Here is a 112354-nt window from a genome sequence, read left to right on the forward strand (position 1 = left end):
GCCCGCAATCTGGCCGCGATGGCCGCGGCCTCGGGCCCTTCGCCCAGTACCGCATGGGCGAGCATCAAAAAGACCAGCACGTGAGGAGAATCCGGTGTGCTTCGCCGCAGCGCCGCAATGGCTTCCCGGTGCCTGCCGGCCGCGAACAGGACGCGGCCCTGCATGCCGAAATACCAGGGCGGAGCAAGCGGATTGAGGCGCATGGCCCGCTCGATGAGCGGGATCGCCTCAGCCGGATCGCCGGCGACCAGTGCCTTGCTGCCGGCAAGCAGCGCCAGCGTGTCGGCATGGTTGGAGCCGCATTCGAAGGCTCGCCGGTGGGCGCTTTCGGCCGCTTCCAGATCGCCGAGGCAGCCCATGAGATCGCCGAAGCAGGAGTGCGCGCTGCTGTCGCTCGGGTCGAACCGCAGAGCGTTCTCGACCGCCCAACGCCATTTGGCGATCGAGGCGTTCAGATCGTCGCCGTAGCCGTTGCACGCTTCGATCGAATAGGCGTAGGCGAGTTCGGTCCAGGCCCTGACCAGGGTCGGGTCATGCTCGAGCGCGCGTGAAAACAGCTCGATGGCTTCCCTGTTGCCGCTGCGGCTGAAGGTGTTGTGCTGCTCGACGCCCAGCAAATAAAAGTCATAGGCGCGCAGACTGGCCGGCGGCTTGCGACGGATCGCATTGCGGCCGACCGTGGCGATCGCGCCGAAACAGCCCGCAAGCACATTGATGACGCTTTCGGTCAGGCTGTCCTGCAGAGCGAAGATGTCCTCCGCCGGACGGTCGAAGCGCTCGCTCCACAGGCTGACACCGGTCCCTGCATCTGCAAGTTCGATCGTCAACCGGATCCGGCGGTCGTCGGCCCGCAACTGACCCGAGACGATATAGGTGGCGCCCAATGCCTTGCCGTCCGCGGCGAAATCGGCGGGCCTGCTGCCCAGCGATTTCATGGTGTGGAAGGCGATCACCGGCATGTCGGCGTAGCGCGCAAGATCGACGGTGATATCCGACGACAGGCCGTCGGCAAAGCGGTGCCAGCGTTCGTCGGCGTTCAGGCACTCGATTGGAAATATCGCAAGCACCGGCGAAGCTTCGGGCGCAGACGGCGCGGCCGCGATGGCATTGATGTGCATGGCGAGTGCGATCTTGCTGCGCACGCCAAGCTTTTCGTAGATCGCGGCGAGATGCGTGCGCACGGTCGACGGGGCGATGAACAGCGCCTCGCCGATCTCGCGATAAGTCAGGCCCGCCGCGAACTTTTCCGCCACCGCGCGCTCGCGCTCGGACAAGGCCGGCAAAGACTGGCCAGGCGAAGGCATGGCCGGTGTGGACATGGCGTTGTGGTTCATCCCGATCCCCTGCCCGCGGACGGGAACATTACCAAACGCCCGCAGCAGCAAAAATACTACAAATGCAGGATCCAAGACACTGCATGCGGCCGATGGTGCGGCCGAGACCGGAGGTTCAGGCTCCCCGCATGCCCTCGATGAGGGCCATTCGTTCCCGAGGAGCCGATGATGAATCCGACGTTGAACACGATTTCCGATTTTTACAGCGCCGTGCGGCTCGATGTCCGCGAACCGCCGACCGGAGAAAGCCTCCTGCCACGCCGGCCCGGCCTGTTTGGTCTTTTCGCAGTGTGGCGCGAGCGCGCCTTTTTTCGCRGGGACCTTGCGCTCAAGGCACGCGACACGCCGTATCTGATCGGTGACATGGGCCTGACGATGGACGCCGCGCGTGAGGAACTCGCCAAGCCATTCTGGCGGCGGTAGCCGGAACAATTCAGCAAAAAATCAGCAGTCGTTCAGGACGGCAGGGACCTTTCGCAGCGATGCTTGCGGAATGGCGACGAGCAGGAGACACACCGCTGCCGCCGCCAAGCATGGAGGGCAATCATGCATCAGAGGATTGACGCACCGTTCCCGCCCGCCCAGTTGGCACGAGAGGAAATGCTTCGTTTCCTTTCGACCGGCTTTGCCGGCCCTTGTTGCGGCGAGAGCAACGAGATGCTGGCCTACCTCGAAGGGGTGGCGTCCAGCGAGAAAGCCGCCACCGAATCGCCCGGACCAAGGTTTCGCCTGCGCGGCCTCTTTTCAGGTTTGAACTTGTTTCCAGCTTGACCTTGCCGGCATTTGCCATTCCCATGGACGGTGCGCGATGAAGCGCGGTAATGGGGCAAGAGCTTGGCGCTACGGATCGGCGGCGCGGTGCTCGATCTCGACCGGGGTACGCTCCGGCGTGACGGCGAGATCGTGCCGGTCCGGCCGAAAACCCTGGAGCTGCTGGCCTACCTGGTGCGCAATCCCGGTCGGGTGCTGAGCAAGGATGAATTGCTGCAGGCGGTCTGGCCAGGAATCATCGTCACCGAGGATTCGCTCACCCAATCGATCCGCGACGCGCGCAAATCGATTGGCGACGAGGCGCAGGCGCTGATCCGCACGGTGCCGCGCCGGGGCTATCTCTTCCAGCTTCCCGAGGCCGAGGCAGCACAGCCACCGGCGGCGGCCGCGGCGCGGGCAGAGCCGACGGTGGCGGTGCTGCCGTTTGATGTGGACCCCGCCGATGCCGCCGCCAGGGCATTGTTCGACGGCGCCGTCGAGGAAATCACCAACGCGCTTTCATACTTCAAGACCGTCGCAGTGCTGGCGCGCCATTCGGCCTTCGCCCTGGCCGAGCATTCGCGCGAGGACATCCGGGCAACCGCGGAGCGGCTCGGCGCGGACTATATCGCCGAAGGCTGCGTCGAAACCGCCGGGACGGAATACGGCGCGCGCGTCGTTCTGACCGAGACGGCATCCGGCCGGCGCGTCTGGTCGCAGAGTTTCACTTTCGCCACGGGCGATATCTTCGCTTTCCAGACGATGGTGGCGCAGCGGATCGTGACGGCGCTGGTCGCCAACATCGAAAGCGCGGTGATGCGGCGCGGTGTGCCGGCGCCCGCCGCCAATGTCGAAGCCTATCTGCATTTCCTGCGCGGCAAGGAGCTGCTCCGCAGCTTTGGCGACGGCGTCAACCAGGAGGCCCGCGCGCATTTCCTCAAGGCCATCGAGCTCGATCCGCAATCAGGGCTGGCGCACGCTTACCTGGCGCTCGCCGAGGTGATTATCGGCGGCTACGCCGATGCTCCGCGCGCCGTGCTCGACCAGGCGCGCGATCGGGCGCTGCATGCGATCGCGCTCAGCCCGGACGAGGCGCGCTGCCACCGCATGCTGGCGCTGACGCTTCTCTATCGCGGCCGCGACGAATACGATGCCGCCGAGAAGCACTTCGCCCGCGCGCTGGATCTCAATCCCTACGACGCGGACACGCTCGCCCAAACCGGCTTCTTCCGGGCGCTGCGTGGCGACGGCGAGGCCGGGCTGGCCCTGCTCGACAAGGCCATCCAGCTCAATCCGATGCATCCGACCTGGTACTATCACGACCGGGGCGAAGCCCTGCTGATCCTCGGCCGCTACCGCGAGGCGGCCGCGTCCTTCTCATGCCTGCCCCGCAAGAGCGCGTGGCAATGGGCGAGACTGGCCACGTGCTACGCCCTGGCCGGCGACGCCGAGAAGGCGCTGGCGTGCGTGCGTGAAGGACGCGCCCTGGAGCCCGGCCTCACCATCGCGCAAATCATCGAGGAAACGCGCATGGAGCGATCCGAGGACCGCGAGAGAATACGCGAGGGCCTCGAGCTGGCGGGCTGGAACATCAACGGCCCGCCCGCTCGCTAGAAGCTGATCTCCACCGCCGCGGCACTTCGCTTGGCCTCGCCGTGGAACACCGCCTCGATGTTGTTGCCGTCGGGGTCGAGCAGGAAGCAGGCGTAGTAGCCGGGATGGTAGCGGCGCTCGCCCGGCGCGCCATTGTCCTTGCCGCCGGCGGCAAGCCCGGCCTTGTAGAAAGCATCGACCATGGCGCGGTCCTTCGCCTGGAAGGCGAGATGGTGGCGGCCGGTGAGCACGCCGAGCGCGGCGCGGCTGTCGACGCTGGAGACGAACAATTCGTCGGCCCAGAAATAATCCTGCGCCTCGCCGCCGATCGGGATGCCCAGCACCTCGAACAGCGCTCCGTAGAAACGCCGGCTGGCCTGAAGGTCGCGAACCACAAGCTGGATGTGGTCGATGAGCCGGCCGCGATAGAGTTCCATAAGAGCGTTCTCCTCGTTGCAGCGGTTCAATTTAGATGGGAGGGGATCAGCGTCAATGCGGGTGCTATAGGCTGCTGACACGCCGGCGGGATAGAGGGGGGCGCGAAGGAGCTCGGCCTTGCGGGCGATAGCGAACTATCCGCTCTTTCGAAAAACTAGATAAAAAATGCAACCGGATTTGTAGGATCGGCTTCCGCCCCGGCGTCCTTCGGACGCAAGCGGCCCGGTGGACTGGAAAAACCGTGCCGCATCAAACAGGATGCCTTACGGCATGGGAGCAGAACCATGAACCATTCTTATCGTTGGGTCATCGTCGCGGCCGGCGCGCTGATGACCTGCGTGGCGCTCGGCGCCATGTTTTCGCTGGCGATCTTCCTGGAGCCGATGTCGCTCGACACGAACTGGTCGCGCACCGGCATTTCCAGCGCCATGACCTTGAACTTCCTCGTCATGGGCCTCGGCGGCTTCGCCTGGGGCGCGATCTATGACCGGGTCGGCGCCCGGCCGGTCGTGCTTGCGGGCGCGGTGCTGCTCGGCCTGTCGCTGGTGGTGGCGAGCCGCGCAACCTCGCTTATCGTCTTCCAGCTCAGCTACGGCGTGATCGTAGGCCTTGCGGCCAGCGCCTTCTTCGCGCCGATGATCGCGCTCACCACCGCCTGGTTCGACACCAACCGAAGCCTTGCCGTCTCGCTGGTCTCGGCCGGCATGGGTGTGGCGCCGATGACCATCTCGCCCTTCGCCCGCTGGCTGATCACGGCCTATGACTGGCGCACCGCCATGTTCGACATCGGCGTCATGGCATGGGTGCTCTTGCTGCCCGCCGTGTTGCTGGTGCGCCAGCCTCCGGCGGCGGTCGCGGCAAGCGACGGCACGCCCTTGCCTGCCGCAAACGATCCCGGCATGAGCGTCGGCCAGGCGCTGCGCTCGCCGCAATTCATCGTGCTGGGCCTCACCTTCTTCGCCTGCTGCGCGGCGCATTCGGGCCCGATCTTCCACATGGTGAGCTATGCCATGTCCTGCGGCGTCGCGCCGATGGCGGCCGTGTCGATCTACAGCGTCGAGGGACTGGCCGGCCTCGGCGGTCGCGTGCTCTACGGCGTGCTCGGCGACCGGCTGGGCGTCAAGCCGGTGCTCGTCGCCGGGCTCGCCATCCAAGGGTTGGTGATCGCCGCTTACCTCACCGTCGGCCAGCTCGAGCAGTTCTATCTTCTGGCCGTCATCTTCGGCGCCACCTATGGCGGCGTGATGCCGCTCTATGCCGTGCTGGCGCGCGAATATTTTGGTTTGCGCATCATCGGCACGGTGCTTGGCGCGGCCACGATGCTTTCCAGCCTCGGCATGTCGCTCGGCCCGCTTGCCGGCGGCATGATCTACGACGCCACCGCCAGCTATCACTGGCTGTTCATCGGCTCGGCGCTGATCGGGCTGGGTGCTGCCGGCATCGCCATCGCCTTCCCGCCGCAGCCAAGCCGGCAGAAGCTGCAGATGGCGTGAGGTGAGATCGGTTCCTCGCCCTTATGAAGCGGGCGAGGGACCAAGGCTTGCGGGAGATTGAGCGACCGCCTCACCCAGTCCCTGCCCCCGTGCGCACGGCCTCACGGTCGCTCTCGTCGCGCTTCACTCGCTCGTCGGAAATCAGCACCACCGGGCATGGGCTGCGCCGCAGGACGCCCGTCGTCGTCTCGCCGAAGATCAGCTCCTCGCCCTGGCGCCGCGCCACGCCCATGACGATCAACGCCACGTTGCGGCCGGCCTGGCGGGCAATGGCATCGGCGGCGGCGGCCCTCGAGCGGATCGCCGTCTCGATCTCGACGCCATAGCGGTCGGCGAGTGCAACGATATCCTTCAGCACCGCTTCCCGGCGACGGTGCGAGACGGTGTCGCGCGGCTCCTCGCGGCCTGTGCGCGCGACATAGAGCATCTTGACCGGCGCGCCGGTGACGGCGGCTATTGCGAGCGCCAGCTCGGCGCCGCGGCGGGCAATCCCCGTGCCGTTGACCGGCACCAGTATCTTGCCTGAATCCGGGCCGAGCCGAGGAATCTGGCGGCCTGCCGTCGCCGGCTTCAGGACAAGACAAAGCGGACCGTCGAAGGAGCCCGTCACCTCGTTCAGCCGATGCGAGAAAGCGCCCTTGGAGGTGACCGCGCGGCCGAGGCCGACGAGCARCATGCCGTAGCCCTTGCGCGCCTCCTTGGCGACAGCCTCGGCCGAAAGCACTTCGTGCTGGCGGCGCGTGACCGGCGCTTCGCGCACCGGCGTTTCGTCGGATTTCTTGGCCGCCTCGCGACTGTCCTCCGCGCCTTTCTCCATTTCTTCCAGATGCAGGCCTTCCGTCGGCTCGGCATCGATCTCGCCACTGGAATGCAGCACCGTCGTCGGCTTGCCGGCGCCGATGACGCCGGCGAGATAGGCGGCGAAGCGGCCGACCACACCCTCGTCGACCACCACCAGCAGCCGCTCYAGATTGGCGACGAAGCCGCGCTGGTCGATCTCCTCACGCTCCAGCCGCTTCTTTTCCCGCTCGCCGATCGGCAGCCGCCGCAGCGCCCAGCGCAGTGTCGGCGGCATGGCCAAGGTGGTGATGACCGCCATGGTGACGATCATGGTGAAGAGGTTGTGCGACAGCACGCCCATCGACAGGCCGATCGAGGCGACGATCACCTCTGTCGAACCCCGCGCGTTCATGCCGCAGCCCACCGCAATGCCTTCGGCACGGCTCATGCCGGCGACCTCGGCGCCGATGAAGGCGCCGCCGAACTTGCCGATCGAGGCGATCACCACCAGCGCAACCGTAAGCAGTGCAAGCTGCGGGTCGGCCAGCACGGTGAGGTCGGCCGACAGGCCGGCGACGCCGAAGAACACCGGCATGAAAAGCGCGGTGATGATGCCGCGCAACTGCCCCTCGATGTGGCGCGACAGGATCGGCGATTCACCCACCAATATGCCGGCGACGAAGGCGCCGAGCACGGTGTGGACGCCGATCAGGTCGGTGATCAAGGCCATCACGCCCATGATGGCGAGGATGACGGTGACCACCGCATATTCGGAGCGGAAGGTGTCGTTGGTCCAGCGGATGGCGTCAAAGACGATGCGGCGTCCGAGCGTGAAGGAAAACGCCATGAAGAGGGCGACGCCGGCAATGGTGAAGGCCAGGCTGCCGAGCTCGATCTGCCCCCTGGTGGCGATGCCGATGGTGATGGYGATGATCACCCAGCCGATCGTGTCCTCGATGATGGCCGAGGAGACGATGACCTGACCGAGATCGCGACGCATGAAGTTCATGTCGCGCACCACCATGGCGACGATCTTGACCGAGGAGATGGAGAGCGCGGTGCCGAGGAACAGCCCGGCGACGATGYGCTCGCTGCCGGCGGCAAGCAGCGTGGCCGGCATGAACTGGGCGGCGACGAAGCCGAGCGCGAAGGGCACGGCCACGCCGGCGGCCGAGATGGAAAAGCAGGCGCGGCCGACGCGGCGCACGAGCCGCAGATCCGTCTCCATGCCGGTGAGCAACAGCAGCATCAAGACGCCGAGCTGGGCGATGGCGTTGATCATCGATTTCTGCGAAGGGTCGTCGGCAAAGATCAGCCGCTCGGCCGTCGGCCAGACCCAGCCGAGCAGCGAAGGTCCGAGCAGGATGCCGCCGATCAATTGCCCCATCACCGCCGGCTGGCCGAGCGTCTCCAGCACCTCGCCGATGCCGCGGCCGATGACCAGAAGCAGGACCAGCTCAGCGACGAAAATGCCCTCCGAAGACATGCCGGTCTTCTCGGCGGCGAAGGCGACGGCGGGCATCAAGGCAAGCGCCGCACCACCAAGCGCGACCCAGATCCACAGCGACCGCCGCCGATTGAGCATGTTCGACAAATTATGCACCCCTCATTCCTCGCATCGGCACAAACGGTTTGGCCAGAGGATCGGTTGCACGAGGGCCAATCTTCCCCCTTGAGGGGGAGATGGCCGCGAAACGGCCAGAGGGGGTCGTTGCGCGTGAAGCGCCGACATCTTACGCATTTCACCAACTCTGCAAAGAGAAGGCCGGTGCTCGACGTGAGACGGCCCCTCTGTCGCCTTCGGCGACATCTCCCATCGAGGGGGAAGATGCTCGCGCCCCTACAATTCTAATCAAATGCCACCGCCGATCTTTGCTTCCCGGTAAAGCGACTCGACGATGTTGGCCGCCAAGGCGGGGCAATAAGGAGAAGCTAATGAAAAGCGACTTTGCCGCCGCCCACCTCCACCTCGACCGGGCATGCCATTATCTGCGTGGCGACGACGAAACGAGCCGCGCGGCGCTTGCGGCGCTTGACCTTGTGATCGAGGCGGTGGCGGCGGCCCAGCACGCCAAGCCGATGGCCGACGTGCTGCCCTTTCCGCGACGCGCGAATGGCGGTCTTCCCCCGCTTGCATCCTGACCTATCCACCTGAAAAGGCGGGAACATTCTGGCCGGCCGCACGTTGAAGCAGCAGGGGTGTGGCCGGTCGATGTCACGGCGAGGACGGCCGGCCATGGCGGGCGGGAGGCGCATGGCAGAATGTCCCAGACGAAGGTCGCAAAATTCACTGGCTCGGCCGCGGCCCCGAAATCCACCGAGGCGGCTGCACCGGCAAAATCCACCGAGAAGGCCGCACCGCCAAGAGCGTCCGACACGCTGGCGCTGAAGCTTAGTTCCGCCGAATTCACCACGACGCTGTCGCATTTCCACCGCGCCGAGATCGCACGCATGGCTGGGTGGCGCGACCGGCTCGACCGCACCAGCAACTGGGCGATCACCGTGGTGGCAGCGATGCTGTCGGTATCGCTGTCGACGCCCAGCGCGCATCACGGCGTGCTTTTGTTCGCGATGCTGCTCATCACTTTGCTTTTGTGGATCGAGGCGCGGCGCTACCGCTTCTTCGATGTCTACCGCGCTCGCGTGCGGCAGTTCGAGCGCTACTATTTCGCGCAGATTTTTTCGCCGCAGCCGGATTACGCTTCCAACTGGCTCGCCATCCTCGGCGAAGGTCTGCGCTCGCCGCGCTTCCTGATCTCGCAACGCGCGGCGCTGATCCGCCGGCTGCGCCGCAACTATATTTTCATGTACACGATCCTGCTGCTTGCCTGGATCCTGAAGATCACCACGCCGAGCCTCTCGCGCGAAGGCTCGCCCATCGGCTTCGGGGCATCGCTCGTCGACACCTTCAGGGTGGCGACGCTCGGGCCTATCCCGGGCGTCGTCGTCGTGTGCGGTGTGGCCGCCTGCTATCTCGCGCTGCTTGCCGCCGCTTTCCTGATCCGCGCCGATGACGGCGAGCTGTCCTTCGGCGATGTGCATGTATGAACCAAAGCGTCCACGGCTGCGCGATCACAAACCCGGCGGCCTGACGAAACCCTCGGTGAGCCGCACCAGCGCCTTCGCGGTGGCGAGCAGCTTCATGTCCGAATGGCGGCGGCCGACGAATTGCGCGCCGATCGGCAAACCTTCGCGGTCGAACCCGATCGGAATGACAGCGGYCGGGTGACCTGTGAGATTGAAGCGGCAGGTGTGGCTGAGCGCGCTCCAGTAGGACGTCTCGACACCATCGACCGGAATCGGCATCCCCATTTCCTGGTGCTGGAAAGCGGTGCACATCATCGCCGGACAGACCAGCACGTCCCAGTCGTCAAAGAAGCGCTCCCACGCGTAGATGAATTCGTCGCGCTGATTGAGCGCCTCGAGAAAGGCCGATAGCGTAGGAGAATTTTCTTTTGGTGGCTGGAAGACCTGCGAATACCAGGTGATAAAATCCGAAAACAGCGCCCGCTCGGCGGCGAAGTCATGCGGCGGCAGAACCTGACCGACCCGCGCGCCACCGATCTCGATCGCGCCTGCAAAGCCGGCAATCGCCTCGGCAATATCGCGAGCGGTCGGTACGCCGGGGAATTCCGGCGCGAAGGCGACGCGCAGCTGGTCCAGCCGCGGCTCCGGCTCCTCGTCCGTCGCCACGGGCGGCACTTCGGTATCGAGACCGTCAGCGCCGGCGATGATGCGGTGGGCGAGGATGAGGTCGTCGACGCCGCGCGCCAATGGCCCGATGTCGAACAGCAATCGGAAGCTGCGCGGCATGTCGGGCGGATCGGCATAGCTGCCGGTGATCGGCACCGACGATTGCGTCGGCTTGAAACCGCAGATGCCGCATAGATGCGCCGGCACGCGGATCGAGCCACCGGCGTCACTGCCGATATCCAGCGGCGCGAGTCCAGCGGCAACCGCCGCGGCTGCGCCGCCACTGGAACCGCCCGGCGTGCGGGTGACGTCCCAGGGATTGCTGGTGCGGCCGAAGATCGGGTTGAAGGTCTGAAGATCGCGCAGCCGCGGCGGCACGTTGGTCTTGCCTATGATGATCGCGCCGGCCTTGCGCAGCCGAGCCGCGACGGTGCTGTCGGCGGTGGGAATGTAACCGGCCCAGGCCGCCAGCCCGACAGTGGTGCGCATGCCGGCCGTGGCGTGACCGTCCTTCAGTGTGACCGGCACGCCGTGCAGCGGTCCGACCGCTTCGCCGCGCGCAATGGCTTCATCGGCCGCCTTCGCGCCGTCGCGTGCCGCCCTTTCGTCGAGGGTGATGATGGCGTTGAGGAGCGGATTGACGGCGGCGATCCGCTCCAGTTGCGTCTCCATGGCCTCGGCCGCACTGACGCGCCGCTCACGGATCGCTGCCGCCAGCTGGCTAGCGGTGAAGAAGGTGGTGTCGGTGGCAAGGGTAGCGGTCATCTGCGGTTCCACCCTGGTGAGGTAAGACAATGGGGCAGTGAGGCCGCAGGGATCGGCCGTCCGCGGACTTTCCCTACTGCCCCGCTCCCGTCCTGCGCTACTGCCCGCCCATCTCCTTCTTGAACTGGTCGAAATCGACCTGCATGCCGTTGAAGATGGTGCTCCAGTGACGTGTCAGCGCCGCCATGGTTACGGCTTCCTGGATTTCCTCGTCTGTGGCGCCGGCGCGCTTGGCGTCCTGAGTGTCGGACCAGATGCAGTAGCTGCAGGGAATCTGCGCCGCGACCGCGAGCGAGATCAGCGACTTCACCTTCGGCGGCAGTGCCGTCTTGTCGCTGAGCTCGATGGCCTTGACCTCGGCCCAGGCGCCGGGCAGACCGGCTTTCGGGAACTGTTTCACGAAGCTCGGCACGCCGCCCATCGTCGACTGGATGTCCTTCAGCGTCGCATCAAAGTCATCGGCGTGAGCGAGCAATGGAGTAGCGAGCATGGCAAGCGAGCCGAGAACGACGGCGAGGCTCAATCTGAATGCGGAAAAAGCGAACATCGGAATTCCTCCTTGCTTTGGTTGACGCGCCGGTAACCGGCCGCGTGACCCAACAAGGATGATGTGGCGCATCGAAAAGTTCGCCGGGTGGGCGAACCTCACGAAAATGTCATTCCTCGATCCGTTGTGGCCGTTCGGAGGTGTGGATGCGCATCAGACGTACCTGGCGCTCGCCGTGGACCAGGACGACGGCGAAGCTCGGCGGGCAATGGAACGGATTCTCGGGCGGATTGACGAAGTCGCCCTCGAGTACGGTGACGTTGGCGCTGGCCAATGCCCGCACCGGCTCATGGCGAACACCGGCGCCGACATCCTCGTCGATGGCCTCGCCGAAGAGGTGACGCCCGATGCCACGCGGCCCGCCGGCAAAGGCAATGTCGAGGTCCTTGGCATAGTGCTCAAGCACACGCTCCTTGCCGCCATGCTGCAGCGAGCGGTATTCTTCGGTGTAGAAGGCCAGCCGCTCCGCCACGAGCTTCTGATGTGCTCTGTCGGGCAGACCGGCCGATGCCAGCAGCAGCTCCGAAAGCCTGATCTTGGCTTCGGACAGCCGGCTGCGCACGGTGCCAACCGGCACGCCCAGAATGGCGGCAATCTGCTCATAGCCTGGCGAGCTGCCGAAATAGCGCAGCATCACCGTGGCGCGCTGCATTTCCGGCAAATGCGCAAGCGCCGCCCATACCCAATCGCGCAGGTCGCGGCTTTCAATCCGGCTCTCGATGCGCTCCTCGTCGGCAAGTTCGCGAAAGGCACGCTCGGTTTCGGCCGGCCCGGCACGGGGACGGCGACGGCGCAGCGCCATCAGGCAGTGGTTCCTCAAGATCGAATGCAGCCAACCGCCGACGGCGGCGGGATCACGCAGGCTGTGCAAACGGGCAAGCGCGGTAAGAAACGTATCGTGGACGGCGTCCTCGGCATCGCCGGTGTAGCCTAGCATAGACAAGGCGATGGCATGGAGTTGCGGGCGATAGCGCTCGAACAAAAGGCCGAAACCATGTGCTTCGCCAAAGCGCGCCGCTGTCACCAGAGCCGCATCGAGTTGGCTCTCGGAGAGATTAAAACCAGCTTGTCCCATAAGTTGTCCCCTGCCCTGATCGCATCGCAAAGGACAGGATGCGGTGAAAGAGCGGAAAGTTCGGATGCCTCCGTTCATCGATTCGAGCTTGCCTCATTCAACGACAGCGCCGACCGGAACTCCTGCGTGGTGTTGCGGGCGGGATAGGGTTCGTCCGGCACGGGAACCCCGAGATGGGCGCAAAGCGGCGCCCAGCCGTCGCCGAGCTTGTGGACCAGAAGGCGCTCCGCCGGCACCGTATTCAGCACGGCCTCGACATTGGCCTCATAGACCGCGATCGCGCGCGTGCGATCCTGTGGGCATCCCCCGAAGACTTGGTTGGCGACGAGCGCGATGCCCAGCGACTCCTGGTCCGTGCTGCCGATGATCGCGGGCAGAATGGTCCTTTCGAAACTCTCCCACCAGCTTTCGGGCGAGCGCCAGGTGAGAATGACGCGCGCCTGCGGATAGACTTCGATCAGCTCACGCCAGTAGAACGCCGAGGGCCAGTCGACGCAGGATTTGTATCCGGCGAAGAGTTGGGCCCAGTCGGGCGCCCCGCCCCTGGCCAGCGCCCGCCAAAGCCGCTTCTGCTCCGCATGCGCCATCACCTCAGACATATGATGGCAAGGACCGAAGCCGAGCATGGTCAGTGCCTCGCGCATCGAATCCGTGCCCGTCCGGCCGAAGCCGGTTCCAATCACCATCAGCGACATTTCCCCCTCCTCTGCTTCTCCTCATCTTCAAACGCTGCGGTCAATCTCCGTGGACCACGAAACGCAAGCGGTTGCCTTCCGGATCGCCGCTCGAGATGACACGACCGTCCCTTTTCGCTGGTATGTCGGCCGCCTCGAGCCTCCGCTCGACGGCGGCGAGTTCCTGCGCCGAGCCAAGTTCGATGGTGAAATGGTCAAGACCGGCGGCATTCGGCGGCGGCTCGCGCAGCTCGTCGCGCGCCCAGATGTTGAAGGCCACCATATGGGCTCGGCGCTCGGTGCCGCAGTCGAACATGCCGAAGGTCCGGGACTGGATATGCGGCCGGAAGCCGAGCACGCCGAGATAGAATTTCATCAGCATCTCCGGCGCGCGGGCACGCAAATGGATATGGCCGATAAAGGCATCCCGCGCCATCTTCGGCTCGACATGGCCGGAATTGCCGAGGTCGCGCAACAGGCCCGACACGTCCAGCGGCTCGAGCCCCGAATGCGCGCCGCCGTCGGCGGCGATCAACGCCACGCGGCCGCTGGGCGATACTTCTTGGCGCAGCAAGYGTTCCGGCGTGTCGAAGCAGATCTCGATGCCGTTGCCGGATGGGTCGGAGACGTAGAGCGATTCCGAAACAAGGTGGTCCTGGGCGCTGTACCGCAAGCCAGATGCCTTGAGACGGGCGGCCGTATGCGCCAGATCGCGGCGGCTGGTGACGTGGATGGCGACATGAAAGAGACCGCGCGCCTTCTGCGGCAGCGGCGTCTCCGCGCCGGCATGGAGCACGATCAGCGTCCGTCCGCCGGCGCCAAGTCCCGCCATGACGGCGTCCTCGCCAAGCAGCGCCAACCCAAGGACGTCGCGCCAGACATTCAGGGCCGCCGGCACATCGGTCACCCTGAGATGGACCGGCCCGAGACGGGTCAATGGAGACAGCAATCCTTCATCCATCGTCGTCTGTCCGATTGYGGCCAAGGGCATATTAGCTGTTAATGAAACAACTGTCGCGCTCCAAGTTCGGGTTGACCCCTTCCCAGCGGGCGGCGACTATTGCGACGGCCGGTTTTTCTGGACTTGGTTCAGCAGGAGGAGATCGCATGGACGAAACCGAGCAGTGGCGCAACATGGCGAGCGCGCCGCGGGACGGCAGCCGCATCCTGGTGACGGTGCGCTCGTCCGAACAGGGACCGGCCGAGGTCGACATGGCCTATTGGTCGCGCGCCGACCAGTTCGGAGAGGAGGGCTGGCGGGCGTCGGACTCCTCGCCTGGCCGCATCGTCGAATATGCCGAGCCGGAGTTGCGATGCTGGATGCCGCTGCCCACCGCCGGACGCGGGTCAATGCCGACGCCGTGGGAAGGCGATGACGTGCCGCTGGTGGATGGCGAGGGGATTTAGGCGGCCTCCCGGCGGTTGGCGAAAGCCGACACGACGTCTAATCTCCCCCCAAGTGGGCCCAAGTGGGGAGATGTCCGGCAGGACAGAGGGGGGCGCCGTAGAGTAAAGACCTCGGCGAACACCGTCAGGTTCAAACGGCTCCAGCGATGACCCAGACGCCTCTGCCGCCACGACACCGGGCCAATGCAAAGTCGATGCGTCGTCATGACCGATGCCGAACTGAAGCTCCGGAACGAGCTTCGCGCACACCGATTGATGGGACTTTGTTTCCGTAGGCAGTATCCGATAGCGGGCTATATCGTCGACTTCGTTTGCCCGGAGAAAAGGCTTCTTATCGAGATCGACGGCTCGCAGCATGGCGATGGCCGTGTTGCCGAAGYTGATGCGCTGCGGACGAGACGTCTCGAAGAGGATGGCTGGGCCGTCTTGCGGTTCTGGAACGACGATGTGATCCGCGACATCGACAATGTCTGCCAGCACATTGTTATCGTCTCTGGAGTTGGCTGATCCGACCTGAGAGGCTGGCGGGACAGCGCCCCCCTCTGTCCTGCCGGACATCTCCCCCTAGGGGGAGATTGGCAGCTTCGATGCCGGCTCCCCCTATCAGAGCGCTAAAACAAAAACGCCGCCGTCGCCGGATCAGGTCCGGTGCGGCCGTCGGCGGAATCCAGGCCACGGATGGTCTGCATGTCGTTCGCGTCGAGCTCGAAGTCGAAGACATTGAAATTGCCGGCGATGCGCTCCTGGTGGATCGACTTCGGGATGACGATCAGCCCTTCCTGCAAATGCCAGCGGATGATCACCTGCGCCACCGACTTGCCGTGCTTCTTCGCCAGCGTCTCCAGCGTCGGGTCGGAAAGCAGCCGGCCGCTGCCCAGCGGGCTCCAGCTTTCGATGTGGATGTTGTGCTTCTTGTGGAAGTCGCGCTTGTCGCGCTGCTGGAAGCGCGGGTGCAGTTCGATCTGGTTGACGACGGGCGTCACGCCGGTCTCGCCGATGATGCGCTCCAGATGGTCCTGGTTGAAGTTCGAGACGCCGACCGACTTGATGCGCCCGGCCTTCTGCAGCTCGACCAGCGTCTTCCAGGCCTCGACATATTTATTCTGGCTGGGCACGGGCCAGTGGATGAGGAAGAGGTCGACCTGATCGATACCGAGCTTCCGCATCGTGTCGTCGAAGGCGCGCAGCGCTGCATCACGCTGGTGCGCGCCGTTGCGCAGCTTGGAGGTGATGAAGAGTTCGGATCGCGGCACGCCGGCGGCGCGGATCGCCTCGCCAACGCCTTCCTCGTTGCGATAACCCTCGGCGGTATCGATCAGGCGGTAGCCGGCCTCGATCCCCCAGCCCACGACTTCTAACGTGATATCCGGATCGACCTGCCACACGCCGAGCCCGATCTGCGGGACGGTCGAGCCGTCGTTGAGTTTGAGCTGTTCGGGCATGGAAGGTTCCTTTTGGGAGGGAGGTGGTGCCGACTATGTAGGCCGCAGGGCGAGGAATGCCAGTCGGGAGATGTTGGCGGAACAGCACCCCCTCTGGCCTGCCGGCCATCTCCCTGCAAGGCGGAGATCGGCAGCTTCGGCGCCTCAGCCTCTCGCCCCGAACCGCAGCCCGTCCATCAAGAGCTTCACCAGCCGTCCCGAACGCTCGCGCCAGTCGGGCGTGTTGGGCGCGGAGTAGATGCCGCCCAGCGCGTGCATCACATCGGAGGCATCGACATCGGCGCGGATCTTCCCTGAGGCGGCGGCCGCCTCGATAAGGCCGCGCATGGCGCCCGAGACGCGGCCGGAGGTGTCGGAGAACAGCGTCGAGTTGGTGGTGAGCAGGACCCGCAGGCTGGTGGCAAGGCCTCGCTTGGTGGCGATGTAGTCGACGAAGCGCTGCATCCAGAGTTCCAGCGCGACATCGGCCGGGTGCTCGTTGGCGAGCTCCTCGGCCGCATGGCAGAGCCCTTCCACCTCGCGACGGTAGACCACTTCGACCAGATGCTCGCGCGTCGGAAAATGGCGGTAGAGCGTGCCGATGCCGACCCCTGCCCGCCTGGCGATCTCCTCCAGGGAGGCATCGACGCCGTCGCTCGCAAACATTTGCGCCGCCACTTCGACCAGCCTGTCGCGGTTGCGCTGCGCGTCCGCGCGCAACGGCCTTTGGGCCGGCGCGTCACGCGTCGCTTCAGTGGTCATTTCGGGCTCGGGCACTTTTTTCTCCACCAACACGATATGGGGGGTTGAACCATGGCTGGCCAGACCCCAACTAAACAAACGGAGGCACCTCCGCTTTAGTGGAGTGCTTTATCATATAACCAAGGAAAGCGGTATGTCACGTGCTGATGAGAACGTGATCTCCCCCCAAGCGCGGGCGATTAGCTGTCCCCACGCCTTGCCCCTCTCCTCGCAAGTTCCATTTCCATCCTAGCGTCCAGCAATCGGAGCCCGACGCCCCATGACAAGTGAAATCCACACAGGCCAGACCATCATCGATCCTCCCGAAGACGGCCATTTCAGGAATGGCGTTGCCACCAACGGCTTAACCCCCAGCCCCACCACCCTTTCCCTCCATCTCACCATCAACGGCCGCGACCATGCGCTCGAGATCGAGCCGCGCGTGACTCTGCTCGACGCGCTGCGCGAGCGGCTTGCGCTGACCGGCACCAAGAAGGGCTGCGACCAGGGCCAGTGCGGCGCCTGCACCGTCCATGTCGACGGCGAGCGCGTRCTCGCCTGCCTGACGCTGGCCGCCCAGGTCGAGGGCCGCTCGATCACGACCATCGAGGGGCTCGCCGACGAGGACGGCACGCTGCACGCCGTGCAAGCCGCCTTCCTCGAGCAGGATGCCTTCCAGTGCGGCTACTGCACGCCGGGACAGATCATGTCGGCGGTGGCCTGCATCCGCGAAGGCCATGCCGGCTCCGACGAGGAAATCCGCGAATACATGGCCGGGAACCTGTGCCGCTGCGGCGCCTATCCGCACATCGTCGCCGCCGTCCGCCAGGCCGCCCAGGAGCTACGCCCATGAGAGATTTTTCCTACCTTCGCGCCGATAGCATCGAGGCCGCGCGCAACGCCGCCGCCCTTCCCGGCGCCATGCTTCTTGCCGGCGGCACGACGCTGATCGACCTCGCCAAATGCGGCGTCGCCGAACCCGCCACCGTCATCGACATCAGCCACATCGAAGGGCTGAACGCCGTCGATGTTACCGCCGACCGCGCCCTGATCGGCGCGCTCGCGAAGATGAGCCATGTCGCCGACCATGCCGAAGTGAAGAGCTTGTTTCCGGCGGTCTCGGAAGCGCTTTGGCAGGCTGCGTCGGCGCAATTGCGCAACATGGCGACCATCGGCGGCAACCTGATGCAGCGCACGCGCTGCCCCTATTTCCGCGATCCCACCAATTTCCCGGCCTGCAACAAGCGCTCGCCCGGCAGCGGCTGCTCGGCGATCGGCGGCGTGACGCGCGGCCATGCGGTGCTTGGCACCAGCGAGGCCTGCATCGCCACCTATCCGGGCGATCTCGCCGTCGCGCTCGTCGCCTTCGACGCCGAGGTCGATCTCGGCGAGCGCAAGCTCAAGGTCGAGGACTTCTTCCTCGCGCCCGGCGCGACGGCCGAACAGGAGCACGATATCCGCCCCGGCGAGGTGATCACGGCCATCGAAATCCCCGGCTCGGCCGCGGCCAGGCGCTCGACCTATCTGAAAGCCCGCGACCGTCAATCCTACGAATTCGCGGCGGCAAGCGCAGCGGTCGGGCTGGAGCTCGAAGGCGACGGCCGCACCGTCCGCGACATCCGCGTCGCGCTCGGCGGCGTCGCGACGAAGCCGTGGCGGGCGCGCGCCGTCGAGGACGCGCTGAAGGGTAAAGCGCTTGACGAAGCGACGATCCGCGAGGCGAGCGAGCTCGCCATGGAAGGCGCCGTCGACCATGGCGCCAACCACTACAAGATCGCATTGGCGCCGCGCGTGATCGCGCGCGCCATCCTCAAATTGGGAGAGACGGCATGACCGTTCATGACATGAAACACGCAGCGTCGGACAGCGCGCGCCTCGAAGCGGTCGGCGGACGCCTGTCGCGCGTCGACGGCCCCGCCAAGATCACCGGCGCGGCGCATTACGCCTTCGAGCAGCAGCTCGAAGGGTTGACGCATGCGGTGCTGGTCGGCGCAACCATCGCCGCAGGCAAGGTGACGGCGATCGACACGCGCGCGGCAGAGACCGCGCCGGGCGTGCTTGCCGTGCTGACGCCCGACACCATCATGGCGCTGAAGGGGGCGTCGGACTGGTTCGGCAACCCGCCGGCGCTGTCGACCTACTGCCCTCTCGCCCGCGAGGTCACTTTTTCCGGCCAGCATGTCGCGGCGGTGGTGGCCGAGACCTTCGAGCAGGCGGTGGCGGCTGCCGCACTCGTCAAGGTCTGGTACGACGAGACGCCTGCCATCGTCGACTTGAGCGACGGCAAGGCCGGCGACGGCATCCCGATAGACGCCATGACCAAGGAATGGGGCGACGCGCAAGCCGCCTTCGCCGCGGCACCCGTGCGCATCTGCGCGGCCTACAACACGCCGCGTGAGTTCCAGGCGGCGATGGAGCCGCATGGGCTGATCGCGCGCTGGGAAGGCGACGAACTGACCATCTGGGAGCCCAGCCAATGGCTCGATGGCATGGCGCGCACCTATGCCGAATGGTTCAGTGTGCCGTTCGAGAATGTGCGGCTGGTCTCGCCCTATATCGGCGGCGGTTTTGGCTCCAAGGCGCTCGCCCTCGCCCACAGCGCGGTGGCGGCGGCGGCAGCCAGGATGCTCGGACGGCCGGTGAAGCTGGTGCTCAACCGCCCGCAGAATTTCACGTCCTATGGCGGCCGCGCGGCGACGAGACAAACAGTGGCGATCGGTGCCGACAGGGACGGCAAGATCCAGTCGATCGTGCATCGCGGCGTCAATGAGACGGCCGTCGACGGCATGTGGGTCGAGCCGCTCGGCTCCGTCACCTCGATCATGTACGCCACGCCCAACTTCTCCTCGAAGCAGAATGTGGTGCGGGTCAACACGGTGGTGCCGGGCGCCAAGCGCGCGCCGGGCGAGAACCCGAGCGCCTTCGGTATCGAATGCGCCATCGACGAGCTCGCTTATGAGCTTGGGCTGGATCCGCTGGAGATGCGGCTGATCAACTATGCCGAACAGGACCCGCACGCGAAGAAGGCGTGGTCGACGCGCCAGTTGCGCGAGGCCTTTGCCGCCGGCGCAGAGGCCTTCGGCTGGGCGAAGCGCAGCAATGCGCCGCGTTCGATGCGCGAGGACCGCCAGCTCATCGGCTGGGGCGTCGCCGCAGGCACTTATCCGGTGCGGCGCGCGCATGGCGAGGCGGTGGTGAATATCCTCGCCGACGGTTCGGTCGAGGTCGAAAGCTCCTCCATCGACATGGGCCAGGGCACCTACACGATCCTGGCGCAGACCGCCGCCGAGACGCTCGGCGTGCCGGTTAGCCAAGTGTCGGTGAAGCTGGGGGATTCCCACTTCGCCCGTGCCGGCGTCACCGGCGGCTCGCGGCTGGCCGGCGTCATGACAGGCGCCGTCCACAAGGCGGCGGGCCAGGCGCTGGACGAGCTGATCGGGCTGGCGCTTTCCGACCCGCGCTCGCCGTTCCATCGGCTGCAGGCGAACACGCTTGTCGTGAAGGACGGCCGCATCGCATCGCCGCGCGGCGAAGGGCCAGAGCTGTCGATCGCCGAACTCATGAGCGTCGTCGGCCGCGAGCGGATCGAGGCCAAGGGCGACACGCTGCCGGCCAGCACGACCCCGGAGGAGCGCTACGCGAACTATACGACCATCGCCAAGTCGATCCCACACACCGAGGGCGACTATTCACGCCATTCCTGGTGCGCGCATTTCGTCGAGGTGCGCGTCGACGAGGACTTCGGCACGGTGCGCGTGTCGCGCGTCATCTCGRCGCTGGATTCGGGCCGGCTCTACAACCCCAAGCTGGCGGAGAGCCAGTGGAAGGGCGGCATCATCATGGRCATCGGCCAGGCGCTGCTCGAGGAAGGCATCGTCGACCGCCGCCATGGCCGCATCGTCAACGGCAATTTCGCCGATTATATGCTGCCGACCAATGCCGACATTCCCGACATCCAGACGATCTCGGTCGGCATCCCCGACCCGCACTCCTCCGCCCTCGGCGGCAAGGGCGTTGGCGAACTCGGCATCGTCGGGGTTGCGCCGGCGATCGCCAACGCGGTGTTCCACGCGACGGGGAAGCGGGTGCGGGATCTGCCGATTACCTTGGAGAAGCTGATTTAGGGAGCACTGTCGGCTGAGCGCGTAATCTCCCCCCTTGTGGGGGAGATGGCCGGCAGGCCAGAGGGGGGCGCTGTCCCGCCGGCGTCCTAAGGCTTGGGTTCCTCGCCTCCGCCGAAGGCGGGGAGAGATGTCAGCGAAGCGGCGGAGAGGGGGCCTTCGTAGGGCGCTCCCCCTCTCCGTCTCGGCTTCGCCGAGCCACCTCTCCCCCACTTCGTGGGGGCGAGGAAACTACGTCTTGCGACGTCTGCCCTTCCTACCAATCCAGCCCGAACACCAGCTTGCCGAAATGCAGGCCGCCGGCGGCCATGTGGGTATACGCTTCCGTCGCCTCTTCTTGCGAAAACACCTTGTCGACTACCGGCTCGATCTGGGCGGCGCCAATGGCGCGGGCGGCGTCGCGCAGGTCGGACACCGATCCGGTGTTGTTGCCCACCACCTTCAGCGCCTTGATGATAATCGGCAGCAGGTTGACCGTTGCCTCGGGGCCGGTGAYGAAGCCGATGGTGAACAGCGTGCCGCCGGGGGCGGTGGCGTTGACCGCTCGGGCAAAGGTGGCGGTGCCGCCGGTCTCGACGATAAGGTCGGCGCCGAGGCCATCGGTCAATTCCAGCACCTTGCCGTCCCAGTCCGGCGTCGAGCGGTAGTTGATCAGGTGATCGGCGCCGAGCGCCTTGGCCCGCTCCAGCTTCTCGTCCGAAGACGAGGTGATGATCACGGTGGCGCCGGCCGCCTTGGCGAGTTGCAGCGTGAAGATCGAAACCCCGCCGGTGCCGAGCAGCACGACGACCGATCCCGGCCCGACATCGGCGGCGCGGATCGCGTTCCAGGCGGTGGTGCCGGCGATGGGCAGCGTCGAGGCCGCCTCGAAGGAAAGATGGGCCGGCACCGGCACGACCGAATTGGCCGGCAGCGCGACATATTCGGCGAGCGATCCGGGCAGCGAGATGCCGCGCATCTGCGTCATCTCAAAGGGGCGCGGCCGCCCGCCGATCCAGCGCGGCTTGGCATGGGCGAGAACGCGGTCGCCGACAGCGAACCGAGTGACGCCCTCGCCGAGCGCGACGATCTCGCCGGCGCCGTCGGCCACGGGTATGAGCGGGAAAACCGGTCCGGGATAGTTGCCGCTCGCCACAGCGATATCGACGAAATTCAGGCTCGCTGCGCGTTGGCGGATCAGCACCTCGCCGCGCTGCGGTTCGGGGGTGGCGACACTTGCGGCGCGGAAGGCGTCGAGCCTGGGCTGGCTGAGTTCAATGGCTTTCATGGGGTTCACTCCGGATGTGGTCGATTGACGGTTGAGTGAATCTATCTGCTGCGCTACAGCTCGATAATTATCGGCTTTTGCATTTTAGTGTTGCAAATCATGCAGCAATCCCATGAACCCGCCGCCCTTGCCGAAATGGCCGCCTTCGCGGCCGTAGCCGAGGCGCGTTCCTTCACCCGGGCGGCGGCAAGAGTCGGGCGCGACGCGACCATCCTGTCGCGCCGCCTGCAATCGCTGGAGGAGCGGCTAGGGGTGCGGCTGTTGCACCGCACGACGCGCAGCGTGTCGCTGACCGAGGCGGGCGCGGAATTCCTGGTCCGCGTGCGCGCCATCCTGGCCTCCGTCAACGAGGCTGAAGCCGCCGCCTCCGCCCATGCCGGCGGCCGGCCGCGCGGGCTGCTCAGGCTGGCGCTGCCCGGCACGTTTGGGCGCATGTGGATAGCACCGTTCCTGCCGCAGTTCCTCGCCGAGTTCCCGGATCTGCGCATCGAAGCAGAGTTCTCCAACCGCTTCGCCGATCTTGTCGCGGAGAATTTCGACGTTGCCGTCCGGCTGGGCAGCCTGGAGGATTCACGCCTGGTGGCGCGCAAGGTAGCGACGCGGCGCCGGCTTCTCTGCGCCGCCCCGTCCTACCTCGCCCGAAGGGGCAGGCCGGAGACACCGCAGGCGCTGCTCGAGCATTCCTGCCTCGGCTTCACCGGCTTTCAGACCTTTCCTGCCTGGGAGATGACCGACCGCCAGGGCCGGCGCGTGCGCGTCGAGGTTTCGGGACCGCTGGTCAGCGACGACGCCGAGGTGCTGGTCGAGGCCGCCGTGCAGGGCGTCGGCCTAATGATGAGCACCGACTGGCTGGTCGGACGCGAGCTCGCCAGCGGCCGACTGGTGCCGATCCTGGAAGACTGGACGCTGGCCGACGAGGGCGCGGTCTATGTCGTCACGCCCTCGGCCAAGGGCCAGGCCGCCAAGACCCGCGCCTTCGCCGACTGGATCGGCAAGCGATTGTCGCCCGAGCCGCCCTGGCGGCGGTGAGGATCGCGGCAAACCCGCGCTACCCGGCCAGCAAGTTTGCATCCCGCGCCAGCCGCCAGCGCCCGTCCCGCTCCTTGCGCAGCAGCGTCAGCGTGTAGCCGGAGCGCTGCACCGGCTCACCGCCCGGCGGCGTCGCCGTCATGTCGATGCGGTTGCGGATATAGGCCCAGTCGCCGAGAAGCTTCAGCTCGACGATCTCGCTCACGCCGTCGACCTTTGTCTTGCCCATGCCTTCGAAGGCGGCGGCGAAGGCTTGCTTGCCGAACGGCTCCTTTCCGGGAACCATGAAGACGACGTCGTCCGTCATCAGCGCGAGCACGGTCTCCAGATCGCCCTTGCGGCTCGCAACCATCCATGTCTCGACCACCTGTCGGATCGCGGCCTCGTCGTCGGTCATTGCCTGGCTCCTTGCAGTTCTACGGCGGTTGGTTCGCTCAACAGGTGGCGCGGCTGCCGCCGCCGACAATGCCTGGGGACGGAACCCGCCGTCCCTCGCCCGCGTTTGCAACGGATCACTGCACGCATGGAGACGGACGATGGCAAGCGCAGCCGACCGCGATCCGCGGCACCACACGCAGAAAATGCAGAAAGCCTTCCAGGAGATTCAGGATCACCTGCGGGAAGACATCACGAAGGTCGATGAACCCCAGTTGAAGGCGATGTTCGAAACGTCGGCGGAGGTCCTGGGCGGCCTGATCAAGGCATTCAGGGACTATGAGCAAAAAAACGAGGCAGCCTGGCGGTAAGCCCACTAGACTGGCCCGTCCGTTCACGCAAAAGGCAAGCTATGTCCACGACTGTAAATGTCCGCTACATGGTCAACGATGTCGATGAAGCCTTAGCCTGGTACACGAAGCATCTGGGCTTCACGCAGCTTTCCAACCATGCGCCAGCATTCGCAGATGTCACGAGGGGAGCGCTTCGGCTACTCCTCAGCGGTCCGACCAGTTCGGCGGGCCGGCCGATGCCCGATGGCGAGCGGCCAAGCCCCGGCGGCTGGAACCGCATTCACCTGATCGTCGAGGATATTGCGGCGGAGGTTGCCCGGCTGCGGGCAGCGGGCCTCAGCTTCCGCAATGAAATCGTGACGGGACCGGGCGGCTCGCAGATCCTGCTTGTCGATCCTTCCGGCAATCTGGTGGAACTGTTCCAGCCGGCCAAGTGAGCGCAATTTGGCGTGGGGCGAGCGACAGATCACTCCGCCCGCACCAGATTCCGCTTTGATTGGCGAAACGAGCCTATAGGTGTCGCCGCCATAAAGGCTATCGCCAGGCTTTTTGTTTTGTATGATCCGGCAACACCACGCGGAGAAGGATCATGCGACGCATCCCGGCAGAACTCGTCCTTGCATTTTTCCTCCCCGCCGCATTGCCGGTCGCCTTCCCTGCTTATGCCGCGTCTTGCGCCTGGTCCGCCAAGATGGAGGAGGACGAAGGCGGCAGCGTGATGATGGCTTCGGTCTGCAGCGGACGGCAGGGCGACGCGCATCTGATGCTCGCCTGTTTCGGCAAGCCGGTGCTGAGCTACGATCCGGGCGCCGCCGGCGGGCAGCTCGAGCCCGGCATTAGCGCGGATTTCACCTTCAAGGCCGGCGGCAAGAGCCTGACCAAAAAACTCGAGCTCGAGGCGATGTATAACTACTTCACGACCGAGCTCTCCGGCCCCGCCGACCCGCTGCTGGCGCTCCTGCGCGGCAAGGGCGAGGTGATGGTCTCGGCCGATAAATACGGCGTGGCGAGCTTCCCCCTGAAAGGCTCAGGTGCTGCGATCGGCAAGGTGCTGGCCGAATGTGGCAAGGGTTCTGGGGGCGAAGCGGATTGAGGCGTGGCRCCGATCTCCCCTTGAGGGGGAGAAAACGATTTCAGCATCTTAGCGAAGCGACAAGCCCGCTCGCAAATGCAGGAAAATGGGGGAGATTGAGCCCATGGYGAACCTCTCGCTCCGCACCATATAACTCCGTGCCGGCGATGATTGTCCTCGCGACAAGCGTGATCGATCCCACAGATGCCGGCCAGGCAGTCCATCCCGGGCCGCCGACGCTCCTCGCGAGGCCCGTTGCGGCATCGCGCGACCTGCAACCGGCCGCGACAAGGAGCCATTTTGATGAATCCGATCACCCTTTTCCTCACCGCCGTCTTCGCGCTCGTCGGCGTCGGCATCGGCGCGCTGGCCGGGCCGTGGGCGGGCGCGCCTTTCTTCGTCATCGCGGTACTGATCGCCGCCTCGCTGAAGATGGCCAACACCTGGCAGAGATTCGTCGTGCTGCGCGCCGGCAACCTGCTCGGCGTGCGCGGCCCCGGCCTGTTCATGATCGTCCCCGTCCTCGATAACGTCGTGGCCGTCATCGACCAGCGCATCCAGACCACCGCCTTCAACGCAGAGGAGGCGTTGACCAAGGATACGGTGCCGGTCAATGTCGATGCGGTCATCTTCTGGCATGTGCATGATGCGCGCCAGGCGGCGCTTGAAATCACCAACTACCGCGAAGCGATCGACCGCGTGGCGCAGACCTCGCTGCGCGAGATGATCGGCTCCTCGATGCTGTCCTCGATGCTGTCTAACCGCAAGGCGGCGGATGAGCATCTGCGCGACGTCATCGGCGCCAAGACGGCACAATGGGGCATCACGGTGATGTCGGTCGAGATCCGTGACGTCGCGATTCCCGTCGCGCTGCAGGACGCCATGTCGCGCCAGGCGCAGGCCGAGCGCGAGAAGGAAGCTCGCGTCATCCTCGGTTCGGCGGAGGCGGAAGTCGCAGCCAAATTCGTCGAGGCCGCCACCACCTATGCCGACCATCCGGCCGCGCTTCAGCTGCGCGCCATGAACATCATCTATGAGACGACCAAGGAACGCGGCGCCACCATCCTGATTCCGACCGGCCTGGTGGACAGCCTCAACCCGGCGGCCGCCCTGGTTCAGACCGGCGTGCTCAAAAGCGCTGCGTAAAGAAACTACGGGACCTCCATTCGGCATGAAAAATCCGGTCCGGCTTGAGCATCATTGCCCACGTGCAGGACCGGATTTTTACGATACGCGGTATCTTAATAGTCGGAGCCGCTCTCGACGACTACCGGACGATGATGATGCCGGTGAATGGAACTTGTGACGACGACCGTATCGTCACGGCGGTGATGGCGGTGACGCCAGGCGCGCTCGCCATTGTCATAGAAGGCGACGGTGCCGTGACGGCGATGATGCAGGCGGTGGCCCTCGTCATTGATGACGACTGTCGGCCGGTGGTGATAGTAATGCCGGTGATGTGTCCTGATCACGACATCGGCCTCCGCCGCCGAGGCGACGGCGGGCGCGGCGACACAGAGTGCCAAAGCAGCAAGAAGCACTGTTTTCATTGCTCTATTCCTCAATCCTGAATTGTCCCTTCGCCGGATTAAACCGCTGTTCGCCGCTTTGGTTCCGGGCGGTTGTGCGCCCCGACCCCCGCTCTTATGCGAGCGAGCCGGTGCGGCCGGCAAGCGGGCTCAGCCGCCCCGCCGGCGCCGAAGGGCGACATATCTCAGATAGGTTGCGGCCGCGGCGTCGCAGGCGCGGCGCCCGCCGCCATTCGCCTCGATCATTGTCTTGGCCAGCTGTGGCGGCAGGCCGTATTTGCTGGCGAAGAAGGCCGGCTCGTATGGCTGGTCTTCGGCATCGTCCGTCGGTCTTTCGAGGTTCATGAGTGCTCCTTGTCGGCGGCGCGATAAAATTGGCGCGCTTGCCAATGCGGAGTCCTGGCTTTGGTTGCCGCGCTCGGGCCTCTTCGCAGAACGGTCCGACTTCAGTCGGATTGGGTTTTCAGACCGTCGCCCGATCGGCGGAACGAAGGGGGTTCGACGCTCGTTTGCCGGCATCGAATCCGCAGCTTCACGGCTGCCGACCGGAGCAACGGACATGAATGACGACCGCAACAGTGTTCTGGAGGCGCGCTGGCTTCTGGCCGTGCCGGCCTCGATGCTGCTCACCGTGCTGATTGCCGGGTTATTGCTTGGGTAGGCGGCGATTAACCGTCTTCTTTTTCGCGCCGCCGATTTCCTGTCACGCCCGCCCGGCTTCTACGCTATGGTCGTTGCCATGGTGGCCTGCACGCTCCTGGTGCCGTTCGGCCTGACCAATGTCGTGACTTATGCGTTATCGGTGGCGGCCATCATCATCACTGGCGTTGTCCTTATCCAGGGCTACCGCGACACGGCAGCCATCCATGCCAAGCTCGACGAGATCGTCATCGCACTTCGCCAGACGCGCAACGACGTGATCGGGCTCGAGCATGCGGAGCCGCATGAGATCAAATCCAAACTGACGGAGCTGGAAATGGAGGCCCATCGCCTTGCGGCACATGAAAGCCTGAGCGACGCGATGAGTGAAGCCGGAGCCGCGGTGGGTGGGGTTCGTTGGGGTAGCCGAGGCTCCGGCTGAAGGCGGAATGGGCACCGCCGCCAGGCAAAGATAGACCTCACCAGCGACGGCGAAATTACGCGATCACGGAAGCATTAAACTTCGAAAACCATCCCGACGCATTGCTACCACCCGGGTCGATTGGAACAAACGCTCGACGTCGCCGTTTGCGGGGATGGTTATGTTCGCACCCCTCGACATGCACGGCGAGAAGCGGGCCGATCTCCACCGGGCGGCAAGGCTGTCGATGCTTCATGACCGCGTGGTGAAACGCTTCGACAAGGTCGACCATTCCGCCGATGCCGTCGAGGTGGCCGCGGTCGCTTTCGTCGAAGCCACCCATCGACCGACCATCTTCATTGCGCCATTCCGGCCAGACGGGAAGCCGCAAACGGAGGCTGGCTGGACGCTCGGGCTGTGAGATAGCATGAATTGGTCAGTGGGGCCGCGCGTTGCGTTCCCTGGCCAGATCGCGGGTCCTCAACGCGGCGTAGACCGCCTCGCGGTCCCCACGATATCGCCCCAGCAATCTCATTGCCTCGTCCCGTTCCAGACGCCCGAGCTTCATCATGAAGCGAAGCTCACATTCCGGAATCGAAGGCTGAGCTTCCCGCCGCCGCCATGTTCCATACATCGCTTTGACCTTCCTGCCACGCCAACTCGACAGTCTGGCAGAACCCGCCAATCGTCCCGCCTGTCGAGACGTTGTATAGCCCCGCCATGCACTGACCTCAGTGACACTGCCCACACTTCCCGGTTCTGACACGTTAGCGATGTCCCCCACCCGCCCCAGTCCGCATCCTGTTCCAGAGTCGCAGGCGACCAGCGGAGATCAGGCGCGCCGGTGCTCTCTCCAACGGCCAGCAAATGCAATCGTCATCACCGCCGCCACCAACCCCGCTGCGACGGCAAAGGTCAGTCCCATCCCATGCGCGACAGCTTCTGGCGCCGCGCTTGTGACATCCTTYGTGCCGACGGCGAAGACGAATACCGCGCCCATCACCGCCGTGCCGGTGACGAGGCCGAGATTGCGCGAGAGGCTCAGCATGCCCGACACCACGCCGCGCTCGTTCTTGTCGACATCGGCCATGACGGCCGTGTTGTTGGCCGCCTGGAAGAGCTGGTAGCCGGGCGTGAGCAGGATGATCGCCGCCAAGTAGCCGGCGACGCCGAAGAGGCCTGGCAGCCAAGCCAACGCAACACAGCCAGCGGCCATCATCGCCAGGCCGGCGAGCACCATTGCCGCCGCGCCAAGACGGTCAACGACGCGCCCGGCAATAACGCCGCATAGCGCCGAGACGGCCGGGCCGATCGACAGGACAGCGCCCGCGGCCGCCTCGCCGAGGCCCAGCGCCCGCGACAGGAAGAACGGGCCGACGACCAGCGTCGCCATCATCACCGTCGAGACCAGCGCGTTCATGGCGAGGCTGGGCGCCAGCACCGGGTCGCGCAGCAGCGCGAGCTTGACCAGGGGCGACTCCACCTTGGCCTCGGCGACAACAAACAGCGCCGCGCCAGCAATTGCCCCGCCGAGCAGCGTCATGTTCAGGCCGCCGAAATGACCGCGCCCCACGGTCATGGACAACGCGTAAGACGCAAGCGTGGCGGCGAGCAACAGCGTGCCAAGCATATCGAAGCGTCCCCTCGCCTTGCCACGGACGGTGACCATGCCCGTGGCTTCGCCGGCTGGCAGAAAGCGCCAGGCGGCAAGCATCGCAAGGGTGCCGAGCGCGGCGTTGACGAGGAAGATCGAGCGCCAGCCGAAAGCGGCGATCAGCACGCCGCCGAGCGAAGGCCCGAGCGCCGTGCCGATCGCCGACATGGTGCCGAGCAGACCCATGGCGCTGCCGGTGCGTTCCTTCGGCACCGTCTCGCCGACGAAAGCGATCGTCAGCGCCATCATCACCGCCGCGCCCAACCCTTGCGCGGCGCGGGCGGCAATCAGCAGCGCCAGCGATGGCGCGAGCGCCGCGGCAAACGAGGCGACGCCGAACAGCGCCAAGCCTACAATCAGCAGCAACCGGCGGCCGACGAGGTCGCCGAGACGCCCAACGCTGACAATCAACGCGGTAATGGCGAGCAGATAGGCGAGCACCACCCATTGCACCGCCGCAAAGGAGGCGGCGAAGGCCACGCTCAGCGTCGGCAGCGCGACATTGGCGATGCTGGTGGCGAGCGAGGAGACGAGCATGGCAAGCGACAGGCTGGCCAGCGCGCCCGCCGTCGAATGGTGTGCGGGCGCGGCGCGGGTTTCGGCAATGTCGGCCATGATTCTTCTCCGTCGGTTGAGACTTGCCGGGGAAGATAAGCGCGCAGATATCATGGCGGAACGCGCAACATTTGCACTTGATCAGTGCACCAAACGCCATGCCTTCTTGACAGATCCGTGCTATGGTCGCGCCATGTTGCGACCCGATCTCAACCTGCTCGTCACGCTGGATGTGCTGCTTGCCGAAGGCAGCGTCGCCCAAGCCGCGCGGCGCCTGAAGCTCAGCCCTTCGGCGATGAGCCGTGCTCTGGCGAGGCTGCGCGCGGCGACCGGCGATCCGCTTCTGGTGCGCGCCGGGCGCGGCCTGGTGCCGACGCCGCGCGCCGTCGAACTCGGCGCTGAGGTCGGCCGGCTGGTGAAGGAGGCGGAAGCGGTGCTGCGGCCCGCCGAGCGGCTCGACCTCGCGAGGCTCGACCGCAGCTTCACGCTCCGCAACAGCGACGGTTTCGTCGAGAATTTCGGCCCGGCGCTGCTGGCCCGCGTGGCTGAGGAAGCGCCGGGCGTGCAATTGCGCTTCGTGCCCAAGCCCGACAAGGACAGCGGCCCGATGCGCGAAGGCGCGGTCGATCTGGAGACCGGCGTGGTCGGCCGTTCGACCGGTCCGGAAGTGCGCGCGCAGGCGCTGTTCCGCGACCGCTTCGTCGGCGTCGTGCGCGCCGGYCATCCGTTAAGCGAAGGCCGCATTACCGCCGCCCGCTTCGCCGCCGGCCGGCACGTATTGATCTCGCGTCGGGGCCTCGACCGCGGCCCGGTGGACGACGCCTTGGAACTCGTCGGGCTGACTCGGAAGGTCACCACCGTGGTCGGCGGCTTTGCAGAGGCGCTGGCATTGGCGCGCGGCTCCGACCTCATCGCCACCGTGCCGGAGCGCTATACCGGCACCCTGCGCGGCGGGCTGTTCACCTTCACGCTGCCGGTGAAGCTCGCCGCGCTGACGATCTCGCTCTTATGGCATCCGAGGCTCGAGGCCGACCCGGCTCATCGCTGGCTGCGCGGGCTGGTGAAGGAGGTGTGTCGCCATTCCTCTCCCCCATTCCACGGGGGCGAGAAGCCCATGCCCTGATACGCGCCGCAACACCACCGAACCAACCGCGCTTCAGCGCGATATCGGTATAATATTAGCAATCACCAATGTATATTGATGTACGCAGAAAAACCGTGTCTGTCGTGGAACCCGCGGCACGGTCAGCGCGTTGCCGGGCGCCTGTGAAACGGCCGGAGGCTCTCTTTGAGCGAATTCAGGAAGTTCGCCTGCCCCCGGTGCCTGGGCGCCGGCAAGGTGTTCGAGTGCGAGAAGCAGGTCGCGTCGAACGGCATGTGCTGTTCCTCTGGCGCATTGCGCGACAATTGCCCGGGTCAACGGGCTTCCTGTCAGGCCTGCAACGGAACCGGCCTGCGGGGCTACGGTGCACCCTCTGCCACGGCTGAACCCCAATTGGCTCGCCCGGCACGACGATCAGATCTTGCGCTGAGATAGACGGCGAAGCCGTCGTCGCGATCCATTCGGCCGAGGCCAAGACACCTTTCGAAGCGGCTGAGAAGGCGCTTGGCCAGAAAGTCACCTTGCGTGCCGGCACCGACAGGTGGGTCCGTGTCGTCGACCTCACCGAGCGGCCGCGGCCCGCGAGGCTCAGGCCCGCGATCTTCGAGTTCAGAGCAATTGGACAAAGGAAATAGGCCGGCCGCTTTTGCTCCCCGGCACTTTAGGCGCGTCGCGCTGAACGGATTCCGTCGACGCGCTTTAGCCTTTGTTTTGATGCATGTCGTTTCCCCCAAAAACCGCTGCGCACTTTTGGGCGACATGCCTTAGGCGCCGGCGCCGCCCATCAGCGCTGCGACCAAGGTTGCCAGGAAGACAAGCAGCCCCAATGCGACCCGATCCAGCCATGACCGCCGTCTGGCAAGAACCTCGAACAACCGATTGGTCATCGCAACTTCCCCCATTCGCTGGCGACATTCTATCACGTCTTTCATGAGCGGATCATGAAACGGCTCACAGATGCGCCGGATGTCGCTTTCGAGCGAAACCCGTCGTCGCCGGGCGCCGATGCTGCGCTGCCGAATTGCGCCCAAAAAAAGTCGGGGTCGAAGGAACAAGCCGGCCAGCGAAAAATCTGCTTATTCAAGCGGATAAGCATATATGTGCAGTGCGGCCCGCCGGCCGCTGGAAAAGCCCGGAATTCCGCCATTTCGCGGCCCTTGGGCGTCGCTCCGCCATGGCTTTAAACCGTGCTTCGGGCGCGAAAAGGCGGCTAAAAAAGTGCTTCCAGGCCACATGCCGGCAGCGTTGACAGGACACCGCCCCAATGGCACTGCGCAACCACTGGTCACGCCATGACCGTTGCTGTTGGGGACGGACGGGGTTTCAGCAGCTTGGCGGCGGCGCCGGACGGGCGGGCACCTGCGCAGTGTACCGCCCGCTCCTGGCCAGACTCAGTTTCCAGCGGTTAAGCCTGCTTGCCTGGGACCGCTTCGACCGGCGGCGCGTTCGTCGAATATCAGCTTAGGATCTCAGAACGAGAAGCCAGAGGATGGCGCCGCTGCGGTCACCGCAGAAAGCCTGTCGCGTCTGGCAAGTGTCGGTTTTCGATATGGCTTCTTCATCAGTTGTCTCGGCCCGTCTACGATGAGATCAGGACAGCAACTATGCCCCGCGCTCTCCGCGTCAAGCGATCAGAAATCAGGCAACGAGAAACGAGGCGAGAAGAAATTTGGCCGGCCAGCCGAACGGCGCGCCAGCCAATTGGGAGGCTAAAGCATGTCTCCCGAAAGTGGGAACCGGGATGAAGACATGCGTAAAATCAAAAACCTGAAGCGCATGAAGCGAATCTGAAAGATTGCGACGCGCTTAGAGCGTCAGACCGGGCCTGAGACCCGGATTGCCACGACGCCCGACAGCTTCTCGCGCTTCGACAGCACCGGCTTCCGGTAAGTCTTCCTCTGGATAACCCCTCTTGCCCCAGTTTCGCGCCCGCAACACGCAGCGCGAGCTCAATCCCGTCAAAGAATATTTGCGTTTGGCGTGCGATGAAGGCTGACTGCAACCCGAAAGCATTCGGATCGTAGCTGGCAAGCAACATCCGGCACGGCCCCGGTCAGTGCGGTGGTTAACCGGCGTGCTGCAGCCAGTGGCGGTCGAACAGCTCGAGGACGGCGCGGAATTCGGCCGGCGGGATCTGGATGGCGCCGTCGTCGCTGTAGGCGTCGAGGAATTTGTCAAGCTGGCGATCGACCGCTTCCGGATGTTCCAGGTCGATCCCGAGGCTCGCCAGGTCTGCAGCGATCGAACCGCCGGGCGGCAGGTACCCGCCCCATGTTCCGGCACCTGATGCCGCATCGCGCAGCCGCACCAGCAGGATCCGGGTCAGCGAGGGCTGCGCTTCGGGGCCGATGACGGCGGAGCCGCACATATAGCCGCCGAGCACACTGACCGGCTGTGTCTGCGGGAACAGGCATAGGAAGAACTGCGTGTCGCCGCCGACATCCTTGAGATGCAGATAGAGGCCGCGCTTCGCTGGCATCACCGGGCCGACGAGTTGCAAATGTCCGGTCGGCAAGGTCTCGCCATAGGTGGCCGTCAGCCCATGCGCGCCCGGCCCCGCTTCGATCGACAGGCGGCCCTTGATCATCCGGCCGCGGTAATAGGGCGACCAGGCGCGCGAATAACAGGCATAGGCCCCGGCAAGCCCGGAGCCGAGGCTACGCTCATCATGCCCGGATGCATCGAACTGCATGCCGGCGCGGCGCTCCAGTTCGGCACTGTCGATGCCGTGGCGGGCCACGATCGCGGCGATGAAGGCCGGCAGCTCGCTCTCGGCGATCCAGGCGCCGGGCTGTTCCAGCTCAAGCAACCTCGCCCAGTCGTCGTAGACGCTGATCTGGCGCGGGCGCGCCCGGCCCTGCAGCCATTTGTCGGCGCGGCCGAGATCGAACGCGGTGTTCGGATTGACGGCGCGGAACGCCGCCGCCAGATCCTTGCGGGTCACCGTTCCCAGCAAGGCCGACGTCAGCCTCAGTTTTTGCGCGATGTGCTGCGCCATGCACTTAGCCCCGATGTTTTCGCCGCCTAAGTCTTCGGCGTTCCGGCTGGAATCACCGAGCTTCTCCAATGATCCCGGTTAGCATGCCGGCAAATGGCCTCCATTCCATTTATCCTACTTCCATATGCTAATGTTCCTGGAATTCCAGAGAATTCCACGATGTTCCGCGCACGCGATCTTTGCGGGCGGACAGGCAGCGCTACGGTCGTTTCGGGATGAATACAGGGGAGCTGTCATGAAACTCATTTTATCMGCGCTTGTTATGGCGCTTGCGTTGTCGCAAACCGCCGAAGCCAAAACGAAAATTCCCCCGACCGAGGCAAAGACCGGCACTGAGAAGAGCCGGCCGCTGCTCGATCAGACGGCCACTGGCGGCATCGTGCCTTCGGCGGGCCTGCAGTCGAAGGACGCCGAACCAGGCCAAGCCTATCCGCAGCCGCTGGACCTTCATTTCTAAACCAATCCCGGAAGCCGTGCGCGGCGGTTTTGGTCCGGAGCCGCGTAAGACAAAAGGTAGCCATTCTGGGGGACCCATAGCCGGTTCACCATCCCGGATCGGCGAGGGAGAAGCAGCGGCCGGACGGCCGGACCAACAGCCGCCCCGGCCAGCCTGAGGGCTGGGGGTTGGCGCCGCCGGCGGGGCGGCGCCCGCCCGCGCGGATCGCAGGACCACGGTCCGCGCGGGCTAAAGCATGTCTCCCGAAAGCGGGCCCGGTTTCGGGACAGAGACATGCTTAAAATCAAAAACTTAAAGCAGGTCGCGTGATCCTTTTTCACGCGACCTGCTTTAGGCTTCCAGCCAACCACTCCCCCGATCATTCTTCTTCAGAGCAAAAGCCATTCTTGACGAACGCCCCGCGAACCGGAAAGCTCGGCCTCGGTGCCGCAATGGCGCTGTGCGAGAAGGACCATGCCATGCCGGGTGCCGACGAGAAGCTTGCCGCGCTCGGCATCGTGCTGCCGCCGCCGCTGAAACTGCCGCCGCGCATGGAGCTTCCCTTTCCCTGGGTGAACGTGCGCGGCGACCGCGCCTATATCTCCGGCCACGGACCGCAGGAACCGGATGGCTCGCTCGCCGGGCCGTTCGGCGCCGTCGGCGAGAGCGTGTCGCTGGAAGAAGCGCGGGCATCGGCCCGCAAGGTAGGACTGTCGATGCTCGGCAGCCTGAAACGCGAGCTCGGCAGCCTTGACCGGATCACCGGCTGGTGCCGCGTGCACGGCATGGTCAATTCGGCTTTGCGCTTCACCGAAACGCCGGCGGTGATGAACGGCTTTTCGGACCTCATCCTCGAAGTCTTCGGACCGGAAATCGGCCGCCATGCCCGCACGGCCATCGGCGTCGCCGCCCTCCCTTTGAATTTCCCGGTCGAGATCGAGGCCGAGGTGATGCTTGGGCAGTGAGCCTCCCCCAAGATTTCCAGCCCGCTTGACCAGGCCGTGGTCGGCGCGATACGCGGGCAGGCCATCCAACCAATAAAAGACCCGCCATGACCGACCCTATCGTAAAAGACAGCAACGGCACGCCGCTGAAGGATGGCGACTCCGTGACCCTCATCAAGGACCTCAAGGTCAAGGGCACATCGGAAACGATCAAGCGCGGCACGCTGGTGAAGAACATCCGGCTAAACGGCAATCCCGGCGAGATCGAATGCAACACCAAGCAGGTCAAGGGTCTGGTGCTGAAGACGGAGTTCCTGAAGAAGGCCTGATAGCGGGCCGAGGCTCTGCGATGGGCTATCTAGCATTGCATTTGCGAGCGGCTTGTCCCCGAGCAAGTGCTTGGAAAATGCAAGAGAGGGGATTTCGTAAGGCGCCGCCGCTGCTTTCTTGTAAAGCGCTAACTTTCCTCGTCGACGCTTTTCCCCTCTTTTGCATTTCTGACACTCAAGCTTCGCTAAGGTGTTGAAATCGCTTTCTCGCCCACAAAGGGGAGATATGGCGCTACCTCCCCTTATGTTGCACCGCGTTAGATTTGTTGCATTGCGATATCGTCCCAAAGGGCCGAGGCTTTACCGCAGGCGGGATACGAACGACTATTGCGAGGTTCGTATTCGTGTCAGCATCAGCGCAGGATTTCCGGCCCGATATCGAAGGGTTGCGGGCGCTGGCCGTGGCGGGCGTCATCGCTTTCCACTTCGGCCTGACCGCGCTGCCCGGCGGCTTTGCGGGGGTCGACATCTTCTTCGTCATCTCGGGTTATCTGATCACCCGCCATCTGGTCGCCGAGATCTCCGACACCGGCCGACTTGATCTGTTGCGTTTCTATGCCCGGCGCGCGCGGCGCCTGTTGCCGGCGGCACTTTTCGTCATCGCCGCAACGCTTGCCGCGGGCGCGATCATCCTGTCGCCGGAGGAGCAGGCGCTCTATTCCAAGGGCGCGATGTTCGCCTCGGCCTATATGATCAATCTGTGGCTGATCCGCTGGTCGTTCGACTATTTCGCCAATGACGCCACGAGCAACCCGTTCATCCACTACTGGTCGCTGTCGGTCGAGGAGCAATTCTATCTTGCCTGGCCGGCGCTGCTGATGCTGGCCGCGTGGATGAAACCAGGCAAGCGCGCCATCATTGTTGCCATCGGCATTGTTGGCCTCGTTTCCTTCATCCTCTGCGCCTGGCTGACGAGCGTCTCGCAGCCCTGGGCCTTCTACTTTTCGCCGCTGCGCGCATGGGAATTTGCCGCCGGCGGCCTCGCATCGATGGTGCCGGCGCGGCTATTGCAGGAGCGCCTGCTGCTGGGGCGGGCGTTAAGCCTGGCCGGCCTGACGATGATCGGGGTCGCTTATCTCACCTTCAGCGAGGACGCTCCCTTCCCCGGCTTTCTGGCGCTTCTGCCGGTGGCCGGCACAGTTCTTCTGCTCAAGGCGGGAGCGGCCGGCGCCAGGGACGGCACTCCTCATTCACACAATTCCGGACGGAATTGGGTGAAAGCCGCCCTGGCGCTGCCACCTTTGCAGTGGATCGGCAGGCTCTCCTATTCGCTCTATCTCTGGCATTGGCCGGTCATCGTCTATGCCGGCATGCTGGCGCCGGAACTGACGCCCGCCGAGCGGCTCTCCTGCCTTGCGCTGACGCTGGCGCTAGCTGCCATCAGCTACCACCTCATCGAGAATCCTATCCGTCGCAACGGCTGGCTGATGGCCAATGCGGCGCGGGCGCTGGTGCCGGCCCTCCTCCTGACCGGCACCGGCGTCGCAGCCGCCTATGGCAATGCGAGGCTCGCCGTGCACAACCTCGATGCGGAACAGCGCGTCATCGCCGCGAGCGCCGCCGAACCTTCCACGGCCCGCGCCAAAGCCGGCTGCGTGCAGGACTACGAGACGGTGACGCCGAGGCCTTGCGTATTCGGCGATGGCCATCGTGTCATCGCGCTCTTCGGCGACTCCCACGCAGACCATTGGTCGACGCCGCTAATCGAAGCGGGCCGCAAAAACGGCTACCGGGTGGTGACCTGGCTGAAGAATTCCTGCCGCGCCTCGCGCATCAGCGTCTGGTCGTCCGAGCTCAAGCGCCCCTATGCGGAATGCGACCGCTGGCGCGAACAGGCGATCGCCGGGATCATCCAGGCGAAACCTGCGCTGGTGGTCATCTCGGAGTTGGCGCTGACCAGCGGGCGCAAGATGGCGGGCCGCGCAGGCGACACGGACAGCCAGGACGCCGACTGGCGGGCCGGCCTGCGCTCGACGCTCACCAGCCTGAGCCAGGCCGGCCTCAAGGTCGCCTTCATCCGCGACGTGCCGTTCAACAACGCCAATGTCGACACCTGCGTGGCGCGGGCGCTTTGGCGGAATGAAACGCCCTCGCGCTGCGACCAGACGCGGGCCTATGCCGCCAACGATACCATGGCGGCGGCGGAGCGCGACATCGTCGACAGCATCCCCAACGCAGCTTACGTCGACCTCACCGACCGCTTCTGCAGCGCCACCATTTGCCACGTCTTCATCGACGGCAAGCTCGCCTTCCGCGACCAGCACCATATGGCGACGCCCTTCGCGGAATCGCTGGAGCCGGAGATGGAGGAGAGGGTGATTTCGAAGGTGGGACGGTAGGGTGCCTCCTGTCTCCTCCCTTGTGGGGGAGATAAGGGCGCCGCGCCCTCACCCCACCACAACGACGAAATGCTTGGTCACCGGCTCGAGGATTTTCCAGGTGCCCTTGAAGTCAGCCTCGACCACGAAAGCATCGCCGGGGCCGACCTCGACCGGCTCGCCGCCGTCGGGCGTGATGATGATGCGGCCGGCGATCATGTGGACGAATTCATAGTCGGTGTAGGTGGCGTGGTAGGTGCCGGGCGAGGCGCGCCAGGTGCCGGACATCACCTTGCCGTCCTCGGTGGTGTGCTGGACGGCAGTCTGCATGGTGGGGGACCCCTCGACCACGACCCAACCAGGCAGGTCGCCGGCATCGGCATGTTCGACGGGGCCGAATTTGAGAATGGTGGGWCTGGTCATCGCATGCTCCTGGGTTCGCTGGAATTGGCTGACGACGCATAGCCGATGACGGCAGCGGCTGCACGTGACGATGCGACAATGGCATGCAAAGCGGCGACGGGTTGCGATGACCGAGGCGTTCGCCGGGCAGTTGAATATCCGGTCCCGCTTCGGGACGGGCATCTGTCTTGCTCCGAACAGATTGTCGGTATCTTCCCGCTGGCCCCGGTCGGGGATCAGGTCTTAATCCCGCGGGCCTGTGGCTTTCGGGATCGGGGTAGGCCTGGCGAATTTTCTTCTGCACCGTCTGCCGACTGGCTGGCGCCCCCGCCTTCACTCCGCGGCTTGCAACTGCTTTCGGCGCGCCGGCTGACGGCGGCGGTGGGCTGGTTTCAGCGTGACGGCGGCCCTTTTGGACAGCGCCCCAGTCACCGCCTCGACCATGCCGAAGGCGGCGAAGTCCGCGTTCATGGTGGCGGCGAGCTCTGCCGCCCGCTCGGCGTCGTCATTGCCGACCTCCGACCAGAGCACGATGCCGACGCGCAGCTTCGGCTTGATGCGCTTCAACCTGCGCACCATGAAGCGGCCGTGCTTGGTGGACTGACGGTTGAGGAAGCCGATGACGACGCAGTCGACGGCCGCGAGATCAAGATGGCGGATCGCCGAGGCTTCGAGGTCGGCGAAGCTTGCGCGGCTCGCTTCAGCGCCCTGCACCTCGAGCACCTGCGCCAGCATGGCGGCGGCGGCATCGTCGAGCTCGCCGCGGCCGCCGGCGCAAAGCACGGCAATGCCTGAACCGTCCGGCAGATCGACTTCCTCCTCGTCGGCTTCGCCGGACTTGTCGTCCGGCGTCTTTTCGACAGCGGTCTTTTCGGAAGCTTTGCCTTCCTCCGCCTTGGCGGCCTCCTGATCCTCTTCCTCCTCGGCTTCCTGCTGGGCGCTATCGTCAAGGTTGGCGACGAGCGTCATAGCACTGTCGGCGACCTGCCTGCGCTGCTCCGCATCCATGACGCCGCGCTCGCGGTCCTGCTCGCCAAGCAGCAGAGCCGGGATCVCCACCTTGCTGTAGAATTCGAACAGATACTTGTCTTCCAGCATCTCCTCGGCGTGGTCGGTGGCCTCTTCCGGATCGCCGGCCAGCAGCCGCTGGTAGAGCCTTGCATGTGGCTCCAGCACAGGCTCATTGCCGAACAGCACATCGAGGAATTCGAATTGCGGCACGTGTCGACCGAGCACCACCAGGCAGACTGTGAGCGGCGTCGAAAGCACCAGGCCAATCGGCCCCCACAGCCAGGTCCAGAAGATCGCCGCCACGATGATGGCCAAAGGCGAGAGCCCGGTATGCGAGCCATAGAGCCAAGGTTCGATGACATTGCCGGTGATGAGCTCCACGACGACGAACAGTGCGACTGTCCACAAGAGCAGCGACCAGCCCGGCGCCACCGCCAAAGCGAGGAACAGCGGCAGCAGCGCGCCGACGATCGGCCCGATATAGGGAACAAAGCGCAGCGCCAGCGCCAGGAGGCCCCAGAGCAGCGCGTTGGGGATGCCCAGCACCCAGAGCCCTATGGTGATGGGCACGGCATAGATAGCGTTCACCACCAACTGCATCAGCAGATACTGGCCGACGCGTTTGCCGGCATCCTGGAGTGCCTGCGTGGTGCGGTGGAGATCGCCATAGCCGACCAGCCGGATGAAGCGGTCGCGCAGGTCCTCGCGCTCCATCAGCATGAAGATGACGACGATGACGACGAGGCCGGCGGAACTGAGCGGGCTGATCAGCGGGCCGACAAGGTTCTGCAGCACTTCGAGCGGCTTTTCATGCGAAACGACCTCGACCGGGATCGGATCGCGCTTCGGCGCCTCGGCGGCCGAAGGCAATTGCGGCTCCTGGCGATCGATCTCCTGGCCCACCCGCTCGATGACGCCACTCAGGCGCGAGATGATGCCGCCGCCGAGGCCGTTTTCCTTGAGCGCGCGAACCTTGGTCAGGATGTTTATCTGATAGACGGGGATGTTCTGCGCGAGATCACTGACCTGAGTGGCGATGACGAAGGAGAACAGCGACAGCGCGGCAAATGCGCCGGCGACGCTGGCGATGACCGCCGCGATGCGCGGGATGCCGAGGCGCTTCAGCCAGGACACGACAGGGGCGATGGCGAAGGTCAGGAGCAGCGCAACGGCGATCGGCAGGAACACCTCGCGCCCGAAATAGAGCGCGGCGACCGCGGTAACGACGCTCGCGACGGTCGGCAGCGCCGTGCGCGGATGCCCCCTGGAAGCGGCGAGCAAGCTCGCCAGCCGCGGCTCCGTTACCCCATTCCGATGACTGGCCGCCACCATCGAGCCTCCCTGCTGCCTGGCAATGATCAGAGATATTTCGCCGGCGTGCAACGCGCAGAGGGCTGGTCGGTTGCAGATGCACTAATAATATTCGGGGCCATCGCCTTACGGGGAACGAGCAGCGCCAGATCAGATGTCTGGCGCCCTGGCATGTGCCTTGTCCAAGGGTGGCAAGTTGACGGTTTTCGGAACACGAATTGCCCGAAACCGTTGTTTTGTCGAAGGGGCGTTCTTGAACCTCAAGGAGGCAGCGATGAAAAAGCTTCTGCTTGCTTCGATGATCGCCATCGCCTCGGCGTTCGCGATCGCGCCGGCCAGCGCGGCCAGCGTGCAACTCGGCATCGGCGTCGGTCCGGGCTATGATGACGGCTATTACAACGACTATGGCGGATACTATCGTCACCGCTATTATCGCCATGTCTACAATGACGACTACGACAATGGCGACTACGTGGTGCGCTATCATCACCGCCGCCATCATTGCCGCACCGAACTGGTGACCCACTGGCGCCACCACCACCGCGTGGTGGAAGAAGTGCGCGTGTGCGGTAACGGCTACGGCGGCTACTAAGTCGTCCAGGTTGAATAGCGCGGAACGGCTTTCGCTCGCTCCGCGCTATCGTGCGGCATGTGCGCGGACCGCTTCGAGCGCTCACGAAGCCTTCAAATGTTGCTGATTGTGCGTGGCGGCGCAATTTTTTCGGCGCGCCGCACGTTATCATGGATGAACCTTCAGGAGGTTACCATGAAAAAGTTGCTGTTTGCCTCGGTAATCGCCCTCGCCTCGGCAGTTGCCATTGCCGCGCCAGCGAATGCTGGCAACGTATTCCTTGGCGGCAGTTACTTCGACTACGGCCCCTTCGGCGATTTTTACGACAGCTACAACCAAGCCCCGGTCTACGGCTCCTATTGGGGCGGCTCATATCTTGATGAGGGGCCCGGTTACGGCCCGGCCTACGGCAACGATGGCAGCAGCTATGTCGCCCCGCCGAACGTCGTGCACGCCCGCCGCCATTGTCGGATCGAAGCGGTGAGAACCGGCAGCCATGACCGCAGGTTCACGCGCGAGGTGCGCGTCTGCAACTAGCGGCATCCGCCGGCGAGAGGCCGGCGCGACTTCACATCCCGGTAATTTTCGCGCGAGGCCAACAGCCACTTGGCAGCTTTTCGGCTTGTAAAGCGTTGTCAATGTGAACCTTCAGGAGGAGGTTGCCATGAAAAAGCTTCTGCTTGCATCTGCAATCGCCATCACGACGGCGGCGGCCACGGTCGCGCCGGCTGACGCGCATTCGCATGTGTTCTTCGGCTTCGGCTTCGCGCCCTTCGGCGGCTATTTGCCGTACTACGGCGGTCCATACTATGGYGGCGGCCCGTATTACGACGATTACTACGACGACTATTATCCCGGCTATGTCGTCGGCTACCCGCACCGGTACCACAGATATTATTACTATCACCACCGGTACCACCACAGGCATTACTACCACCACCGGCATCATCACCGGCTCTACGGGCGCAGGTAGCAGCAGGGGCGGCTGAGGCGCTGGCAGAACAGCGCCCCTCTGCCTGCCGGGCATCTTCCCCACGAGGGGGAGATCAGCGGTTCGTGTGCCTTGCAAATCCCACCCGAAATGCCATCTAAGTCGCCAATCCTGAGGAGAACAAAAAGGTGACGCAGCGAAGCGGCAGCGCCGACCTGCCGCTGCATGGCGGGCGGGTCCCGAAATGGCTGGGCGAGCGCATGACGAAGCTCGGCGCGGTGCTCTGCGAAGCCATCATCCACCATTACGGCCGCGACGAGCTTTTGCGGCGCCTTGCGCATCCCTTCTGGTTCCAGTCCTTCGGCGCCGTGATGGGCATGGACTGGCATTCGTCCGGCATCACCACCTCGGTCATCGGCGCGCTGAAGCGCGGGCTGAACCCGCTCAGCAACGAGCTCGGCATCCATGTCTGCGGCGGACGAGGCGCGCATTCGCGCAAGACGCCGGGCGAATTGCTGGCTATCGGCGACCGCGTCGGCCTCGACGGCGATGCTTTGGCCACCGCCAGCCGGCTCGTCGCCAAGGTCGACAGCGCAGCCCTGCAGGACGGCTACGATCTCTACCTGCACGGCTCCATCGTCGCCGATGACGGGCGCTGGGTGGTGGTGCAGCAAGGCATGAACGGCGACGCCCGCCAGGCGCGCCGCTACCATTGGCTGTCGGAGGGGCTGACGAGCTTCGTCGACCAGCCGCATGCGGCGATCGAGGGCGAGACGCAAGGCGAGATCGTCAACCTCACCGACCGGCGCGCCGAAAAGGCCCGCGGCGGCCAGGTCGAGCTTCTGAAGACGATGAGCCCGGAAAAGATCCTCACCGAGCTTGCCCTGCTGGAGCCGCAACCCGAACCCGAACCTGCCGCGCAGCCGCTGCTGCCCAACCTCGTCATGCCCGCACATCACGACGTGCGCGAGTCAGACATCGTCATGCGCCGACTGCACGGCAACATCGCCTCGGCCATCGAAAGCGGCCCGAAGGATTTTCCCGAGTTGCTGTTGGTCCCCGGCGTCGGCCCGCGCACGGTGCGGGCGCTGGCCATGCTCTCGGAAGTGGTGCACGGCGCGCCCTACCGCTTCTCCGACCCGGCTCGCTTCTCGCTAGCCCACGGCGGCAAGGACCGCCACCCCTTCCCCGTGCCGCTGAAGGTCTATGACGAGACGATCTCAGTGCTGAAATCGGCGGTGGGGAAGGCAAAGCTCGGGCGAGGTGAAGAGTTGGAGGCATTGAGGCGGCTGGACGGCGAGTCACGGCGCATGGAGCGCTATGTGACGGGGCCGAGCTTGAAGGAGATCGTGGCGGGCGAGATGGACCAGTCGCATCTGCTGGGCGGGCGGAGCGTGTTCGGGTGGGAGAACGCGCCTGACGGCGAACCGAAGCCGCTAAAGAAAGGCGCTTGAGGCCCCTGAAACGGTGTCACGCAAAGCACGCACGTCACTATACGGGGAGAAGGTGCCGGCAGGYGGATGAGGGGCGGCGCCGGACCTCTGCGATTTGATACTTTGCGCGGCTCAGCGATGCTCATGACTCTGCTGACGAACCCAACGCACGACAGCCGCGATCTCAACCACTGGTGCGATCAGCCCACCGAAAAGAACAGCCAAAAGCGGAATTGCGGCGATGCTAGTTCCGGCTGGCTCCGGGCGCTGAGACAGCCAAGCAAGCATGATCGCCTGTCCGAAGGCGAGCAGCACGATCACGAACGATACAAGGACAACCGTGAGATAGGCCAAGGACTGCCTGATCATGGCAACGCCTTCGACACCTTTCCGAGGAAATAATCATAGCGATCGAAGTCAAAGCTAGTTTTGATTTCAACGACGCCGATGAGTCTTTCCGAAAGGCCGGCGTTCAATTCAAACATTCCGTCCAGATCGTCCGAAGCCGGCCTGTCAAGAACGCGCCTGACATTCGCGTCAGCGAGGCCCTGAAGCTCCTCGTCGCCTGCAAGACGTTCGGTTTGGCGATCGTACCATTCCAGATGCCAAACGGCCTGATGTTCGCCGGCCCCTCTCTCCAACAACCGCATCTCCTCCTCAGGCTCCACATAATGGATCAGCCCCGCCTTTTCGGACGTGACCATAATCCCTGTTCCAGATAGCCAAGGACTTCCCTGGGGTACTCCTCGGAATATTCGTCGGTATCCATGGAGCAGACCACAACGCCTTCGTTCCCTTCCCAGACAAGGATTTTGTCGCCAAGTCGAGCAAGGGTTCCATCGGGGTATTTCATTGGATGCTCATTGCGTTTCGCTGAGAAATTCCAGACCACAGCCAAATACACATGCTGTGTCAATTCGCCCTCTACCGTCTCGGCTTACGGTTATCCTGCAATCAACGAGCAATCTAAATATTCACCCCGTCCGCCTCCCCATCATACCATAATGTACCGCCAGCAGATCCAGCCCGACCTTCAGCAGCTTAACCACCACATCCCTCCCCTCGCCGCTGCGCTCGGCGACCGCCTTCACCGACTGGCCTTCGAGGCAAATCTTGCGTACCATCTCCGCCACCTCCCAATGGGCGAGCGCGGCCACCGCGTGGGCATGCGCTCGGCCGGCTGAGAGCACGCGGTCGGGGACGCCGCCGCCCACCCGGCCACTGTCGACCCGCTCGCTCCAGGATTGCGGCTGCAGGCCTTCGCGCTGGCTGCGCTCGAAATCGTCGCGAAAGCGTCCTCCGGCCTCGCGCTGCTGGCGGCTGAGCGAGGTGATGCCGGTGAGCGGGTCGACATTGCGCAGGCGCACGATGCCGCCGGTGGAGGTGTAGCCGCCGTTCGACACCTCGTAGACGCGGCGCGCCTCGGCCGTACCAGTGGTGAGGCGCTGGCGGCCGAAGGCGTCCTGCTTCAGCGCAAAGTCATGGCCGACCTCGCGGCGGATGCGCACCTGCTCGGCCTCGCCCTTGGGAAGCTTTGGCGGCTGCGGTCTCTTGGCGGCTTTGCGGGGCATGGGTGATCCTTTGCGAGTGGGTAATTGGAGAGGTCGGCGGGACAGCGCCCTTCTGCCCTGCCGGGCATCTCCCCCGAGCGAGGGAGATTGGCGGTTTCGGCGCCGGCTCTCCCTTTCAACGTTGGCGGTTGGCAGGAGGCGAGGAAGAGAATGATCTCCCGGTTGGGGAGATTAGCGGTGTCGTTTGCCCCTATTCGCGATCACCCTCTACGATGGCCGTGGAATCTTGCATGGTGATGCGCGCAGTAGGAGCGCGTGGCCGATGTCGGCAGGCCGCAGCAGAGCATGTCCGGCCCCAGGTGCGCGCCGACGGGATCGTCTTCCACACCTTCGCGCAGCGCGAGATCGAGCGGCGCGCGACAGCGGCCGAACAGACAGTCGAGGAAGCGCATCGCCGCGACATGCGGCTGGCGGCCGGGGTTTTTCGCGGGCGGCGGCGCCGGGAGCTTGTAGAGATGCGCTTCGGATTTCTGACGCTCGCCTGGGGCGAGCCAGGCCGGAGGCAAGGTGCGCGCGGGTTTGCGGGCTTTGGGTTTCTTGGGCGTGGTGGTAGTGCGGGCTTTGGCGGTGTCCTTTTGCGTAAGGGTGTCATAAGCGGATAGGTCGGCGGGACAGCACCCCCCTCTGTCCTGCCGGACATCTCCCCCGCAAGGGGGGAAATTGGCAGCTTCTGCGCTGGCGCCTTCCACCAATTCGGCATATCTGGAGAGCGCCGCCGGCTCCGAAAGCGTCATCCCTCCAGCCGTCGCCCTACCCCGCCGACCTGGTCGGTTCGGCCGCGCGGCTTTCGTCGGCCTGCCGCCGGCGCGGCCGCCTTTGGGGTTGGCGAAGCCGATGGCGCTCAAGCCGGCGTTGCGGTGGACGATGCCGATGATGGCGTTGCGCGAGACCGGAGCGCCGCGCAGCGCGCTGAAGCGGCCGGCGATGCGCGAGGCCGACAGCCCCTCCTTCAGCAGGGCGGCGATCTCGTCGATTTCCTTCTCGGTGTAGGCGGCTGCCATCGTCTCATTCCAATGATTGCGAAGCGCTTGGGGCGAAGCGCCCGGCTTCAGGCCAAGCGCCAGGGTTCGGCCGCGAGGCCGTTTGGTGATCAGGCCGGCAAAAGTGTTGACGTCAGGCGGCGCCTGGAGCGTTCAAGCGAAGGAGCGCTGCCTCGGCGGCGGTGCGGGTGAGCCCGGACACCGCCCGGCCCGTCACCCTGTCGAACAGGATGACGGTGCCGTCCTCGGTGCGGATGCAGCTTATGCCCGAATTGGCGGCCGGAGCCGGGGGAGGAACGGCTCCGGCCGTTCCGGTGAACCGGGGTGCGGGCGGTTCGACCGGATCCGGGGCGAGCGCCCCGGAATGCGCCCGGACCGGGGAGGAGGACAGTCCGGACGATTGGAATTGATGCGTCGAGGGACGCGCGTTCATGCCGCCTGTCAGCTCTGGGAGGCTCGTGGGCGGCGCAGGAATCACGGGCAGTGCGGAAATGCTTGCGGGATGCTCATTCATGCGCTAAGCGTACGTTATGTACGAAAGGCGCGCAAGCGAAATCGTACACTTTGGACGATTATTTTCAGGCATTTTGTACGATGACGGATTCCCGGCACAGATTGCAGCAGGCGCGCGCCCAGGCCGGCTATGCCTCGCCCAGCGATGCGGCGCGGGCCTTGCGCGACATCAACAAGAATACGCTGATCAGCCACGAGAACGGCAACCGGCCGCTGTCGCGGAAAGCGGCCGAGAAATACGGCCGGCTGTTCGGCGTCGACCCCGGCTGGCTGCTGTTCAATGCCGACGGCGCGGAGGCGGCGCCGGTCAGCCTCACCTCAGCGCCCGTCACCGTCGACGTGCCGATCGTGTCGTGGATCAGCGCCGGCGAGCTCGGCAGCCAGGACAGCGTCGTCAACCTCTCCGACTATCCGACCATTCCCACCGCCGACCTCGAGGAAGGCGAATGGATCGCGCTGCGCGTCGACGGTCCGTCGATGAACAAGATCTCGCCGCCGGATTCGATCATCTTCGTCAATCTGCGCGACAAGCGGCTGGTGACCAATGGCTGCTACGTGATCGCCGACGAAACCGGCCGCGCCACCTACAAGCGCTACCGCCCCAATGACAATCCGCCCTTCCAGCCGGCGTCCTATCTCGACATCCCGCCGCCGGAGCTCGAAGGCGCGATCACCATCATCGGACGGGTGAGACGGTCGATCATCGATATGTGAGGGGACAGGTCCGGTGTCGTCCGGCAAAGGCTGCAATCCTCCGCCCTTTCTGTCCTTCCGTCCAACCAAGCCAAGCGCATAAATTCAGCCCTTGCAATTTTTGCTTGCATTAAGGAACAAAAAGAGAACTATATAAGCGACCGCGGCAGCAGCCGCGGTAACTCCGGGGGGAGGATCAACAATGTCATGCCGCATCGGCGCGTTTTTGCGCGCGCTTGCTGGTGAGGTTTCGCGTGGGCCGCTGATGGTCCTGGCGGGGATGCTGGTGCTTGTCGGGCTGAGCGAACCGGCGCTCGCTGCTGTCAAGGACCCTGCCCTCTGTTTCGGSGATGAAAAAAGCGCCGGTGATGCCAAAGCCGCAGCCGACCGCCGCATTGCAGCTTGCAGCGTGATTGCCGAGGACGTCACGGGGGCATCCTCTTTGCGCGCCAAGGCTTATTTCTTCAGGGCCATGGCCTTGGACGACAAGCAAGACTGGGATGGCGCGATCGCCGATTATGGCGAGGTGATCGCGCTCGATCCCAAGCAGACTTCGGCCTACTTCAATCGCGGCACCGACTGGTTCAACAAGGGCGACGACGACCGCGCGATCGCGGACTTCAACATCGTGATCAGCCTCGAGCCGTCCGCGAGCGACGCATATTCCAGCCGTGGCTCGGCCTTCCTGCGCAAGGGTAAGGTTGACGCGGCCATCCTCGACTTCCAGCAGGCGATCGAGGCTGATCCGGGAAACGGCAGGGCGCATGCCGAACTCGGCTCCGCCTTGGCCGTGACGGGCGAGCAGGAAAAGGCGATCGCCGCATATGACGAGGCGATCCGGATCGATCCGACGGACGTGACCGCCTTGGTCAACCGCGGCATCGCCCACGCCGCCAAGGGCGGATTCGACCGTGCTATTGCCGATTACGACACTGCGCTGGGCATCGACCCCAGGAGCGCCGACGCCTATGCCAAACGCGGCGCCGCCTGGGCCAACAAGAAGGAGTGGGTTCGCGCGATCGCCGACGCCAACAAGGCGATCGAGCTCGATGCTGGAAACGTCGACGGCTATTACTACCGAGCCGTCGCCTGGGCGGGCAAAGGCAACGACGAACGCGCCATTGCCGATTTCGGCCAGGTGATCGCACTTGATCCGAACGATGCCGGAGCCTGGTTCGCCCGTTCGCTGATACGAGCCCGGCGCGGCGACGCTGCCGGCGCGGCGGCCGACTGCCGCAAGGCCATCGCGCTCGATCCGAAGAAGACTGGCAGTTGCGACGCGGGGCTGGATGTCGGCGAAGCGGTGGCCGCGGAGACCGCGTCCAACACGGATCTTGCCTCGTTGGCCAAGCAGTTGGAGGCCACCGGCAGGCAGATCCGTTCCAAAGAAGCTGCCGCGCAAATCCGGGATGCATTGAAGCAGCAGGTCTCCGGCGACGTGCCCGGCGCGATCGCTTCCTTCGGCTATGCCATCTCACTCGATCCCGACAATGCCGAGGCCTATTACGACCGGGCGGTCGCCGCGGCCTCGCAAGGCGACAATGCCCTTGCCGCGAGCGACTGCCGGCGCGCCGTGGAACTCGACCCGAAACGCGCCGGCGCCTGCGCCGCGCTCATGGCCGGCCAGAAAGCCGTTCCGGCAACGGGAACTTCGGACCAGTCTGCCCAGGATCAGGCCGCCGCGAAGATACTGGTCGAACGCGCAGGCGCGCGTCTGGTGAAATACGGGGTCGACGGCGCGCTGCTCGATTTCGACAAGGCGATCAGCCTCGATCCCAAGAATGCCGACGCCTATCTGGGACGCAGCCGCGCCAGGACGCTCAAGGGTGACCAGGCCGGCGCGGCGGCGGACTGCCGGCGGGCCGTCGAACTGGATCGCGCACGGTCGGGAAGCTGTGAGGAGCAGCCTGCCGGCGATGAGGGCAAAGCTGCGCCGGCGCCAGACCTGGAGCAGTCGAAGCAGGCCGGCGCCGCTTCGCAAACCACACATCCGAATTTGTCGGCCACGGACGACACTCTGGCTGCAAAGTCGATGGAGACAAAAGACCAGCGCGCGCTGCAAGCGATCCTCGGCGGCGATGCCTGGCTGGACATGGGCAAATACGACAAGGCGGTCGGCTCCTATGACGTGGTGATCGCGCTCGAACCCGACAACCGCTTCGGCTATTTCGGCCGCGGCAGGGCCAGAGCAGCCACACGCGACTACGGCCAGGCGATCGCCGATTTCGACAGGGTCATTCAACTCGCCCCCAATTTCGCTCCTGCCTATTCTCGCCGCGGCCTCGCCAAGGTGACATCCGGCGATGTCGATGGCGCCCTCGCCGACTGCGACCGGGCCGCCACGCTCGACCCGAAGGCGCGCGACGCCCATTACTGCAAAGGCATGGCCTGGCACGCCAAGGGCGACGCGGGACGCGCGGTCGCCGCCTATACGGTGGCGATCGGCATCGATCCCAAGGCCGACGCCAGCTATTACGCGCGCGGTATGGCTCGCGCCGACCGCAAGGACTATTCCGGCGCGATCGCCGATTTCGACCAGGCGCTCAAGCTCGATCCAGGCAATGGGGACTACGCCGTCGCCCGCAAGGCGGCGGTGGCGGCGAAAGGCGAAAGCGGTGAGGCCGGCGCTGCGGAGGGCACGGACCTGCGGGCCGCTATGCCGCTGTTGAAGCGCGGCGACGCGTTCTACGCAAAGCGCAAATACGACCGCGCTGAAGCTGAGTACAGCCGCGCCCTGGCGCTCGCGCCAAACGAACCGTCGACCTATTCGGCGCGCGCCAGGGCGCGCATGCAACAGGGCGACTATGACGGGGCCTTGGCGGACGTCAACAGAGCGCTTGAGATCGATCCATCCTATATCACAGCCTATTATGCCCGCGCTCTTATACTGACAAAGAAGCGCGAGCCGGAAAAAGCCATCGCCGATTACACCCGTGCGATCGAAATGAAGCCGGACTTTGCCCCGCTTTATTTCGGGCGTGGCAGCACCTGGTACTCTATCGGGGACTTCGATCGCGCCGCCGCCGATCTCGACCGGGCTCTCAGGCTCGATCCTAAATCCGACATGGCCCGGCAAGGTCGTAAATTGGCGATGGCTGCCAAGAAAAAGGCTCTTGCCTCGAAGACGTCGGGCGGGATGGCGAGGCATAGCGACCRGCAGACGGCCGCCTCAGACGAGGCGCCGCAAACTCGCGGCTCAGAAAGCGCCCAGTCATTCTTCACGAGGGGCAACGCCCTATACGACAAAGGCAACTATGACGGTGCGATTGCGCAATTCGAACAGGCGATCGCGCTCGATCCGGGCTTTGCGCCGAGCTATTACGGCCGCGCTCAGAGCTTCACCCTGAAGGGGGACTACGACCGAGCTCTTGCTGATTACGACAAAGCGATCAGCCTGGCCCCCGCCGAAGCGAAGGTCTACGCCGATCGGGGTCTCGTACGGATGGGCCAGCACGACGGCGCCGGCGCGTATAGCGATTTCGAGAAGGCGTTAAGCCTCGATCCCAATAACGTCTATGGCTACTTTGGCAGAGGAGTGATTAGAACAACCACGGCGGATTATGACGGAGCCATTGCCGATCTTAGCAAGGCTATCAAGCTCGATCCCAAGTTTGCTGCCCTTTACAACGCGCGAAGCCGAGCCTGGGGGGCTAAGGGCAACCATCAGCGTGCGGAAGCCGACCGCAAGAAGGCGCTGAGCCTCGGGGCGGAGTGAGAAGGGTGTCGGAGCGCAGGCGGATGTCACCTTGGAAATGGCTGCAAGTGGTGGCGGTCGTCCCCGTGAGCATCATTGGGTCTAACGTGATGCCAACGATGTTCGGCGGCGGACATCGCCACCATCAGCCAATGGCGATGCCGCCCCGGACGCTGACCACCGCCGACATCGATGCCGAGATCCGGAAGCAGAATCTCGGAATCTTCGAGGCCATCGCCCGGGAATTTCCGGACGACTACGATGCGATGCTGCGCAAGATCACTGCCGCGGCCCAGGCTGGAAACCAAACAGAAGTGCGCAATATCAGCAGGCAGGCGGTCGCCGATCTCCGGCACAGATATGCACCGCTGCTGCCCACGGCCCCCGACAGCAATGCTTGGGAAGTGCTTTCGGCGCAACTCGACATGCTCAATCATGTCATGGCGCGCGAAACGCCGGCCACCTGCAACAATTACCTGCGCAACGGGCCGGACGCGATCAGCGCGCCCGGCCACGATTTCCTGGCCGACATGGACAGGATCGGCGCCGCGCTGTTCCGCGCCTACGGCGCCGCCAAAAGAAGCGGCCTGCCGACGGTCGCGCCCAGCGATCAGGATTGGTCGCTGGTCGCTGACATTTTCAAAAAGATCGGGGGCACGCCGGCCGAGATGGAGGCCGTCTCAAACGCCAACCCGGACTTTCCGGGCCTGTGTCCGGCCATGGCGAAATTCTATGAAGCCGCCCTGTCGCTGCAAGGCGAACCGGGGTGGCACATCAAAACCTCGCTGCTTCGCACCATCGTCAAGAATTAGGCTCCGCACCGGATTTCCCGGCAAGGTCCCGGCGCAAAGCCGCGTTCCTTCGGCGCTTGGCCGCTACCCCAGAAACTCGTTCGTGAAATACGCGCCCAAAGCCGGCTTGTCCTTCAACGCCTTGCCGTTGCCGTCAAGCAATATCCCCGAGGCAAACAAATACCCGCCCATCGCTTCCATCTTGGCCTTGTCCATCGTACCGATGGCGCCGTTTGCGCTCTTCAGGAAATGGCCGTCGTTCAGCGCCTTCAGCGATGCATCGATCAGCGCCGGGTTGGTGAGCGTGTCCTTGTTGGCGGCGATCAGCAGCTCGCCTGCCTCCTGGGCATGATCCACGGCGAATTCGTAGCCGCGCCGCGTCGCCTGGACGAAGGCCGCGGCGGCCTTCGGGTTGGCGACGAGGTAGGCGTTGCTGGAGACGATCAGCGTGGTGTGCTCGTCCGGCACGCCGTAATCGGCGTAGCGGAAGCTGCGCTGCTTGAGGCCCTTCAGCTCGGCCTCGACGCCTTCCCAGGTCGAGACTTCCAGCGTGAAATCTACCGCGCCGTTGGCCAGTGCGTCGTAGGCGGAGGTGCCCAGCGTCACGGTCGAAAAATCGCCCTTGCCGCCGTCATGGCGGATGATGGTCTGCAGCAGCGCATTCTCCCAGGCGCTGCCGAAGCCGCCATAGGTCAGGCCGTCGAGATTTTTCGGACTTTGAATAGCGGTGCGGTCGGCGTTGAAGACGACGCGGCCGGTCTCCGATTGGACGACGGCATAGACGGCCTTCAGGTCGGCTCCGGCGCTCTTTTGCGTGAACAGGCCGAGCGAGCCGGAAATGCCGAAATCGGCATTGCCACTGGCGACCAGCGTGCCCGAACCCGTGTCGCCATAGGGCAGGATCTCCACCTCCAAGCCTGCGTCGCGGTAAAAGCCTTTGTCGCGCGCCACGAACAGGCCAACGTGGTTGGTGTTGACCGTCCAGTCGAGCGCGACGGTGATCTTTTGCGATGCGGCCCGGGCACGCGTGGCGGCTCCGGCAAATGGCAGGCTGGCGGCCAGAAGCAGCGCCTGGCGGCGGGTAATATCAATCATTTCGGTTCTCCATCGGGTGTTCGTTGATTGGGACCGGCCGGCCAAGCAGCGTGTCGAGGATGTCGGCCTCGATCGCCGCCGCCTCGCGGGCGAGCTCGGCACTTTCGGTGCGCGGGCGCGGCAGCGGCACCGCCACTTCACGCACAATCCGTGCGGGGCGCTCGGACAGCACATAGATGCGGTCGGACAGAAGCACGGCCTCGCGCACGTCATGGGTGATAAGCAGCGCCGTCCAGCGGTGGCTCCGCCAGATCGTCTCCAGCCAGCGCTGCATAGCCGCGCGGGTCAGCGCGTCGAGCGCGCCGAAAGGCTCGTCGAGCAACAGCATGTCGCGCTGCTGCACCACGGTGCGCAAGAGCGCCGCGCGCTGGCGCATGCCGCCGGACAGCTCGGCCGGCCAGGCGCGCTCGAAGCCGGCAAGACCGAACTCGGCGAACAACGGCGCCACGCGCTCGCGCGCCGTGCTGCGCTTCATGCCCTGCACTTCCAGCCCCAGCGTCGCATTGTCGATGATGCGCCGCCACGGCATCAGCGCGTCGCGCTGCGGCATGAAGGCGAAGCGGGCGCCGTCGAGCGGCGCGCCGTCGAAGCGCATCTCGCCCTCGCCCCGGATCGCGCCGGTGAGCAGTTGGAACAATGTCGACTTGCCGGCACCGGAAGGGCCGAGGATCGAGACGAATTCACCCGCCGCGACATGAAGCGAAATGCCGGCCAGCACCTCGAGCGCGCCAAAGCTTTTGCGCAGGTCGCGGAGCTCGAGGCGCTTCATCGCCGGCCCTCCCCGGAAGGCCTGTTGCCGCCATGCCCCGCCCTTTCGCCCTTTGCATTTTCCCACGGCATGGCCAGGCGCTGCACCAGCACGGCAAGGCCGAACAACACCAGCGTCAGCGCCGAGCTGACGGCGACCGCCGCGAGCACAAGGTCGGGCCGGAAATTGTTCTTGGCGCTGAGCATGTAGATACCCAGCCCCTTCGCCGCGCCCGCATATTCGGCGAAGATCGCGCCCACCACCGCATAGGTGATGGAGATCCTCAGGCCCGCGAAGAAATAGGGCAGCGCCGACGGCAGCCGCGCGAGCCAAAAGATGCGCCAGCGCCCTGCCCCCATGGCGGCGAGCAGCTGGCTGATTTCGGTGCTCGTGGCGGCGTAGCCCTCGACCAGCGCCACCATCATCGGGAAGAAGGTGACCAAAGCCACGAGCAGTATCTTCGGCAACAGCCCGAAGCCGAACCACAACACCACCAGCGGCGCGATCGCCACCAGCGGCAAGGTCTGACTGGCGATCAGCAGCGGGAACAGCGCCCGGCGCAGGGGGGCCAAAAAATCGACCAGCGCCGAGAGGATGAAGGCTGCGACGAGAGAGAAGGCGAAGCCGGCCAGCGTGGCGCGGATGGTGGGCAGCGTGTTGTCGGCCAGTGCCGCGCGATTCTCCCAGGCTTGCGCCAGCACGCGGGACGGCGCGGGGAGCACAGTAGGGGCTATGCCGCCGAAGCGGGCGTAGAGCTCCCAGGCGGTGAGGAAAAGGGCGAAAGCCAGTGCGGCGGGGAAGAAATTAGCGAAGGTTCGCGTGAAGGTTAATCTCTCCCCTTGCGCGGGAGATTGGCCGTCGCGACCGCTTTCGCCAATCGTCGAAAGTTCTCTCGACGAAGCGCCCTCTCCCCCGCGCAAYGGATCGTACCAAACAGCCACGACATCTACCTCGACAGCTCGAGCTTGCGCGGGCTCAAACCGCGGTCGGGCTGTTCGCCGAAATCGTTATGTCGAGCGTCACATGCCCGGCGCCAGGGCCGAAGCGGCAGAACGCCTCGTTCAGCGTGGCGAACACCGCGCCGGCGTCGCCGCGCAGCTTGGTGCAGAAATGCTTCGAGCGCTCGAAGACGCCGGACTGTTTCAGGAAGTCGATGCAGCCATAGATCTCGTCCATGTGGTCACCGGTGCCCATCACATAGAGCGAGAACTGCGCCGCCACCGCCTGGCTGGTCGAGGGTGTCGCATGCACGGCACTGAGCGCGGCCGCCTTGCGTTCCTCGAGCGGGATCGCCGGGCCGCCGATCTCGTCGGAGCGGCAGATCGGGTCGTCCGGCTCGCCGGGGCAGCCGCGCGAGACCGCGGCCGACAGCACGCAATGATTACCGCTTTTGGCGGCCGCCACGAACAGGTCACGCATTGCGGGAAACAGCACTTCGGGCGGCCCGACCAGCAGCGTTGAAATGTCGTCGGTCTCGATCCRCAGCCTGTCGCGGTAAGGGTCGAGCGCACCGAGCGCGCCAAGGATGACGCCGACGAAATCGTCGGCCATGGGATAAAGGGAAATCTGTGCGCCGGAAAACATGGCCCGCCTCGCTCCGCTGGTATTATCCAGATCAGCTTTAGGGTCCGGAGGCTTGCCGCCACCATCTCAGCCCCGACCGTACGGAGCACCCCTGTGGATGGCCGGTTAAAGCACTGTTCGAGCGAAAGGGGAAGCGTTTTTTTGCAGAGCCAATTGGGCGGGGAGCCTCATCTCCCCCGAAGGGGAGATGGCCGGTTATGAGATTTTCGCGGATTCTTTATAGCCGCTTTATCGTTCAAATTGTACGAATCGCGCTTGCTTACTTTTCGTACATAAAGTACGATACTTCCCTTCTTTTGAGGGGACTTGCTTGGACACCGCGAACCATGCCGCTTTCGCCGACCTCTCCCGCCCCTTGCTGTCGCCACTGCCGCTCGCCGAGCGCGAACGTCTTGCCGGCGCATGGCGCATGGCCAGCCAGGACATCGCCGACGACATCCGCTTCATCCGGCAATATCTGAAAGTGATCGCCGAGAAGGACGAGCGGCTTTCGACCGGCACGCTGGTGCATGGCCGCGCCTATGTCGAGGCCTGCGCGGCCTGGCTGCCGGAGACTGTGGCGCGATATTCGCGCAATCTGAGGCTGATCAGCGAATGCGAAAGCGCGATGACGGCGGCGGGGATAAGGTTTGCCCGGTCGAGCGATGCGTGGTGAGTCCGGACAATCGCAGCGCTGCAACCCTTAGGCCACCCGTCGCAAAATGCATCGTTTCACACAATTGCCAATTGGTGGACGCGCACGAGCGGCCGGTGGTTAATTCCTCTCAGGCGAAGGAGGGTAAGCCGCATACCAGGGAGGAATTCGTTTTGATGGACCAGCGCATCGACATCGGCATACAGCCCGACGACCAACCCTACGAAGTCACCTCATTCGCCCGGAAGCACGGCCTGACTATCCCCGTCGCGGACGCGGTCCTTTTCGCCAAGGGTCCGTCGCCGTCGCGGGCCGCCTGCGACACGGCCGCGCTGGCTTTCCTGTGCGCGGTCGCGCGATACGCCGGAAAGCAAGGACGGCGGTAGCCCCGCCTACCAGCTGAACTGCAGCCCCGCGCTGCCGCCGACCTGACTGCCGGCGAAGGCAATGCCGAGCGTGCCGGTCAGCCGGCCGCCATGGGCAGTGAGGGGAAGGCTCGGTGCTGCCGATACAGGGCGCCACAAATCGACGTGCCGGGAATCGAAGCGCGAGACACGGCCGCGCCTTCACCTTCCGTGGATCGAATGAGGCTTGGCAGCGGCGGTCGCCGGAGATCAGGCCTTGGCTTTCGGTTTGACCGCCTTTGCCTTGGCGGGGGCCTTGGGTTTGGGCTTCTCGGCCTTGGCGGCGGCCTTCTTCGAACTCTTCGCCTTCGGCTTGCCTGCGGCATCGATCTCGGCGGTCGCCTGATCCCAATGCTCCATGTGGGCGCCCTCGGGCCGGCCGGCCTGCTCCCAGATCTCGTGTGCCCGCTGGCGAATGCGTTCGTGCCTGTCGTCCGTCACTGTCGCCTCCTGATGTTGGGACGGTCCCCGGCGCGAACATTAGCCGAATTTTCACGCGGCGTCTTCGCTATCGCATGCAAGCGATCGACTTTGACGGCAATTTCGCTCAGTGTCCGTCGATGACGACCGCGACGCCCAGATGCGCTGCCTTCTTTGTAATCAATCCGGCCAAATCCGCGTCAGAGCGGTCGGTTCCTGTACGCTGGCGCAGCAGGGAAATTGCCTCTTGCATCGACAGCAGGCCGGTTCTGTGCTCGGCCAGCAGCTTGTCGACCATGGCGGCGACACTCGGCGATTCGACGTGTGGATGATGCATGGCAACGACTCCTCCTCGTTGCCTCCCAAACCCGCTGTTGATCCTACGCCCTATGTCCACTTAGGAGAAGAGCCCGATCCTGCAGATGGACCGGGCTCCTCGGGGGATCACACGTTACTGGATCACCTGGACGACACGGCGCGTGCCGGGGTCGATCAGCACCGTGTGGTCATTGACGACGGCGTAACGGTACTTCACATCCGGAACCTCCTGCAGTTCGACCGTATCYGGCACGGTCGAACCGACGCCGAGCTCAAGGCCAAGCACGTTCACCGAGGCGATCGGGTGCTTGTGGACATACTCCTTGACCACGGTCTGCTGCTCGGGGGTGACGATCACCTCGTCCGCGGCCGCGATGCCGATACCGGCCATCAGTGCCAGGCCAGCTACAGCTGGAATGAGGGTGGTTTTCATCGTTTCTCTCCTGTTGCGTTGGCGAGCTCCGCCTTGCTTCCGCGGGCGGAAACATAGGCACGTCGAACATTTGAGCTCCGGGGGCAAACGCGGCGAGCGAAGTGTTGTTCCGTCAGCAGCGACTAATTGATTGGGCGGAACCTTCGCATCGGCCCAGCATTGGAAGGTACTGAAACTTCTCAAGACTTTGAAACCGTAGGCGGCGGCGTCATGCGAAAAGATTCCATCAGAAGCGACATCGAATTTCGGTCCCCGGTGGCGATCGCAGTCGGTGCCGGTTTCAAGCGCGAAATCGCCTCGCTGACCGCGATGCAGAACTTTCTCAAGGAGTGGCCGCCGGCTGCGCGGGACGAGAGCTACCTCACGGCGCTGCGCTCCTGCGAGGCGGCGCGTGCCGCAGAGATCGATCTGGACGAGGCGCGGCAGGCATTCCTGATCTTTGCGAAGAAGGCGGGGATCGAGTGGACCGGTGCCGATCCGGTCGTGGTGCTGCGCGAAGCAAAGATCAGGCGCAGCCGGGCGCGCGAAAGCCGAGCCCAGAACCGGCACGTGCCTGGATAGACCTTGGCTCAACCTGACAAAGGCCATTTTCCTTTGAGGCGATCGAACGCTCGCACTCCGTCATACGGCTTTGGATCTTCGGTCTGCGCATACAAAGCCGGCAGACATTGCAGCACCGCCCCGCACGCCTGCAGACCGCCGCCTCGCCGGCTGACGGTCGACTTCATTTCTCAAAGATTTTGGCTGACAGCGCTATCAGTTCGACGCCGATTCGCCGAGCGCCTCGGTGACAAAGGACGCGGCGATCAAGTCGTCCGCGTCGATGCGTAGGGAGCCTTCACCGCCCCCCATAATGGCGGCGACCTTCTGAAAGGTCTTCATTTCATGCTCCGTGATCCGGGCGTCCTGCATTCTGGCCTTAAGATCGGCCACCCGCATCCCGAGCGAACGGGATGTTCCGATTTCACGTTTCGACATGTCGGTTAGTCTCCTCCTCGCCCGCCCATACCTGTTCGCCGCCGCCCGAGTCCCCACGCTGCCATTGATTTGTGTTGTCTCTGAGACAGCGCGGACCCAGAGCCGCTAACTCAAGCGCAGGGGGAAGGTTCCGTTAGCACATGGTAACAAAATAATAACCGGTTAACGGCCCGCCGCCTGGACCGGCGGCGGGCCGTCCGATTTGACGCAGTATCAATCAGTCGAGGACCTTTACGATCTTGCGCGTGCCCGGGTCGACGATCACCGTCCGGTTGTCGACGACAACATAACGGTATTTGACGTTCGGCACCTCGTGCAATTCGACCGTATCGGGAAGCGTGCTGCCGATATTCAACTCGACGCCCGGCACCTTCACTGAGGCCAGCGGCTGCTTGTGCACATATTCCTTGATGACGGTTTCCTGCTCAGGCGCGATGACGACATCCTGCGCGGCAGCGGCGCCAATGCCTGCCAGAAGTAGGAAGCCAGCGGCGGCGGAGGTGAAGTGCATTTTCATTGGTTGTCTCTCCTATGTGGACTGTATCAAATCGCCTCGATGCTGCGCCTGCGATTTCCCACAGCGGGTCGGCATTGCCGTAACGCCATTCGCCTACCCTTGTTCCTGCAAAATTCAGACTCGGACTCGCAAAAATACCGCCGCCGTGTTCCGCGAAACCATCATCTGCGCCCCGGCGCAGCAATTTCGGAACAATGCTTTTCGGGCGGGGTTTTCTCAACGAAGGGACCGAACTTTCCGAGGAGAAATCCCATGAAACACCTGCTTATCACGAGCATGATTGCGCTCGGCGTCGGCTGCGGCGCCGCGATGGCCCAGACCGAGTCCGCACAGCCGAGCGGCGGCGATAATTGCGCGGCCGGCACGGCCGATTGTCAGAAGGGTGGCAAGGCTGGCGGGCAGGCTCAGGGCGAGATGAAATCGAAGACTGAAATGAACGCCCAGGGCAAGGCCGGCGCCAACACCGAAGAGCAGGCCCAGGGCAAGGCCAAGATGAAGACCGATGAACAGGCCCAGGGTCAGGCCGGCACCGGTACCGATCAGAACGCCCAGGACAACACACAGTTGAAGAAGAAGCAGGCGCAGGGCAAGGCCGGCACCACCGAGCAGAACGCTCAGGGCAACACTAAGATGCAGACTGAGCAGAATGCCCAGAGCAAGACCGGTACGACCACCGAACAGAATGCCCAGAACAAGACCAGGACCCAGACTGACCAGCAGGCTCAGGGTAAGACCGGCACGACCACCGAGCAGAACGCTCAGGGCAATACCAAGATGCAGACCGAGCAGAATGCCCAGGGTAAGACCGGGACCACCACCGAACAGAACGCTCAGGGCAATACCAAGATGCAGACCGAGCAGAATGCCCAGGGCAACACCAACGTCGAGACCGACCAGAACAAGACGGCCTCGATCAACAACGTGACGGTGGAGCAAAAGACGCAGATCACCCAGGTCATTCATGAGACCCATGTCGAGCCGGTTCGCGATGTCAGCTTCGACGTCTCGGTCGGCGTCGAGGTGCCGCGTCACAAGGTGCGTCTGCACCGTCTGCCGGCCCGCATCGTGAAGATCGTGCCTGCCTACGAGTCCTATGAGTATTTCGTGCTGGCCGACGGGCGGATCGTCATCGTTGACCCGGATACCTACAAGATCGTTGTGATCCTGAGCTGACCAGGTCAGCATAGCGGATAAAGGCCCGCCTAGGTGCGGGCCTTTTTTCGTCCATAGACATGCGAACACGCTCGGCATCCGACTGCACATGCGTTGCGGTCCATCAGAGGTGTGTTAATCCCACCGCCGAGGGAACGATCCGGCGCAATTCCCAGTTGTCACACGGAAGTCCTGCGTCCGTCGTCCCTATCGGGACCGGACGAAAGGGCGATGGACCAGCCGGCAGGTCGTTCAAGCTTGCGGTCCACCCGGAAAAGGTGCATGGGTCAAGATGGGTAGAGATATGGGCGAGATCGCCGATGGCCGAATGTGGTCGCGGCGCTCGGTTGGGCAAATGTATTTTCCGCAGTTTCTTGTGGGAATGGCGGCAACGCTTCTGGTCATCCTCGGCTGGACCTTCATGTCCACGGGATCCGGCTGGATGGCGATCGGCTGGACGTTCCTGGCGGCCGTGGTTCTGCAGGCCGGCTATTTCGTGGCCGTGCTCTGGCTCGTGCACGGCGAAACCCGCGTGACCGACGAAGGCAAGGCGGACGCAAGCTCGGCGCCCGCGAAGATACCCGGTCCGTTCGAGCGCGACGGCATCATCCACGCTCTCATCTTGCGGCTGTTCCCGACACTGCTTCCCTGATCGCTTTGCGTGGGATTTCGCGGTTGGCAGCGGCCTGGGAGGCGGCCGCGCTGCATAAGCCCGGCACGCTACATACTTTGCTCGAATGCAGGAGCCGGGCTACGTTCTCGGTATCAGGGCTCCGAAGCACCGTAAATTTGCATCGCCGTCGGCGACCGCCCTTAACGAATTGCCGCGCGGAGCAACGCAAACGGCAGGCTTGCAGCCGTCGGAACTATAGCCCGGGCTGGCTGCAATCCTGCCGAGTTTGCTGAGCTAGACTAGCGTGCGGTGGCCGGCGAGGCCGAGCGCACCGTCTCCGGCGACGAGAAGACGACGAAGCCAAAGACCAGCACCGCAGCAGCAACGATCAGCGAGCCTATCGCCACGACCGGCTCTATCTCCGGATGGCCTGCAGCCAGCATCCAGTAGAGCGCGGGCAACATGATGACGATGCCGACCGTGTAGAGGCCGTAATGGATCATGGCGACGCGGCGTTCGGCCTTGGCCGGGTTGAGCGCATAGTAGCCGCCGAAGATGGCGCTGGTGACCCAGCCAAGAAGGTTGATGTGGGCATGCGCCGGGAAGGCGCCGTGATCGCCCGAAATCGCCATCTGCAGCCCGGCGGCGATGCCCAGGATGAGAAAGACTATGGCTGTCTTGAAGAAAAGCTCCGAAACCCGTGGCATTTTGTTGTCCTCCCAATGCCTCTAAAGCCGACTCCACGAAGTCTACATCTTGCAAGCCATATTAGCCATGGCGCACTTAAGTCGGTGCCGCTTTCGGGCGAAAGCTGCGAGGCGGGCCGGCGGGTTCGCCAAAAAAATGGCTCGCCTCTTTCGAGGCGAGCCAAAAAGGGAGCCGGGCTTGAGGTCGGCTCCCATCCAGGTTGCCACCTGAATTTCAAACATAGCTAGCGTAGCAGAGTGCGGAATTTATTCCACCGCGGTCGCGGATCGGTCCGTAAGCTTCCATTCCGTACACCAGAGCAAGCCTTTTCGCCGATCAGGCGCCCGCGAACCAGCGCGCCTACCAAGACGTCCCTTCCCTGCTGGCAGGCGGGCGAAAGCGTGTGCTTCAACGTCCCAAATCCGGCTCGAAGTTCGTGCAAATTGCGGCGGGGCATTTGCGCCGGCCGCAGCGGTTCGGGACCGGCCCGGCTGCGCCTTGCAAGCGCGCGGCATTTGGGCGATGCTTGGATTTGGGGGTGGTTTCCGTAATTTCGGAAGCACGATTACATGTTCATCGACTATTACGAACTTCTGGAAATAAGCCCGAACGCCAATTCTGAGACCATCGAGCGGATCTTCCGCTACTTTGCCATGCGCTACCATCCCGACAATCGGGAAACCGGCAATGAATCGCGTTTCAGCGAGATCGTCGAAGCCCACAATACGCTTCGCGATCCGGTCAAACGGGCACAGTACGACATCCTTTATCGCGAGCATCTGGGCCTTCGTCACGAGCTCACGGAAGGCGCGCGCGACGGCGGCGGCATGGAGAGGGATAGCGTCATCCAGGCCAATCTGCTGTCGCTTCTCTATGTGAGGCGCCGGCGGGACGTCAACAATCCGGGCATCGGTGACGAAGAGCTCGAGCGTCTGTCGGGCTGCCCCCGCGAGCACCTGGAATTCCATCTGTGGTACCTCAAGGCGAAGGGCTTCATCGGCAGAACCGAGAACGGAACATTCGCCATCACCGTCGAAGGCATCGATCACGCCGGGGCCAAGCACAGCACGGGTCGAACCGATCCTACCCGCCTCCTCGATCACGCCGATTAGGGCGTTTCACCGTTTCACGGAAACGGAAGGCCTTATCTCGTTGTTTTAGGCAATTCCGGACGGAAAGCCGCTCACATACTGTTCCTGGAATTGCTCTAGGCCGATCATCAAAAGCCCGCCTACTGGTGCCTGAACCAGTGGCGGGCTCGATGAAGGGACAGCTACATCCCCGAGGAATCGACTGTCGTCTCCTTACTTCCCTGTAGCTGGGCTCGGTTCGCCGGGGGCGGCGGTGTCTAAGCCATGCACCGTGGCGGGCAAGAACAGGGAGTGCAGGATACATTGGCGTTGTGGCCCACCGAATACAAGGCGACTGAGGTCCGACGCGCCAATCGCATTAGGCCGGCGCTGACCCATTGACGGTCAGGAGGCTCCGCCAGGGGCTTCATGCAATCCCGCGTGGCCGGCGGCTCGAACGTTAAAAGTTGTTGCCCGCCTATGGGGCCAGCGATAAGTGTATCGCGGTACGATACTTTTGCGAAAAGAACGTCGGCAACGCCCGAACATTTCATCTCCAAGAAAGCGCCGGCCTTTCGTCAAAACAGGTGGCAACCTGTGGCGGGAACCGACACCCGACCATGCGGCTCCCGCTTTGGCTCGCCTCGATCGAGGCGAGCCATTTTCCTTTCTGAGACCCCAAATGTGCGGCCGCCGACACAGAAAAGCCGCCGGGCGAGGCCCGGCGGCGTCTTCGTTCGCCCTCTGGTCGGTTCGACCGGCCTTATGGGGTCGTTGTGGTCGATGTGGTCGTCGTCGCCGTGGCAGCGGCAACGGCGTCGATCTTGCCTGCCAGCGTATCCTTCGCCCAAGCGGTGACGTCGGCGTCGACCGGCTTGTTGGCCATGTCGGCGAGAGCCGTATCGAGGGACGCGTCGGTCGGAGGCGGCGTATTTGTCGCCGTGTCCTGTGCGGCAGTGAGCGCATCCTGCGCTTCGGTCAGCGCGGTTTGCGCATCGGCGAGTTGCTGAGCGGTCGGGACTTTGTCGGCCGGGGTCGTGGGATCGTTCGCAAGGGCGTTCAGCGCGTCGAGCTTGGCCTGGGCGGCATCCACAGCCGTCTGGGCAGCATCAACCGCGGCCTGCGCGTTCTGGGCCGCCGCGGCCTGCGCCACGTAAGCCTGGATGCCGGCGAACTTCTTGCTCTTGGAATTCATGTAGGCGTTGATGTTGCGCTGCAGCGAGTTCAGCCGGCCGAGCTTGGCGTGAAGGTTCTTCTCCTTCGGCGTGGCAGCCGTCGTCGTGTCGTCGGTCGAGCTGTCGTCGTCGGAAGCGCTGTCGGTGCCCTTGTTGTGGCCCGGGGCCGTGGCCGACTTGCCGTGCGAAGCACCGCTGTTGCCGTTGCCTTTACCGCCGGCGTTGCCGCCGCCGTTTCCGTTGCCGCCGTTGCCGTTGCCGCCACCATGGCTGCCGCCATTGCCATGGCCGCCACCATTACCGCCGGCGCCGGCAAGCGCCGGCGCGGCCGTGAGCGCAAGAATGGCAAGGGATGCCAGGAGTGTCTTTCGCAATGTCATTGTGCTTCTCCGCAGATGAATCGTCGCATGGCCCAACCGCTAGGCAGCCTCTTATGAGAATTTCCTAATGGCGTCGGATAAACTTTAAGCAATTGCGGTCGCGAAATGAGAGCATGGCGGCAGCCGCCCGGCAATTTTCGGGAAAATTACCCTTAACTTATTGAAACTTAAAGAAAATAAAAGGGCCGATCGTCCTTGGGCCGTTTGGAACAATGAGGGCCCTTGTCCCGCCGGACCATGGTCCGAAGAGGTATTTCCAACCGAGAAATCCCCGCGATCGGGAACAAATGCATCCGTCGGAACTCTGCCCGAAGGTCAGGGTTAAACAAGCGAAGGGACATTGCGTAAAAGGATAGTCATCATGAGCCGAATTCTTCTCACCGCCGCCTTTGTTGCTTTGTCCTGTGGCCTGGCCACGGCACAGTCGGGTACGTCATCGGGCACCTCGTCGTCATCGTCCACCACGACCACGATGCCGAACAGCCAGGGCACGGACCAGACCACGACGAATTCGACCAACCCGAATTCGGCCAAGGATTGCGCGCCTGGGCAGCAGACCGGCAGCGCGAAGCAGGCCGCGCCTGGCCAGCAGGACACAAGCGCCAAATCGAACGCTCCCGGCCAGATGAAGACGACCACGGAAGGCTGCTAGCCTAGGTTGGCATAGCTAAAGCAAGTGGGCAGCGTTGTTTGCGCCCGGAATTGCGCGAAAACAAAGTCTTGCGGTTCGGCGATCCTGCGGAATGCCGAGCCGCACCAGCTAGGTTGTTTCGCTCCGTTAAACCGAAGAGTTAAGCTTCGTGCCCTCGCCGTCCGTCGCGGCGTCGGACGCGGCGTCCGGCTCCTGATCACCTGAATCGGTCGGGGACAGCACCGTCAGATCCATCCGAGCGATCCGGGACGCCGCCTTTCCTTGCGCGTTCGGATCGCTGGCATCCGTCTCGGAAACCGAAGCCTTTGCGAGATGGCCGACGCTTTCGGCGCTGTTGCCGGGGAAGGTTTCCGACGACGTATGGGTCTTGCTCGGACGATGCACTAAGCTGGTCGCGTGCTGGCTTCCTACAACAGAGGTCATGGCTGCGCTCCTGAGATGGATAACAGCAAACCTCTAGCATTCCGGGCTGGCGCCAGGCTTGCGACTTTAGAGATTGCTAAAATAGCGCATGGATGCCGCGTGCCGAGTTCCCGGTTGGTTGTACGTGCCCTGCAATTGCGGATGGAAGTCTGTAGCAAAGTCGCCGGGCGGGACCGCTTTACTGGGGTCGCCCTAACCGCCGACCAACGGCACGGTCACCGAGGTCGTGTAGCGGATCGGAAAATCGCTGAAATAGGGGAAGCTGATGACGAAGGCGTAGCTGGCGTTGACATGCGCCATGCGGAAGCCGCCGCTCGCGGGGTCGGTGGTGATGGTGACACTCACATTCCGCAGCCCGAGCGCTTGCAGCTTCTGCGTCGCGATCGCCTGGATATCGGTCTGGGTCAGCGTGTTGTTGAGCTGCAGGGAGCGCGCGGAAGCTTCGAGCGCGTAGCGCACGCTGGATATGCTGTTCATCGACCAGCCGAAGGCGAAGATGCCGAACAGGAGCATGATGAGAAAAGGCGCGACYAGCGCGAATTCGAGACCGGCGCCGCCCGCTTCATTGGCCGCAAATGCCGAAAGCCGGAGTCTTCGTTCAGCGCACACGGACCACCTGCTGATGTCTCATCGCGGTGTTGTCCGGGAAGGGGCCGAAGGTAAAGGGCGGGATCCAGGTGCCCGACGCCTGGATCTGAACGTAGATCGAGGGCCACTTGGATCCCGCACACATGGTCGACGACGATGCGACCACAGTCGTTCCGCATTTGTATGTGCGGCTCACCGTGACCGCCGCATCGGCTGGCTTGTTTTGCCAGCTTGCGAGCGCGGCGGCCTGGGTGGCGCTGTCGTTAGCCCCACCGGCCAACAGCAAGTTTGCCGCTGTCTTCACGCCGGAGCGCATCGCCAGCGAGTTGGAGACGTAGGACCAGCCGTCCATGATGCCGAGCAACGCTGCGCATAGAACCGGCAGGACCAGCGCCAACTCCACCGCGGCTATGCCCGTCTTGTCGCGAACGGCCGTAAGAAATTGCCTGGCCACAGGTTTCACTCGACGATCGCAACCGACGGCGCGGCCGGGATATCCGCGCCCCCGTGTTTCGAGCAGTCCTGATTGATGGTCGCATTGCCCGACCACTGGATGGTGTCGGCAACGACCTGCGTGCAGCCGTCAAGGCCCGAGAAATTGCCGAGGTAATTGACCTGCTGCCTGGGGAAATAGATCGCGCCGGTAAGCAAGGAGGTCGCAGTGCCGTTGAAGGTGCTCTGCGCCGCGGCCCCGGTCCTGTCGCCATAAAACAACACGCCGGAATACGTGCCGGAGGTCGGCGCGCTCAGCGTCACAGTGGCGTTGCCGTTCATGCTCACCGTCGAGCTGCCGGCCATGTAGATGGTTACGCCGTCGGTGCAAGGTGCGGTGCACGTAATGATCGCTCCCGCGTTGATCTTCAGATTGCCCTGCAGGACGTAAACGCCAGGATCAAGTGTGACGTTRCCGTTGAGGTTCATGCCGCTGCAGTAGGTCCCGGGCTGGATCGTTTGGGCCGTCTTGTTGCCGTTGACATTCCTGCAGGGGTTGGTGGCCGCAGGCACCGGCAGGCTGGCAAAGGGGTCGGATACGGGCAAGGCTTGGGTGATCGGAGCATTGCAGGTCGTAGTCACCGGATTGTTTAGTGAAACGCCGCCGACCGTAATCAGGCAGTCGGTGGTGAGGCTGGCCGATCCCTGCACCTTGATGGCGTCGCTGGCAGTCGAATCCGACATGACCGAGCAGCCTTTGAGCTTGACATTGGTGCTGCCGGAGAAAAGCGCCGCCTGCGAGGCCGAAGGATTGAGCGCCAGCACGCAGGCCTTCGAAGCATTGGTGACCAACGCCACCGCCCTCGCCCGTTCCGGCACCTTCGTCTGCGTGAAAATGGAGGTGAACATCCGGTCGAGATTCTGGTTGAGGATGACCTCCACCGCCTTCTTGGCCGTATTCGGTCCCGACGTCGGCGGGGTGTTGACGACGATCGTACCCGAACCCAGGCCATTCGAGGTGGCCGATGACGTGGCGGCCACCGTAATAGCCGCGGTGTTGGATCCCTGGATCTTTTCCAACGCCCCAGCATAGGCGGCCGCGTCGGCGATCGCCTGAAGCTTCAGGCTCGAATAGTACCAGTAGGAGGTCTCGACGCCGAGCCCCGCGCCGCCGACGACGACCGGCAGGGTGAGCGCGAAAATGGTGGCGACATTGCCGCCCCTGCTCTCGCAAAGGCGTCGAAAAAAAATTTGAGAAAAAAGATGTCTGAAAGAACCACCCAAAAAGGCCATGGTCGAGCGCGCCCAAGCTATCCCAGCCGTCACGACATCATTGCGATGTGAACGAATGCCTAATTATTTCGCTCGATTTGCGCCGGTGGGACCCCAGCGCTCCACTGTCCCGACCTTGCGCCGCGCGGACTAAGACCTAAGGCCCACAATATATCGGACTTAAGACATAAGCGTCTGTAAAAGCTAATGTTTTAGCGCTTTCTGCATTTTAACTTTTTTGCAAATCGCTCGTTGAGACGGCGCGCATATCACATACCGCATATCGGCGAGGATTGGGCTCCATGTTGGGACGGTTTTTGGCATCGAGGCGCGGCAACTTCGCGATCGCGGCCGCGGTCGTCATGGTGCCGCTCATGCTTGGCGTGGCGGCATCCGTCGATCTGATAGGCACGAGCGACGACGCCGCGCAGTTGCAGAACTCACTGGACGCGGCCGGTCTGGCGATCGGCACGAAATACCAGGCGAGCATGTCGGCGAGCGAGGTGCAGCAACTCGGCCAGACCTTCTTCGCAGCCAATATGAGCGCAGCCGACGCGCAGGAGCTATCGGGCGGCAGCCTCGCCGCCTTCCAGGCCAGCGCAAGCGGCGGTCCGGGCGCCTACTTCATTTCGCTGTCGTCGAGCGTCAGCCGGCCGGCCTTCATCAGCGGCATGCCGGCCTGGCAGGCGACGCGCAACGCCTCGGTCAAGCTCAAACCCGGCGCGCAAGCCTGCGTGCTCGCGCTCGATCAGCACGCCGACAGCGCGGTCAGCCTGCAAGGCTCGACCGATGTGGCGATGAACGGCTGCGTGATCGCAGCCAATTCGGACGCGCCCGACGCCATCAGCCGCGGAGGCTCGGCGATCGTCAGCGCCGGCTGCGTCTCGACGGTGGGCGGCACGCAAGGGCTGACGCCGCCCAATGCCACGCTTTCCTGCGGCGCGCCGCACGAGAACCAGTATGCTTCGTTCGATCCGCTGGCCGACGTCGTTCCGCCTGCCTACACGCTCTGCCTGCCGGTGCCCAATGGCAAGACAGTGACGCTCTCGCCGGGCACCTATTGCGACAAGACCTTGTCTGGAAAGATCGCCCTCAAACCGGGCACCTACATCATGCGCAACGTCACCATAAAGCCGGGAGGCAACGGCAGCCTGAGYGGCCAGGGCGTGACGATCTTCCTGATGGAAAACTCGCAGCTCACCATCAACGCCAACGAGCAGGTGAACCTCTCGCCGCCGACGAGCGGTCCTTACGCCGGCATCACCATCTTCCAGGCTCATGACAACACTCAGCCGCTGTTGCTCAACGGCGGATCCGGCTCGGTGGTGAGTGGCTTCATCTACGCTCCGGATGCCGCCATCACCTACACCGGAAACTCGGACATGAACGCACAGGGCAGTTGCCTGCGGCTGGTCGGCGACACTATCGCGATGATAGGAAACTCAGCCGTAAAGTCGGAATGCACGGCCGAACTCGGGGGCCGGGCGGCATATGCGGGCCGGATGATCACCCTGGCGAAATGAGCACCAATCTTCCGGTCTGGAAGAGATTGCGCTAGCCCATGATATCCGCGCCCGGCTGCTCGTCGAAGAGCACCGCGCAGCCGCGCTCGAGCGCGACCTGCGTCAAGGCGTTGGTCGCGTCCTCGTCCGACGAGACGAAATCGCCAGTCAACACGCGCAATTCCTCGACCGCCTTCGACATCGCCACGACACGCCCGGCCAAACGGTCGCTCGCGCATGCGTCGATGACGCACAGAAGATCGATGAGTTCGAAATTATCCATGGCGGCCTCCGCCAGCGCCATCCCTTCGCTCATTCAACGGCATGAGCCACGGGCTGGTTCCCCCGCCTGCCTTCATCGGGCGGCCTAACGGGCGCGAGCTTGAGATCGAAGCGGACCGGCAGGCACGGCTCGACACAGGCCTTGCGCACCGATCCTGTCGCGATCGTGTCGATCGGAAGAAGGATCACCATCTGGGCCTGGCGTTGCGGCAAGAGCGGCCTGCCGAAGAGGAGGAAGACGCCGCCAATCAACACCGCCAGAAACAGCGCTGCAAACAGGTTCGCGATCATGTTGCCGAGTTGCATGGTCAGCAACTCCAAGGGGCTTCAACAGGGAAGGAGTGCCTGCCATATCGCAGGAATGGCAGGCACTCCGTGATCAACCGCCGATGAAGGGACTTTGTCCGGCGGCTTGCTACCAAATGAAATTGATGTCCTCTTGTTTCTTACAAATCGATGTCTCGGGCCTCTGCGTTCCATGGGTGAGACTTCAGTCTGAAGATGGTCCAGACAGTTGATACGCATCTAGCCGGATGCCTGGCGGAACGTTGTTTTTTGCCAATCCACTCTCGGCCCGCGTGTTCTTGGAAACCGCGGGCCATTCCTTGACGCGGTGGACCCCACATCGAGCATCGAGTCCGCTCCATATGTCCGAGCGATTGAGCTCGCGATACTCAGTCCTCGACGTCCATCGGCTGATGGCCGGGCTGCTGGTGCCACAGCACCTGGCGATAATCCGTCAGTTCGACGACCTGGGCGCAGACCGGACAGACATAGCTGTCGCAGCACTGGCGAAGCGCCGGCGGGCCGCGACGGGCGGCAATGACCGGCGGGCGCGAATAGCCTTTCACGGCTGGATCAAGCATCGGTTTCCTCCTGGTGGTTGTTGATTATCCCGCCCAAAAGTTTGTCCCCTCGCCCGGACATGTTGCGCCGGCGCGGCGTTCGGCCAGCGCTGAAGCAGGTGGGCGTCATGCTTATAGGGATTGCGAAAAGGCGCGACGGTATCGCTTTGATCTTTGCCGAGGGTCGCATCGAATTCTCCTGTCGAGCGAGAACGGATGGGTCCCTCAACCACCGCCGTGCCAGTGCGAAAACAGGAAAGCACCCGGCGATCAGGTCCGCAATAACTTTCGACGAGAAGCGCCAAAATCTCCCGGTCGAGGAATGCCTCCAATTACATTAGCGAACTCTCATAATAAGGCGTATGTATGAGACAGCGGTCGCCGACGATCGCAATGTCAGGCGCCGCTTCACATATGGGAGGATGCCGTGGCTGAAACTGCTGTGAATGTGACGAAGCTCGAATCCAAATCACACAACAATCCCGACGAGGTCCGCGCGCCGGCCAAGACGCGTGTCGAGATCGTCCGGCTGCCGGGCTATACGCTCGGGCGGATGAACATGCAGCCGGGCTGGAAGTGGTCGGAATGCGTGAAACCGGTGGTCAAGACCGACAGTTGCCAAGTCTCGCATGTCGGCTATGTCGTGTCCGGCTCGATCACGGTGCGGCTGACCGACGGCACGCAAAAGACCTTCGAGGCCGGCTCTTCCTATACCATCCCGCCCGGCCACGACGCCTGGGTGGAAGGCAATCAGCCGTTCCAATGCATTGAGGTCCTGAGTGCCGAGCAATACGCCAAGCCGGCATAGCGCAGTCGATCGCCTTCGAAGGTGAGACGGCAGAAGCTGGGGTCGTCCCAGACCTCGGCACAGAAGCGAAGAGCGGGTGGCCCTGAGGCGCCCCTCTTTCGCTTGCGGCAACATTTCCTCAGGACGCAACCTGCGCTCTATCTGCGGCTGTAGCCACAGGTTGTGGAACCTTGCACGTTCAAACGTGGCGGCTTGACAGAGAACTTCTTTTGTTCTCTTTATGTTCCGCTAATTCCCCTTACAAAAGATGCAGCTAATGCTGCAATGCCACACAAATGGCCATGGGAGCGTTTGATGGCCGCCACCACGACCACCGCTGCGGCCGCCACCATCCTGCATGCCGATCTCGACGCCTTCTACGCTTCCGTCGAACAGCTGCTCGATCCATCATTGCGCGGCAAGCCGATCGCCGTCGGCGGCGGCGTTGTGCTGGCCGCCTCCTACGAGGCCAAGGTGTTTGGCGTCCGCGGCGGCATGCCCGGCCGCAAGGCGCGCGAGCTGTGCCCGCAGCTCATCTTCGTGGGCGGGCGCTTCAGCGAGTATCAGCGCCTCGGCGACGCGGCGATCAAGGTACTCGACGATTTCACGCCTCTGGTCGAACGCATCTCGATCGACGAGGCCTTTGCCGACGTCGCCGGCTGCACGCATCTGTTCGGGTCGCCGCAGGAGATCGCGCGAAAGATCCGCGAGCGGGTGAAGGCCGAGCTCGGCCTGCCGATTTCGATCGGCGTGGCGCGGACGAAGCATCTCGCCAAGATCGCCTCGCAGGTGGCCAAGCCCGACGGGCTGGTGGTGGTCGAGCCCGGTAGCGAGCTCGCTTTCCTGCACGACCTGCCCGTAACGCTGATGTGGGGTGTCGGCCCGGCGACCAAGGCGAGACTCGCCGAGATCGGCGTCGAGACGATCGGGCAGCTGGCGCGCACGCATAGCGGCGCGCTGGAGCGGCTGATCGGCCACGCCGCCGGCCAGAAGCTCGCCGCGCTCGCCTGGAACCGCGACCCGCGCAAGCTCGAGACGCATCGGCGCGCACATTCCGCCGGTGCGCAGTCGGCGCTGGGCCGCAAGCCCGCGCTGCCGCGCGTCTTCGTGCCGACGCTGCTGCATCTGGCCGACCGCGTCGCGAGCCGGTTGCGCACCAAGGACCGGCCCGGGCGCACGGTCACCGTGCGTGTACGCTTCGCCGATATGCGCGCCGTCACCCGCTCCGTCACGCTGGAGCAGCCGATCCAGGCCACCACCATGCTCGCCGAGATCGCCGAGGAGCTGGTTCGCGGCGTGCTCGCCGCCCATCCGGGCGAGCGGGATATCTCGCTGCTCGCTATCTCCGTCTCGCATCTGGAGGAGCATGCCGAGCTGCAGCTCGAACTGCCGCTCGGCCTCGCCGACGAGAAGCTCAGGCCCGGCAGCCGCAAGGGCCTTGCCCGCTTCGGCGCCGACCGCGCCGTCGACAAGATTCGCCAGCGCTTCGGCAAGGAGGCAGTGGGCTATGGCACGGTGGCGCTGGAAGGCACGCGCTCGGTGCCGGACGGGTTCAGGGAGCTGGCGGAGAAGGAGTTGTAGAGGGCGGGTGCTCAATCCGTCTCCACGACCGCCCAATCCAGCCGCATGGTCGCGCTCATCGCCTCCCCATCTTCGAGCACAGTCAGCCCCTCGCCATGATGCGCGTCGACCGGGTGCGAGACCGGCTCGAAGCAGAAGAAGTCGGCATCGCGCGACGGCGAATAGAGGATGTAGACGTCGAGTTCCGGCGAAGCGATGAGCGTGACCTTGATCCCGTCCTCGATCTGCGAGATCGAGGCGCGACGGTCCCATCCGTCGAAGGCGTTGTTCACCCACTCCGGCGGCAGCGGCGTGGCCTGCGCGAAATCCCAGCCCGGATGCTGGCTCACCGGCACGACGCCGGCAGGCAAATGGCGCTCGTCCTCAAGCCAGACTCGTTTCGCCTTCGCCTTCAGCAGGGTTGTGTCGCCGCGCGGGAACCAGGGATGGAAACCGAGGCCGTAAGGCAGGCGCATACCGGCGCGGTTCTCCACCGTGAGGCGCGCCTCCAGCGCTCCGTTCCGCAGCGCGTAGGCCACCGAGGCCCTGTAGCGATAAGGGCCGATCGCGCCGTCATCGAGGGCGAGTTCGGCTTCCCTGTCGGTATGGCGGACAAGCCGCCACGGCTTCTGGAAACCGTCGCCATGGATCGGGAAAGCTTCGCCAGGCACATTCGGCTCGACGGCATGAAAGCGGCCGTCGAAGGTGAAGCCCCCGCCGGAGATGCGGTTCGACCACGGCACGAGGAGCTGGCAACCAGACGCGCCGGTGCCATCGCCAGGCTTCAGCACGGGAACTGGCGCGGTGCCGACGACCAGAGCGTCATAGCGGGCGATCGCAGCGCCCTTCTCAGGCGCCAAGACCAATCTCGACTGCCCGTCGTTCAGCTCGATCGCGCCGGCCATGCCCTCACCAGCCGCCGTCGACGGCGATGTTCTGGCCGCTGATCATGTCGGAGGCGGGCGAGACCAGGAACARCACGAGATCGGCGACGTTGTCCGGCTCGATGCGCTTCTTCAGGCTCTGGTTCGCGAGGATCCAGTCATTGTACTCCTTCAACCGATCGCCGAAGACGCGCTCTTCCGCCTCCGAGACCACCGCGCCCGGCGACACGGCATTCACCCTGATGCCATGCGGCCCGAGCTCGCGCGCCAGCGACTTGGTGAGGCCAAGCATGGCGCCTTTCGACGCGACATAGGGCACATAGCCGTCCCAGCGGCCGTTCAGGGTGATCGAGCAGAAGTTGACGATCTTGCCATAGCCCTTGGCCTTCATGCCTGGAGCGCAGGCCCGCGCGAGCGCGAAGGCGGCCGAGGAATTGACGCGGATCTGGTCCTCATACTCGGCGAGCGAGAATTCCTCGAACGGCCGATTGATGATCAGCGCCGCGTTGTTGATCAATATGTCGATGCCGCCTTCCCTCGCCGCCAGCGCCGCAACCGCCGCTTCGGCCTCGGCCAGCCGGTTGAGATCGCAGCCGACGAAGGCGATATCGCCCGAAGCCTGGCCGGCCAACCCGGCGACGATCTCCACCGCGTTCGCGGCATCAGGACGGTCGAGCACCATTACGCGCGCGCCGGCCCGCGCCAGCGTCACCGCCTGGGCGCGGCCGAGCGAGCCGAGGCCGCCTGTCAGCAGCACGTTACGACMAGCGAGCACCTTCATTGCCTATTCCTCACAGCACAGAATGGACTTCGTCGATCGAGGTGTCCGCGACACGCTTGTCCAGCACCACCTCGCCGCGCGCCATCGCCACGATGCGGTCGCAGCAGTCGAAGACGTGGTGCATGTTGTGGCTGATGAAGACGCCGGTCACCCCCTGCTCCTTGAGCCCGCGCACGAAGCCGATCACCTTGTTGGTCTCCTTGACCGACAGATGATTGGTCGGCTCGTCGAGGATCATCACCTTGGACTTGAAATGCATGGCGCGCGCGATGGCGACGCCCTGGCGCTGGCCGCCGGACAGCTCGCCGACGAGCGCGTCGGGCGAGCGCAGATGCAGGTCGACATTGGCGATGGCGCGGATGCTCTCCTCGGCCATCTTCTTCTGGTCGAGGATGCCGACGCCGAGGATCGAGAACCGGGTCGGCTCGCGGCCGATGAACAGGTTTCGGGCGATCGACATGGTGGGGACCATGGAGTTGTACTGGTAGATGGTCTCGATGCCGAGATCCATGGCGTCGCGCGGCGTGGCGATGCTGACCGCCCTGCCCTCGACCTGGATCTCGCCCTGGTCGGCGCGGTGGACGCCCGACAGGATGTTGATCAGCGTGGACTTGCCGGCGCCGTTGTCGCCGACCAGGCCGAGCGCCTCGCCGCGCCGGAAGTCGAGCGAGACGCCTTTCAGCGCATGCACGCCGGAATACCATTTGTGCAGGTCACGCACCGAGATGATCGCGTCGCTCACCGCTTCAGCCCTCCATCTTGATGGCCTTGGCGCGCTTGCGCATCCAGGCATTGGCGACGACGGCGAAGATGGTGAGGAAGCCGATGGCGAACTTGAACCAGTTGGCGTCGACATGGCTGAGCACAAGCCCGTTGTCGATGACGCGGATCAGCGTCGTGCCGATGATGCCGCCCATCACCGTGCCGATGCCGCCGGTGAGCGAGGCGCCGCCGATGACCGCGGCGGCAACCGCCTGCAGTTCCAGCCCTTCGCCGATCGAAGGCAGGGGCGAGCCCAGCCGCAGCACTTGCAGCATGCCGGCAAAGCCGGACAGGACCGAGCACAGCATGAAGCAGACGATCTTGACCCTGGCGGTCGGGATGCCCATCGAGGCGGCGGCCGGCAGGAAGCCGCCGGTGGCCTTGATCCAATTGCCGAAATTGGTGCGCGACAGCATCAGTGAGGTCAGCACCGCGACCGCCACGAACCACAGGAAAGACATGCGGAACATGTTGCCGGGGCCGACGAAGGAGGTGAACAGCCAGTTGGGCAGGTCGGCGGGCAACAGCGGCGGGAAGCCGCCCGAGACCACGACCGTGAGCGAGCGCGCCATGAACAGCATGCCGAGCGTGGTGATGAAGCTCGGAATCGCGAAGCGGATGGTGACGTAGCCGTTGATGAAGCCGATCGCCGCCGCGACCAGCAGTCCGGCGAGCAGCGCCAGGGGGAACGGCCAGCCATGCACCATCAGCACCGCCATCGACATCGGCATCAGCGCGAAGACCGAGCCGACCGAGAGGTCGAACTCGCCGCTGATCATCAGGATGGTGACACCGATGGCGACGAGGCCAGCCTCGGGCAGGATGCCGAGAATGCCGCGCAGGTTGTCGGCGTTCAGGAACACGCCATGCGAGCGCACCTGGAACAGGACGATGAGCAGCACCAGAAGGATCAACCCGGCCAGCTCCGGTTTTTCGAGATAGGTCTTGAACAGGCGCTTCAACGCAAGGCTCCGGAGGTTCGGGATTCAGGCGCATCGGCGACGGTAGGCGTCGCCGATGCGGGTCTCGCTATTTGAGGAGCTTACCTCAGTCCCTGCGCGGACAGCGCCATGATACTGTCGGCTTCCTTCGGCCTCACGATGCCCTGGCCGGTGTCGATGTCGGACGGGGCAAGGCCGATCTTCTTGTTGAGATAGGCCTCCATCACCGGCATGAAGCCCTGCATGTAGGGCTGCTGGTCGACCAGGGCCTGGACGTAGCCCTTTTGCATCTGCTGCAGCACCTCGGGAACGAGGTCGAAGCCACCCAGCAGCACCTTGCCCGGCGCCACGCCGCGATCGGCCAGCACGCGCGCCACGCCGGCGCACCAGAAGCCGGTGTCGAAATAGGCCGTGGTCTCGGGATGGGCGTTCAGATAGGCGCCGACGCGGTCGGAGGTGATGGCGAGATCGGTGCCGCTGTCGATGCGCTCCCACGACACGTCGCGGTCCTTATGCGCGGCCTTGTACTCTTCGAGGAACTGCATGATGCCGGCGCCGCGGCTTTCCGACCAGTTCTGGCCGGGAGCCGAAATGCCGACCAGCACCTTGATCGGGCCGTCCTTCGGGAAGCTCTCGGAAATCGCCTTGGCGAGCGAATAGCCGGCCGGCTTGAAGCCCTGGCCGACGAAAGCCTGCCGCGCATTGCCCTTGGCGCCCTCGGTGTCGTCGACATTGACGGCGATCACCAGCACGCCGGCGTCGCGCGCCTCCTTGATGACGTCGTCCAAGGCGTGATCGTCGACGATGGAGGTCAACAGCGCGTCGGGCTTGGCGGCAAGGGCTGCGCGCATGTTCGCGACCTGCTGCTCGACCGAGCCCTCGGTCTGGGTGAAGACCATGTTGCAGTTCGCCTCGACCTTGGCGCACGCGTCGTCGAACCCCTTCTTCACCGCCTGCCAGAAGGTGTTCGAGGCCGACGAGTGATGGGTGAAGACGATGTTGAGCCCGTCGGCGCGGGCAACGGACTGGCCGCCGATCAGGGCGACGCCGAGCAATAACATTGCGGTGAGTTTCTTCATGTCTGTTCCTCCCTTTGGATTTTTCAGATGCCTGTCCCGTCGCTGACGCGACGGCGGACGGTGTAGGCGCGGCCGAGTTCCGGGTTGAGCGCCAAGCCTAACCCCGGCCCGGGCGGCACGGTGATCATGCCGTCCTTCACTTCCGGCAGCGCGGTGACCAGATCGCGGTACCAGGTGCGGTAGAAGGCGCGCACGCTTTCCTGGACCAACGCGTTGGGCGCATTGAGCGAAAGATGCGTCGAGGCGGCGAGCACGACCGGACCGGTGCAGTCATGCGGCGCCACCGGCAGCCGCCACGCCTCGGCCATCGAGGCGATCTTGCGCGCTTCCGACAGGCCGCCGCACCAGGAGATGTCGAGCATGACGATGCCGGCCGCTCCCGTCTCCAAGAGGTCGCGGAAAGCCCAGCGGCTGCCCAGCGTCTCCGAGGCTGAGATCGGCGCCGGGCTGGCCGCTGCGTAGCGCTTCAGGTCGCCGAGGCTGTCCATGCGGATCGGGTCCTCGTGCCAGTAGGTGGCGTAAGGTTGCAGAGCGCGCGCGATCTTCATGGCCGGCAAGAGCTGCCACATGGAGTGGAACTCGACCATGACGTCCATCTTGTCGCCGACGGCTTTGCGAATCTTTTCAAACGGTTCGAGCGCCGCCTTCAGGTCGGCGGCTGAAATGTCGTTGCCGCGCGTCTTTTCCGCCGCGTGGTCGAACGGCCAGATCTTCATGGCCGTGATGCCGTCGTCCAGCAATTCCTCGGCCAGCTCGCCGGCGCGGGTGAGGAAGCTGTTGAGGTCGTCATAGTCGCGGCCGGCGCCGATGCCGTAATTGGCCGTCGTCTGGCCCTTGTCGTCCTTGATGTATTCGGTGCCGGCGCAGGTGTTGTAGGTGCGGATGGAACGGCGACTGAAGCCGCCGAGCAATTGCGCGACCGGCTGGCCGGTAGCCTTGCCGAAGATGTCCCACAGCGCGATGTCGAAGGCCGAGTTGCCGCGCACTTCGGCGCCGCTGGAGCGGAAGCCGAGATAACCGACGAGATCGGCGGCGAGCAGGTCGATCTGCAGCGGATCGCGGCCAATCACCCTGGGCGCGACATATTCGTGCAGATACTCCTCGACAGTGCGCGACAGGAAGAAGGTCTCGCCGAGCCCGGTGATGCCCTCGTCGGTATGGACTTCGACCCAGAGCAGGTTCGGCCGCTCCTCGATGCGGATGGTTTCGATGGCGGTGATCTTCATCGGGCTGCCCCCATGCTAGGCGATCCCCGCGTCGATGAGCGCCTTGACGCTCTTGTCGAAATGCTCGGCCATGTGCTCGGCCGCCAGCCGTGGATCGCCCTTCAGGATGGCGTCGGCGATGTCCTCGTGGCCCTTGATCATCTTGAGTTGGGCCTCGTCGGACGAGCGGGTCCGCCAGCCAATCACCCAGGTGCGCCGCGTGACCCCGCTGAAGGCGGTGACGATCAGCGAAAAAACAGGATTGTGCGAAGCCGCCGCGATCGCCTCGTGGAAGGCGATGTCGTGCTCCATGACCGCCTCGGGGTTCCTGAAATTCTCGCGCATCTGCCGGGCCGACTGGGCAATCGCCGCGGCCTCCTGGTCGGTGCGGCGCAATGCGGCAAGCGCAACCGTGCGCATCTCGATGGTGCGCCTGACGTCATAGACCTGCTGCACGCTGATCTGCTGGGTGGTGATGCCGTGCTCGATCACCATCGACATGGCGCCGGTATCGAGCTTGGCGACAGTGGCGCGGCGCCCCGCGCTCATGTCGATGAGGCGCATCGCCGACAGTGAGCGGAAGGCCTCGCGCACGACGGTACGCGAGACGTTGAGCTGGCGCGTCATGGCAGCTTCGCTAGGCAGCGGATCGCCCGGCGCAAGGCCTTCCGAGCGGATGTGCTGGGTGATGGCCTGGATCGCCGTGCTGACCAGTCCGGGATTCGGTTCGCCCGGTGGATCTGTCTGCTCCTGCATTCCGTTCCCTCAAAAACCTGTATGACAGGTTGTTATTAAATTGCTCATAATTCAAACGAAAGATATATGTCAAGTGCATTTCCGAGAGACGGAGGAGCCACATGCCCGAAACCGATGCCACCCTGATCTTCGACGCGCGCGACGTGGTCGGCGAGAGCCTGGTGTGGGACGACCGCCGCGRCAGGCTGGTCTGGGTCGACATCATCGGCCGCCGGATCCATCGGCTGGACCCTTCGACAGGAGCGCATGAAAGCTGGCCGACAGCCGACCTCGTTACCTCGGTCGGCCTGCGCGCCGATGGCGGCGCCATAGTCGGGTTGCGCAAGAACATCGCGCTCTGGGATTTCGGCGGACCGTTCCGGGCATTCGCGGCGATCGAGGCCAGCCTGCCGGACTCGCGGCTCAATGAAGGCGTGGTCGCGCCGGACGGCTCTTTCTGGGTCGGCACCATGGCCAACAATATCGGGCCGGACGACGCGCCGATGGCGATCACAAGCGATGAGGGCCGGCTCTACCGGGTCGGCTCAAGCGGCGACGTGAGGCGCCTCAGCGAAGACCGGTTCGGCATCACCAACACGATGGTATGGCTGCCCGACGGACGCTTCATCACCGCGGACACGATGAAGAACGCGCTTTACAGCTATGATTGGGACCGGAAGGCTGGACGGCTCGGCGAAGCGCTCCCCTTCTTCACCGGCTTCGAGCGCGGCCTGCCGGACGGCTCATGCCTCGACGCCGAGGGCTATGTCTGGAACTGCAGGGTGGTTGGCGGAAGCTGCCTCGCCCGTATCGCGCCCGACGGCAGGCTCGACCGGATCGTCGAGCTGCCTTGCAGTTGGCCGACGAGCTGCGCTTTCGGCGGCGCGGACCTCGACATGCTGTTCGTGACCTCCGCGCGCTTCACGATGAGCGCGGAGCATCTTGCCGCCAACCCCTTCGAGGGCGGCCTGTTCGCGCTCAAGCCCGGGGTGCGCGGCACGCCCGCCAACCGCTTCGGATGATCCCCCACCGAAGGGCGCCGATGAGTGCATTCAAGGTCTGAGCGAGGCGCGCGAACCGCCAATCTCCAGGCAATGCGAAATAGCCGCCGCGCCAAGGCGCCTCGAAATATTGATTGCCGGGCGCGGCGAGGCGCGCGAAGCATTCATATCAACATGAGGCAACCCATGCGAGCCGCATCCTGTGCCTGCGGGCAACTGAAGATCTCTTGTGACGGCGAGCCGAGACTGGTGGCGCTGTGCCACTGCCTCGACTGCCAGAGGCGGACCGGCAGCACTTACGGCATTGCCGCTTTCTTTGCGCGCACCGCGGTCAGGGCCGAAGGGACTGCCAGCACCTACAGGCGGTTGTCCGACGGCGGCCATGCGGTCACCTTCCATTTCTGCCCGCATTGCGGCTCCAGTGTCTTCTGGGAGCCGGAGCGCAAGCCGGACGCGATCGCGGTGGCGGTCGGATGCTTTGCCGATCCGGACTTTCCCTCGCCGACGCGCATTGCATGGGAGGAGAGAAGGCATGCGTGGGTAGGCAATCCGGGCGCGAAATAGCTTGATGCCGGCGCCGAAGCCGCCGCCCCCTTGTGTGGGAAATTAGGCGCTCCGCGGCTTCGCCAATCGCCTTGGTGCAATCCATTCCGGTTCGTGCCCCGCCCGGTCCATGCTAACAAAAGCGCTTTCAACAATTCCAACGAATGGACAGCGACATGGCAGGCGAAAAAGTAGCTCTGGTGACGGCGGGCGGCAGCGGCATGGGGGCCGCGGCGGCCAAGCGCCTGGCGGCGGATGGCTTCAAGGTCGGCGTGCTCTCCTCCTCCGGCAAGGGCGAGGCTCTGGGCAAGGAACTTGGCGGCTTCGGCGTCACCGGCTCCAACCAGTCGAACGAGGACCTGAAGCGCCTCACCGATGGCGCGCTGGAGCGTTGGGGGCGCATCGACGTGCTTGTCAACAGCGCCGGCCACGGACCGCGCGCGCAGATCGTCGAGATCAGCGACGAGGACTGGCACAAGGGCATCGACACCTATTTCCTCAATGCCGTGCGCCCGACCAGGCTGGTGACGCCGGTGATGCAGAAACAGAAGGGCGGCGTCATCATCAACATCTCGACCGCCTGGGCGTTCGAGCCAAGCGCGATGTTCCCGACCTCGGCCGTGGCGCGCGCCGGACTTGCCGCCTTCACCAAGATCTTCGCCGACACCTACGCGGCCGACAACATCCGCATGAACAATGTGCTGCCCGGCTGGATCGACAGCCTGCCGGCCACGAACGAGCGTCGCGACAGCGTGCCGCTGAAGCGCTACGGCACGTCGGAAGAGATCGCCGCGACGATCTCGTTCCTGGCTTCGGACGGGGCTGCCTACATCACCGGACAGAACATCCGGGTCGACGGCGGCATCACAAGAGCTCTGTGAGATCAGGGGCGGCGCGAGACAAAGAGGCGTCGCTTCGGATCATCCGGGCCTGCGTGAATTGAGGACCCACAGAAAGGCTATCGAAGCCACCAGGACAATCGAATTGCCGATCACGATGTTCCAGAACCGTGTCGGATCGTCCGCCAGGGCGACCCAATGCAACTTGCCCCGGACCTCGCCTGTCCTGATGCCGCAGGCAATGTTGTAGATCGCGATGGCGGCGAGCGCCGCCATCAGGACAAAAAGGTCGTTGTTCTTGTTGCGATCCATGGCAGCGGCTTTTATCAGCGCTTGGTGAAATATTGCTTACCTTGGGTGAGGCGGCGGCCGTTGCAACGGCCGCCGTGCGCTTCGCGGACCTACTGGTTGATCTCCGGCTCGACGAGCTTGGCCAGGTTGCGCAACGATTCCTGCCAGCCGAGATAGCAGGCCTCGGCGGGGATGGCGTCCGGGATGCCGGCCTGGGTGATGTTGATCTCGGTGCCGACCGACACTTTCTTCAGGATCACGGTCACCTCGATCTGGCCTGGCAAATTGGGATCGTCGAAGCGGTCGGTGTAGCGCAGGCGCTCGCCCGGGACGAGCTCGACAAATTCGCCGCCGAAGGAATGGCTGTCGCCGGTGGTGAAGTTGCGGAAAGACATCTTGTAGGTTCCGCCGACCTTGCCCTCGAACTCGTGCACCGTGCAGGTGAAGCCGTTCGGGGGCAGCCACTTCGCCAACGCATCCGCCTCGATGAATGCGCGGTAGACCTTCTCCGGCTTGGTCGCCAGAACGCGGTGCAGTTGGATGGTGCTCGGCATATCTCGATATCCTTCCTTTGTTGATCGATGCCCCAAGGACGGGCGCGCCCCAGCCGATCCGACAGAGGCTGTCAAATTTTTTGACCCGCGGCTACCGTATCGGCCTGCAACGGAGGCAATGGACATGGGCACCGCAATCAGGCTGGGCATCGTCGGCGGCGCGGGCTGGCTGGGCGGCGCCATCGCGAGCGCCGCGCTCCAGGCCAGCGTCGTCAGCGCGCAGGACCTCGCCCTCTCCTACCGGAGCGCGAGGCCGGATCGTTTCGCCGGTGCATTCTGGACCGACGACAACCAGGCGCTCGCCGACCGCTCGGACGTGGTCGTGCTTTCGGTGCGGCCGCAGGACTGGTCCGCGCTCGCCATCGACGCGAAGGGCAAGCTGGTGATCTCGGTGATGGCCGGCATCCGCCTTGCCGAAATCGGCGAGAAGCACGGCACGCGCCGCGTGGTGCGCACGCTGCCCAACGCCGCCGCCGAGGTCGCCAAATCCTACACGCCATGGATCGCGAGCAGCGACGCGACCGGAGAAGACCGCGCCATCGTGCGCGCGATCTTTTCCGCCTGCGGCTGCCAAGACGAGGTCGGCAGCGAGCGCGACATCGATTATCTCACCGGCCTGACCGGCTCCGGCCCTGCCTTCCCCGCCCTGCTGGCAGACGCCATGATGCGCCACGCCATTGCCTTCGGCCTCGAGCCCGCCGTGGCTCAGCGCGCCGTCAACACGGTGCTCATCGGCAGTGGCCGCATGCTCGACTTGAAGGACGCTTCCCCGGCCGACACGGTAAAAGCCTTCCTGGGCTATCGCGGCACCACCGCCGCGGCGATTGAGACGATGCGCAAAACCGGGTTCGATGAGGCTGTCGCCGAGGGACTGACGGCGGCGTTCGAGAAGTCGATCGCGATGGGCGAGGCATGAGCCGAGGATCCAATCCAGAAGGTCAAAACTCAATCGACCGCCCGCTGCGACGAATGCATCCATTCGCGGCTATCTGCACGATCTTTTGGCAGAAAACCTTGCAAAATTAAGTAAAATTGAGAACAACTCTCGCCATAATTGTATTAGGTATCACTTATTCTATCTTTGCAAAAATATCGATAAAAATACTGCCGATTTTCTCTGTACTATTTGCTTATTTTCGGGAACGATAATCCGTGTTGCAAATTGGTTCGATGCAGGCGCTCGAACCTGCAATGAGCCATCCGGGCGGGGCAGCGCGGAAGGAGTGTCCGATGAGCTTCGTCGTCAACGCGGTAGGCGTTCCTCTTTACTATAGCGGCGCTTCCAATCATTGGTTTTCGGCGACGTCCGGACCGACGTTCAACGGCAGCAGCGGCAATGACTCAATCTGGGCCTCCAGCGGCGTCAACGTCACCATGTATGGCGGCGCCGGTGACGATATCTATTACCTTTATTCGGCGGGCAACAAGGTGGTCGAAAACGCTGGCCAGGGCGTCGACACCATCAACACATGGATGAGCTATACGCTGCCGGACAATGTCGAAAACCTCGTCGTCACCAATGCCCACAACTACGCCTTCGGCAATGCGCTGGACAACATCATCACCGCCACCGCGGGCGGCCAGACGATCGACGGCGGCGCGGGCAACGACGTGCTGATCGACGGCGGCGGCGGCGCCGATATTTTCATCATCGCCAAGGGCAACGGCAGCGACTCGATCGTCAATTTCGCCTCGAACGATGCCGTGCGGCTCGATGGCTACGGATTCACGTCGTTTGCCGCCATCCACGACAGCATGATCCAGGCGGGACCCAATGTGGTGCTGAACCTCGGATCGGGCGAGATCCTCGAATTCAAGAACACCACGATCGACAAACTGCAGCCCAACAATTTTCAGCTGCCGATCGACAAGTCCGGCATGACGCTGTCCTTCAGCGACGAATTCAACTCGCTCAATCTTCACAACGCCCAGGGCGGCACCTGGGACACCAATTTCTGGTGGGGCGCGCCGAACGGCAGCACGCTCACCCGCAACGGCGAGCTGCAGTGGTACATAGACGCCAATTACGGCCCGACCAGTTCGGTGCATCCGTTCAGCGTGCAGGATGGGGTCCTCACCATCACCGCGGCGCAGGCGCCTGCCGACATCAAGCCGCTGATCAACAATTACGAATACACCTCCGGCATCCTGACCACTCACGACACCTTCTCGCAGACCTACGGTTATTTCGAAATGAAGGCAGACCTGCCGGAAAACGCCGGCGCCTGGCCGGCCTTCTGGCTGCTGCCGGAAGATGGCTCCTGGCCGCCGGAACTCGACGTGATGGAAATGTATGGCCAGAAGCCGAATTCGCTGCTGATGACCGCCCATACCAACGAAACCGGCCAGCACACGACGGTGGGATCGACGGTGAACGTCATGGATACCGCCGGCTTCCATACCTATGGCCTGCTGTGGACGCCGGACAAGCTGGTGTGGACCTATGACGGCGTGCAGGTCGCCGAAGCGGCGACGCCATCCGACATGAACAAGCCGATGTACATGCTGGTGGACCTTGCGATCGGCGGCCAGGCCGGGGCGCCGCCGGATCATCTGGCCACGCCGGCCGAGATGAAGATCGACTATATCCGCGCCTATACGTTGGACGAAGTGCAGCAGAGCCATTTGAACGTCACAGGCGAGCACACAGCCTAGGCGGTCAAGCCAATGTCACGGGAGAGCGCTCCGGGTGCGATCAGGCAGGCCGGCCTGCGGCCGATCTTCCTGCGCGCCGTAACCGATGTCGGCCTGTTCTCGCTGCTCATCAACCTTCTGCTGCTGGTGATCCCGCTTTACCTACTCCAGGTCTATGACCGGGTGCTGCCCTCCTCCAGCGTCGAGACGCTTGTCTATCTGTCGGTCATCGCGGTCGCGGCGCTTGGTTTCCTCGGCTTCCTCGACGCCATCCGCGCCGTCTACACGCAGCGCGTCGCCGCAACGGTCAATGACAGTCTGGGCGCCAGAACATTCGCCGCTTCGCTCGGCTCCGGCAATGCGCCGTCGCCRCTCACCGACCTTGCCTCGGTCTGCGCCTTCATCCGCTCGCGCGGTGTTTCGGTGCTGTTCGACCTGCCCTTCGCGCCGGTCTTCCTCGCATTGCTCTACCTGATCCATCCGCTGCTATTCTGGGTCACGCTCGGCGGCGCGGCGCTGCTGGTCGTGCTGGTCTTCGCCAACCAGCTTGCCATCGGCAGGAACGATGCGCTTTCGGCGGAGCGTTCGGCTCTGGCCAGCCGGGCCGAGCAGGCCTTTGCCCGCAACGCCGACACGCTGCGCGCCATGGGCATGGTGGAAAACGCCGCGCGCGCATGGGGGCGGCATGTTGCCGAGGCGCTTGTCCTGCATGACCGCTCGGCCGGCGCCAACGCCGTCTTCAGCGGCGCTTCCAGGGCGCTGCGCATGATGCTGCAGCTGGCGATCCTCGGCACCGGCGCCTGGCTGGTGCTCAAGAGCGAAATGACGGCCGGCATGATCTTCGCCTCGTCACTGGTGTCGTCGCGCGCGCTGCAGCCGCTCGACCAGTTGATCGGTTCCTGGCGGCAACTGGGCGAGGCCAGGCGCGCCTGGACGCGGCTTGAGAGCGCGCTTTCGGCGCAGCCGGTAGAGGCGAGCAAGCTCATCCTGCCCGAGCCGACCGGCGCCATCTTGGCGCAGGATCTTTTCTTCATCGCGCCGAATGCCACCTTCGGCGCCGAGCCGGTCCTGAAGCGGTTGAGCTTCGCGATAGCCGCCGGCGAAGCGGTGGCGATCGTCGGCCCGAGCGGCGCCGGCAAATCGACGCTGGCGCGACTGCTCGTCGGCGCCGCGCCGCCGACCGGCGGCTCGGTCAGGATCGACGGCGCCGAGCTCAGGACCTGGGACGAAAACCAACTCGGCCGGCACATCGGCTATCTGGCGCAGGAGGTGGAGCTTTTCCCCGGCTCGATCGCCGACAACATCGCGCGCTTCGACGCGAAGGCCGACGACGCGGCAATCGTCGAGGCGGCAAAGCGCGCCGAGGCGCATGAGCTGATCCTGACCATGCGCGACGGCTATCAGACGAGAGTGGCCGGGACGCTGTCGGGCGGCGAGCGGCAGCGGATCGGGCTGGCGCGCGCCTTCTACGGCAACCCCCGCATCCTGGTGCTGGATGAGCCGAGCACGCATCTCGACGGCGCCGGAGAGACCGCGCTGGAAGCGGTGCTTGCCGCCGCCCGCGCCGCTGGCGTCACCACGATCGTCATCACGCATCGCCCYTCGATCGCCACGGCTTGCGATCGCGTGATGGTCTTGCGCGGTGGTGTCATCGAGGCGTTCGGGCCAAGCGCCGAGGTGCTGCGCCAGCCGRCTAAAGCCGCGCAGCGGAGCACGGTGGTGACCGGATCGTTCACGCCGACCATCCGCGCCGCGCCGACCGTCCGCCACGGGTCCTGAACGATGACGCAGAGCCTCGCCTTCGATGGCCGCCCGCGCACGGATTTCCGCCGCACCGCCTTGGCCGGCTACGCGGCAATCGCGCTTCTTATCGGCGGCTTCGGCTATTGGGCAGCGAGCGCGCCGTTGGCAGGCGCGGTGATCACGCAAGGTACGATCGCGGCGACCGGCGGCAACATCCTCATCCAGCATCGCGAGGGCGGCATCATCAAGCAATTGCTGGTGCATGAAGGCGACCGCGTGCGCGAAGGCAAGGATCTCATCCTGCTCGACCGGACCGCTGCAGAGGCCGATCTCAACCGGCTGACAAGACAATGGATCGCGCTCAAGGCAAGTGCGGCGCGGCTGGAGGCCGAGCGCGACGGGCTCGCCACGCTGGCGCCGATCGCCGAGCCCGCCCCGGCGCCGTTCCAGCAGGACTTCGAAAATCTGATCCGCGAACAGCAGAAGGAGTTCGACGCCAGGCTGGCGCGGTTCCGCTCGGAGCAATCGATCCTGGCGCAGCGCGTCGCCATGCACCGCGAGTCGGTCAAAGGGCTGAACGCGCAGAAAACGGCCATCGAACAGCAGGCTGAAGTGGTGAAGAAGGAGCTCGGCATCAAGACCGACCTGCTCGACAAGGGCCTCACCAATCGCACCGAATATTCGCAGCTCTTGCGCTCCGAGGCCGACCTTGTCGGCCAGGCAGGCGCGCTGGAGGCCGATCTTGCCTCTGCCAACACGCAGATCGTGGAGGCGCAGGCGCAGACAGAGCGCGCCACCACGCAGCGCGTCGAGGAAGCACTGACCAAGCTCGACGATGTGCGCACCAACCTCGCCGACATCGAGGAGCGGATGCGCGCGGCGCGAGCGGTGCTCAAGCGCACGACGATCACCGCGCCGGCGGCAGGCATCGTCGTGTCCTCGACCTATAATTCGCAAGGCAGCGTGGTGGCGCCCGGCGAAAAGATCATGGAGATCCTGCCCACGGCCTCGGGCCTGGTGGTCGACGCGAGGCTGCGGCCGAAGGACATCGACCAGGTGCATGTGGGCCAGCCGGCAAAGCTCAGGCTCTCCGCGCTCAACACGCGGCTCACGCCGGAAGTTCCGGCCACGGTAAGCGAAATTTCCGCTGACAGGCTGATCGACCAGGCCACGCACGAACCCTATTTCCGCGCTAGGCTGAAGATCACCGAAGCCCTGCCCGCCGGCGTGAAGGCCGAGCAGCTCTACCCCGGCACCCCGGTCGACGCTTTCATCAGCACCGGCGACCGGACTTTCTTCGAGTATCTGGTCCGTCCGATGGTGGATTCTTTCGCGCGGGCGTTCAGGGAGCGGTAGGCGGGCGGAAGCGGGGCCCTCCCGATCATTTCGGTCGCCGCGACCTCGAGGCAATTCGCGGGAACAGGACTCCCGGTGCCGCTAATCGAGATACGGGATGCGTGCAACGGATCGATTCGGATGGCTGGAACGCTGCGGATCGCGAAGGTATATTCCGACGAGATCAAGACGTTTTTTAGTAATTCAAGAGCGATAGCTTGCCAGCCCCGACAACATTGGAGAGGGATGAAATATGGACAGTCGCATAACCGCTTTTTCAGCGGCAGTACTTGCTTCAGTTGTTCTTTCCGCCTGCCAGTCTCAGACCATTGACGAGATCGCCGCGGGCAACCGCGCCTCTTATCAACGGGCCTGCTCGGGCGCGGGCTTCAGTCCCGGAACGTCAGATTTCGACAATTGCATGAACCGCCAAGCCAGCACGTCGGGCAGGGAACTGCCGAAAAATGCGAATGGTCCTGCGCAACCTCAACAGCCTATGAATTGTGACACGCAAACCACCACGACCACGAGCGATGACGGGTCGACCACCACAACGCGGACAAAACAGCGTTGCTCGCCAAGCAGTTCGTCGGACGACGATTCTTGATATTAGAACCTGGCGAGCGAGAACAGAACATTGACGCAACTGCGGAACGGCTCAGCGCACGCCCGAGATTAGGAGCCTGCGGCGGTAAGCTGGATTTCGACACGGATATCGGGCAACGCGAAGCTTGCTCCGACCGTAGCGCGCGCCGGCGGCTCCGCGCCGTCGAGCCAGACGACCCAAGCCTTGTTCATCGCGTCGAAATCCGCGACGTCCTTCAGCCAGATTTGCGCGCACAGCAGCCGCGACCGATCGGCGCCAACGCTCTTTAGAAGCGCGTCGGCCTTCTGCAATATCTGCCTGGTCTGGCCGGCCGTGTCGGCTTTTCTGTCGTCTGCCGTCAGGCCCGAAAGATAGATCGTGCCCTTGTGGACGACGATCCGGCTGAGCTTCTCGTCCTTCTGGTGCCGTTCAATTTTCGCCATCGTGAACCTGTGTCCGAAGAGAGATCATGCGTGCGCGCCGGCGCGTTTCGCGCTCGCCTGGAAAAAGCGCTGGGGACGGAACGTCTCCATCTCTTCATGGACCTTGCCGCGCACGACCTCGTCGGCGACCACCCTGCCCAATTGCGGCGCGATGGTGACCCCGCTATGCGTCACCGCCATATAGTGACCGACGATGTCCGGCATCGCGCCGGCGCAGGTGTAGCCGTCCTCCGGAAAAGGCCGAACCGTGGTGCGGATGGCTTCCACGCCTGCGGAGCGGAGCGCAGGCAGGACCTTGCTCGCCGCCTCAAGCAGCGTCGCCGCCTCGTCACCGGCGGGGCTCAGTGTCTCCGGTTTCTTGAAGGTCAAGTCCACCGAAACCTTATGGATCATGATGCGGCCGGCGCCGTCGGGCCGTATATCCAGATCGTCGGCATGTAACTGGCTGCGCAGCGTCAGCGCCACCGGCGGGGTGAAGGCGAGAACGCCGATCGTCGAGGACAGCGGGATGCCTTGGGCATCGCCTAGCCTTTGGCTCGACCAGCCGCCGGTGCAGTTGATGACGGCATCGGCAGCGTAGCGCTCGCCATCCGCGGTGCGCGCCGCACGGACGCGGCCGCCTTCGGTTTCGATCTCGGTCACGCGCGCACTGACCTTCACCTGCGCGCCCCAGCGCTCTCTCGCCGCCCGCAAAAGCCAAGCAGAATAGAGGACCGGATCGATCCAGCCCTCCTCCGGATAATAGGAGACCGGACAATCGCCAATGGCCCGGATGTCGATATCGGGCTCCATCTCGGCAACCAGTTTCCTGTCGATCCACTCGACGCCGTAGCCCCATTCCTTCATCTGCCGAAAATTCTCGAAATAGTCGTCCATCGACTCCGGCACGGTCCGCCAATCGAAACTGCCGGTTTGCGTGAACCAGGGCGCGGCGCCGAAGTCGCGCTTCAGCTCTAGATGAGCGCGCATGCCCGCAACGTTGAGATCGAAATAGGGCCGCGGCCGCTTGGTCGTCGCATTCGTCCAGGCGAAGCTTACCGCTGATGTGCCTCCCGCTATCCTGCCGGCCTCGAGCACGACGACACTTGCTCCCGCCTTGGCGCATTCATAAGCGGCGGAGCTGCCGACGATGCCGGAACCGATAACCACGACGCGCATAAGAATAACCTCCAACAATCCGTTACTCTTCTCGCCAATCCTTTGTTTTAATATTGGCCAGAAATTTCATTTCATCCCGACAGCCAATCAATCGAAATATGGCACGTATTTCATTAAGATACTGTCGACTAAATAGACTATATTTTCTACATCGCCAGATGATTTGCCACAGATATTCCGGAAGAGCATTCGAGTTTGCTGAAAAACAGTGCAACGGGCGGGCAATCACGGTCAATTGAACTGGCCGCTGCCGTTGATGGCCAAAAGTTATGAACCGGCGCGTGCCGCGATCCGTCGCGCATGATCCGGCATGGGCAACTTCCCGCGCGAAGTTATGAAAGTCGTAAGCAGGAGCTCGGGATGGCAGTGTTAGGCTTGGCGAGCCGGGCGCACGCCCAGGCGCCCAAAGGTTTTGCAATGGAAGAGACCGCAAGGTGAATGCCGAAAGCGAATTCCTATTGATCGACAAGAACGCGATCCGGCAGGCCTTGACGCTTCCCCTGGCGCTTGAAGCGACCGAGGCGGCGCTGCTCAAGACCTCAAACGGCACGGCACGCCAGCAGATCAGGCGCACGCTGGACCTGCCGGGGGCGGTCGGCAGCTGCCTATCGCTGATGTATGCGGCACTGGACGACCGGCCGCTGTTCGGCGCGAAGGTGCTGTCGGTGTTTCCCGGCAATTTCGCGCATGGGCTTGGCTCCCATCGCGGCGGTGTCTTCCTGTTCGACAAGGATCACGGGCGGCCCGTGGCCCTGATCGACGGCGGAGAGCTGACGGCGTGGCGGACTGCGGCGGCCAGCGCGGTCGCGACAAAAGCGCTATCGCGCCCGGACAGCTCCACGCTGACCGTCTTCGGCTATGGCGAGCAGGCCCGCCGGCACGTCGAGGCCATTTCACAGGTGCGGCCGATCCGGGCGGTCCATGTCTGGGGCCGCGACCCCGCCAAGGCGCAGCGCTTCGCGGAGAGCCTGTCGACCGCCGGCTTCGGAGCTGGTGCGCATCCCGACGCCGCCGAAGCCGTTCGCGGGGCCGACATCATCTGCACGACGACATCGTCCGAGCAGCCGGTGCTGTTCGGCAAATGGCTACCGCCCGGGGTCCATGTCAACGCGGTCGGCGCGAGCGTCGCCTCATGTCGCGAGATTGACCTCGAATGCGTGCGCAGATCGAAGATTTGGGTCGATTACCTGCCCATGGCACTTGCGGCCGCGGGCGAGCTGATCGAGGCGATCGAGAGAGGCGAGATCGGCCGCGACCATGTTCGCGGCGAGATCGGCGAGGTGCTGGCGGGCGCGAAGCCCGGCCGCGCCGGCGATGTCGACATCACCCTCTATCGGTCCCTCGGCGTTCCCGCCCAAGACATCGAGCTCGCCAATCTTGTCTATGCCCGCGCCCGCGACGCGGGACTGGGCACTTCGATCGATTTCAGGTTGTGACGCCATGTTGAGCTGCCAGCGCGATCTCTTTTCCATACCCCGCGAGACGGCCTATCTCGACGCCGCCTACATGTCCCCGATCCCGAATGCCGCGGCCGCGGCCGGAGAGGCCGGCGTGAGGGTGAAGGCCGAGCCCTGGAAGATGACCATCGCATCCTATTACGACGAGGTGGAGCAGGCGCGGCAGCTCGCCGCCTCGATGATCGGCGCCGCCACCGACGACATCGCCATCGTCGCYGCCACCAGCTACGGCATGGCGATCGCGGCCGCCAACGTGGCGGTTCCGGCGGGTTCGGCGATCCTTCTCATGGAGAACGAGCACACCTCGCACCGGTATGTCTGGTACGATCTGGCGCAGCGCTCGGGCGCCCATGTCGACATCGTTGCGCAACCGGCCGACGGCGACTGGACCGGCGCGATCGTATCGGCAATCCGCAGCTCCATCCGTCCCGTCGCGGTCGTTGCCGGCACTCTCGTCCACTGGTTCGAAGGAATGGCCATCGACCTCGAGGCCGTGGCGGAAGCTGCACGTGCGGCAGGCGCGGCGCTTGTCGTCGACGGCACCCAGTGGGTGGGCGCGGTGCCCTTCGACGTGCGTCGCGTGCGGCCGGATTTCCTGGCCTTTGCCACCTATAAATTCCTGCTCGGCCCCTATCGCCTGGCCTTCCTCTACGCCGATCCGCGCTGGCACGAGGAGGGCCGCACGCTGGAGCATCATTCATGGAACCGCCTGGGGGGCGACCGGTCCGACTTCTACAACGTTACGGTGGCGGAGTTCCTGCCGGGCGCGCGCCGGTTCGACATGGGCGAGCGCTCCGACTTCGCGGTGCTGCCGATGGCGATCGCCGCCATGACGCTCATCCGCGATTGGACCGTCGACCGGGTGTTCGAGCGCCTTCGCCACCTCAACGAGCTTGTCTGGGCCGAGGCGGAAAATCGCGGCCTGCCGGCCGTGCGGCCGCGCTTCCCGACGCCGCATATCTCGATCCTCGATACCGGCGATCGCCTGTCACCGAATGCGGCGCAGGAATTGAAGCGCGCCAATGTGCACGTCACGCTCCGCGGCACCAAGATGCGCGTGTCGCCGCACGTCTACAATGACGAAGCCGATATCGACCGCCTGTTCCTAAGCCTGCCGCTCCGCTAGCGCCTAACCCTGCTTCGCCCTCAAGGCGCTTATCCCGGCGTCCACGCTGTTCATGAAGCTGCGCGTGGTCTGGATGAGGTGCTCGGTGAAGGCGTCCGCCGCGGTCGAGGCGATAACGCCCCATGGACGGTAGACGCTGAGATTGAGATCGAGATGCGGTCGGAAGTCCCTGATCTCGATCGGCAAATCGCGCGCGAGCCACGCGGAAAGTCGGTCCACGACCGTCACGCCCGCCCCCGCCGCCACCAGCGCGATGCAGGCGCTGGAGAGGCTCGCCTCCACCTTCAGCACACGCTTGACACCGCGTTCCTCGCAAAGCGCGTCGAGCTGGCGCCGCATCGGATCGGCCGAGCCCATCGAGATGAAATCGAGGCCGTCGAGATCGTCGGCCTGGATGACATCGAGCTCAGACAGACGATGATCCACCGGCATGACGCATACGGGCGGTGTCGCGGTCAGCGCGCGCCTGACGATAGAAGGATTCTCGTCCGACGCGGTCACCCCGATGCCAATGTCGAGTTGGTTGCGGCTTGCCCGCTGCACCACCGTCGCGGAGCTGCGGATGTCGAGCGAGATGGACACGGACGGATGCTGGCTCGAGAAGCTGGTTATGATGGACGGCAGCAGCGTGGAGCCGAAAGCCGGCAGCGCGCAGATGTTCAGCCTGCCGCTGCGCAGCTCGCGGATTTCCCGTGCGGCGCGCGAGATGCCGCGCGCGGATTCGAAGACCCGCTGCACCTCGGCATAGAGCATGTGCGCTTCGGGAGTCGGGATCAGCCGCTGCCGGCTTTTCCTGAACAGCTGGAATTCCGCTTTCTCGGTGAGCTGCTGCAGCATCTTGCTGACGGCGGGCTGCGTGATGTCCAGCGCGTCGGCCGCCTTCGTCGTCGTCCCGTGCAGCATCACGGACGCGAAGATCTCGATCTCGCGGGGCGTGAACTCCGCGTCTTTCGCGATCGTGTCCTTTTCACTGAACTTCATAGACCCTGCCCGCCGACAAATCGCTGCGCCGTCGAAGCAAGTCGCGGCCGGGCGATGTTAACGGGCCACGCCGGGTGTTCCAATAGCCAAACGAATGAAGTTTATTCCTATAGGTTATGAAGCGYCGCAAAGGCTGGGATGCTCGTCAGCCGCCAACAAGGGTTTCGGCAAGGTCGAGCAAGGCTGCATCGCGGCCTGGAAGAGCGGCAAGCTGCACCGATACCGGCAGGCCGTCCGGCACGCCCAGGGGGACGGCCAAGGCAGGCATGCCGAGCATATTCGCCCAACGGCGGAATCGGCCGCCGGCCATCCCCCACGACACCATTTCCCCGTTCACCAGCGTGAGCTCGTCCGACAGCCGGGGCGCCGCACCCGGAGCAGTCGGGACGGCCAGCGCATCCAGGTCTGCCATCCTTGCCATGAACCGTGCGCGCGCTTCCGCTCGGATCGCGATGGCCCTGTCGTAGGCGTCCGCGCCGATGCCGGTGCCGTCCCGCAGGAAGGTGCGAACCGCGTCGCCGACCAGATCCGGGTTCTTCTCGATCGACTCCCGGTAGATCTGCGCAAATTCGTATTGCAGGATCGTCAGACCCGCAGAGACGAACTCCTCCCTGCCGTCGAAGGCGATTTCCACCGTGCGAACCATCGGCTGATCGAGCAGCGCGGCCAATGCGGTTTCGACAGCGCCGTCGACAGGAGCGCCGGTCAGCTCCGGGCAGATGCCTATGGTCAACCCGGTTCTCGATGCGCTTGCCCCGCCCTGCGCGCCGAGCGGTTTTCCGGCCATAGCCTCGGTCACCAGGCGAACATCCCGTGTCGAGCGCGCCAGCACRCCGACGCAATCCAGCGAAGGCGCGATGCCCATCACGCCCTTCGTATCGATCAGGCCGTTGCTGGGCTTGAAGCCAAACAATCCCGTTGCGGCGGCCGGGGAACGGTTTGAGCCGCCGGTGTCAGTGCCGATCGCCGCTGCGCAGAAACCTGCTGCAACCGCAGCCGCCGATCCGCTGCTGGTGCCGCCCGTTCCACGGCTTCCATCCAGCGGATTGGCGACCTTGCCGAACCACGGGTTGTCATGCCCGCCGGCACAGAGCTCGTGCAGGTTGGTCTTGCCGATGATGATCGCGCCCGCCCGCTGAAGGTTGGCGATACAGGCTGCCGTATCTTGCGCGACCTGGTTGCCGAACAATCGGGACCCGCCGGTCGTCGGCCAGTTCTTCACATCGATAATGTCTTTGATCGCGATGGGCACACCGTGCAGCGAACCGCGCCTGCGGCCCGATCGGATTTCGCGCTCTGCCTGAAGCGCGGCATCAAGGGCTTCGGCTTCGCTCACGAAGATCATCGCCCTGATCTCTCCGTTCAGCGCGTGGATCCGCTCGAGACAGGTCTCCACGATCCTTACCGGCGAGAGGCCGGAAGCGATTTCTTCATCCAGCGCCTCGATGGACCCGCAGGGATCGGTTTTCATTCGGCAAACTCAAGTCGCACGAGACCTCGCTATCAGCATCCAAGGACTGGATCGACGATGGCACAAGCGGGATTTGGCGGACAGTGCCGAGCCTATTGCCTTCGGGTTGAGGCTAACGGGGAAAACTCATAGCCCGGGTCGGCATGGCGGTTCAGGCACAGCGACCTGGCCCGACGGACGATGCATTTTGCCCACCGCAGCACGAGCCCGACTGCACCATCCAAAGCCTTGCGGCTGTCATAACTATTGGTGATGAACCGCGCCGCGGAGGGCATTAGATCGGCTTGATTTGACCTGTTAGCGTTTTCGGACATCGGCTGAAAATCATCAGCGCGAAAAGATAATTCAGCACAAACAAAAAGGGGAATAACCATGAAGAAGCTTGCACTCATCGCATCGCTGATCGCGGCGGCCCTTGGCGCCGCCAGCGCTCCCTCGGCAGCCGCCGACGACGTCATCCGCTTCGGCGTCGCGGCCGAGCCATACGCGCCCTTCTCGGTCAAGGACGCCAGCGGCAAGTGGCAGGGTTGGGAGATCGACCTGATGAATGCCGTGTGCACCGAGATGAAGGCGAAATGCGAGATCGTCGATATCGCCTGGGACGGCATCATCCCCGCGCTGCTCGACAAGAAGTTCGACGTGATCTGGAGCTCGATGTCGATCACCGACAAGCGCAAGGAGGTCATTGACTTCACCGACAAGTACTATTACTCGCCCAACGTGCTCGTCGGCGCCAAGGCCGACACGCGCAAATTCGACGTCACCAAGCCCGAAACGTTCAAGGGCGTGGCCGTGGCGGCGCAGAATGCGAGCCTGCAGGCGACCTACATGCAGGACAAGTTCAACGGCATCGCCGACGTGAAGATCTACCCGACGCTCGACGACGAGATCGCCGACATGCAGGCCGGCCGCGTCGACCTGATGGCGGCGGCGGGCATCCAGATCCAGGATTTCCTGAAGAAGCCGGAAGGCCAGGCCTATGAGGTCAAGGTGACCCTGCCGCACGAGAAGATGTTCGGCTACGGAGACGGCGGCGGCGTGCGCAAGGAAGACACGGCGCTCAGGGACCGTCTCAACGCGGCGCTTAAGGCCGTGAAGGCCAGCGGCGAGTACGATACGATCACGAAGCGCTATTTCGATTTCGACATCTACGGCGATTGACCTGCCGCTTTTCGGCATCATGCTCCGGTGCCGGCCGATCGGCCGGCACCATCGTCATTGGAACTTGCCGCATGGATTCGATGGTGTCTTGGCTGACCCTGCTCGGCTTCGGCGACAAGGGCTGGGGCGACGAATTGCTTCGCGGCGCCTGGCTGAGCCTCGAAATGTCGATCAGCGCCTATGTCGTCGGCCTGGCGCTCGGCCTCGCCGGCGCATTGGCCAAGCTTTCGAAGCGTCGCACGGCCGTCTTCGTCGCCGTCGCCTACACGACGATCATCCGCTCCATCCCGGACATCCTCATCATCTTCCTCATCTACTACACCGCGACGGACGCATTGCGCTCGGCCGTGACTTTCACGGGGCTCGCTTCCGAATTTCAGATCAACGGCTTCGTCGCGGCGACGCTGTCGCTCGGGATCGTGCAGGGCGGCTACAGCACGGAAGTGCTTCGCGGCGCGATCGCGGCCATCCCGCGCGGCCAGGCCGAGGCGGCGCATGCGCTAGGCCTGACCCGCCGCCAGACCTTCTTCCTGGTGACCCTGCCGCAGATGATCCCGCTGGCGCTGCCGGGGCTCGGCAATTTGTGGCTGGTCGTCCTGAAGGAAAGCTCGCTGGTCAGCCTCATCGGTTTCACCGAGCTGGTTCTCGCCGGCAAGATGGCTGCCGGCGCGACACGCGATTATTTCCTGTTCTACTGCGCGATCGCATTCGTGTTCCTGGTGATGTCCGGCCTGTCGGCGATGCTCTTCCACGCCTTGGAAACATCTACCGCCAATCCCGGGAGGCGCAGATAGCGTGACTGAGTTCGGGCACTATCTCGCCAGTCAGCTCCTGGCTGGCATCCAGACCACCGTCATCCTCTTCGTCGGCTGCGCGCTCGTCGGCAATCTGCTGGCCATCCCGGTCGCGCTTGCCAAGCTGTCGGCAAGGCCATGGCTGCGCTATCCGGCGGTCGCCTTCATCCTGGCCTTCCGGGGCACGCCACTGCTCGTCCAGCTCTATCTTTGCTACTTCGGCGTCGGCCAGCTCCTCGCCGGCGTGCCTTCGATAAGGTACAGCCCGTTGTGGCCGATGTTGCGGGGCGCTTACTGCTATGCATTCCTCACCCTGTCGCTCAACACCGCGGCCTATTGCGGCGAAATATGGCGGGGCGCGATCCAGGCGATACCGGACGGGCAGCGCGAGGCCGGACAGTCGCTTGGCCTGTCGAAGACGCGCATCATGATTTCCGTGCTTTTGCCCCAGGCCTTCCGGTTGGCGCTGCCGGCGATCGGCGGGCAGAATATCCTGCTGCTGAAGGGCACGGCGCTCGCTTCGACGATCACGGTGTTCGAGCTCATGGGCGCGGCGAACCTCGTCCGCGCGCAAACCTTCCGGGTCTATGAGCCGCTGTTTGCCGCAGCGCTCGGATATTTCCTGCTGGCATCGTTGGTGACGGCTGGCTTCGGTTTCTTCGAACGTCGGTTGGCCCGAAGGTATTGAGGGGCGCGAGAAGCCGCCCCGGTCTCACGAGACCGTCGCCCCCTCCCCTGGCTGAATCGAATTTGGGCCACCGCCTGTAGACATCGCGGCGGCAATGAAACAATCTTCACTGCGGGAACATAAGCGCCTCGAAGAAGGCGCCTTACCTTCGGGTGCGCATGAACAATCGCTGGACCTTGTACGATCCACGCCTGGCCTGGATGCTGGTTGCACCGGTGCTTCTGCTGCTGATCTTCTTCCTGGTGCTGCCGATCGCGGTGATGGCGGCCTATACGTTCTTCACCTTCGTCACCGCCGGCGTCGAAACCAGCGCGTTGACCGCCGCCAACTGGCAGGAATTCTTCACCGACAGCTACTATTCCGGCTTCCTTCTGAAGACGCTGCGCGTCGGCGCGATCACCGCGCTGCTGTGCGGCGTGCTCGGCTATTTCCCGGCCTATTTCATCTGGGCGACGAGCTTCAGGCACAAATGGCTGCTCTTGCTCCTGCTCATCGTGCCGTTCTGGATCAGCTTCACCATCCGCACCTTTTCCTGGATCAACATCCTGGGCGAACAGGGCGTCATCAATGTCGCGCTGCTCAGGATGGGCATCATCAGCGAGCCGCTGCCGATGCTCTACAACGAGGGGGCGGTGATCCTGGGGCTGCTGCACTTCCTCCTGCCMTACATGATCCTCAACGTCTATGTCAGCCTCGAGGGCATCGACCGCACGCTGATTGCGGCGGCCCGCTCGATGGGCTGCACCAGCGCGCAGGCGTTCCGCGAGGTGACCTTGCCGCTGTCGCTGCCGGGTCTCGCGGCCGGGCTGCTGCTCTGCTTCGTGCTGGCGGCCGGCAGCTATGTGACGCCGCAATTGCTGGGCTCGGGCCGAGACGCGCTGTTCGGCAATCTGATCTACGACACCATCATGGGCGAATTGAACTGGCCGATGGGCGCCACGCTGTCGATCGTGCTGTTCCTAGTGCTCGGCTTCTTCGCCGCCATCTACACCCGCTACATGGGCATGTCGCAGATCGTCAAGGGGCTTGGCGGATGACGAAGGCTGCGCGGCGCAAGGAGGAAGGCAGATGGGCCTGGCGGCTGACCGGCTTCGTCACGCTCTGCGTCTACATCTTCATGTTCGCGCCGATCGTGGCGACCGTCATCCTGTCTTTCAACGCCTCGATGTTCGGCGGCTTCCCGATGACCGGCTTTTCGCTGCAGTGGTACGCCAAGCTGATGAACAATGACGCGGTGCTGACGGCCTTCCGCACCTCGCTGTGGATCGCGCTGGTCACTGCTGCCGTCACCACGGCCATCGGCGTCGTCACGGCTTTCGCGCTGGTGCGTTTCGAGTTCCGCGGCAAGCAGGCGCTGAGCACGCTGGTGATCCTGCCGGCGCTGGTGCCGGAAACCATCCTCGGCGTCGGCCTGCTGGTGCTGATCAAGGCGGTCGACCAGCCGCGCACGATGCTGCTTCTCGTGCTTGGCCATATCCTCTTAGCGGTGCCCTATGTGGTGCTGATCGCGCAGGCACGGATGATGGGGATCCGGCGCGTCTATGAGGAGGCGGCGCTCTCGCTCGGCGCCTCGCGCTTTTCGTCCTTCCGCGAGATCACGCTGCCGCTGCTCATCCCGGCGGTGGTCGGCGGCGCGCTGCTCGCCTTCACCATTTCGTTCGACAACACCTCGGCCAGCCTGTTCTGGCGGCCGGCCGGCGTCGAGACCATGCCCACCCAGATCCTTTCCATGCTCAAGATTTCGATCAGCCCAGAGATCAACGCGCTCGGCACCGTGATGATCCTGGTGACCGTGGGCATCCCGTTGATCGGCGGCCTGATCCTGCAGAGCTTGACCAGACTGAAAAGACGCGGCGAACCAAAGGAGGAAGTACGATGAAACTGACGACGACCAAGCGGCTGGAACGGCTGCACGACCGGTATGCCAACGGCGATCTGAGCCGCCGCACTTTCCTGACGCTGACGGCGGCGGCCGCCGCGTCGGCGGGGCTTTCCATGCCGTGGATGGGCCGGGCGCTCGCCGCGGTCGAGGAAGTCCGCTTCGACGGCTGGGGCGGCACGGTGCAGGACGCGATCGACAAGTTCGCCTTCCAGCCCTACACGGCCRAGACCAAGATCAAGGTGGTGCAAGGCACGTTCGGCGACGAGGACGAGATCATCACCAAGATCAAGACCGCTAAGCCCGGCGATTACCAGGTCATCCATTCCTCGGGCGTCAACTACTACATCAAATACGTCAATGGCGGCCTGACCTCGGAGATCAACGAGGCCAACATTCCCAACATGGCGAATGTGCTGCAGCCGATGATCGAGCCGTTCCGCAAGCTGACGCCGAAGCTGTCGGCCGTTCCTTACGACTACGGCACGACCGGCATTGCCTACAACACCAAGGTGATCTCGCCCGAAGAAGCCAAGGAAAAGGGCGCGGCACTCCTGCTCGACAAGAAATATGCCGGCAAGGTCGGCGGCTATTCCGACATGACGACGCGCGTCTGGTACGCGGCCTTGGCCACCGGACAGGATCCCAACAACCTCAAGGACATGGACACGATCTGGGCCAAGGTGCGCGAGACGCGCGACCTCGCCAAGAAGTTCTGGAGCTCCGGCGCGGAGTTGATGGACCTGCTTTCCAAGGGCGAGATCGTGGTGACCGACGCCTGGTCGGGCCGCGTCGCGGCGCTGCAGGATCAGGGTCATCCGATCGGCTATCTCGATCCGGCCGGCTCCTATGCCTGGATGGAGGACATGCTCATCCTGAAGGGCTCGCCGATGACCGAGTGCGAGGAGCTGATCAACTTCATGCTCGACCCGGCGACCTCGATCGCGGTGGCCGAAGGGCAGAGCTACCCGCCGTCGCTCGACCCGACCAAGGTCAAGCTCACCGACAAGATCGCGAAGCTGCCGGCCTTCGACCCGACGGGCACGATGAAGGCGCTGACCTTCGCCGATCCGGTCTACTGGGCGACCAATGAGGACGCCTGGACCAAGCAGTGGAACAGGATCTCGAAAGGTGCCTGACAGCCAGGACACGAAAATCCATCCCCGGCCGGCCTCGGCCGGGGCACAAGGCGCGGGCGCGGCCGCCGGGGCGAACAGCCCGGCAGTCGAGTTCCGCAACATCGACATCGCCTACGGCAAGTTCGTCGCGGTGCGCGATTTCTCTTTGTCGATCCGCAAGGGCAGCTTCGTCACGCTGCTCGGGCCATCAGGCTGCGGCAAGACGACGATCCTGCGCTCGATCGCCGGGCTGGTCGACATTTCGGCCGGCCAGATCATGATCGGCGGCCGGCGGGTCGACGACGTGCCGATCTACAAGCGCAATATCGGCCTGGTGTTCCAGAGCTATGCGCTCTTTCCCCACAAGAGCGTGTTCGACAATGTCGCCTTCGGCCTGAAATACCGCAACGTGGCGAAGCCCGAGATCAAGCGCAAGGTCGGCCAGGCGCTCGACATGGTGCAGCTGCCGGGCAGCGAGAAGAAACTGCCCTCGCAATTGTCGGGCGGCCAGCAGCAGCGCATCGCGCTGGCGCGCGCCATCGTTTTCGAACCGCAGGTGCTTTTGCTCGACGAACCGCTCTCGGCGCTCGACGCCAACATGCGCGAGGAAATGCGCGTCGAGATCAAGAAGATCCAGAAGGAAACCGGCATCACCGCCATCTTCGTCACGCACGACCAGGAAGAAGCGCTGTCCATGTCGGACCGCATCGTGGTGATGAATTCCGGCTCGGCCGAGCAGATCGGCACGCCGGAAGAAGTCTATGAGCGCCCGGCCACCGCCTTCGTCGCCGACTTCCTCGGCAAGGCCAACATGCTTTCGGGCACCGTGAGCCGATCCGACGGGCCGACAATTGTCACCCTGGCCAGCGGCCAGTCGGTTAATGTGCTGTCGCCCAAGCCGCTGGCGACCGGCAGCGCCGTCACGGTGGTGGTGCGGCCGCAGAAACTGGCGGTCGGCGGAGCGAACGCCAACCGCCTCCCCGGCCGCGTCGCCTCGACTTCCTATCTCGGCGGCAGCGCCATCTACGAGGTCGACATCGGCGGCAAGACGAGCATCCGCGCCAACGCCGCGATCAACGGCCGCGTTCTGCGCGAAGGCGAAGCGGTCGAGCTCAGCTTCGACCCGGACGATTGCGTCTTGCTGGACGAGAACGGACGGCGGATTTCCTGAGGTCGGGCCACGCTGCGCAAGCCTCGGCGGCAACCCTCGATTCAGGTCCGGTTCTAATCGACACTCGACCGGCAGGGCGCCGGTCGCAAAACCTCGATTTCCACGGCAAATTCGACGTCCGTTCCAACGCTGGCTCCCCCGGTCGTAAGCCACAAGTCCTGCCATCGACGACGCGAACGGTCGCGCCGCAAAGGATGGAGACGACGATGACGAGTTTGGAACACACCGCTTGTGAAACCGGCCGATCGGGCCGCGGCCTGGTCGACTTTGCCAGCCGCGCGCTCTGGCATTTCTATCGCGCGATGAGGATGCGCAGCGACCGCGCCGCCATGCAGGCCATGCCCGATTATCTGCTCAAGGACATGGGTGTCGCCCGTTCGGAAATCGACCATTACACCTCGATGCGCTACGCGGCGTCCGACACCGACCGGATGGATATCGGCAACGTCAGATGACCGCCCATGACGAGCGTGGCTGTGCCGCCGACATGCTCCGGGCGCTTCCCACCTCCCGGGATTTTTGCGCTTCGGCGTATTCGCTTCATGCGTAGGCCATGCCGTTTCAAACGATACGTCAAACGGCAATTTCCACGGTAGGCGTATGAAAAATTCCACGGTCGCATCCACTCTCGTTCAAACGCTCCATCGGCAAACAGAGGCCGTCACGGCAACCAAGCCGCAAACGAACCTTTGGAGATGAAAGATGCAACCCAACACCAAACCTGCACGGCTTCCGCTCAATGGCGTCGACACGCCGCACCTGATGGCGACGATCAATTTCGTCGCCGGGCAGCCGGAGCTCGCCAAGTTCCAGTTCCGCGCCCACAATGAGTGGATCGAGGGCACGCACAGCAAGACCGTCATGAACGGCTTCTTCGGCGCCGGCAACGAGCAGAAGCACGAGAAGCCGCACTATGCCGACGCCGACCATCCGGCGATCCTGTGCGGCGCCGACAATGCGCCGACGCCGGTCGAGTGGCTGCTGCACGGCCTGGCCGGCTGCCTGATGGCGGGCGTCGCCAACATCGCCGCCGCGCGCGGCATCAAGCTCACCAAGGTGAAGTGCTCGGTCGACGGCGACATCGACCTGCGCGGCATCCTCGGCATCTCGGACGAGGTCCGCAACGGTTTCCAGAACATCCATGTGTCGTTCGAGATCGAGGGCGACGCGCCGGCCGAGAAACTGCAGCAGCTGGTCGAGCAGTCGCGCGCCCGTTCGGCGGTGTTCGACGTGCTGACCAAGGGGGTGCCGGTCACCGTCGGCATCAAGACCATCCAGTAAGCCCGCAGGCGGCTCGGGCCTGATCCGGGCCGCCTCCCCTCCTATCGACGGAATGAACCATGAGACGCTCGGACGTCGTCATCATCGGCGCGGGCCAGGCCGGCCTCGCACTCAGCCATTGCCTTGGCCAGGCCGGCATCGATCATGCCGTGCTTGAGCGCGGCCGCATCGGCGAGCGCTGGCGCTCGCAGAGCTGGCGCTCGCTTCGGCTGCTCACGCCGAATTGGCTGAATGCGCTCCCCGGCTCGCCCTATGGGGGCGGCGATCCCGACGGCTTCATGAGCAAAGGGGCTTTCGTGGAAAGCCTGGAGCGCTACGCCTGGCAATGGCATGCGCCAGTCGAGACCAATGTCGAGGTCACATCCGCCAAGCGGACCGGCGACGGCTTTGCCCTGCGCACCAGCGCCGGCGACTGGTCGGCGCGCGCGGTCGTCGTGGCGACGGGACATTGCGACCGCCCGGTCATCCCTTTTTCGGCCGAGACCCTTCGCGGACCGCTCAGCATTCACGCATCGCAATATCGCTCGCCTGGCGAGCTGCCGAGCGGTGGCGTGCTGGTCGTCGGCGCCTCGTCCTCCGGCGTGCAGATCGCCGACGAGCTCGCCCGCGCCGGGCGGCGCGTGGTGCTTTCGGTCGGCAAGCATACGCGGCTGCCCAGAACATGGCGCGGCCAGGATATCTTCTTCTGGCTCCGCGCAATGGGCCTGATGGCGCAGCGACCGGAAGACCTCGCCAATCCGGAAGCCGCCCGGCGCCAGCCATCGCTGCAGCTCGCCGGCCGGCCGGACAAGGCCGATGTCGATCTCGCCACGCTGCAGGCGCTCGGCGTGGAACTCACCGGGCGGGTGCGGCGCGTCGGCGATCGCGTGATCGGCTTCGCCGGCGATCTCGGCCAGCACGTCGCAGCGGCCGAAGCGAAGCAGGCGCGCCTGCTCGACCAGATCGACCGCTTCGCGGGTGTGGCGACACCGTACCGGCCCGAGCCGGTGGCGCTGCCATCGACCTGCGTAGAGCGGGTGTCGCTGACGGACGGATCGATCCGCAGCATCGTCTGGGCGACCGGCTATGCGCGCTCGTTCGACTGGCTGGAGCCGCTGGCGCTTGGCGCCGATGGCGAGCTGGCGCATCAGGGCGGCGTCACCAGCGTGCCTGGCCTCTATGCGCTCGGCTTCCGCTTCCTGCGCAAGCGCGATTCCAACTTCATCGGCGGCGTCGGCGCGGATGCCGAGGCGATCGCCGCCGAAATCTCGCGTTATCTCGACTGCAATGGCCGCAAGGCGGCCTGAGGATCTACGACCATGGCAACCATCTCCCTCATGGCCTCCCCCAAGCGTGGCCATTACGACGCCATCATCGTCGGCGCGCGCTGCGCGGGCGCGGCGACCGCGATGCTGCTCGCCCGCGCCGGCCTCAAGGTGCTGGCGATCGACCGCAAGCCCTATGGCTCCGACACGCTGTCGACGCATGCGCTGATGCGGCCCGCGGTGCTGCAATTGTGGCGCTGGGGTTTGCTCGAGCCGGTGCTTAAGGCCGGCACGCCGCTGATCGAGACAACGACCTTCCACTATGGCGACGAGGAGATCGCCATCCCCCTCGCCTCCGCCGGCTCGGATCTTCCTGGCCTGATCGCGCCGCGGCGCACCGTGCTCGACCGCATCCTGGTCGACGCGGCGCGCAAGGCCGGCGCGGAGATCCTGCACGAAATGGCGGTCGGCGATCTCTTCGCCGACACGCGTGGCCGCGTGCGCGGCATCGAGATCCGCGCCGCCGGCCGTGCTGCCGTGCGGGTCAGCGCCGATATCGTGGTCGGCGCGGACGGCGTCGGCTCGCTGGTGGCAAAATGCGTCGACGCCCAGACCTTGCGGCGCGGCGCAGTGTCGGCTGCCCACGTCTATGGCTATGCACCGATCGAGCCGGGCGCCGGCTACCACTGGTATTTCCGCGACGGGATCGCCGGCTCCTTCATCCCGACCAATGACGGCCTCGCCTGCATCGTCGCCTCGGTGCCGACGAGCCTGTTCGACCAACGCTTCCGCCTCGGCCACGCCCGCGCCCGCATGGATGTGCTCGAAGCGCTTTCGCCGGCGCTGGCCGCACAGGCGGCCAACGCGCCGAAGGATGCTCGCCTGCAGGCGTTCCGGGGCGTGCCTGGCTATATCCGCCAGGCGCACGGTCCGGGTTGGGCGCTGGTGGGTGATGCCGGGTTCTTCCGCGACCCGATCACCTCGCACGGCATTTCGGACGCGCTGCGCGACGCCGAGAGCCTCGCGCGGGCGATCCTCGACGGCTCTGAGGCGGCATTTTCGGTCTGGCAGCGGCAGCGCGACATGATCGCCAATCAGATCCTCGACACCACCGACGCCGTCGCCGGCTTCGACTGGACGCTCGACGATCTCGGCGAGCGGCACCGCCGCTTCAGCGCCGTGCTCAAGGCCGAAGTGCAGGCGCTGGCCGGGCACCCCATGCCGGCCCGCCGCGCCCCTTCCTCTGCATCGCGGCCGTCAGCCCACCGGGCGCCAGCCAATCAGGACGAGCCGCCGGCTTCGGCCGGCTCGAACCTCAATCGCAACCGAACCGGAGCAAGATCATGACTTTGCATTCGATAAAGGATKGGCATGTGATGAAGGACGGCTGGGTCGGCGTCATCAAGGGCCGGCCAAAGGTGGGTGCTTTCGCCGAGCGCTCGCGGCGCACGCAGCCTCAGGATATCGATGCTTTCGCCGAGATGACCGGCGACCGTAACCMATTGCACTACGACAAAGCGCTGGCCGAGGCTTCGGTGTTCGGCAAGCTCATCGTGCAGGGCGGCGTCACCTCCGGCATCCTGAATGCGGTGGTGGCGGAGGACCTTCCCGGCCCCGGCTCGGTGTTCCTTGAAGTGGCGTGGAAATTCGTCAAGGCGGTCGGCGTCGGCGAACTGATCACCGGCCGGGTCGAGGTCAAGGAGGTGCGCGCCGACAAGCCGATCACCAAGCTGGAGACATCGGTGCGCAACGAAGCCGGCGAGCTGTGCCTCACCGGCACCGCGACGGTGTTCACCGTGCCTTTGGCCAAGGGCTGAGGGCTTCGCGAGCACCCAATTATCCGCCAGCCGTCTCGGCGATGAAGGCGCGGACGTGATCGATGAACTCCTCGAAGGCCGGCTCACCTTCGAGGAGGATGTGGTTCTGACTCTCGAGCTCGATAAAGCGCGCGCCGGGAATGCCCGCTGCCATCGTGCGGCCGGACTCCACCGGTGCCACGTTATCGTCCCGCGCATGCAACACCAGTGTCGGCACGCGCACCTTTTCCAACAAGTCGCTGACATCGATCACCGAAGAGGCGCTCTGCAGCCGCCAGGCATCGTCGGGTGAGACGGTGCGCAGCATCAGGTCGTCCATCCAGGCGAAATGCTCGTGCGTGGCGCCGGGGATAAACATCGAGCAGAAGGCCTGACGGAACATYGGGTTCGGCTTGCCCCAGTTCTCGCGCATCAGCGTCGCGGCAGCTTCGCGCGTCGCGATCTCGCCGGCGTCGCCGCGCGCCCGCCAGCCTTTGACATAGCCGCCGTAAAGGATCATGCCCGACACTTTCTCGGGGTGGCGGATGGCATAGGCGATGGAAACCGCGCAGCTCTGCGACAGGCCGAGCAAGGTGAAGCGGTCGAGCCCTGCCGCCTCGACCACGCATTCGAGGTCCGACACCATCGTCTCGAACGAGATGTCGACGACGTGCCGCTGCGACAAGCCGTTGCAGCGCTGGTCATAGCGCACCAGCCGGTTGTGGCGCGACAGTTCCCCCATCCAGTGCCGCCAGATCGGGCTGTCCCAGTCGAAGGTGAGATGCGACATCCAGTGCGCGGCGCGCAGGATCGCCGCGCCGCTGCCGGTGCTGGCATAGGCGAGCCTGGTGCCGTCGAGAGCCCGGCAGAATTGCACGGCGCGGCCGGGATCCTGTGCCGGCGCGGCGGGTTTCGACGGCGCCTGCGCCGGTCGCGCGGCGCCCGACTGGGGCGCGCGGCTCGTGGCTTGAGCGGCGGCCGACCGGACCTGGCCCTCCAGCGCCTGGATCTCGGCGGCGAGGCCGGCGTCGTCGGGGACGAGGCGGCGCAGGCGCTGCGCAAGCGGCAGCGCCCGCCGGGGCTGATCCGTCAGGCGCTCGACCAGCTCGCGCAGGATGCCGAGCTCGACGATCTCCACTTCGCTGGCGATCGCCTGCCGCCAGGACTCGTATTCGAAGCATCGTTCGAGCGAGAGATCGGCGAGAAAGCCGCCGCGGATCGAGGCAAGGACGGCTTCGAGCTCCTCGGTCGAGTGGGTCGACAGGTCGGCCTTCACCAACGGCGCCAGCCGCGCATAGTCCGTCTCGAGGTTGAGCGCTACGGCGTTGCGATCGGCGATGAGGGAGGATTCGCCGCCGTCCAGCACCTGGCGGATCTTGGACAGGCTCCAGCGCAAGGCGCCGCGCGGATCGTCGGGAATGTCCCAGAATATCTCGCACAACCGCTCGCGCTGGTGCTGCCTGGCGGTGACGGCGAGGTAAGCGAGCAACGCCCGCGTCTTGCGCGACGGCGGCAGGTCAAGCGGCGCGCCGTCGCGCGTGACCTGCAAATCGCCAAGCACGCGCAGTTGAAGCATCTGCTGGCCGCCGTTCATGCGTTCACGCGCTTGTCGATAGCCATGATCCCCCTTCGGCCCTGGCCGGCGCCGCGAAGGGGCAGCCAATAGCAAAATTGGCTAATTTAGGAAAGCGTTGCGCATGGCACCCAGCGTACATGGACCTGAAATGACGCTGCTCGCCGCTCCGTCATGCCTTTGCCGCAACCGCCCTCGGCTTGATGACCGTCGCCAGCACAACCCCGACCACGATGAAGGCCGAGCCTACCAGATCATAGTCGTGCAGGCTCTCGCCGAGCAGGAGATAGGCGAGGATGGCGACGAACAATGTCTGCAGATAGAGCAGCATGCTTGCCCGGCTCGCGCCCAGCGTCTCGACGCTTTTGTTGTAGAGATAATACATCAGCGCGCCGCCGGGACCGGCCAGATAGGCGAGCGCGAGCAGGCCATTGCCGTTCAGGGCGGAGCGTTCGTCGTTGAAGATTTCCCAGAGATGGAACGGCAGCGCCACCAGCGCCCCGGCGCCGAGCAAGAGGACCACCAGCGGCAGGAGTTGGAGGCCGAATTTGGAGCGGCGCAGCAGCACGGTGTAGAGCGCCCAGCAGAAGGCGCTGCCGACGATCCACAACTCGCCGATGTTGAGGCGCAGGTGCACCAGCGCGTCCAGCTTGCCATGCGCGACGATGACCAGCATGCCGGCAAGTGCGGCAATCGCGCCGAGCGACTTCCAGAGGCCGAGCGGCTCGCCCAGCACGAGGCGCGCCAGCACCATGGTCATGATCGGCGACATTGCCATGATGATGCCCGCCGTGGTGGCGTCGGTGTCGTTCAAGCCATGGTAGATCATGCCCTGGCAGAGCGTCAGGCCGATCGCTCCGACAGCGACGACCTCCAGCGGCCGGGATTTGAGGAGCGCAATCATCGCGCCGTGATGGCGGTGCACGATCGGCAACAGGATGGCGCAGGCGAGCAAGAGCCGCCAGAAGCACAGCCCCCAGGGCGGCATTTCCGGCGCCACCCATTTGGCCGCGATATAGACGCCGGCCGACAGCAGCCAGCACAGCACGGCAGCGGGATAACCGCCCAGGGAAGGTAGCGAGATTGCGGCAGGTTGCTCTGCCGGATGCGCTATCGGTATCGCCTGCATCGCATGCCCCCCGTTCGATGAACGCCGGCCCAGACGTGAGCGGCAGTCTACCTCATTCCCGGGTTGTTACATATGGCCGCCGATGGAGAGCCATGGTCCAAAGATCAGTGCGGCGTGCCGCTAGCGGGATGCAGCAGGTCCCAGGCCGAGCCAACGCGACCGTGGAGCTGCGACGCAAAGCGTTCGGCTTCGGTGTCTTCGAGGCCGTCGTCGACAAGCGCCTCGATGCTTCGCCGCAGCAGGGCGAGCTGCATCTGCCGTGCGTGGCCTTTGTCCGTTTCGCGCATGATGGCAGTGACGTGATAGGCCACGACAGGCTGGCCGAGACAGGACAGAAGCGCGCCCGACTCTGCCGTCGCTGCAGTAACTGCTTCCTCGATATTCATGCCGGCGCTCCTCATCAAAGATGCTGGGCGCCTCCCCGGCAGACGGCGGCGATTATCCGCCGCTTCTTTGCTGATTTCGACAGCCGCGCTCATCGCTCACGACCAAAATCAGTATCCTCCAGAACCGTATTTAAGGCGACCGGATAGTTAATTGATGGTTAACGGGAACGATCGCATCTTATGCGTCCCGACCGGCTTGGCGCATCGGTCAGTGACCGAGGACATTGCGCTCGGCCGATGGCGCGAGGCTCTGCGAACCGGGTACCGAAACCGGCGCGCCTCGAAGCACCCAGTCTGCCGCGATCTGGCCGATCACCGGGGCAAGCTGGATGCCGTAGCCGCCGGCGCCGGCGGCGGTGATCAACGTTGGTTCCGAGGCGTCGAGCGGCCCGACGAAGGGGCGATGGTCGGCGGTGACCGGATAAAGACCCGCCCAGCCCCGGCCGAGTCGTGCGCCCGGCAGGTCGGGAACACGTTCTAAAAGCAGCTCCGCCAGATCGACCTTGGACTGCTCTTCGCACTGTTCGTTGTAATTGTCGGGATCTTCCGGAGCGATCGAGTTCACCTTGTGGATCTCGGCGATCAGCTCGCCCGGCTTTTCGTGGCGGAAATTGAGGCCGCTGCCCTCGCCGTTCACCAGGTCCATCACCATCGGCATGGTGTAGCCGAGCGGCTCGTCGAGATGGATGACGACGGCCTCGTGGCGCTCGGGCCAGATGTGCACGCGCTGGCCGAAAAGTGCTGCGACCTGCGGCGCCCAGGCGCCAGCCGCATTGACCACGGCATAGCAATCCATCGAGCCGCCGCTGGTTTCCAGCGTATAGCCGCCCGGCCGCCGTTCAACGCCGAGCAGCTTGCGGTACTGGCGGATCTCGCCGCCCTTGGCGCGGACGATGCCCGCCAGGAAATTGCACATCTCGTGCGGGTCGAGGAAGCCGTTGTCGGGTCCGAACAATCCGCCTTCGAGCCCATCCGGATTGATATGCGGAACGAGATCCCTGAGTTCGTTGGCATGGATCAGGCGCGACCTCAGCCCTGCTTCGGCCTGGATCTCGACCGATCTCGCGAAGAGCGCCATCTGCGCCGGCGTACGGGCCAGCCGCAGATAGCCGATATGGTTGAAGCGAAGCCCCTCGCCTTCCCATTGGCGGAACCGGCGCAGCGAATGGACGCGCARCATGATCTCGAACGGGTCGGTCAATTGCGACCCGACGACGCCGACCGACCGGCCACTCGACCCCGAAGCGATCGACTGGGCTTCGAGCACGGTGACGCGAGCGCCCTGTTCGACGAGATTGAGCGCCGTGCACATGCCCAGTGTGCCCGCGCCGATCACAACGACATGAGGAGAAGCTGTCATTCACGGTTCTCCTCGATCAGGATTGCGCGGCGATCTCGCCCAAGGTCTCGTCGATCGCATGAAGGATGGCACCGGCATCCGCCTCGGTCATCGGCGTCGACAGCGCGAACAGGCCGTAGCTGGCGGAGAGCACGCCACGGCCGAGCAGGCCCTTGTGGAAGGCGTCGAATTTCTTGCGCTCGGCCTGGCCGGGATAGATGGAGCGGTAATCCGTGACGGGATGCGACGTGAAATGAACCTTGAACAGCGAGCCGAGGCCGACGCATTGGCCGGCAAGCCCGCGCCTTTCGAATGAAGCGCTGACGCCGTCGCGCAGGAACGAGCCAAGATGATCGAGATGGACGAAGCTTTCTTTCGTCAGCGCCCGCATCGAGGCAAGGCCGGCGCGCATGGTGACGGGATTGGCGGTGAAGGTGCCGCCATGCGGAAGCGCGGGCTTGCCCGCGGTCGGATCGAACACCGCCATGATATCGGCGCGCCCGCCAACGGCGCCCACCGGAAAGCCGCCGCCGATGATCTTGCCCAGCGCCGTCAGGTCGGGCTCGATGCCCCATAGGCCTTGCGCGCCAGACCATCCCAGGCGAAACGAGATGACCTCGTCGAAGATGACCAGCGCACCCGCCGCATGGGCGATCTCGACCATGGCTTGGAGGTAATCCCGGCGCGCCGGGATCAGCCCGGCGCGGTTGGGCATCGGGTCGATCAGCACGGCCGCGATGGTCTCCCCCTCGGCGGCGAAGACGGCGCGCAGCGCCTCGGTGTCGTTGAAGGGCACGGCGATCACGTCGTCCAGCACGCCGCGCGGCGTGCCCCTGGCATAGGGCGTGGACCTCGGCAGGTCGCCCCAATTGGCGGGCGAGGAGTCCAGGCTCACTTCGGCGAAATCGTAGGAGCCGTGATAGGCGCCTTCGATCTTGACGATCTTCGGCCGGCCGGTGAAGGCGCGCGCGGCCTTGATCGCCATCATCACGCCCTCGGTGCCCGAGTTGGTGAAGCGGATCTGGTCGACGGAGGGCAGCCGCTCGACCAGCAGCTCGGCAAGCTCGATCTCGCTCAGGGTCGGGGCGCCGAAGGCCGTGCCAAGGGGCAGCTGATCGGCCACGGCCGCGGTGACGTCGGGATGGGCATAGCCATGGATCATGGCGGTGAAATTGTTGATGCAGTCGTAATAGGCATTGCCGTCGACATCCCAGACCCTGCAGCCCTCGCCGCGTTCGGCATAGATCGGAAACGGATCGACGAAGACCGTGGTGCGCGTGTTGCCGCCCGGCATCACCTTCCTGGCGCGCTCGAACAGGGCTTTCGATCCGGGCATGGCGTCGGGATATTGCGGCATGGCTCTCCGAGGCGACTTCGACCAATGAAACAGCGACGCAACCGCCGCTCGTCACGAAGCTACGGTTCGTTTCCGCGCCGGCGCAATCAGCCAGACCGGGCATGCGACCCGACCAGGGTCATGGCAAGTCCACATCATTTTGCGGCCGCCGCGACCGCGCGGTTCGGGTGCCTCAGATGGGTCGGCGTGATGCCGGTCTGCTGGCGGAAGACGCGGCTGAAATGGCCGGCATTGGGAAAGCCGCAGCGATAGGCGATCTCGCCGATGGCAAGGTCGCTGCCTTCCAGCAGCGACTTGGCGTAATGCAGCCGCAGCGCGAGATAAGCGGCCATCGGGCCGATGCCGAGCTCGGCGCCGAACAGGCGCTCGAGCTGGCGGCGCGAGCAGTTCTGCCTGGCGGCGATCTCGGCGACCGAGAGCGTCTCCTGCAGATTGCTTTCCATCAGGAGCAGCGCCCGCTTCACCGCGCGGCTCGCGGCCGCGGGAAAAAGGTCGCCGACCGGCTGCACGTCGCGGCTGGAGCGGATGCGGTCGAGCACCAGGATCTTGGCCGCCTTCTCCGCCGCCTTCTGGCCGATGAACTG

General features: G+C 64.5%; 120 protein-coding genes and 1 riboswitch (2 of these 121 only partly in view). Of the genes, 60 read left to right on the plus strand and 60 right to left on the minus strand.

The features are described from left to right. Nucleotides 1-1766 carry the 5' portion of a LuxR C-terminal-related transcriptional regulator gene (locus tag LCM4577_RS08980; RefSeq protein WP_244508259.1) on the minus strand. The gene continues 109 nt to the left of window position 1, outside the view, so the window shows 1766 of its 1875 coding nt (coding positions 1-1766); its start codon is at nucleotides 1764-1766; its stop codon lies off the left edge, out of view. Between the two features lie 114 nt (nucleotides 1767-1880). Here LCM4577_RS08980 and LCM4577_RS08985 point away from each other — a divergent pair, with 114 nt between their 5' ends. Continuing rightward, the gene (locus LCM4577_RS08985; RefSeq protein ID WP_071030897.1) at nucleotides 1881-2105 is read left to right on the plus strand and encodes a hypothetical protein; all 225 of its coding nucleotides are present in this window, start codon (nucleotides 1881-1883) and stop codon (nucleotides 2103-2105) included. A gap of 63 nt (nucleotides 2106-2168) precedes the next feature. Next, complete coding sequence (locus LCM4577_RS08990) at nucleotides 2169-3698, plus strand: winged helix-turn-helix domain-containing tetratricopeptide repeat protein (protein WP_071070815.1); 1530 nt, start codon at nucleotides 2169-2171, stop codon at nucleotides 3696-3698. On the opposite strand, the gene LCM4577_RS08995 is transcribed toward LCM4577_RS08990, so the two are convergent. Continuing rightward, nucleotides 3695-4114: a VOC family protein gene (locus LCM4577_RS08995; RefSeq protein WP_071070817.1), complete on the minus strand. Its 420-nt coding sequence runs from the start codon at nucleotides 4112-4114 to the stop codon at nucleotides 3695-3697. The two genes, LCM4577_RS08990 and LCM4577_RS08995, sit on opposite strands and share 4 nt — an antisense overlap. A gap of 285 nt (nucleotides 4115-4399) precedes the next feature. On the opposite strand from LCM4577_RS08995, the gene LCM4577_RS09000 reads away from it, so the two are divergent. Continuing rightward, complete coding sequence (locus LCM4577_RS09000; RefSeq protein ID WP_041012416.1) at nucleotides 4400-5608, plus strand: MFS transporter; 1209 nt, start codon at nucleotides 4400-4402, stop codon at nucleotides 5606-5608. Nucleotides 5609-5678: 70 nt separating this feature from the next. Here LCM4577_RS09000 and LCM4577_RS09005 read toward each other — a convergent pair whose 3' ends face one another. Next, nucleotides 5679-7910 (minus strand): cation:proton antiporter, encoded by a 2232-nt coding sequence (locus LCM4577_RS09005; RefSeq protein WP_244508269.1) that lies wholly within the window; start codon nucleotides 7908-7910, stop codon nucleotides 5679-5681. Between the two features lie 413 nt (nucleotides 7911-8323). Between LCM4577_RS09005 and LCM4577_RS09010 the strand changes: the two genes are divergently transcribed. After that, nucleotides 8324-8530, plus strand: coding sequence for a hypothetical protein (locus LCM4577_RS09010; RefSeq protein ID WP_041009445.1), 207 nt, complete (start codon nucleotides 8324-8326; stop codon nucleotides 8528-8530). A 120-nt stretch (nucleotides 8531-8650) separates the two neighbouring features. Beyond that, complete coding sequence (locus tag LCM4577_RS09015) at nucleotides 8651-9436, plus strand: DUF2270 domain-containing protein (RefSeq protein ID WP_082048951.1); 786 nt, start codon at nucleotides 8651-8653, stop codon at nucleotides 9434-9436. A 24-nt stretch (nucleotides 9437-9460) separates the two neighbouring features. Here LCM4577_RS09015 and LCM4577_RS09020 read toward each other — a convergent pair whose 3' ends face one another. The 5 genes from LCM4577_RS09020 to LCM4577_RS09040 all read right to left on the minus strand — a co-directional run bounded on the left by LCM4577_RS09020 (nucleotide 9461) and on the right by LCM4577_RS09040 (nucleotide 14103). Beyond that, nucleotides 9461-10846, minus strand: a complete 1386-nt coding sequence (locus LCM4577_RS09020) for an amidase (protein WP_071070821.1) — start codon at nucleotides 10844-10846, stop codon at nucleotides 9461-9463. A gap of 97 nt (nucleotides 10847-10943) precedes the next feature. Further along, nucleotides 10944-11336 carry a carboxymuconolactone decarboxylase family protein gene (locus LCM4577_RS09025; protein ID WP_371410039.1) on the minus strand — a complete coding sequence of 131 codons (393 nt, stop codon included), beginning with the start codon at nucleotides 11334-11336 and terminating at the stop codon, nucleotides 10944-10946. Between the two features lie 166 nt (nucleotides 11337-11502). Next, on the minus strand, nucleotides 11503-12468 hold the full coding sequence (locus LCM4577_RS09030; protein ID WP_071070826.1) for an RNA polymerase sigma factor: 966 nt from the start codon (nucleotides 12466-12468) through the stop codon (nucleotides 11503-11505). A gap of 74 nt (nucleotides 12469-12542) precedes the next feature. Then, nucleotides 12543-13163 (minus strand): sulfotransferase family protein, encoded by a 621-nt coding sequence (locus tag LCM4577_RS09035; RefSeq protein ID WP_071030889.1) that lies wholly within the window; start codon nucleotides 13161-13163, stop codon nucleotides 12543-12545. 40 nt (nucleotides 13164-13203) lie between these two features. Continuing rightward, entirely contained in the window at nucleotides 13204-14103 is a 900-nt protein-coding gene (locus LCM4577_RS09040; protein ID WP_071070942.1) for a VOC family protein, read from the minus strand. Between the two features lie 146 nt (nucleotides 14104-14249). Here LCM4577_RS09040 and LCM4577_RS09045 point away from each other — a divergent pair, with 146 nt between their 5' ends. Next, on the plus strand, nucleotides 14250-14549 hold the full coding sequence (locus tag LCM4577_RS09045) for a hypothetical protein (protein ID WP_071070828.1): 300 nt from the start codon (nucleotides 14250-14252) through the stop codon (nucleotides 14547-14549). Between the two features lie 204 nt (nucleotides 14550-14753). Continuing rightward, the gene (locus LCM4577_RS09050) at nucleotides 14754-15056 is read left to right on the plus strand and encodes an endonuclease domain-containing protein (RefSeq protein ID WP_071070831.1); all 303 of its coding nucleotides are present in this window, start codon (nucleotides 14754-14756) and stop codon (nucleotides 15054-15056) included. Between the two features lie 104 nt (nucleotides 15057-15160). Here LCM4577_RS09050 and LCM4577_RS09055 read toward each other — a convergent pair whose 3' ends face one another. After that, a complete protein-coding gene (locus LCM4577_RS09055; protein WP_071070833.1) occupies nucleotides 15161-15991 on the minus strand; it encodes an aldo/keto reductase in 831 nt (276 codons plus the stop codon). A gap of 144 nt (nucleotides 15992-16135) precedes the next feature. Then, nucleotides 16136-16732 (minus strand): TetR/AcrR family transcriptional regulator, encoded by a 597-nt coding sequence (locus LCM4577_RS09060; RefSeq protein ID WP_040980590.1) that lies wholly within the window; start codon nucleotides 16730-16732, stop codon nucleotides 16136-16138. A gap of 382 nt (nucleotides 16733-17114) precedes the next feature. Here LCM4577_RS09060 and LCM4577_RS09065 point away from each other — a divergent pair, with 382 nt between their 5' ends. From LCM4577_RS09065 to LCM4577_RS09075, 3 genes are read left to right on the plus strand one after another with little or no spacing between them, the layout of a single operon-like run. Beyond that, nucleotides 17115-17564, plus strand: coding sequence for a (2Fe-2S)-binding protein (locus LCM4577_RS09065; RefSeq protein WP_040981012.1), 450 nt, complete (start codon nucleotides 17115-17117; stop codon nucleotides 17562-17564). After that, nucleotides 17561-18544, plus strand: a complete 984-nt coding sequence (locus LCM4577_RS09070; protein WP_071070835.1) for a xanthine dehydrogenase family protein subunit M — start codon at nucleotides 17561-17563, stop codon at nucleotides 18542-18544. The genes LCM4577_RS09065 and LCM4577_RS09070 overlap by 4 nt, the downstream gene beginning before the upstream one ends. Next, a complete protein-coding gene (locus tag LCM4577_RS09075) occupies nucleotides 18541-20835 on the plus strand; it encodes a xanthine dehydrogenase family protein molybdopterin-binding subunit (RefSeq protein WP_071070837.1) in 2295 nt (764 codons plus the stop codon). The genes LCM4577_RS09070 and LCM4577_RS09075 overlap by 4 nt, the downstream gene beginning before the upstream one ends. A 253-nt stretch (nucleotides 20836-21088) precedes the next feature. On the opposite strand, the gene LCM4577_RS09080 is transcribed toward LCM4577_RS09075, so the two are convergent. After that, nucleotides 21089-22099 carry an NAD(P)-dependent alcohol dehydrogenase gene (locus LCM4577_RS09080; RefSeq protein ID WP_071070839.1) on the minus strand — a complete coding sequence of 337 codons (1011 nt, stop codon included), beginning with the start codon at nucleotides 22097-22099 and terminating at the stop codon, nucleotides 21089-21091. Nucleotides 22100-22198: 99 nt separating this feature from the next. Between LCM4577_RS09080 and LCM4577_RS09085 the strand changes: the two genes are divergently transcribed. After that, nucleotides 22199-23128 carry a LysR family transcriptional regulator gene (locus tag LCM4577_RS09085; RefSeq protein ID WP_071030881.1) on the plus strand — a complete coding sequence of 310 codons (930 nt, stop codon included), beginning with the start codon at nucleotides 22199-22201 and terminating at the stop codon, nucleotides 23126-23128. A 19-nt stretch (nucleotides 23129-23147) separates the two neighbouring features. Here LCM4577_RS09085 and LCM4577_RS09090 read toward each other — a convergent pair whose 3' ends face one another. Then, nucleotides 23148-23525, minus strand: a complete 378-nt coding sequence (locus LCM4577_RS09090; RefSeq protein WP_041009434.1) for an SgcJ/EcaC family oxidoreductase — start codon at nucleotides 23523-23525, stop codon at nucleotides 23148-23150. Between the two features lie 139 nt (nucleotides 23526-23664). On the opposite strand from LCM4577_RS09090, the gene LCM4577_RS09095 reads away from it, so the two are divergent. From LCM4577_RS09095 to LCM4577_RS09110, 4 genes are all read left to right on the plus strand, one after another. Beyond that, nucleotides 23665-23874 (plus strand): hypothetical protein, encoded by a 210-nt coding sequence (locus tag LCM4577_RS09095; protein WP_040980578.1) that lies wholly within the window; start codon nucleotides 23665-23667, stop codon nucleotides 23872-23874. A gap of 41 nt (nucleotides 23875-23915) precedes the next feature. Next, nucleotides 23916-24293, plus strand: coding sequence for a VOC family protein (locus LCM4577_RS09100; RefSeq protein WP_040980576.1), 378 nt, complete (start codon nucleotides 23916-23918; stop codon nucleotides 24291-24293). Nucleotides 24294-24445: 152 nt separating this feature from the next. After that, on the plus strand, nucleotides 24446-24949 hold the full coding sequence (locus LCM4577_RS09105) for a hypothetical protein (RefSeq protein ID WP_244508261.1): 504 nt from the start codon (nucleotides 24446-24448) through the stop codon (nucleotides 24947-24949). 282 nt (nucleotides 24950-25231) lie between these two features. Next, nucleotides 25232-26074, plus strand: coding sequence for a slipin family protein (locus LCM4577_RS09110; protein ID WP_071070841.1), 843 nt, complete (start codon nucleotides 25232-25234; stop codon nucleotides 26072-26074). A gap of 95 nt (nucleotides 26075-26169) precedes the next feature. Here the strand turns inward: LCM4577_RS09110 and LCM4577_RS09115 are convergent, their stop codons facing one another. Beyond that, nucleotides 26170-26478, minus strand: coding sequence for a hypothetical protein (locus LCM4577_RS09115; RefSeq protein WP_082037044.1), 309 nt, complete (start codon nucleotides 26476-26478; stop codon nucleotides 26170-26172). A gap of 129 nt (nucleotides 26479-26607) precedes the next feature. Continuing rightward, a complete protein-coding gene (locus tag LCM4577_RS09120) occupies nucleotides 26608-26802 on the minus strand; it encodes a hypothetical protein (protein WP_040980570.1) in 195 nt (64 codons plus the stop codon). Between the two features lie 322 nt (nucleotides 26803-27124). Between LCM4577_RS09120 and LCM4577_RS09125 the strand changes: the two genes are divergently transcribed. After that, complete coding sequence (locus tag LCM4577_RS09125) at nucleotides 27125-27538, plus strand: low affinity iron permease family protein (protein ID WP_071030876.1); 414 nt, start codon at nucleotides 27125-27127, stop codon at nucleotides 27536-27538. Nucleotides 27539-27698: 160 nt separating this feature from the next. Beyond that, a complete protein-coding gene (locus LCM4577_RS09130; RefSeq protein ID WP_071030875.1) occupies nucleotides 27699-27938 on the plus strand; it encodes a hypothetical protein in 240 nt (79 codons plus the stop codon). Between the two features lie 411 nt (nucleotides 27939-28349). On the opposite strand, the gene LCM4577_RS09135 is transcribed toward LCM4577_RS09130, so the two are convergent. Further along, nucleotides 28350-29786, minus strand: coding sequence for an MFS transporter (locus LCM4577_RS09135; RefSeq protein ID WP_071070845.1), 1437 nt, complete (start codon nucleotides 29784-29786; stop codon nucleotides 28350-28352). Nucleotides 29787-29919: 133 nt separating this feature from the next. On the opposite strand from LCM4577_RS09135, the gene LCM4577_RS09140 reads away from it, so the two are divergent. Next, on the plus strand, nucleotides 29920-30849 hold the full coding sequence (locus LCM4577_RS09140) for a LysR family transcriptional regulator (protein ID WP_071070944.1): 930 nt from the start codon (nucleotides 29920-29922) through the stop codon (nucleotides 30847-30849). Nucleotides 30850-31592: 743 nt separating this feature from the next. On the opposite strand, the gene LCM4577_RS09145 is transcribed toward LCM4577_RS09140, so the two are convergent. Further along, nucleotides 31593-31715 (minus strand): hypothetical protein, encoded by a 123-nt coding sequence (locus LCM4577_RS09145; RefSeq protein WP_274535000.1) that lies wholly within the window; start codon nucleotides 31713-31715, stop codon nucleotides 31593-31595. 1178 nt (nucleotides 31716-32893) lie between these two features. Next, nucleotides 32894-33826, minus strand: coding sequence for a hypothetical protein (locus LCM4577_RS09150; protein ID WP_041009426.1), 933 nt, complete (start codon nucleotides 33824-33826; stop codon nucleotides 32894-32896). A 235-nt stretch (nucleotides 33827-34061) separates the two neighbouring features. Between LCM4577_RS09150 and LCM4577_RS09155 the strand changes: the two genes are divergently transcribed. The 4 genes from LCM4577_RS09155 (at nucleotide 34062) to LCM4577_RS09170 (ending at nucleotide 37874) form a co-directional block, all read left to right on the plus strand. After that, nucleotides 34062-34283 carry a hypothetical protein gene (locus tag LCM4577_RS09155; RefSeq protein WP_040980562.1) on the plus strand — a complete coding sequence of 74 codons (222 nt, stop codon included), beginning with the start codon at nucleotides 34062-34064 and terminating at the stop codon, nucleotides 34281-34283. Between the two features lie 458 nt (nucleotides 34284-34741). Beyond that, nucleotides 34742-35227 (plus strand): RidA family protein, encoded by a 486-nt coding sequence (locus LCM4577_RS09160; protein ID WP_071070945.1) that lies wholly within the window; start codon nucleotides 34742-34744, stop codon nucleotides 35225-35227. 86 nt (nucleotides 35228-35313) lie between these two features. Further along, a complete protein-coding gene (locus LCM4577_RS09165; RefSeq protein ID WP_040980560.1) occupies nucleotides 35314-35535 on the plus strand; it encodes an alkylphosphonate utilization protein in 222 nt (73 codons plus the stop codon). A gap of 344 nt (nucleotides 35536-35879) precedes the next feature. After that, complete coding sequence (locus LCM4577_RS09170) at nucleotides 35880-37874, plus strand: acyltransferase family protein (RefSeq protein WP_071070847.1); 1995 nt, start codon at nucleotides 35880-35882, stop codon at nucleotides 37872-37874. Between the two features lie 48 nt (nucleotides 37875-37922). On the opposite strand, the gene LCM4577_RS09175 is transcribed toward LCM4577_RS09170, so the two are convergent. Together LCM4577_RS09175 and LCM4577_RS09180 are read right to left on the minus strand one after the other, a co-directional pair. Then, the gene (locus LCM4577_RS09175) at nucleotides 37923-38276 is read right to left on the minus strand and encodes a cupin domain-containing protein (protein WP_071070849.1); all 354 of its coding nucleotides are present in this window, start codon (nucleotides 38274-38276) and stop codon (nucleotides 37923-37925) included. Nucleotides 38277-38588: 312 nt separating this feature from the next. After that, a complete protein-coding gene (locus LCM4577_RS09180; protein ID WP_083354676.1) occupies nucleotides 38589-40598 on the minus strand; it encodes an AI-2E family transporter in 2010 nt (669 codons plus the stop codon). 253 nt (nucleotides 40599-40851) lie between these two features. On the opposite strand from LCM4577_RS09180, the gene LCM4577_RS09185 reads away from it, so the two are divergent. The 4 genes from LCM4577_RS09185 to LCM4577_RS09200 all read left to right on the plus strand — a co-directional run bounded on the left by LCM4577_RS09185 (nucleotide 40852) and on the right by LCM4577_RS09200 (nucleotide 43533). Beyond that, nucleotides 40852-41169, plus strand: coding sequence for a hypothetical protein (locus LCM4577_RS09185; RefSeq protein ID WP_071070851.1), 318 nt, complete (start codon nucleotides 40852-40854; stop codon nucleotides 41167-41169). Between the two features lie 96 nt (nucleotides 41170-41265). Next, nucleotides 41266-41685 (plus strand): hypothetical protein, encoded by a 420-nt coding sequence (locus tag LCM4577_RS09190; protein ID WP_131803218.1) that lies wholly within the window; start codon nucleotides 41266-41268, stop codon nucleotides 41683-41685. A 127-nt stretch (nucleotides 41686-41812) separates the two neighbouring features. Continuing rightward, a complete protein-coding gene (locus LCM4577_RS09195; protein WP_040980992.1) occupies nucleotides 41813-42121 on the plus strand; it encodes a hypothetical protein in 309 nt (102 codons plus the stop codon). 146 nt (nucleotides 42122-42267) lie between these two features. Further along, nucleotides 42268-43533, plus strand: a complete 1266-nt coding sequence (locus LCM4577_RS09200) for a DUF763 domain-containing protein (protein ID WP_071070855.1) — start codon at nucleotides 42268-42270, stop codon at nucleotides 43531-43533. Nucleotides 43534-43644: 111 nt separating this feature from the next. On the opposite strand, the gene LCM4577_RS09205 is transcribed toward LCM4577_RS09200, so the two are convergent. From LCM4577_RS09205 to LCM4577_RS09220, 4 genes are all read right to left on the minus strand, one after another. Then, on the minus strand, nucleotides 43645-43881 hold the full coding sequence (locus LCM4577_RS09205; RefSeq protein WP_071030868.1) for a hypothetical protein: 237 nt from the start codon (nucleotides 43879-43881) through the stop codon (nucleotides 43645-43647). Continuing rightward, nucleotides 43878-44216 carry a hypothetical protein gene (locus LCM4577_RS09210; protein ID WP_071070857.1) on the minus strand — a complete coding sequence of 113 codons (339 nt, stop codon included), beginning with the start codon at nucleotides 44214-44216 and terminating at the stop codon, nucleotides 43878-43880. The genes LCM4577_RS09205 and LCM4577_RS09210 overlap by 4 nt, the downstream gene beginning before the upstream one ends. Nucleotides 44217-44486: 270 nt before the next feature. Beyond that, on the minus strand, nucleotides 44487-45083 hold the full coding sequence (locus LCM4577_RS09215) for a DUF6456 domain-containing protein (protein ID WP_071070859.1): 597 nt from the start codon (nucleotides 45081-45083) through the stop codon (nucleotides 44487-44489). Nucleotides 45084-45283: 200 nt separating this feature from the next. Continuing rightward, nucleotides 45284-46084: a GcrA family cell cycle regulator gene (locus tag LCM4577_RS09220; protein WP_071030866.1), complete on the minus strand. Its 801-nt coding sequence runs from the start codon at nucleotides 46082-46084 to the stop codon at nucleotides 45284-45286. A gap of 573 nt (nucleotides 46085-46657) precedes the next feature. Between LCM4577_RS09220 and LCM4577_RS09225 the strand changes: the two genes are divergently transcribed. From LCM4577_RS09225 to LCM4577_RS09235, 3 genes are all read left to right on the plus strand, one after another. Further along, nucleotides 46658-47290, plus strand: a complete 633-nt coding sequence (locus LCM4577_RS09225; protein WP_041009417.1) for a LexA family transcriptional regulator — start codon at nucleotides 46658-46660, stop codon at nucleotides 47288-47290. Nucleotides 47291-47471: 181 nt separating this feature from the next. Beyond that, nucleotides 47472-50984: a tetratricopeptide repeat protein gene (locus LCM4577_RS09230; RefSeq protein ID WP_244508262.1), complete on the plus strand. Its 3513-nt coding sequence runs from the start codon at nucleotides 47472-47474 to the stop codon at nucleotides 50982-50984. 23 nt (nucleotides 50985-51007) lie between these two features. Further along, entirely contained in the window at nucleotides 51008-51775 is a 768-nt protein-coding gene (locus tag LCM4577_RS09235; protein ID WP_071030864.1) for a hypothetical protein, read from the plus strand. 63 nt (nucleotides 51776-51838) lie between these two features. On the opposite strand, the gene LCM4577_RS09240 is transcribed toward LCM4577_RS09235, so the two are convergent. From LCM4577_RS09240 to LCM4577_RS09255, 4 genes are all read right to left on the minus strand, one after another. After that, entirely contained in the window at nucleotides 51839-52849 is a 1011-nt protein-coding gene (locus LCM4577_RS09240) for an ABC transporter substrate-binding protein (RefSeq protein ID WP_071070861.1), read from the minus strand. Further along, a complete protein-coding gene (locus tag LCM4577_RS09245; protein ID WP_071070863.1) occupies nucleotides 52842-53618 on the minus strand; it encodes an ABC transporter ATP-binding protein in 777 nt (258 codons plus the stop codon). The genes LCM4577_RS09240 and LCM4577_RS09245 overlap by 8 nt, the downstream gene beginning before the upstream one ends. Further along, nucleotides 53615-54385, minus strand: a complete 771-nt coding sequence (locus LCM4577_RS09250) for an ABC transporter permease (protein WP_071030985.1) — start codon at nucleotides 54383-54385, stop codon at nucleotides 53615-53617. The genes LCM4577_RS09245 and LCM4577_RS09250 overlap by 4 nt, the downstream gene beginning before the upstream one ends. Before the next feature lie 187 nt (nucleotides 54386-54572). Further along, nucleotides 54573-55181, minus strand: coding sequence for a YkoF family thiamine/hydroxymethylpyrimidine-binding protein (locus LCM4577_RS09255; protein ID WP_071070865.1), 609 nt, complete (start codon nucleotides 55179-55181; stop codon nucleotides 54573-54575). Next, nucleotides 55172-55284, minus strand: a riboswitch (TPP riboswitch). (Overlaps the previous gene by 10 nt.) Nucleotides 55285-55491: 207 nt before the next feature. Between LCM4577_RS09255 and LCM4577_RS09260 the strand changes: the two genes are divergently transcribed. Both LCM4577_RS09260 and LCM4577_RS09265 read left to right on the plus strand, forming a co-directional pair. Continuing rightward, complete coding sequence (locus LCM4577_RS09260; protein WP_040980536.1) at nucleotides 55492-55836, plus strand: hypothetical protein; 345 nt, start codon at nucleotides 55492-55494, stop codon at nucleotides 55834-55836. 155 nt (nucleotides 55837-55991) lie between these two features. Next, nucleotides 55992-56201, plus strand: a complete 210-nt coding sequence (locus LCM4577_RS09265; RefSeq protein WP_040980534.1) for a hypothetical protein — start codon at nucleotides 55992-55994, stop codon at nucleotides 56199-56201. 228 nt (nucleotides 56202-56429) lie between these two features. On the opposite strand, the gene LCM4577_RS09270 is transcribed toward LCM4577_RS09265, so the two are convergent. The 3 genes from LCM4577_RS09270 to LCM4577_RS09280 form a co-directional block, all read right to left on the minus strand. Beyond that, entirely contained in the window at nucleotides 56430-56660 is a 231-nt protein-coding gene (locus tag LCM4577_RS09270; protein WP_071070867.1) for a DUF2934 domain-containing protein, read from the minus strand. A 106-nt stretch (nucleotides 56661-56766) separates the two neighbouring features. Beyond that, on the minus strand, nucleotides 56767-56976 hold the full coding sequence (locus LCM4577_RS09275; RefSeq protein WP_040980526.1) for a hypothetical protein: 210 nt from the start codon (nucleotides 56974-56976) through the stop codon (nucleotides 56767-56769). 114 nt (nucleotides 56977-57090) lie between these two features. Then, nucleotides 57091-57390, minus strand: coding sequence for a DUF1236 domain-containing protein (locus tag LCM4577_RS09280; protein WP_040980524.1), 300 nt, complete (start codon nucleotides 57388-57390; stop codon nucleotides 57091-57093). Between the two features lie 159 nt (nucleotides 57391-57549). Here LCM4577_RS09280 and LCM4577_RS09285 point away from each other — a divergent pair, with 159 nt between their 5' ends. Beyond that, nucleotides 57550-57951, plus strand: coding sequence for a DUF982 domain-containing protein (locus LCM4577_RS09285; RefSeq protein ID WP_244508263.1), 402 nt, complete (start codon nucleotides 57550-57552; stop codon nucleotides 57949-57951). Between the two features lie 195 nt (nucleotides 57952-58146). Here LCM4577_RS09285 and LCM4577_RS09290 read toward each other — a convergent pair whose 3' ends face one another. Together LCM4577_RS09290 and LCM4577_RS09295 are read right to left on the minus strand one after the other, a co-directional pair. Continuing rightward, nucleotides 58147-58368: a hypothetical protein gene (locus LCM4577_RS09290; RefSeq protein WP_040980520.1), complete on the minus strand. Its 222-nt coding sequence runs from the start codon at nucleotides 58366-58368 to the stop codon at nucleotides 58147-58149. A gap of 217 nt (nucleotides 58369-58585) precedes the next feature. Further along, nucleotides 58586-58885, minus strand: coding sequence for a DUF1236 domain-containing protein (locus tag LCM4577_RS09295; protein WP_040980518.1), 300 nt, complete (start codon nucleotides 58883-58885; stop codon nucleotides 58586-58588). A 252-nt stretch (nucleotides 58886-59137) separates the two neighbouring features. Between LCM4577_RS09295 and LCM4577_RS09300 the strand changes: the two genes are divergently transcribed. Both LCM4577_RS09300 and LCM4577_RS09305 read left to right on the plus strand, forming a co-directional pair. Continuing rightward, complete coding sequence (locus LCM4577_RS09300; RefSeq protein ID WP_041010704.1) at nucleotides 59138-60058, plus strand: DUF1236 domain-containing protein; 921 nt, start codon at nucleotides 59138-59140, stop codon at nucleotides 60056-60058. A gap of 283 nt (nucleotides 60059-60341) precedes the next feature. Continuing rightward, nucleotides 60342-60689: an exopolysaccharide production repressor protein gene (locus tag LCM4577_RS09305; protein ID WP_244508264.1), complete on the plus strand. Its 348-nt coding sequence runs from the start codon at nucleotides 60342-60344 to the stop codon at nucleotides 60687-60689. Between the two features lie 260 nt (nucleotides 60690-60949). On the opposite strand, the gene LCM4577_RS09310 is transcribed toward LCM4577_RS09305, so the two are convergent. Beyond that, nucleotides 60950-61357, minus strand: coding sequence for a hypothetical protein (locus LCM4577_RS09310; protein ID WP_040980512.1), 408 nt, complete (start codon nucleotides 61355-61357; stop codon nucleotides 60950-60952). 549 nt (nucleotides 61358-61906) lie between these two features. On the opposite strand from LCM4577_RS09310, the gene LCM4577_RS09315 reads away from it, so the two are divergent. Then, a complete protein-coding gene (locus tag LCM4577_RS09315) occupies nucleotides 61907-62449 on the plus strand; it encodes a DnaJ domain-containing protein (protein ID WP_041009393.1) in 543 nt (180 codons plus the stop codon). Nucleotides 62450-63170: 721 nt separating this feature from the next. Here LCM4577_RS09315 and LCM4577_RS09320 read toward each other — a convergent pair. Further along, entirely contained in the window at nucleotides 63171-63962 is a 792-nt protein-coding gene (locus LCM4577_RS09320; protein WP_071030853.1) for a hypothetical protein, read from the minus strand. 361 nt (nucleotides 63963-64323) lie between these two features. On the opposite strand from LCM4577_RS09320, the gene LCM4577_RS09325 reads away from it, so the two are divergent. Further along, nucleotides 64324-64614, plus strand: a complete 291-nt coding sequence (locus LCM4577_RS09325) for a hypothetical protein (protein ID WP_131803216.1) — start codon at nucleotides 64324-64326, stop codon at nucleotides 64612-64614. A 126-nt stretch (nucleotides 64615-64740) separates the two neighbouring features. On the opposite strand, the gene LCM4577_RS09330 is transcribed toward LCM4577_RS09325, so the two are convergent. The 4 genes from LCM4577_RS09330 to LCM4577_RS09345 form a co-directional block, all read right to left on the minus strand. Further along, nucleotides 64741-65037: a hypothetical protein gene (locus LCM4577_RS09330; RefSeq protein WP_198541032.1), complete on the minus strand. Its 297-nt coding sequence runs from the start codon at nucleotides 65035-65037 to the stop codon at nucleotides 64741-64743. 192 nt (nucleotides 65038-65229) lie between these two features. Then, entirely contained in the window at nucleotides 65230-65646 is a 417-nt protein-coding gene (locus LCM4577_RS09335; protein ID WP_071070871.1) for a TadE/TadG family type IV pilus assembly protein, read from the minus strand. After that, entirely contained in the window at nucleotides 65636-66088 is a 453-nt protein-coding gene (locus LCM4577_RS09340) for a TadE/TadG family type IV pilus assembly protein (protein ID WP_040980501.1), read from the minus strand. The genes LCM4577_RS09335 and LCM4577_RS09340 overlap by 11 nt, the downstream gene beginning before the upstream one ends. After that, complete coding sequence (locus LCM4577_RS09345) at nucleotides 66085-67350, minus strand: pilus assembly protein TadG-related protein (RefSeq protein WP_071070873.1); 1266 nt, start codon at nucleotides 67348-67350, stop codon at nucleotides 66085-66087. Before LCM4577_RS09345 ends, LCM4577_RS09340 begins: the two co-directional genes overlap by 4 nt. Nucleotides 67351-67631: 281 nt before the next feature. Here LCM4577_RS09345 and LCM4577_RS09350 point away from each other — a divergent pair, with 281 nt between their 5' ends. Next, nucleotides 67632-68852 carry a TadE/TadG family type IV pilus assembly protein gene (locus LCM4577_RS09350; protein WP_071070875.1) on the plus strand — a complete coding sequence of 407 codons (1221 nt, stop codon included), beginning with the start codon at nucleotides 67632-67634 and terminating at the stop codon, nucleotides 68850-68852. Nucleotides 68853-68883: 31 nt separating this feature from the next. Here the strand turns inward: LCM4577_RS09350 and LCM4577_RS09355 are convergent, their stop codons facing one another. From LCM4577_RS09355 to LCM4577_RS09365, 3 genes are all read right to left on the minus strand, one after another. Then, complete coding sequence (locus tag LCM4577_RS09355; RefSeq protein ID WP_040980982.1) at nucleotides 68884-69114, minus strand: hypothetical protein; 231 nt, start codon at nucleotides 69112-69114, stop codon at nucleotides 68884-68886. A gap of 29 nt (nucleotides 69115-69143) precedes the next feature. Next, on the minus strand, nucleotides 69144-69419 hold the full coding sequence (locus tag LCM4577_RS09360) for a hypothetical protein (RefSeq protein ID WP_064745069.1): 276 nt from the start codon (nucleotides 69417-69419) through the stop codon (nucleotides 69144-69146). A 368-nt stretch (nucleotides 69420-69787) separates the two neighbouring features. Then, nucleotides 69788-69979 carry a hypothetical protein gene (locus LCM4577_RS09365; RefSeq protein ID WP_041010701.1) on the minus strand — a complete coding sequence of 64 codons (192 nt, stop codon included), beginning with the start codon at nucleotides 69977-69979 and terminating at the stop codon, nucleotides 69788-69790. Nucleotides 69980-70385: 406 nt separating this feature from the next. Here LCM4577_RS09365 and LCM4577_RS09370 point away from each other — a divergent pair, with 406 nt between their 5' ends. Continuing rightward, nucleotides 70386-70766 (plus strand): cupin domain-containing protein, encoded by a 381-nt coding sequence (locus LCM4577_RS09370; protein ID WP_040980493.1) that lies wholly within the window; start codon nucleotides 70386-70388, stop codon nucleotides 70764-70766. Nucleotides 70767-71060: 294 nt separating this feature from the next. Then, the gene (dinB, locus tag LCM4577_RS09375) at nucleotides 71061-72326 is read left to right on the plus strand and encodes a DNA polymerase IV (RefSeq protein ID WP_071030843.1); all 1266 of its coding nucleotides are present in this window, start codon (nucleotides 71061-71063) and stop codon (nucleotides 72324-72326) included. An 11-nt stretch (nucleotides 72327-72337) separates the two neighbouring features. Here the strand turns inward: dinB and LCM4577_RS09380 are convergent, their stop codons facing one another. From LCM4577_RS09380 to LCM4577_RS09410, 7 genes are all read right to left on the minus strand, one after another. Continuing rightward, complete coding sequence (locus LCM4577_RS09380) at nucleotides 72338-73210, minus strand: aldose 1-epimerase (RefSeq protein ID WP_071030842.1); 873 nt, start codon at nucleotides 73208-73210, stop codon at nucleotides 72338-72340. Between the two features lie 4 nt (nucleotides 73211-73214). Further along, the gene (locus LCM4577_RS09385; protein WP_071070877.1) at nucleotides 73215-73970 is read right to left on the minus strand and encodes an SDR family oxidoreductase; all 756 of its coding nucleotides are present in this window, start codon (nucleotides 73968-73970) and stop codon (nucleotides 73215-73217) included. Between the two features lie 10 nt (nucleotides 73971-73980). Continuing rightward, complete coding sequence (locus tag LCM4577_RS09390) at nucleotides 73981-74712, minus strand: ATP-binding cassette domain-containing protein (protein WP_071030840.1); 732 nt, start codon at nucleotides 74710-74712, stop codon at nucleotides 73981-73983. A gap of 4 nt (nucleotides 74713-74716) precedes the next feature. After that, on the minus strand, nucleotides 74717-75694 hold the full coding sequence (locus LCM4577_RS09395) for an ABC transporter permease (RefSeq protein ID WP_040980483.1): 978 nt from the start codon (nucleotides 75692-75694) through the stop codon (nucleotides 74717-74719). Between the two features lie 80 nt (nucleotides 75695-75774). Then, the gene (locus tag LCM4577_RS09400; protein WP_041010696.1) at nucleotides 75775-76752 is read right to left on the minus strand and encodes a sugar ABC transporter substrate-binding protein; all 978 of its coding nucleotides are present in this window, start codon (nucleotides 76750-76752) and stop codon (nucleotides 75775-75777) included. 23 nt (nucleotides 76753-76775) lie between these two features. After that, nucleotides 76776-77978 (minus strand): mandelate racemase/muconate lactonizing enzyme family protein, encoded by a 1203-nt coding sequence (locus LCM4577_RS09405; protein ID WP_071070879.1) that lies wholly within the window; start codon nucleotides 77976-77978, stop codon nucleotides 76776-76778. Nucleotides 77979-77993: 15 nt separating this feature from the next. Continuing rightward, nucleotides 77994-78713, minus strand: coding sequence for a FadR/GntR family transcriptional regulator (locus tag LCM4577_RS09410; protein WP_052457644.1), 720 nt, complete (start codon nucleotides 78711-78713; stop codon nucleotides 77994-77996). 101 nt (nucleotides 78714-78814) lie between these two features. On the opposite strand from LCM4577_RS09410, the gene LCM4577_RS09415 reads away from it, so the two are divergent. The 3 genes from LCM4577_RS09415 to LCM4577_RS09425 all read left to right on the plus strand — a co-directional run bounded on the left by LCM4577_RS09415 (nucleotide 78815) and on the right by LCM4577_RS09425 (nucleotide 81117). Beyond that, nucleotides 78815-79714: an SMP-30/gluconolactonase/LRE family protein gene (locus tag LCM4577_RS09415; protein WP_071070881.1), complete on the plus strand. Its 900-nt coding sequence runs from the start codon at nucleotides 78815-78817 to the stop codon at nucleotides 79712-79714. 165 nt (nucleotides 79715-79879) lie between these two features. Beyond that, nucleotides 79880-80257, plus strand: coding sequence for a GFA family protein (locus LCM4577_RS09420; protein WP_071070883.1), 378 nt, complete (start codon nucleotides 79880-79882; stop codon nucleotides 80255-80257). Nucleotides 80258-80412: 155 nt separating this feature from the next. Next, nucleotides 80413-81117 (plus strand): SDR family oxidoreductase, encoded by a 705-nt coding sequence (locus LCM4577_RS09425; RefSeq protein ID WP_040980977.1) that lies wholly within the window; start codon nucleotides 80413-80415, stop codon nucleotides 81115-81117. A 39-nt stretch (nucleotides 81118-81156) separates the two neighbouring features. Here the strand turns inward: LCM4577_RS09425 and LCM4577_RS09430 are convergent, their stop codons facing one another. Both LCM4577_RS09430 and LCM4577_RS09435 read right to left on the minus strand, forming a co-directional pair. Continuing rightward, nucleotides 81157-81387: a hypothetical protein gene (locus LCM4577_RS09430; RefSeq protein WP_040980475.1), complete on the minus strand. Its 231-nt coding sequence runs from the start codon at nucleotides 81385-81387 to the stop codon at nucleotides 81157-81159. Between the two features lie 89 nt (nucleotides 81388-81476). Then, nucleotides 81477-81920: an SRPBCC family protein gene (locus tag LCM4577_RS09435; RefSeq protein ID WP_041010693.1), complete on the minus strand. Its 444-nt coding sequence runs from the start codon at nucleotides 81918-81920 to the stop codon at nucleotides 81477-81479. A 124-nt stretch (nucleotides 81921-82044) separates the two neighbouring features. Here LCM4577_RS09435 and LCM4577_RS09440 point away from each other — a divergent pair, with 124 nt between their 5' ends. From LCM4577_RS09440 to LCM4577_RS09455, 4 genes are all read left to right on the plus strand, one after another. Further along, on the plus strand, nucleotides 82045-82836 hold the full coding sequence (locus LCM4577_RS09440) for a pyrroline-5-carboxylate reductase (RefSeq protein WP_071030983.1): 792 nt from the start codon (nucleotides 82045-82047) through the stop codon (nucleotides 82834-82836). Between the two features lie 314 nt (nucleotides 82837-83150). Continuing rightward, complete coding sequence (locus LCM4577_RS09445; RefSeq protein ID WP_071030836.1) at nucleotides 83151-84575, plus strand: family 16 glycosylhydrolase; 1425 nt, start codon at nucleotides 83151-83153, stop codon at nucleotides 84573-84575. Between the two features lie 12 nt (nucleotides 84576-84587). Beyond that, nucleotides 84588-86333, plus strand: coding sequence for a type I secretion system permease/ATPase (locus LCM4577_RS09450; protein ID WP_071070885.1), 1746 nt, complete (start codon nucleotides 84588-84590; stop codon nucleotides 86331-86333). 3 nt (nucleotides 86334-86336) lie between these two features. Then, entirely contained in the window at nucleotides 86337-87653 is a 1317-nt protein-coding gene (locus LCM4577_RS09455; RefSeq protein WP_071070887.1) for an HlyD family type I secretion periplasmic adaptor subunit, read from the plus strand. 654 nt (nucleotides 87654-88307) lie between these two features. Here LCM4577_RS09455 and LCM4577_RS09460 read toward each other — a convergent pair. Both LCM4577_RS09460 and LCM4577_RS09465 read right to left on the minus strand, forming a co-directional pair. Then, nucleotides 88308-88661: a RidA family protein gene (locus LCM4577_RS09460; protein WP_040980468.1), complete on the minus strand. Its 354-nt coding sequence runs from the start codon at nucleotides 88659-88661 to the stop codon at nucleotides 88308-88310. Between the two features lie 24 nt (nucleotides 88662-88685). Continuing rightward, on the minus strand, nucleotides 88686-89819 hold the full coding sequence (locus LCM4577_RS09465) for an FAD-binding oxidoreductase (RefSeq protein WP_040980466.1): 1134 nt from the start codon (nucleotides 89817-89819) through the stop codon (nucleotides 88686-88688). Nucleotides 89820-90253: 434 nt separating this feature from the next. Between LCM4577_RS09465 and LCM4577_RS09470 the strand changes: the two genes are divergently transcribed. Both LCM4577_RS09470 and LCM4577_RS09475 read left to right on the plus strand, forming a co-directional pair. Continuing rightward, the gene (locus LCM4577_RS09470; protein WP_040980464.1) at nucleotides 90254-91255 is read left to right on the plus strand and encodes an ornithine cyclodeaminase family protein; all 1002 of its coding nucleotides are present in this window, start codon (nucleotides 90254-90256) and stop codon (nucleotides 91253-91255) included. A gap of 4 nt (nucleotides 91256-91259) precedes the next feature. Then, the gene (locus LCM4577_RS09475; protein ID WP_040980462.1) at nucleotides 91260-92402 is read left to right on the plus strand and encodes an aminotransferase class V-fold PLP-dependent enzyme; all 1143 of its coding nucleotides are present in this window, start codon (nucleotides 91260-91262) and stop codon (nucleotides 92400-92402) included. A gap of 3 nt (nucleotides 92403-92405) precedes the next feature. Here LCM4577_RS09475 and LCM4577_RS09480 read toward each other — a convergent pair whose 3' ends face one another. Further along, nucleotides 92406-93383, minus strand: coding sequence for a LysR substrate-binding domain-containing protein (locus LCM4577_RS09480; protein WP_071070889.1), 978 nt, complete (start codon nucleotides 93381-93383; stop codon nucleotides 92406-92408). Between the two features lie 145 nt (nucleotides 93384-93528). Next, a complete protein-coding gene (locus LCM4577_RS09485) occupies nucleotides 93529-94854 on the minus strand; it encodes an amidase (protein WP_052457641.1) in 1326 nt (441 codons plus the stop codon). Between the two features lie 372 nt (nucleotides 94855-95226). On the opposite strand from LCM4577_RS09485, the gene LCM4577_RS09490 reads away from it, so the two are divergent. From LCM4577_RS09490 to LCM4577_RS09545, 12 genes are all read left to right on the plus strand, one after another. Then, the gene (locus tag LCM4577_RS09490) at nucleotides 95227-96015 is read left to right on the plus strand and encodes a transporter substrate-binding domain-containing protein (RefSeq protein ID WP_040980458.1); all 789 of its coding nucleotides are present in this window, start codon (nucleotides 95227-95229) and stop codon (nucleotides 96013-96015) included. Nucleotides 96016-96086: 71 nt separating this feature from the next. Continuing rightward, complete coding sequence (locus LCM4577_RS09495; RefSeq protein WP_071070891.1) at nucleotides 96087-96809, plus strand: ABC transporter permease; 723 nt, start codon at nucleotides 96087-96089, stop codon at nucleotides 96807-96809. A gap of 1 nt (nucleotide 96810) precedes the next feature. Then, nucleotides 96811-97497 (plus strand): ABC transporter permease, encoded by a 687-nt coding sequence (locus tag LCM4577_RS09500; RefSeq protein ID WP_071070893.1) that lies wholly within the window; start codon nucleotides 96811-96813, stop codon nucleotides 97495-97497. A gap of 158 nt (nucleotides 97498-97655) precedes the next feature. Beyond that, nucleotides 97656-98534, plus strand: a complete 879-nt coding sequence (locus LCM4577_RS09505) for an ABC transporter permease (protein ID WP_040980451.1) — start codon at nucleotides 97656-97658, stop codon at nucleotides 98532-98534. Beyond that, entirely contained in the window at nucleotides 98531-99376 is an 846-nt protein-coding gene (locus LCM4577_RS09510) for an ABC transporter permease (RefSeq protein WP_071070895.1), read from the plus strand. Before LCM4577_RS09505 ends, LCM4577_RS09510 begins: the two co-directional genes overlap by 4 nt. Then, nucleotides 99373-100515 (plus strand): ABC transporter substrate-binding protein, encoded by a 1143-nt coding sequence (locus tag LCM4577_RS09515; RefSeq protein WP_071070897.1) that lies wholly within the window; start codon nucleotides 99373-99375, stop codon nucleotides 100513-100515. Before LCM4577_RS09510 ends, LCM4577_RS09515 begins: the two co-directional genes overlap by 4 nt. Then, complete coding sequence (locus tag LCM4577_RS09520) at nucleotides 100508-101665, plus strand: ABC transporter ATP-binding protein (RefSeq protein WP_071070899.1); 1158 nt, start codon at nucleotides 100508-100510, stop codon at nucleotides 101663-101665. The genes LCM4577_RS09515 and LCM4577_RS09520 overlap by 8 nt, the downstream gene beginning before the upstream one ends. 206 nt (nucleotides 101666-101871) lie before the next feature. After that, a complete protein-coding gene (locus LCM4577_RS09525; RefSeq protein WP_157900455.1) occupies nucleotides 101872-102120 on the plus strand; it encodes a DUF1127 domain-containing protein in 249 nt (82 codons plus the stop codon). A 247-nt stretch (nucleotides 102121-102367) separates the two neighbouring features. Continuing rightward, nucleotides 102368-102946 (plus strand): OsmC family protein, encoded by a 579-nt coding sequence (locus LCM4577_RS09530; protein ID WP_071070903.1) that lies wholly within the window; start codon nucleotides 102368-102370, stop codon nucleotides 102944-102946. A gap of 59 nt (nucleotides 102947-103005) precedes the next feature. Beyond that, nucleotides 103006-104232, plus strand: a complete 1227-nt coding sequence (locus LCM4577_RS09535) for an NAD(P)/FAD-dependent oxidoreductase (protein WP_071030819.1) — start codon at nucleotides 103006-103008, stop codon at nucleotides 104230-104232. A gap of 12 nt (nucleotides 104233-104244) precedes the next feature. Then, entirely contained in the window at nucleotides 104245-105537 is a 1293-nt protein-coding gene (locus LCM4577_RS09540) for an NAD(P)/FAD-dependent oxidoreductase (protein WP_071070905.1), read from the plus strand. Further along, nucleotides 105534-106007 carry a MaoC family dehydratase gene (locus tag LCM4577_RS09545; protein WP_244508265.1) on the plus strand — a complete coding sequence of 158 codons (474 nt, stop codon included), beginning with the start codon at nucleotides 105534-105536 and terminating at the stop codon, nucleotides 106005-106007. The genes LCM4577_RS09540 and LCM4577_RS09545 overlap by 4 nt, the downstream gene beginning before the upstream one ends. A gap of 19 nt (nucleotides 106008-106026) precedes the next feature. On the opposite strand, the gene LCM4577_RS09550 is transcribed toward LCM4577_RS09545, so the two are convergent. The 6 genes from LCM4577_RS09550 to LCM4577_RS09575 all read right to left on the minus strand — a co-directional run. Further along, nucleotides 106027-107562, minus strand: coding sequence for an alpha/beta fold hydrolase (locus tag LCM4577_RS09550; protein WP_244508266.1), 1536 nt, complete (start codon nucleotides 107560-107562; stop codon nucleotides 106027-106029). Nucleotides 107563-107731: 169 nt separating this feature from the next. After that, a complete protein-coding gene (locus tag LCM4577_RS09555; protein ID WP_071030817.1) occupies nucleotides 107732-108688 on the minus strand; it encodes a DMT family transporter in 957 nt (318 codons plus the stop codon). Nucleotides 108689-108792: 104 nt separating this feature from the next. Continuing rightward, nucleotides 108793-109074 carry a hypothetical protein gene (locus tag LCM4577_RS09560; RefSeq protein ID WP_244508267.1) on the minus strand — a complete coding sequence of 94 codons (282 nt, stop codon included), beginning with the start codon at nucleotides 109072-109074 and terminating at the stop codon, nucleotides 108793-108795. A 208-nt stretch (nucleotides 109075-109282) separates the two neighbouring features. Further along, nucleotides 109283-110434: an FAD-binding oxidoreductase gene (locus LCM4577_RS09565; RefSeq protein WP_083354679.1), complete on the minus strand. Its 1152-nt coding sequence runs from the start codon at nucleotides 110432-110434 to the stop codon at nucleotides 109283-109285. A 16-nt stretch (nucleotides 110435-110450) separates the two neighbouring features. Next, entirely contained in the window at nucleotides 110451-111770 is a 1320-nt protein-coding gene (locus LCM4577_RS09570; protein ID WP_071070909.1) for an aspartate aminotransferase family protein, read from the minus strand. A gap of 134 nt (nucleotides 111771-111904) precedes the next feature. Further along, a protein-coding gene (locus tag LCM4577_RS09575) for a GlxA family transcriptional regulator (RefSeq protein WP_040980430.1) crosses the window boundary here: on the minus strand, nucleotides 111905-112354 show its 3' portion. Its footprint extends 528 nt past the window's final position; only the last 450 of its 978 coding nucleotides appear in the window; its start codon lies off the right edge, out of view — the gene reads right to left on this strand; its stop codon occupies nucleotides 111905-111907.

It is taken from the genome of Mesorhizobium sp. LCM 4577 (assembly GCF_001854795.2).
In the GTDB taxonomy this organism is placed as follows: domain Bacteria; phylum Pseudomonadota; class Alphaproteobacteria; order Rhizobiales; family Rhizobiaceae; genus Mesorhizobium; species Mesorhizobium plurifarium.

Coding starts and splice junctions, on each gene's coding strand:
- LCM4577_RS09160 (WP_071070945.1), top strand. CDS start 34,742: ATGCCGGGTGCCGACGAGAAGCTTGCCGCGCTCGGCATCGTGCTGCCG.
- dinB (WP_071030843.1), top strand. CDS start 71,061: ATGGCCGCCACCACGACCACCGCTGCGGCCGCCACCATCCTGCATGCC.
- LCM4577_RS09010 (WP_041009445.1), top strand. CDS start 8,324: ATGAAAAGCGACTTTGCCGCCGCCCACCTCCACCTCGACCGGGCATGC.
- LCM4577_RS09445 (WP_071030836.1), top strand. CDS start 83,151: ATGAGCTTCGTCGTCAACGCGGTAGGCGTTCCTCTTTACTATAGCGGC.
- LCM4577_RS09000 (WP_041012416.1), top strand. CDS start 4,400: ATGAACCATTCTTATCGTTGGGTCATCGTCGCGGCCGGCGCGCTGATG.
- LCM4577_RS09220 (WP_071030866.1), bottom strand. CDS start 46,084: ATGGCAGCCGCCTACACCGAGAAGGAAATCGACGAGATCGCCGCCCTG.
- LCM4577_RS09480 (WP_071070889.1), bottom strand. CDS start 93,383: ATGAAGTTCAGTGAAAAGGACACGATCGCGAAAGACGCGGAGTTCACG.
- LCM4577_RS09355 (WP_040980982.1), bottom strand. CDS start 69,114: ATGGATAATTTCGAACTCATCGATCTTCTGTGCGTCATCGACGCATGC.
- LCM4577_RS09205 (WP_071030868.1), bottom strand. CDS start 43,881: ATGATCAGGCAGTCCTTGGCCTATCTCACGGTTGTCCTTGTATCGTTC.
- LCM4577_RS09365 (WP_041010701.1), bottom strand. CDS start 69,979: ATGCTTGATCCAGCCGTGAAAGGCTATTCGCGCCCGCCGGTCATTGCC.
- LCM4577_RS09535 (WP_071030819.1), top strand. CDS start 103,006: ATGAGACGCTCGGACGTCGTCATCATCGGCGCGGGCCAGGCCGGCCTC.
- LCM4577_RS09460 (WP_040980468.1), bottom strand. CDS start 88,661: ATGGCGAAAATTGAACGGCACCAGAAGGACGAGAAGCTCAGCCGGATC.
- LCM4577_RS09435 (WP_041010693.1), bottom strand. CDS start 81,920: ATGCCGAGCACCATCCAACTGCACCGCGTTCTGGCGACCAAGCCGGAG.
- LCM4577_RS09440 (WP_071030983.1), top strand. CDS start 82,045: ATGGGCACCGCAATCAGGCTGGGCATCGTCGGCGGCGCGGGCTGGCTG.
- LCM4577_RS09570 (WP_071070909.1), bottom strand. CDS start 111,770: ATGCCGCAATATCCCGACGCCATGCCCGGATCGAAAGCCCTGTTCGAG.
- LCM4577_RS09245 (WP_071070863.1), bottom strand. CDS start 53,618: ATGAAGCGCCTCGAGCTCCGCGACCTGCGCAAAAGCTTTGGCGCGCTC.
- LCM4577_RS09150 (WP_041009426.1), bottom strand. CDS start 33,826: ATGGCGCAGCACATCGCGCAAAAACTGAGGCTGACGTCGGCCTTGCTG.
- LCM4577_RS09320 (WP_071030853.1), bottom strand. CDS start 63,962: ATGACATTGCGAAAGACACTCCTGGCATCCCTTGCCATTCTTGCGCTC.
- LCM4577_RS09090 (WP_041009434.1), bottom strand. CDS start 23,525: ATGACCGACGACGAGGCCGCGATCCGACAGGTGGTCGAGACATGGATG.
- LCM4577_RS09275 (WP_040980526.1), bottom strand. CDS start 56,976: ATGCATCATCCACACGTCGAATCGCCGAGTGTCGCCGCCATGGTCGAC.
- LCM4577_RS09105 (WP_244508261.1), top strand. CDS start 24,446: ATGCGACGCATCCCGGCAGAACTCGTCCTTGCATTTTTCCTCCCCGCC.
- LCM4577_RS09315 (WP_041009393.1), top strand. CDS start 61,907: ATGTTCATCGACTATTACGAACTTCTGGAAATAAGCCCGAACGCCAAT.
- LCM4577_RS09295 (WP_040980518.1), bottom strand. CDS start 58,885: ATGAAAATGCACTTCACCTCCGCCGCCGCTGGCTTCCTACTTCTGGCA.
- LCM4577_RS09430 (WP_040980475.1), bottom strand. CDS start 81,387: ATGGATCGCAACAAGAACAACGACCTTTTTGTCCTGATGGCGGCGCTC.
- LCM4577_RS09380 (WP_071030842.1), bottom strand. CDS start 73,210: ATGGCCGGCGCGATCGAGCTGAACGACGGGCAGTCGAGATTGGTCTTG.
- LCM4577_RS09405 (WP_071070879.1), bottom strand. CDS start 77,978: ATGAAGATCACCGCCATCGAAACCATCCGCATCGAGGAGCGGCCGAAC.
- LCM4577_RS08995 (WP_071070817.1), bottom strand. CDS start 4,114: ATGGAACTCTATCGCGGCCGGCTCATCGACCACATCCAGCTTGTGGTT.
- LCM4577_RS09240 (WP_071070861.1), bottom strand. CDS start 52,849: ATGATTGATATTACCCGCCGCCAGGCGCTGCTTCTGGCCGCCAGCCTG.
- LCM4577_RS09085 (WP_071030881.1), top strand. CDS start 22,199: ATGCAGCAATCCCATGAACCCGCCGCCCTTGCCGAAATGGCCGCCTTC.
- LCM4577_RS09410 (WP_052457644.1), bottom strand. CDS start 78,713: ATGCAGGAGCAGACAGATCCACCGGGCGAACCGAATCCCGGACTGGTC.
- LCM4577_RS09495 (WP_071070891.1), top strand. CDS start 96,087: ATGGATTCGATGGTGTCTTGGCTGACCCTGCTCGGCTTCGGCGACAAG.
- LCM4577_RS09130 (WP_071030875.1), top strand. CDS start 27,699: ATGTTCGCACCCCTCGACATGCACGGCGAGAAGCGGGCCGATCTCCAC.
- LCM4577_RS09225 (WP_041009417.1), top strand. CDS start 46,658: ATGACGGATTCCCGGCACAGATTGCAGCAGGCGCGCGCCCAGGCCGGC.
- LCM4577_RS09540 (WP_071070905.1), top strand. CDS start 104,245: ATGGCAACCATCTCCCTCATGGCCTCCCCCAAGCGTGGCCATTACGAC.
- LCM4577_RS09525 (WP_157900455.1), top strand. CDS start 101,872: ATGACGAGTTTGGAACACACCGCTTGTGAAACCGGCCGATCGGGCCGC.
- LCM4577_RS09100 (WP_040980576.1), top strand. CDS start 23,916: ATGTCCACGACTGTAAATGTCCGCTACATGGTCAACGATGTCGATGAA.
- LCM4577_RS09305 (WP_244508264.1), top strand. CDS start 60,342: ATGGGCGAGATCGCCGATGGCCGAATGTGGTCGCGGCGCTCGGTTGGG.
- LCM4577_RS09360 (WP_064745069.1), bottom strand. CDS start 69,419: ATGCAACTCGGCAACATGATCGCGAACCTGTTTGCAGCGCTGTTTCTG.
- LCM4577_RS09190 (WP_131803218.1), top strand. CDS start 41,266: ATGTTGCTGATTGTGCGTGGCGGCGCAATTTTTTCGGCGCGCCGCACG.
- LCM4577_RS09015 (WP_082048951.1), top strand. CDS start 8,651: ATGTCCCAGACGAAGGTCGCAAAATTCACTGGCTCGGCCGCGGCCCCG.
- LCM4577_RS09110 (WP_071070841.1), top strand. CDS start 25,232: ATGAATCCGATCACCCTTTTCCTCACCGCCGTCTTCGCGCTCGTCGGC.
- LCM4577_RS09530 (WP_071070903.1), top strand. CDS start 102,368: ATGCAACCCAACACCAAACCTGCACGGCTTCCGCTCAATGGCGTCGAC.
- LCM4577_RS09025 (WP_371410039.1), bottom strand. CDS start 11,336: ATGCTCGCTACTCCATTGCTCGCTCACGCCGATGACTTTGATGCGACG.
- LCM4577_RS09300 (WP_041010704.1), top strand. CDS start 59,138: ATGAAACACCTGCTTATCACGAGCATGATTGCGCTCGGCGTCGGCTGC.
- LCM4577_RS09070 (WP_071070835.1), top strand. CDS start 17,561: ATGAGAGATTTTTCCTACCTTCGCGCCGATAGCATCGAGGCCGCGCGC.
- LCM4577_RS09400 (WP_041010696.1), bottom strand. CDS start 76,752: ATGAAGAAACTCACCGCAATGTTATTGCTCGGCGTCGCCCTGATCGGC.
- LCM4577_RS08985 (WP_071030897.1), top strand. CDS start 1,881: ATGCATCAGAGGATTGACGCACCGTTCCCGCCCGCCCAGTTGGCACGA.
- LCM4577_RS09045 (WP_071070828.1), top strand. CDS start 14,250: ATGGACGAAACCGAGCAGTGGCGCAACATGGCGAGCGCGCCGCGGGAC.
- LCM4577_RS09060 (WP_040980590.1), bottom strand. CDS start 16,732: ATGACCACTGAAGCGACGCGTGACGCGCCGGCCCAAAGGCCGTTGCGC.
- LCM4577_RS09425 (WP_040980977.1), top strand. CDS start 80,413: ATGGCAGGCGAAAAAGTAGCTCTGGTGACGGCGGGCGGCAGCGGCATG.
- LCM4577_RS09035 (WP_071030889.1), bottom strand. CDS start 13,163: ATGTCGCTGATGGTGATTGGAACCGGCTTCGGCCGGACGGGCACGGAT.
- LCM4577_RS09095 (WP_040980578.1), top strand. CDS start 23,665: ATGGCAAGCGCAGCCGACCGCGATCCGCGGCACCACACGCAGAAAATG.
- LCM4577_RS09215 (WP_071070859.1), bottom strand. CDS start 45,083: ATGCCCCGCAAAGCCGCCAAGAGACCGCAGCCGCCAAAGCTTCCCAAG.
- LCM4577_RS09490 (WP_040980458.1), top strand. CDS start 95,227: ATGAAGAAGCTTGCACTCATCGCATCGCTGATCGCGGCGGCCCTTGGC.
- LCM4577_RS09325 (WP_131803216.1), top strand. CDS start 64,324: ATGAGCCGAATTCTTCTCACCGCCGCCTTTGTTGCTTTGTCCTGTGGC.
- LCM4577_RS09455 (WP_071070887.1), top strand. CDS start 86,337: ATGACGCAGAGCCTCGCCTTCGATGGCCGCCCGCGCACGGATTTCCGC.
- LCM4577_RS09560 (WP_244508267.1), bottom strand. CDS start 109,074: ATGAATATCGAGGAAGCAGTTACTGCAGCGACGGCAGAGTCGGGCGCG.
- LCM4577_RS09290 (WP_040980520.1), bottom strand. CDS start 58,368: ATGTCGAAACGTGAAATCGGAACATCCCGTTCGCTCGGGATGCGGGTG.
- LCM4577_RS09055 (WP_071070833.1), bottom strand. CDS start 15,991: ATGCCCGAACAGCTCAAACTCAACGACGGCTCGACCGTCCCGCAGATC.
- LCM4577_RS09185 (WP_071070851.1), top strand. CDS start 40,852: ATGAAAAAGCTTCTGCTTGCTTCGATGATCGCCATCGCCTCGGCGTTC.
- LCM4577_RS09510 (WP_071070895.1), top strand. CDS start 98,531: ATGACGAAGGCTGCGCGGCGCAAGGAGGAAGGCAGATGGGCCTGGCGG.
- LCM4577_RS09310 (WP_040980512.1), bottom strand. CDS start 61,357: ATGCCACGGGTTTCGGAGCTTTTCTTCAAGACAGCCATAGTCTTTCTC.
- LCM4577_RS09165 (WP_040980560.1), top strand. CDS start 35,314: ATGACCGACCCTATCGTAAAAGACAGCAACGGCACGCCGCTGAAGGAT.
- LCM4577_RS09555 (WP_071030817.1), bottom strand. CDS start 108,688: ATGCAGGCGATACCGATAGCGCATCCGGCAGAGCAACCTGCCGCAATC.
- LCM4577_RS09030 (WP_071070826.1), bottom strand. CDS start 12,468: ATGGGACAAGCTGGTTTTAATCTCTCCGAGAGCCAACTCGATGCGGCT.
- LCM4577_RS09265 (WP_040980534.1), top strand. CDS start 55,992: ATGGACCAGCGCATCGACATCGGCATACAGCCCGACGACCAACCCTAC.
- LCM4577_RS09330 (WP_198541032.1), bottom strand. CDS start 65,037: ATGACCTCTGTTGTAGGAAGCCAGCACGCGACCAGCTTAGTGCATCGT.
- LCM4577_RS09465 (WP_040980466.1), bottom strand. CDS start 89,819: ATGCGCGTCGTGGTTATCGGTTCCGGCATCGTCGGCAGCTCCGCCGCT.
- LCM4577_RS09420 (WP_071070883.1), top strand. CDS start 79,880: ATGCGAGCCGCATCCTGTGCCTGCGGGCAACTGAAGATCTCTTGTGAC.
- LCM4577_RS09145 (WP_274535000.1), bottom strand. CDS start 31,715: ATGACCAATCGGTTGTTCGAGGTTCTTGCCAGACGGCGGTCATGGCTG.
- LCM4577_RS09115 (WP_082037044.1), bottom strand. CDS start 26,478: ATGAAAACAGTGCTTCTTGCTGCTTTGGCACTCTGTGTCGCCGCGCCC.
- LCM4577_RS09120 (WP_040980570.1), bottom strand. CDS start 26,802: ATGAACCTCGAAAGACCGACGGACGATGCCGAAGACCAGCCATACGAG.
- LCM4577_RS09235 (WP_071030864.1), top strand. CDS start 51,008: ATGTCACCTTGGAAATGGCTGCAAGTGGTGGCGGTCGTCCCCGTGAGC.
- LCM4577_RS09210 (WP_071070857.1), bottom strand. CDS start 44,216: ATGGTCACGTCCGAAAAGGCGGGGCTGATCCATTATGTGGAGCCTGAG.